Source organism: Microbulbifer zhoushanensis, from assembly GCF_021729055.1.
GTDB classification, from domain to species: Bacteria; Pseudomonadota; Gammaproteobacteria; order Pseudomonadales; family Cellvibrionaceae; genus Microbulbifer; species Microbulbifer zhoushanensis.
Window position 1 is genome coordinate 1 of the sequence record NZ_JAJSAO010000004.1, and the last position, 115,343, is coordinate 115,343.

General features: G+C 59.3%; 92 protein-coding genes (1 of these 92 running past the window's edge). 45 read left to right on the top strand and 47 right to left on the bottom strand.

Annotation, left to right across the window (positions count from 1 at the left end; genetic code table 11):
* Positions 1 to 555 precede the first annotated feature (555 nt).
* The 9 genes from LVD10_RS08740 to LVD10_RS08780 all read left to right on the top strand — a co-directional run bounded on the left by LVD10_RS08740 (position 556) and on the right by LVD10_RS08780 (position 7,827).
* Positions 556 to 945, top strand: coding sequence for a hypothetical protein (locus LVD10_RS08740; protein WP_232941423.1), 390 nt, complete (start codon positions 556 to 558; stop codon positions 943 to 945).
* A gap of 146 nt (positions 946 to 1,091) precedes the next feature.
* Positions 1,092 to 1,607 carry a YcxB family protein gene (locus LVD10_RS08745; RefSeq protein WP_232941422.1) on the top strand — a complete coding sequence of 172 codons (516 nt, stop codon included), beginning with the start codon at positions 1,092 to 1,094 and terminating at the stop codon, positions 1,605 to 1,607.
* A gap of 171 nt (positions 1,608 to 1,778) precedes the next feature.
* The gene (locus tag LVD10_RS08750) at positions 1,779 to 2,582 is read left to right on the top strand and encodes an NYN domain-containing protein (protein WP_237063150.1); all 804 of its coding nucleotides are present in this window, start codon (positions 1,779 to 1,781) and stop codon (positions 2,580 to 2,582) included.
* A 139-nt stretch (positions 2,583 to 2,721) separates the two neighbouring features.
* Positions 2,722 to 3,339 (top strand): RDD family protein, encoded by a 618-nt coding sequence (locus tag LVD10_RS08755; RefSeq protein ID WP_237063152.1) that lies wholly within the window; start codon positions 2,722 to 2,724, stop codon positions 3,337 to 3,339.
* 217 nt (positions 3,340 to 3,556) lie between these two features.
* Positions 3,557 to 4,009, top strand: a complete 453-nt coding sequence (locus LVD10_RS08760; RefSeq protein WP_237063154.1) for a hypothetical protein — start codon at positions 3,557 to 3,559, stop codon at positions 4,007 to 4,009.
* Between the two features lie 80 nt (positions 4,010 to 4,089).
* Positions 4,090 to 4,569 (top strand): hypothetical protein, encoded by a 480-nt coding sequence (locus LVD10_RS08765; protein WP_237063156.1) that lies wholly within the window; start codon positions 4,090 to 4,092, stop codon positions 4,567 to 4,569.
* A 395-nt stretch (positions 4,570 to 4,964) separates the two neighbouring features.
* Complete coding sequence (locus tag LVD10_RS08770) at positions 4,965 to 6,353, top strand: amidohydrolase family protein (RefSeq protein ID WP_237063158.1); 1,389 nt, start codon at positions 4,965 to 4,967, stop codon at positions 6,351 to 6,353.
* 323 nt (positions 6,354 to 6,676) lie between these two features.
* Positions 6,677 to 7,192 (top strand): ArsI/CadI family heavy metal resistance metalloenzyme, encoded by a 516-nt coding sequence (locus tag LVD10_RS08775; RefSeq protein ID WP_232941416.1) that lies wholly within the window; start codon positions 6,677 to 6,679, stop codon positions 7,190 to 7,192.
* Positions 7,193 to 7,206: 14 nt separating this feature from the next.
* Positions 7,207 to 7,827 carry a sigma-70 family RNA polymerase sigma factor gene (locus LVD10_RS08780; protein ID WP_237063172.1) on the top strand — a complete coding sequence of 207 codons (621 nt, stop codon included), beginning with the start codon at positions 7,207 to 7,209 and terminating at the stop codon, positions 7,825 to 7,827.
* Positions 7,828 to 7,914: 87 nt separating this feature from the next.
* Here LVD10_RS08780 and LVD10_RS08785 read toward each other — a convergent pair whose 3' ends face one another.
* The 3 genes from LVD10_RS08785 to LVD10_RS08795 all read right to left on the bottom strand — a co-directional run bounded on the left by LVD10_RS08785 (position 7,915) and on the right by LVD10_RS08795 (position 16,359).
* Positions 7,915 to 8,481: a spermidine synthase family protein gene (locus tag LVD10_RS08785; protein WP_237063174.1), complete on the bottom strand. Its 567-nt coding sequence runs from the start codon at positions 8,479 to 8,481 to the stop codon at positions 7,915 to 7,917.
* A gap of 534 nt (positions 8,482 to 9,015) precedes the next feature.
* Positions 9,016 to 12,915: a X2-like carbohydrate binding domain-containing protein gene (locus LVD10_RS08790; protein WP_237063176.1), complete on the bottom strand. Its 3,900-nt coding sequence runs from the start codon at positions 12,913 to 12,915 to the stop codon at positions 9,016 to 9,018.
* Between the two features lie 540 nt (positions 12,916 to 13,455).
* On the bottom strand, positions 13,456 to 16,359 hold the full coding sequence (locus tag LVD10_RS08795) for a TonB-dependent receptor (RefSeq protein WP_237063178.1): 2,904 nt from the start codon (positions 16,357 to 16,359) through the stop codon (positions 13,456 to 13,458).
* 336 nt (positions 16,360 to 16,695) lie between these two features.
* On the opposite strand from LVD10_RS08795, the gene pgi reads away from it, so the two are divergent.
* Positions 16,696 to 18,375 carry a glucose-6-phosphate isomerase gene (gene pgi, locus LVD10_RS08800; RefSeq protein WP_237063180.1) on the top strand — a complete coding sequence of 560 codons (1,680 nt, stop codon included), beginning with the start codon at positions 16,696 to 16,698 and terminating at the stop codon, positions 18,373 to 18,375.
* A gap of 16 nt (positions 18,376 to 18,391) precedes the next feature.
* Entirely contained in the window at positions 18,392 to 19,714 is a 1,323-nt protein-coding gene (locus LVD10_RS08805) for a glycoside hydrolase 5 family protein (RefSeq protein WP_237063182.1), read from the top strand.
* 181 nt (positions 19,715 to 19,895) lie between these two features.
* Here the strand turns inward: LVD10_RS08805 and LVD10_RS08810 are convergent, their stop codons facing one another.
* The 4 genes from LVD10_RS08810 to LVD10_RS08825 all read right to left on the bottom strand — a co-directional run bounded on the left by LVD10_RS08810 (position 19,896) and on the right by LVD10_RS08825 (position 26,021).
* Positions 19,896 to 21,539, bottom strand: a complete 1,644-nt coding sequence (locus LVD10_RS08810; RefSeq protein ID WP_237063184.1) for a beta-mannanase man5E — start codon at positions 21,537 to 21,539, stop codon at positions 19,896 to 19,898.
* Positions 21,523 to 22,863 (bottom strand): AGE family epimerase/isomerase, encoded by a 1,341-nt coding sequence (locus LVD10_RS08815; RefSeq protein WP_237063186.1) that lies wholly within the window; start codon positions 22,861 to 22,863, stop codon positions 21,523 to 21,525. Before LVD10_RS08815 ends, LVD10_RS08810 begins: the two co-directional genes overlap by 17 nt.
* Before the next feature lie 3 nt (positions 22,864 to 22,866).
* Positions 22,867 to 24,042, bottom strand: a complete 1,176-nt coding sequence (locus LVD10_RS08820; protein ID WP_237063188.1) for a glycoside hydrolase family 130 protein — start codon at positions 24,040 to 24,042, stop codon at positions 22,867 to 22,869.
* Between the two features lie 98 nt (positions 24,043 to 24,140).
* On the bottom strand, positions 24,141 to 26,021 hold the full coding sequence (locus tag LVD10_RS08825; RefSeq protein WP_237063190.1) for a sodium:solute symporter family protein: 1,881 nt from the start codon (positions 26,019 to 26,021) through the stop codon (positions 24,141 to 24,143).
* A 249-nt stretch (positions 26,022 to 26,270) separates the two neighbouring features.
* Here LVD10_RS08825 and LVD10_RS08830 point away from each other — a divergent pair, with 249 nt between their 5' ends.
* On the top strand, positions 26,271 to 27,266 hold the full coding sequence (locus tag LVD10_RS08830) for a LacI family DNA-binding transcriptional regulator (RefSeq protein ID WP_237063192.1): 996 nt from the start codon (positions 26,271 to 26,273) through the stop codon (positions 27,264 to 27,266).
* 197 nt (positions 27,267 to 27,463) lie between these two features.
* The gene (locus LVD10_RS08835; RefSeq protein WP_237063200.1) at positions 27,464 to 28,672 is read left to right on the top strand and encodes an AGE family epimerase/isomerase; all 1,209 of its coding nucleotides are present in this window, start codon (positions 27,464 to 27,466) and stop codon (positions 28,670 to 28,672) included.
* A gap of 502 nt (positions 28,673 to 29,174) precedes the next feature.
* Here LVD10_RS08835 and LVD10_RS08840 read toward each other — a convergent pair.
* Both LVD10_RS08840 and LVD10_RS08845 read right to left on the bottom strand, forming a co-directional pair.
* Entirely contained in the window at positions 29,175 to 29,759 is a 585-nt protein-coding gene (locus LVD10_RS08840; protein ID WP_237063202.1) for an NUDIX domain-containing protein, read from the bottom strand.
* 51 nt (positions 29,760 to 29,810) lie between these two features.
* Positions 29,811 to 30,494, bottom strand: coding sequence for a spermidine synthase family protein (locus LVD10_RS08845; protein WP_237063210.1), 684 nt, complete (start codon positions 30,492 to 30,494; stop codon positions 29,811 to 29,813).
* 262 nt (positions 30,495 to 30,756) lie between these two features.
* Here LVD10_RS08845 and LVD10_RS08850 point away from each other — a divergent pair, with 262 nt between their 5' ends.
* From LVD10_RS08850 to LVD10_RS08870, 5 genes are all read left to right on the top strand, one after another.
* Positions 30,757 to 31,800, top strand: coding sequence for an alpha/beta fold hydrolase (locus tag LVD10_RS08850; protein ID WP_237063212.1), 1,044 nt, complete (start codon positions 30,757 to 30,759; stop codon positions 31,798 to 31,800).
* On the top strand, positions 31,797 to 32,231 hold the full coding sequence (locus LVD10_RS08855) for a hypothetical protein (RefSeq protein WP_232941412.1): 435 nt from the start codon (positions 31,797 to 31,799) through the stop codon (positions 32,229 to 32,231). The genes LVD10_RS08850 and LVD10_RS08855 overlap by 4 nt, the downstream gene beginning before the upstream one ends.
* Before the next feature lie 535 nt (positions 32,232 to 32,766).
* A complete protein-coding gene (locus tag LVD10_RS08860) occupies positions 32,767 to 33,351 on the top strand; it encodes a class I SAM-dependent DNA methyltransferase (RefSeq protein ID WP_237063214.1) in 585 nt (194 codons plus the stop codon).
* A gap of 228 nt (positions 33,352 to 33,579) precedes the next feature.
* Entirely contained in the window at positions 33,580 to 34,536 is a 957-nt protein-coding gene (locus tag LVD10_RS08865; RefSeq protein ID WP_232941410.1) for a hypothetical protein, read from the top strand.
* Positions 34,537 to 34,644: 108 nt separating this feature from the next.
* A complete protein-coding gene (locus LVD10_RS08870) occupies positions 34,645 to 35,544 on the top strand; it encodes a DMT family transporter (protein ID WP_237063216.1) in 900 nt (299 codons plus the stop codon).
* A gap of 34 nt (positions 35,545 to 35,578) precedes the next feature.
* On the opposite strand, the gene LVD10_RS08875 is transcribed toward LVD10_RS08870, so the two are convergent.
* Entirely contained in the window at positions 35,579 to 37,447 is a 1,869-nt protein-coding gene (locus LVD10_RS08875) for a cation:proton antiporter (RefSeq protein WP_237063233.1), read from the bottom strand.
* Between the two features lie 410 nt (positions 37,448 to 37,857).
* Between LVD10_RS08875 and LVD10_RS08880 the strand changes: the two genes are divergently transcribed.
* From LVD10_RS08880 to LVD10_RS08900, 5 genes are all read left to right on the top strand, one after another.
* On the top strand, positions 37,858 to 39,246 hold the full coding sequence (locus tag LVD10_RS08880; RefSeq protein WP_237063235.1) for a glutamine synthetase family protein: 1,389 nt from the start codon (positions 37,858 to 37,860) through the stop codon (positions 39,244 to 39,246).
* Positions 39,247 to 39,453: 207 nt separating this feature from the next.
* Positions 39,454 to 40,179, top strand: a complete 726-nt coding sequence (locus LVD10_RS08885) for a hypothetical protein (RefSeq protein ID WP_232941406.1) — start codon at positions 39,454 to 39,456, stop codon at positions 40,177 to 40,179.
* 102 nt (positions 40,180 to 40,281) lie between these two features.
* A complete protein-coding gene (locus tag LVD10_RS08890; protein ID WP_237063237.1) occupies positions 40,282 to 40,692 on the top strand; it encodes an SRPBCC domain-containing protein in 411 nt (136 codons plus the stop codon).
* 126 nt (positions 40,693 to 40,818) lie between these two features.
* A complete protein-coding gene (locus LVD10_RS08895; RefSeq protein WP_237063240.1) occupies positions 40,819 to 41,553 on the top strand; it encodes a CPBP family intramembrane glutamic endopeptidase in 735 nt (244 codons plus the stop codon).
* A gap of 86 nt (positions 41,554 to 41,639) precedes the next feature.
* On the top strand, positions 41,640 to 42,836 hold the full coding sequence (locus LVD10_RS08900) for a hypothetical protein (protein ID WP_237063256.1): 1,197 nt from the start codon (positions 41,640 to 41,642) through the stop codon (positions 42,834 to 42,836).
* Between the two features lie 38 nt (positions 42,837 to 42,874).
* On the opposite strand, the gene LVD10_RS08905 is transcribed toward LVD10_RS08900, so the two are convergent.
* Positions 42,875 to 43,618: a type 1 glutamine amidotransferase domain-containing protein gene (locus LVD10_RS08905; RefSeq protein ID WP_237063259.1), complete on the bottom strand. Its 744-nt coding sequence runs from the start codon at positions 43,616 to 43,618 to the stop codon at positions 42,875 to 42,877.
* Between the two features lie 32 nt (positions 43,619 to 43,650).
* Positions 43,651 to 44,157 (bottom strand): lactoylglutathione lyase family protein, encoded by a 507-nt coding sequence (locus tag LVD10_RS08910; RefSeq protein ID WP_232941401.1) that lies wholly within the window; start codon positions 44,155 to 44,157, stop codon positions 43,651 to 43,653.
* A 118-nt stretch (positions 44,158 to 44,275) separates the two neighbouring features.
* On the opposite strand from LVD10_RS08910, the gene LVD10_RS08915 reads away from it, so the two are divergent.
* The 3 genes from LVD10_RS08915 to LVD10_RS08925 all read left to right on the top strand — a co-directional run bounded on the left by LVD10_RS08915 (position 44,276) and on the right by LVD10_RS08925 (position 46,849).
* Positions 44,276 to 45,184: a LysR family transcriptional regulator gene (locus LVD10_RS08915; RefSeq protein WP_232941400.1), complete on the top strand. Its 909-nt coding sequence runs from the start codon at positions 44,276 to 44,278 to the stop codon at positions 45,182 to 45,184.
* Positions 45,185 to 45,352: 168 nt separating this feature from the next.
* Positions 45,353 to 46,015, top strand: a complete 663-nt coding sequence (locus LVD10_RS08920) for a DUF2306 domain-containing protein (RefSeq protein ID WP_232941399.1) — start codon at positions 45,353 to 45,355, stop codon at positions 46,013 to 46,015.
* Positions 46,016 to 46,336: 321 nt separating this feature from the next.
* On the top strand, positions 46,337 to 46,849 hold the full coding sequence (locus LVD10_RS08925) for an NlpC/P60 family protein (RefSeq protein WP_237063261.1): 513 nt from the start codon (positions 46,337 to 46,339) through the stop codon (positions 46,847 to 46,849).
* A 56-nt stretch (positions 46,850 to 46,905) separates the two neighbouring features.
* Here LVD10_RS08925 and LVD10_RS08930 read toward each other — a convergent pair whose 3' ends face one another.
* Genes LVD10_RS08930 through LVD10_RS08940 form a run of 3 tightly spaced genes read right to left on the bottom strand, consistent with a single transcriptional unit; the run spans position 46,906 to position 50,620 of the window.
* Positions 46,906 to 49,113 carry a xanthine dehydrogenase family protein molybdopterin-binding subunit gene (locus LVD10_RS08930; protein ID WP_237063262.1) on the bottom strand — a complete coding sequence of 736 codons (2,208 nt, stop codon included), beginning with the start codon at positions 49,111 to 49,113 and terminating at the stop codon, positions 46,906 to 46,908.
* Positions 49,110 to 50,105 (bottom strand): FAD binding domain-containing protein, encoded by a 996-nt coding sequence (locus LVD10_RS08935; protein ID WP_237063264.1) that lies wholly within the window; start codon positions 50,103 to 50,105, stop codon positions 49,110 to 49,112. Before LVD10_RS08935 ends, LVD10_RS08930 begins: the two co-directional genes overlap by 4 nt.
* Positions 50,102 to 50,620 carry a 2Fe-2S iron-sulfur cluster-binding protein gene (locus tag LVD10_RS08940; protein WP_232941395.1) on the bottom strand — a complete coding sequence of 173 codons (519 nt, stop codon included), beginning with the start codon at positions 50,618 to 50,620 and terminating at the stop codon, positions 50,102 to 50,104. The genes LVD10_RS08935 and LVD10_RS08940 overlap by 4 nt, the downstream gene beginning before the upstream one ends.
* 343 nt (positions 50,621 to 50,963) lie before the next feature.
* Between LVD10_RS08940 and LVD10_RS08945 the strand changes: the two genes are divergently transcribed.
* The 3 genes from LVD10_RS08945 to LVD10_RS08955 all read left to right on the top strand — a co-directional run bounded on the left by LVD10_RS08945 (position 50,964) and on the right by LVD10_RS08955 (position 54,372).
* A complete protein-coding gene (locus LVD10_RS08945; protein WP_232941394.1) occupies positions 50,964 to 51,350 on the top strand; it encodes a DUF2750 domain-containing protein in 387 nt (128 codons plus the stop codon).
* Positions 51,351 to 52,308: 958 nt separating this feature from the next.
* A complete protein-coding gene (locus tag LVD10_RS08950) occupies positions 52,309 to 53,175 on the top strand; it encodes a hypothetical protein (protein ID WP_232941393.1) in 867 nt (288 codons plus the stop codon).
* 9 nt (positions 53,176 to 53,184) lie between these two features.
* On the top strand, positions 53,185 to 54,372 hold the full coding sequence (locus LVD10_RS08955) for a DUF4785 domain-containing protein (protein WP_237063266.1): 1,188 nt from the start codon (positions 53,185 to 53,187) through the stop codon (positions 54,370 to 54,372).
* A gap of 106 nt (positions 54,373 to 54,478) precedes the next feature.
* Here LVD10_RS08955 and LVD10_RS08960 read toward each other — a convergent pair whose 3' ends face one another.
* Positions 54,479 to 56,938 (bottom strand): DUF305 domain-containing protein, encoded by a 2,460-nt coding sequence (locus LVD10_RS08960; RefSeq protein ID WP_237063268.1) that lies wholly within the window; start codon positions 56,936 to 56,938, stop codon positions 54,479 to 54,481.
* Positions 56,939 to 57,214: 276 nt separating this feature from the next.
* Between LVD10_RS08960 and LVD10_RS08965 the strand changes: the two genes are divergently transcribed.
* Positions 57,215 to 58,132, top strand: a complete 918-nt coding sequence (locus LVD10_RS08965; RefSeq protein ID WP_237063270.1) for an alpha/beta hydrolase — start codon at positions 57,215 to 57,217, stop codon at positions 58,130 to 58,132.
* A gap of 52 nt (positions 58,133 to 58,184) precedes the next feature.
* Here the strand turns inward: LVD10_RS08965 and LVD10_RS08970 are convergent, their stop codons facing one another.
* From LVD10_RS08970 to LVD10_RS08985, 4 genes are all read right to left on the bottom strand, one after another.
* Entirely contained in the window at positions 58,185 to 60,740 is a 2,556-nt protein-coding gene (locus LVD10_RS08970) for a TonB-dependent receptor (protein WP_237063272.1), read from the bottom strand.
* A 226-nt stretch (positions 60,741 to 60,966) separates the two neighbouring features.
* Positions 60,967 to 62,388 carry a hypothetical protein gene (locus tag LVD10_RS08975; RefSeq protein ID WP_237063274.1) on the bottom strand — a complete coding sequence of 474 codons (1,422 nt, stop codon included), beginning with the start codon at positions 62,386 to 62,388 and terminating at the stop codon, positions 60,967 to 60,969.
* Between the two features lie 261 nt (positions 62,389 to 62,649).
* The gene (locus LVD10_RS08980) at positions 62,650 to 63,549 is read right to left on the bottom strand and encodes a dienelactone hydrolase family protein (protein ID WP_232941387.1); all 900 of its coding nucleotides are present in this window, start codon (positions 63,547 to 63,549) and stop codon (positions 62,650 to 62,652) included.
* Positions 63,550 to 63,660: 111 nt separating this feature from the next.
* Positions 63,661 to 64,329 (bottom strand): DNA-3-methyladenine glycosylase I, encoded by a 669-nt coding sequence (locus LVD10_RS08985; RefSeq protein ID WP_237063276.1) that lies wholly within the window; start codon positions 64,327 to 64,329, stop codon positions 63,661 to 63,663.
* Between the two features lie 171 nt (positions 64,330 to 64,500).
* On the opposite strand from LVD10_RS08985, the gene LVD10_RS08990 reads away from it, so the two are divergent.
* Complete coding sequence (locus tag LVD10_RS08990; protein WP_237063278.1) at positions 64,501 to 65,985, top strand: amidohydrolase; 1,485 nt, start codon at positions 64,501 to 64,503, stop codon at positions 65,983 to 65,985.
* A gap of 51 nt (positions 65,986 to 66,036) precedes the next feature.
* Here the strand turns inward: LVD10_RS08990 and LVD10_RS08995 are convergent, their stop codons facing one another.
* The 4 genes from LVD10_RS08995 to LVD10_RS09010 all read right to left on the bottom strand — a co-directional run bounded on the left by LVD10_RS08995 (position 66,037) and on the right by LVD10_RS09010 (position 70,188).
* Positions 66,037 to 67,611 carry an AMP-binding protein gene (locus LVD10_RS08995; protein ID WP_237063280.1) on the bottom strand — a complete coding sequence of 525 codons (1,575 nt, stop codon included), beginning with the start codon at positions 67,609 to 67,611 and terminating at the stop codon, positions 66,037 to 66,039.
* Positions 67,612 to 67,699: 88 nt separating this feature from the next.
* A complete protein-coding gene (locus LVD10_RS09000; protein WP_237063282.1) occupies positions 67,700 to 68,551 on the bottom strand; it encodes an SDR family NAD(P)-dependent oxidoreductase in 852 nt (283 codons plus the stop codon).
* 71 nt (positions 68,552 to 68,622) lie between these two features.
* On the bottom strand, positions 68,623 to 69,642 hold the full coding sequence (locus LVD10_RS09005) for an NAD-dependent epimerase/dehydratase family protein (RefSeq protein WP_237063284.1): 1,020 nt from the start codon (positions 69,640 to 69,642) through the stop codon (positions 68,623 to 68,625).
* A 12-nt stretch (positions 69,643 to 69,654) separates the two neighbouring features.
* Positions 69,655 to 70,188, bottom strand: coding sequence for a 2,4'-dihydroxyacetophenone dioxygenase family protein (locus LVD10_RS09010; protein WP_237063286.1), 534 nt, complete (start codon positions 70,186 to 70,188; stop codon positions 69,655 to 69,657).
* Positions 70,189 to 70,335: 147 nt separating this feature from the next.
* On the opposite strand from LVD10_RS09010, the gene LVD10_RS09015 reads away from it, so the two are divergent.
* On the top strand, positions 70,336 to 71,346 hold the full coding sequence (locus LVD10_RS09015; protein WP_237063288.1) for a helix-turn-helix transcriptional regulator: 1,011 nt from the start codon (positions 70,336 to 70,338) through the stop codon (positions 71,344 to 71,346).
* Between the two features lie 71 nt (positions 71,347 to 71,417).
* Here LVD10_RS09015 and LVD10_RS09020 read toward each other — a convergent pair whose 3' ends face one another.
* The 3 genes from LVD10_RS09020 to LVD10_RS09030 form a co-directional block, all read right to left on the bottom strand.
* Entirely contained in the window at positions 71,418 to 71,891 is a 474-nt protein-coding gene (locus tag LVD10_RS09020) for a Spy/CpxP family protein refolding chaperone (protein ID WP_237063290.1), read from the bottom strand.
* 196 nt (positions 71,892 to 72,087) lie between these two features.
* Positions 72,088 to 72,738 carry a thiopurine S-methyltransferase gene (tmpT, locus tag LVD10_RS09025; protein ID WP_237063292.1) on the bottom strand — a complete coding sequence of 217 codons (651 nt, stop codon included), beginning with the start codon at positions 72,736 to 72,738 and terminating at the stop codon, positions 72,088 to 72,090.
* 186 nt (positions 72,739 to 72,924) lie between these two features.
* On the bottom strand, positions 72,925 to 73,734 hold the full coding sequence (locus LVD10_RS09030; protein ID WP_237063294.1) for a zinc metalloprotease: 810 nt from the start codon (positions 73,732 to 73,734) through the stop codon (positions 72,925 to 72,927).
* Positions 73,735 to 74,419: 685 nt separating this feature from the next.
* Between LVD10_RS09030 and LVD10_RS09035 the strand changes: the two genes are divergently transcribed.
* Positions 74,420 to 75,703, top strand: a complete 1,284-nt coding sequence (locus tag LVD10_RS09035) for an acetyl-CoA C-acetyltransferase (RefSeq protein ID WP_237063296.1) — start codon at positions 74,420 to 74,422, stop codon at positions 75,701 to 75,703.
* A 19-nt stretch (positions 75,704 to 75,722) separates the two neighbouring features.
* Entirely contained in the window at positions 75,723 to 77,081 is a 1,359-nt protein-coding gene (locus tag LVD10_RS09040; protein WP_237063298.1) for a 3-oxoacyl-ACP reductase, read from the top strand.
* A gap of 11 nt (positions 77,082 to 77,092) precedes the next feature.
* Here LVD10_RS09040 and LVD10_RS09045 read toward each other — a convergent pair whose 3' ends face one another.
* From LVD10_RS09045 to LVD10_RS09055, 3 genes are all read right to left on the bottom strand, one after another.
* The gene (locus LVD10_RS09045; protein ID WP_237063300.1) at positions 77,093 to 77,935 is read right to left on the bottom strand and encodes a metallophosphoesterase; all 843 of its coding nucleotides are present in this window, start codon (positions 77,933 to 77,935) and stop codon (positions 77,093 to 77,095) included.
* A gap of 140 nt (positions 77,936 to 78,075) precedes the next feature.
* On the bottom strand, positions 78,076 to 80,277 hold the full coding sequence (locus LVD10_RS09050; RefSeq protein WP_237063302.1) for a S9 family peptidase: 2,202 nt from the start codon (positions 80,275 to 80,277) through the stop codon (positions 78,076 to 78,078).
* A 151-nt stretch (positions 80,278 to 80,428) separates the two neighbouring features.
* Complete coding sequence (locus LVD10_RS09055; protein WP_237063304.1) at positions 80,429 to 81,811, bottom strand: SLC13 family permease; 1,383 nt, start codon at positions 81,809 to 81,811, stop codon at positions 80,429 to 80,431.
* A gap of 217 nt (positions 81,812 to 82,028) precedes the next feature.
* Here LVD10_RS09055 and LVD10_RS09060 point away from each other — a divergent pair, with 217 nt between their 5' ends.
* The 5 genes from LVD10_RS09060 to rrtA all read left to right on the top strand — a co-directional run bounded on the left by LVD10_RS09060 (position 82,029) and on the right by rrtA (position 86,197).
* A complete protein-coding gene (locus tag LVD10_RS09060; protein WP_237063306.1) occupies positions 82,029 to 82,652 on the top strand; it encodes an MliC family protein in 624 nt (207 codons plus the stop codon).
* Positions 82,653 to 82,836: 184 nt separating this feature from the next.
* Complete coding sequence (locus LVD10_RS09065) at positions 82,837 to 84,183, top strand: Na+/H+ antiporter NhaC family protein (RefSeq protein ID WP_237063309.1); 1,347 nt, start codon at positions 82,837 to 82,839, stop codon at positions 84,181 to 84,183.
* 66 nt (positions 84,184 to 84,249) lie between these two features.
* Positions 84,250 to 84,900 (top strand): signal peptidase I, encoded by a 651-nt coding sequence (lepB, locus tag LVD10_RS09070; protein ID WP_237063311.1) that lies wholly within the window; start codon positions 84,250 to 84,252, stop codon positions 84,898 to 84,900.
* A 69-nt stretch (positions 84,901 to 84,969) separates the two neighbouring features.
* Entirely contained in the window at positions 84,970 to 85,548 is a 579-nt protein-coding gene (locus LVD10_RS09075; protein ID WP_237063313.1) for an SLATT domain-containing protein, read from the top strand.
* 22 nt (positions 85,549 to 85,570) lie between these two features.
* Positions 85,571 to 86,197, top strand: coding sequence for a rhombosortase (rrtA, locus tag LVD10_RS09080; protein ID WP_237063315.1), 627 nt, complete (start codon positions 85,571 to 85,573; stop codon positions 86,195 to 86,197).
* Positions 86,198 to 86,230: 33 nt separating this feature from the next.
* On the opposite strand, the gene LVD10_RS09085 is transcribed toward rrtA, so the two are convergent.
* From LVD10_RS09085 to LVD10_RS09105, 5 genes are all read right to left on the bottom strand, one after another.
* Positions 86,231 to 87,109: an aldo/keto reductase gene (locus tag LVD10_RS09085; RefSeq protein ID WP_237063317.1), complete on the bottom strand. Its 879-nt coding sequence runs from the start codon at positions 87,107 to 87,109 to the stop codon at positions 86,231 to 86,233.
* 161 nt (positions 87,110 to 87,270) lie between these two features.
* Complete coding sequence (locus tag LVD10_RS09090; RefSeq protein ID WP_237063319.1) at positions 87,271 to 88,581, bottom strand: glycosyltransferase family 4 protein; 1,311 nt, start codon at positions 88,579 to 88,581, stop codon at positions 87,271 to 87,273.
* Complete coding sequence (locus LVD10_RS09095) at positions 88,581 to 89,318, bottom strand: DUF8692 domain-containing protein (protein WP_237063321.1); 738 nt, start codon at positions 89,316 to 89,318, stop codon at positions 88,581 to 88,583. The genes LVD10_RS09090 and LVD10_RS09095 overlap by 1 nt, the downstream gene beginning before the upstream one ends.
* A 185-nt stretch (positions 89,319 to 89,503) precedes the next feature.
* Positions 89,504 to 90,115, bottom strand: coding sequence for a serine O-acetyltransferase (locus LVD10_RS09100; protein WP_237063323.1), 612 nt, complete (start codon positions 90,113 to 90,115; stop codon positions 89,504 to 89,506).
* Between the two features lie 2 nt (positions 90,116 to 90,117).
* Complete coding sequence (locus LVD10_RS09105) at positions 90,118 to 91,074, bottom strand: glycosyltransferase family 2 protein (protein WP_237063325.1); 957 nt, start codon at positions 91,072 to 91,074, stop codon at positions 90,118 to 90,120.
* A 412-nt stretch (positions 91,075 to 91,486) separates the two neighbouring features.
* On the opposite strand from LVD10_RS09105, the gene LVD10_RS09110 reads away from it, so the two are divergent.
* Genes LVD10_RS09110 through LVD10_RS09125 form a run of 4 tightly spaced genes read left to right on the top strand, consistent with a single transcriptional unit; the run spans position 91,487 to position 95,871 of the window.
* Entirely contained in the window at positions 91,487 to 92,548 is a 1,062-nt protein-coding gene (locus LVD10_RS09110; protein WP_237063327.1) for an XdhC family protein, read from the top strand.
* 14 nt (positions 92,549 to 92,562) lie between these two features.
* Entirely contained in the window at positions 92,563 to 93,135 is a 573-nt protein-coding gene (locus LVD10_RS09115) for a nucleotidyltransferase family protein (RefSeq protein ID WP_237063329.1), read from the top strand.
* The gene (locus tag LVD10_RS09120) at positions 93,132 to 93,611 is read left to right on the top strand and encodes a (2Fe-2S)-binding protein (protein WP_237063598.1); all 480 of its coding nucleotides are present in this window, start codon (positions 93,132 to 93,134) and stop codon (positions 93,609 to 93,611) included. Before LVD10_RS09115 ends, LVD10_RS09120 begins: the two co-directional genes overlap by 4 nt.
* A complete protein-coding gene (locus LVD10_RS09125; RefSeq protein ID WP_237063331.1) occupies positions 93,604 to 95,871 on the top strand; it encodes a xanthine dehydrogenase family protein molybdopterin-binding subunit in 2,268 nt (755 codons plus the stop codon). The genes LVD10_RS09120 and LVD10_RS09125 overlap by 8 nt, the downstream gene beginning before the upstream one ends.
* A 129-nt stretch (positions 95,872 to 96,000) precedes the next feature.
* Here LVD10_RS09125 and LVD10_RS09130 read toward each other — a convergent pair whose 3' ends face one another.
* Entirely contained in the window at positions 96,001 to 96,324 is a 324-nt protein-coding gene (locus LVD10_RS09130; RefSeq protein ID WP_237063333.1) for a TfoX/Sxy family protein, read from the bottom strand.
* Between the two features lie 431 nt (positions 96,325 to 96,755).
* Positions 96,756 to 100,619, bottom strand: coding sequence for a phosphoribosylformylglycinamidine synthase (gene purL / locus LVD10_RS09135; protein WP_237063335.1), 3,864 nt, complete (start codon positions 100,617 to 100,619; stop codon positions 96,756 to 96,758).
* A 454-nt stretch (positions 100,620 to 101,073) separates the two neighbouring features.
* Between purL and mltF the strand changes: the two genes are divergently transcribed.
* Complete coding sequence (gene mltF / locus LVD10_RS09140; RefSeq protein ID WP_237063337.1) at positions 101,074 to 102,552, top strand: membrane-bound lytic murein transglycosylase MltF; 1,479 nt, start codon at positions 101,074 to 101,076, stop codon at positions 102,550 to 102,552.
* Between the two features lie 66 nt (positions 102,553 to 102,618).
* Here the strand turns inward: mltF and LVD10_RS09145 are convergent, their stop codons facing one another.
* Entirely contained in the window at positions 102,619 to 104,091 is a 1,473-nt protein-coding gene (locus LVD10_RS09145) for a dihydrolipoyl dehydrogenase family protein (protein ID WP_237063339.1), read from the bottom strand.
* A gap of 27 nt (positions 104,092 to 104,118) precedes the next feature.
* Entirely contained in the window at positions 104,119 to 104,805 is a 687-nt protein-coding gene (locus LVD10_RS09150) for a TVP38/TMEM64 family protein (RefSeq protein ID WP_237063341.1), read from the bottom strand.
* A gap of 211 nt (positions 104,806 to 105,016) precedes the next feature.
* Here LVD10_RS09150 and gloA2 point away from each other — a divergent pair, with 211 nt between their 5' ends.
* Complete coding sequence (gene gloA2 / locus LVD10_RS09155) at positions 105,017 to 105,400, top strand: SMU1112c/YaeR family gloxylase I-like metalloprotein (protein WP_232941353.1); 384 nt, start codon at positions 105,017 to 105,019, stop codon at positions 105,398 to 105,400.
* 30 nt (positions 105,401 to 105,430) lie between these two features.
* On the opposite strand, the gene LVD10_RS09160 is transcribed toward gloA2, so the two are convergent.
* From LVD10_RS09160 to sdhA, 8 genes are all read right to left on the bottom strand, one after another.
* On the bottom strand, positions 105,431 to 105,874 hold the full coding sequence (locus LVD10_RS09160) for a calponin homology domain-containing protein (RefSeq protein ID WP_232941352.1): 444 nt from the start codon (positions 105,872 to 105,874) through the stop codon (positions 105,431 to 105,433).
* 119 nt (positions 105,875 to 105,993) lie between these two features.
* Positions 105,994 to 106,866 carry a succinate--CoA ligase subunit alpha gene (gene sucD / locus LVD10_RS09165; RefSeq protein ID WP_232941351.1) on the bottom strand — a complete coding sequence of 291 codons (873 nt, stop codon included), beginning with the start codon at positions 106,864 to 106,866 and terminating at the stop codon, positions 105,994 to 105,996.
* Between the two features lie 2 nt (positions 106,867 to 106,868).
* Complete coding sequence (gene sucC, locus LVD10_RS09170; RefSeq protein ID WP_232941350.1) at positions 106,869 to 108,035, bottom strand: ADP-forming succinate--CoA ligase subunit beta; 1,167 nt, start codon at positions 108,033 to 108,035, stop codon at positions 106,869 to 106,871.
* A 225-nt stretch (positions 108,036 to 108,260) separates the two neighbouring features.
* A complete protein-coding gene (gene lpdA, locus LVD10_RS09175; protein WP_232941349.1) occupies positions 108,261 to 109,703 on the bottom strand; it encodes a dihydrolipoyl dehydrogenase in 1,443 nt (480 codons plus the stop codon).
* 67 nt (positions 109,704 to 109,770) lie between these two features.
* Positions 109,771 to 110,979, bottom strand: coding sequence for a 2-oxoglutarate dehydrogenase complex dihydrolipoyllysine-residue succinyltransferase (gene odhB / locus LVD10_RS09180; protein WP_232941348.1), 1,209 nt, complete (start codon positions 110,977 to 110,979; stop codon positions 109,771 to 109,773).
* A 76-nt stretch (positions 110,980 to 111,055) separates the two neighbouring features.
* On the bottom strand, positions 111,056 to 113,884 hold the full coding sequence (locus LVD10_RS09185) for a 2-oxoglutarate dehydrogenase E1 component (RefSeq protein ID WP_232941347.1): 2,829 nt from the start codon (positions 113,882 to 113,884) through the stop codon (positions 111,056 to 111,058).
* 206 nt (positions 113,885 to 114,090) lie between these two features.
* On the bottom strand, positions 114,091 to 114,795 hold the full coding sequence (locus LVD10_RS09190) for a succinate dehydrogenase iron-sulfur subunit (protein WP_232941346.1): 705 nt from the start codon (positions 114,793 to 114,795) through the stop codon (positions 114,091 to 114,093).
* Positions 114,796 to 114,814: 19 nt separating this feature from the next.
* Positions 114,815 to 115,343, bottom strand: the 3' end of a protein-coding gene (gene sdhA, locus LVD10_RS09195) for a succinate dehydrogenase flavoprotein subunit (protein WP_232941345.1). Its footprint extends 1,244 nt past the window's final position; only the last 529 of its 1,773 coding nucleotides appear in the window; its start codon lies beyond the right edge, outside the window; the stop codon is at positions 114,815 to 114,817.

Sequence of the window (115,343 nt, forward strand, 5' to 3'; positions counted from 1 at the left end):
CGCAGGAACAATCGGCCACTTCGTGGCCTGGACCTCCAAACCGCTACGCGGTTTTCCGGCCTGTGCTGCGAGCGTTAGGCAAAAGTAGCCATGAATTTATCATCAATAAATCAGAAAAATGAAATACGCCTAGAACTTAAAATGTGTGGTTATGCGGACGACGAGGACTGGTTCAAAGAAGTCCGAGTGTCAGTAGACATGAAAGGCCAACACAATAGCGTGCAATCAGATTTTCTTGCATATTTGCGTGATGGAAAAGACGATGAAGTTACTGATTTTATCAAAGGGCTCCATGAGCTATTTGGGTCTAGGCAGGGAAAAGTTGAATTTCACTTAGAATAATTGGGGTCAGATCAACATTTTGGCACTGGATTACTCAGAATAAGAGCGTGCCTTAAGCCTGATCTGGCCACACTTATGTGACTAACCCTGGGGCTCTTAAATACATACAAAAGAATCACAGGCAACCAGAATCCGATCCTGAGCCCACCGGTACTGGGCACTGCTCCGTACCGCCGGCCCACCAAGACGTTAGGCAAGAAAAAAGGAACTTCCATGATAATTTTCATCTATACCCTACTGATAGTTGCACTGGGGATTGGCAATAAACTTATCTTAGGACTGTCGGGGGCCTATCAACCAGTTGATTTTATAAAAGATCTTCCTTTAATTGTTCTGACATACTTTGGTCTATATGCGATCTGGGGCCGAGCAAGAGGAAAAAGGTACATATCACAGAGGTTCTGGCAGATCTATTTTGTGTTGCTTGTCATTAGTGTGCTGGCTATGCCGCTTTTAGACAAAGATATTGCATCTGCAGCGCAAGAGGTAAGCGTAGTGCAAGCCCTGGTCGGATATTTGGTGGTATCTGCTCTGATGATTCCCTATTTCTGGGGCTTATATAAGTATGCTTATTCTGCCAGTAGCATCTGGAGATCTTCCTGACGAGGCCAAGCAAGGGCACACCAGCGAGCTGGTGTTGGCGGCGTACTGGGAATGTCGTCCCTCGCGGCTGTGTTCCTCGCCCACCAGGGTTGGAGAAGTCCCAAAACACCTTTCTACAATCCCTGGGGCAAGGTATAACTTCAGACATGACAGGCAACCAAATACAACCCGTGGCTCCCGTGCAACCGTTTAATACCCAATTTACGCTATCCCGCGAATACCTTGCCGAGTGTTTCGACCAGTCTTTGCCCCACGGTAAAGGTGCCAAACCCAACTACCTGTTCCCGCTATTACTGTTTGCTGCCGGTGCTGGCATACTGTCGTTCACAGAGCAGCCCAAGGTCGCCGGTTACATATTGATCGCTTTAGCGATTCTGGAGCTGCTGCATATTCGATTCCGGCGCGCCTGGTGGTTGACACGGCAGATGTGGGGCAAGGGTGCGGGCGCCGAAGTGCAATTAACTGTAGATGATCACGGTATCCAGACCCAGACAGCCCATACGCAAACAGCGCTATTGTGGCCTGATATAGAGCGCGTCATTGAAACCGATTTGGGACTGATTCTGGTGGCCAAATCCGGCGGCCGGCAGTACTTGTCCAAATCGCTGTTTCCTGCTGATTTGGTGCCCGAGATCATTGCCAGGGCCAATGGAGAAGCTTGAATCAACTCCAGGCACGGCCAGGAGAATTCGTGCACAGCTCCGCCAAACTCGATACACCCATGGATTCAAAGTAGAAAAATAATTGGGGTCAGAGTTGGATTTTGGCAGGTAAGGAATCATTAACCAACCCCTACTGATTGAGCGCCCGGAATAACAGGAGCAAGGAAGGCAATGAAAGACCTCGATGACCACAAGAAAATCGCTGTTTTGATCGATGCGGACAATGCCCAGTATTCCAAGGTCAAGGCGATCCTGGACGAGATTTCGGCACACGGCCATATCGTCATCAAGCGCGCTTATGGAGACTGGTCCAGCGACAACCTGAAGAACTGGAAGAAATCCCTCAACGAGCTGGCCATCCAGCCGGTGCAGCAATTCGCCTACACCACCGGCAAGAACTCCACGGATGCCTCGATGATCATCGATGCCATGGACCTGCTCTACTCCAAGCGCTTTGATGCCTTCGCCCTGGTCTCCAGTGACAGCGACTTCACCAAACTGGCCGCCCGCCTGCGCGAGGACGAGATGTTCGTGTTCGGCGTCGGCGAACGCAAGACGCCTATTTCCTTCCGCAACTCCTGTGATGACTTTATATTCACCGAAAACCTGGGTGGCGATGACGAGCCCGCAGAGTCGAAGGCAGCGGACAAGCCGAAAGCACCGGCAGCCAGGAAGGGCCAGAGTGATCCGGAAGAGCTGATCCCGCTACTCACCAAGGCCTGGGAGCAGTTCCAGGACGATAGCGGCTGGGCCAACGCCTCTGCGGCAGGGAGCTTCCTGAAGCGCTCGATGCCGGATTTCGACCCGCGCTCCTACGGGGCCGCCAAGTTCTCGCAGCTATTGGAGAATTTGAAAGGAAAGCTGGAAATCACGAAAAAGGAAGGCAATGGCAACCAGATCGCCTATCGAGTGAAGCGCACCAAACCCAAAGCCAAGCGCCGAACGAGCACATCCAAGGTAGAAGAACATGCGTGACTTTACAGTAGAGTTTGCCGATCCAGGCCAGCATTCTGGCTCTGGGCGATAAGACTATTTATCGGACATGTTTATATACAGCCGATATCAAAACTGTTGTACGATAATGAATAATTAAGAATAAAAAGCTAAACAGGCAATGGAAATGGATAGCTGTCCTGATTTCAAAAAATATAACTTCCAGCAGCTACAGGAAGCCTACTCCGGTGTGAACAAGGATATCTACCCGGAACGGGCCCGGGAGATACTGCACAGGATCGAACAGAGAAAGCGCTCCCACCCGGAAGAAGTGCCGGTCCCGAAAGTAGGCACTGCCGGCCGGACCGAGCGTTTGCTGGCTGCCTTTCTTGACGGACTTGTCATTATGGTCGCCTTCATACCGGTGGCCATCCTTGTTGGCACGAAATACGCGGAGAATAACCCGGTGATGTATCCGCTGTTCCTGCTCACATATGGCTACCTCGCCTTTCTATTGATCAATAGTTCACTGCTGCTAGAAAGGGGACAAACAGTAGGCAAGAAAATACTCGGCATCTCCATTCGAGATATGGAGGGCAAGATCCCCGATTTTGATACGCTCATTTTCTACCGGCCTTTGCTCAAGACGGCTTTTGCGGTCTTCTCCCCTTTAGACGTTATCAACAAATTGTTCATTTTTCGGGCGGACAAGCGCTGCATTCATGACCACATTGTGCAAACCAGAGTAGAGTACTTCCAGGACGGTATGAATGGGCATTACAAAGGTATCCGGAGGTGATAGTCCTCGGCAAAAGATGGTCCATGCACTATAAAATCGTATGCCCAAAATCCCGCATGGCCGAAACGGAAGACATGGCTTAAACATGACTGAAGCAATAATCAGCATGGGAAAAGACGACACAAAATCTTTAGCGTATCGCACCTCTTCTTAAATTTTACCTGACAGGATCTTTAGCGCAGCCGTTATAGACGGCCTGCTCGACCACTGCACCACAATGGACATCAAAGAGAAGTTAAGATCACTTAACCGTGGCGATTACGCGTTTTTAACAATAATCATTGTCCTGATGGTAGCACCTGCATCCTTTGCACTATATGTTTTTTATATAGAACTACTCCAGGCCTCATCACCTTTGGAAATCATTTTAATTAGCCTTGCAGTGAGTATTCCATTCATTTTCTTTAATGGCATCATCGCTCTTACCATCAGACTTACACACAACAAAGAAATTAATGAATTGGCGATTAATTCATCACTAATATACGGTATGACTGTCTCGCTCCTGGTTTTATGCCTTGGCGCAGTATTCGCAGAGATTCTAGAGGGAGAATTAACTTCTGGGATTCAAACCGCTGTGGTTATCAATGTAGTATTTTCACTGTTAACAATACCGTTTTACTATGGCTACTCAAGCGAGCCTGATAACGTAGCAACCAACCCCCCCTGATTAAAAGTGGGGCACCACGCTATCCAATAGTGTTCCCCGTATCATCAGAGTAGAAGCTCCGTCATTAAGGACGAAATGAAATGAATATAAAGGATTTGCTTCAACCGAAAAACGCACGGCTACTTATCCTCTGTGTAGCCCTGATAATACTGGGACGATCGGTCTATTATCTAGTGTTCGACACCCCGCTCGCCTTATTTGATGAAAGTCAAAGCCAGGTGCCAATTGATCGATTATTCGATATACAAGTACCCATGGCGCTGATGACGATATTTTGGCCCGTAGTTTTCGCAATCTGCAACTCCTTGCATAAAAACCTGAGGATAAATAGGGAAGCATTTTTCTTTGTCCTCATCGTCCATGCTACTTCCTGCACTCTAGCGGCATTCATCATACTAGCTCAGCCCCACACGTCGATTCCAGGCGGCCTTTATCCTCAGGGTGAGATACCCAAAATAGGGGTTGTAATTTCTGTCCTGGCATTAACGCTTGTATCGACACTGATTTCTAGCATCTTGTATTTGAGAGGAAGATCACTTTTCGAAGCCGAGGCTAACTAGAGGAAGGCGATATAAAGAACTGTTGAGGCCAGGTTAAGATATTGTCCACCAGTCCCGGTTAGTAGAGTGCTGGGAGCAATAATACCAGGGAGGTCAGTGAAGGATCTGGAGGATCCATAAGTAAATCGTCGAATCAATGTTACGCCCGGAACCGGATGCCCGGGCTGGGCTTCGCAGTTTTTATGGCCAAGCGCCCAGGTTATCCAGGATAACGGCCTACTTACTGAAGTTAGTAGCACCCACACGCAGCAGCCCAGCACAATCTGATCGTGCCAGATTTCTTCCTGCCACAGGCAGGATGTGAAACACCGAAACGGAGAACCAGTGTGAGAGCCAATTTCTACAGCTTGCTCAGCACTTTCCTGCTATTCGCGCCCCCGGGGTGTGCGGTTGCAATGCCCGCACCGGTAGTCATCCGCGATGTTACCGTGGTCAATGTTGAAAGAGGTATCGTGGAGCCGGGTAAGGATGTAGTTATTCAGGGTGACAAGATCGCGTCGGTGGAGAAATCCAGCCAAGCCACTCCCCGCGGGGCGCAGATAATAGATGGGAGCGGAAAGTACCTGATCCCCGGGCTGTGGGACATGCACACCCATACAGCCTCGGATACCATCAGCAGAGAGTCGATCCTGCCCGTATTTATCGCCCACGGTGTCACCGGGATTCGCATCATGCTCGGTGACTGCCCCGAACCCTGCGCCCGATACGATGCCCCTATCTCGACCATTCGGCAGTGGCAGGCGGATATTCTGGCCAACCGCCAGGTGGGCCCGCGGCTGTCGTCGGCAAGCTTTACCGTCGGTGCCTCGGCGCCTGACCAGGAAGAGCACGATCCATGGAGGCCCGCCACGGCCGAGGAAGCCCGGTCATTCGTGGCAATGGGGGGCGGGCGCGGTGTGGATATGATCAAGGTCCACAACCTTGTCCCGCGGCCGGTATACTTCGCCCTGGCGGAGGCCGCCCGCGAGCACCAACTGGACCTGGTCGGCCACGTGCCCCGCTCGATCACGGCGTCCGAGGCGGCCCGGGCCGGCCAGAAGTCGATCGAGCACCTCTTTGGCATACTGGAGGAGTGCGCCGGCCAATCGCCGGCAATCCGCGATCGCCTGCGGCAACAGCTGAATGGAGATACCGCTTACAGCGCATTGAAGGAGATGGCCCGGCGCTATGATTCCTCACAGTGCCGTAAGCTCTTCAAAACCTTTGTCGAGCAAGGGACCTGGCATGTGCCGACCCTGGTGCTGTACAGGCATGAGCGGGTCCACTCCTGGCCCGCCAACCCTGATAACCGCTATATCGCCGCTCCCCTCCTGGAGGAATGGAAAGACTGGCAGGCGTGGGAACTGGCTTTCTTCGGTGAATCGCCGGACTCCGCATGGCTCCAGGCGGCACTGGCAAGAGTTACTGACGAGATGCAGGCGGCAGGTGTGGGCATACTGGCCGGGACCGATGCCAACTGGTGGGGGATATACCCCGGGTCCAGCTTGCACGAAGAGCTGGCACTGTTGGCAGATGCGGGACTGTCGCCGGCGGAAGCACTGCGCGCGGCCACCCTCAACCCGGCCGCCTACTTCGGCCGTTCCAGTGAATTGGGTACTGTAGAGGCAGGCAAATACGCAGACCTGGTGCTGCTCGAGGCAAACCCGCTGGAGAGCATTACCAACACCCGCCACATCCATACCGTCCTGTTCAACGGCGAAATTTACGGGTCCTCGGCAATAGGGCAACTGCTCAGCGAGGCGGAGCGCTTCGCCTCCCGTACAAAACAACAACCGGAAATCTGAGCGCGGGGTAAATCACGCTTGCGTTACGCGACTCAATTTGTTCAGCGGCTTGCCGCGCCATCACATGATTGCAGCCAGGGTCGATAACGGTCTGGCTCACACCGCCATGGGGCCAAACGACCGGTGAAATTGCCCGACCCTGCTGGCTGGAGGGCGGGGGCCGGCGTCACCCACGCCATGCAGGAAATTCCGGGATAGGCAGTCCCGCCGGCGCAAATATAGACCCCTCAGCCTGGAATTTTGCGACCTTTTCCAGATCTCCCGTCTATAAGGCTGCATCGCAGAGGATGCATTGCTATCTTCAATTTTGACAGGATCAGGAAATGAAGCGTTTTCACGTGCACATCGCGGTCAATAATCTCGCCGGAAATATTACTTTCTACAGCAAGTTATTTGGACAGGCCCCGGACAAAGAGAAACCGGATTACGCCAAGTGGATGCTGGAGGACCCGCCACTTAGCTTCGCTTTGTCTTCCCGAGGCCATGCCATTGGTATCAACCACTTCGGTATACAGGCCGACTCCACCGAGGAACTGTCGGAACTCAGGGCCCTCGCCGATTCCGCTTCTGGCTTTTCGGCTGTCGATCAGGGCGACACGGCCTGCTGCTATGCACGGAGCGAGAAACATTGGACGTTTGACCCCCAGGGGATTGCCTGGGAGCACTTCTACACCATGGCTGATCTCGAGACTTTTACTGAAAGCACCGCCCCCCAGAAGGAAGCCTGCTGTATCCCGTTAAGCGCCACGGGAGATAGTGCAGACGGCCACGTTGACTGCTGCCTTCCCAATGAGGCGGGCACAGGCGAGGCAGAGTGCTGTAGGCGAGGTTTACCTTGATGCCGCAACAGCCCATGGAAACTGCAGACGTGGCCTCTTCAGGGCTGCGTCACAGCCTGAGTCGCTATCTTCGCCGGCGCCTGCCCGATCATGCGCCGGTGGAGGACCTGCTTCAAGACCTGCTTGTCAAGGCCCTGGCCGCAGACCGGGATGGCAGGGAGATAAACAACCTGGTGGGCTGGCTCTACGCCGCTGCCCGCTCTGCGGTGGCGGATTACTACCGCAGTCGGGGCGAGAACATGCAGGAGCTCAAGGAGGGTTATCCCGACCTGGAACAGGAGGATATCAGCCTGCACGCGGAGCTGTCAGAGTGCATGATGTCATTCGTTGCCCAGCTCCCCCCCTTATACCGGGAGACTATTCTGGCAAGCGATATAGAAGGTGAGACGATGCCTGCGATCGCCGCGAGAATGCAGGTCTCAGTCTCCGCAATCAAAAGCCGGGCCAGCCGTGCGCGTGGCATGCTCAAGAGAAGACTGTCGGCCTGCTGCCATATAGAAACGACTGGCGGCCTGGTCAGTGACTACCACGCCAAATCAGAAAGTTGCTGCGGGAGTGAGAAGCCTGTATCGAGGATCAATCCAGGGATGGCGACATTACGGAACCCGCATCAACCAACGAAGAATACTGGATGACCCTGCTATTGGTAGATAAAAGTCCTGACGCTGAAGCAACCAGGCAATCCCACACGAGTATTCTTCAGTTCCATCGCCTCTTGCATATTACGCGGTCGTTTTCTTTGCCAGAAAAATGGTATGCCGCGCCCCCTTCCCGGGGCGCTCGCGCACGGTCTTGACCTCGACCCTGAAGCCGGCCTTCTTCAACCGGTTGACATACATGCTGTCAGGCCCCGCCGACCATACTGCCAGCATGCCGCCCGCAGTCAGGCTCTCGTAGATACAGCTGGTGCCCTCAAGGGAGTACAGCCAGTTGTTGTCGCTCTGGGTCAGCCCCTCGGGGCCGTTGTCCACATCCAGCAACACCGCATCGTATTCACTGTCATCCCTCTCCAGCAGCTCTCGCACATCGCCGATATGCACCCTGGTGCGGCTGTCATCCAGGGGCCGGCCGGCACAGTCGCCCAGGGGGCCGCGGTTCCACTCCACCACCTCGGGGATCAGGTCGGCGACGATCACCTCGGCGCTGGGCGGCAGTACCTCCAGGGCGGCGGCCAGGGTGTAGCCCATGCCCATGCCGCCCACCACCACCCGGGCATTCTCGCTGGTCTTCAGGTGGGCGCAGCTCAGCAGCGAAAGCTCCCGCTCACTGTTGAAGCGACGACTGTTCATTAATTCGCCACGGGGACCGGACGGAGAACTCCTGGTCGTCAAAGAGCCAAACCGCAGAGTGCTGTAACAAGTACGACTAACGCCAACAGCACGCCGAAATGGACGAATAGGTATCCGCATGCCAGGATGCTCCGGTCGAGAGCGGCAATGGCTATGAATGGGATACAGTTGCCTCACTGCACGCAGCCTGAGGAGGGCTCCCGGACCAGTAGGGGCGTAACCTGCACCAGCGAAAGAAGTCAGCTACAGAACCATTGGCAACACCCGGCGCCAAAACGAGCTTCAGGTGGTTTCGTGCGGATTAAGTGACCGCGACTGTCTCCATCTGTTTATAGCCCCATTGTTGGTTGCCAACATGTCTATCTCCCAATTTCGACAACCGTATCCGAAGGATACGACCCGGCAGAGGCTATATAGCCTGAAAAGAGCTCCCCCCGTGAAGTACCTGCACCCGCACTGGAAGCCCATAAAAAAAGCCGCAGCGAATCCATCCGCTGCGGCCCCATTTTTGACCGGTTATTCGACCGGGTGTCGTTACTGATTCAGCGACTCGTAGTAAGCAGAGCGATCAATCAGCAAGTCACACACGGGCTTATGCAGGTCAATATGGATAATATTACCCTCCTTGTTCGCACCCGGGGCACCAGTTTCAGTGAGCAGCTGCTCTTCCGGTGTCATTGCACAGTACATCTGGAAGCCGTCGTTATTGGCCGTCCAGCCGCCGGTTGGCTCACCATAGGGACCAGCGCACCACTGACACGCATCCAGCGGCGTCTCGCCATTGCCCCACTCCAGGCCGGAGAGCTGCCAGGCGTGCATACCGCCAATGGAATCCTTGTTTTCCTCGGCCCTCGCATACCAGTCAACAAACTTCTGGTAACGGGTCTGCAAGTCTTCCGCAACGCTCGCCTCAGATGCGACAGGCCAGCTGAACTCGCCGATGTAGGTCGGCTTGTTAAGTACGCGCCCTACTTCCGCAAGCTGGTCGATATTGGCCAGGGTTTCTGCATCTGACATATTCCACCAGGTCGGGTACAGGTGCGCGCTGATCGCATCGATGGTGGGCAAGTCATTGACGTACTGGATAAATTTGAAGTCATCCCCGGTACCATTGTGGCCGAACGAAGACTCCGCGCCGATGGACACCAGGTGATTAGGTGCTAGCGTCTTCAGCAGGCTGGAAACATCACTCGCCCATGCCTTGAAGATCTCGGCATCACAGCCACTGGAACAGCGCGGCTCATTCGCCAGCTCCCACATCATGATCGCAGGATCTTCAGCGTATGTGTAACCAGTGAGCGGGTTGTGATGCTGCAACAGCTCAGTAATAAAGGCCTTGAACTTCTCCACCGATGACGGCGTGGAGTAATGCGGGGCACCATAGGAGTCCAGGTTGCCGAAGTAGTCCCAGTGATCCGCCAGAGAGAGCACCAGCTTGATGTCGTATTGATGCGCCAGAGCGACATAGTTGTCGAACAGCTCAAAACTGCGATCGACGATAGTCTGCTCTTCTGCGGTACGGTTCGCTTTGGTCAGCAGGAACTCACCACCGGATTCCATGTTGATACAAACACCATCATGGGTTTTGGTGTCGTTGCAGAACATCCAGGTCCGGACCGAGGTCATACCCAGGAAGTTGGCGCGCTTGAAAAAGTCCTCCGCCATGGGTTCCGGCTTGTACATCAGGTAGTACTGGTTGGAGCCATTGAAATAGAACGGCTTGTTGCCCAGCACAAACTGTGAACCCAGGGTATCGACATAGAATGGACCGGGCGCTTCACCCACCTGTACTCGCATAGTTTCCGTGAGACTGGTTCCGGCGACACCGAACTTCAGGTCATAAATGCCATCACCCGTGGTGGGAATTACCAGCGGGCTTGCGCCGCTATAGGCTTGGGTGCTGCCACCATTAACTGAATAGGTCAGGTCCCCACTGGCATCCTTGCTAAAGTCCACAACGATATCAGAACCACTGGTCAAGCTATCAAACGACTGCGGGCTTGTAATGTCGAGGCTGCCACGGAAGTTAACACACAGGTTGTGCAGGCTCGCCCAACCCCAGTCGCCGTCGCGGTTGATCATGCCGATACGATGCACGCCAGCGTCCAGGTTGTGGATGAACTCCATATCCTGAGGACTAGTTGGCGAGACATCCGGCCACACCATGTTCGACCTGCCACCATCATTCAACATATAGGAGACGATCTTGTCACCGCCTTCTGTGCTGTACGTGAGCAGAACCTGGTATTCCCCTGCTTTATCCAAGCTGACGGTCCAGTAACCTGCACTACCGACGTTACCGACAATTTTAGCTCGTCCTTGTTCGATCTTGGCGCCACCCTCAAGGGTAATGGTACTGAGATCGAAGCAATCACCGGTGAGCGCGTCCATCGCGGTTACCGAGAATTGGGCACTGGTATCGCCGTGTACACTGCTGGTGAACAGTGCCGAATAGCTAACGGTCTGGCCGCCAGTCAGAGTGGCAACGTAGGGTTCATTCAGGGTAAGTACATCCGCGCTATAGCTGTAGTCGCCGGTTTGCAGCGCGACACCATCTGCTTCAACACCCGCGAACTCAAAAGATCCCGCAGTCAGGTCAAAACTCAATGCGGTGGGCGCAGAAACATTCACAGTCTGGCTGTCAGGAGAAATAGACGGCATCACCATTGGTGGAGTGTCTACCCGCAGCTCGAAGGGTACAGACTCACTGCCCAGATCTGCGTCATTAAAGCCGGCTGTCAACGCATAAGTGCCTACCGCAAGGGTGCTGATGTATCCAGCCTCCAGCGTCAGGGTTGTACCACTCAGGGTGTAATCCGACCCCTGAACCAGAACCGTGCCGCCATTATTCACACTGGAGAAGCTGTAAGAGCCACTATCAATGCTATAGCTGGCGCTGGCACCAGAGCCCGCTTCCACACTGACGCTGGAAGGAGAAACCGATGGCATAACAACCGGAACACTGTCTATGCGCAACTGGACAGACAGAGACTCACTACCCAGCTCGGCATCGTCAAATGCGGCGGTTAGGGTATAGCTGCCCACTGCCAGGGTGCTGACATAGGCCGCGTCAAGAACCAGGCTTGTGGCGGTGACGGAATAATCCGTACCCTGCTGCAATACGGTTCCACCATTATTCAAGCTGGAGAAACTGTAAGAGCCGGCGTCCATGCTGTAGCTAACACTGTTACCAGAGTCGACCTGAACACTAATGCTCGAGGGAGAAAGCGAAGGCATGACCACCGGCTCGCTTTCTACCAGCAGCTCAGCGGATACCGCGCTAGTGCCAAGCTCGGCGTCTTCAAAGTTGGCTGTGACCGTATAGCTGCCAGCGGCAAGCGTACTGACATAGGCTGCTTCCAGAGTCACGTTCGCCGCGCCTACTGTGTAGTCGGTGCCCTGCTGCAGGGTGGCACCATCAACGCTCAGACTCGAGAAACTGTAGGACCCTGAATCCAGGCTATAGCTCACGCTGCTGCCGGAACCCGCCTGTACCGTCTGGCTGGCCGGGCTGATCGTGGGGTCAACCGGGGGGTCGGTTGGATCATCCGGTGTAATTTCTGACGAGTACACCCGGACATTATCGAGAAAGATATACCCCCAGTTACCTTCACTACCGTCTACACCAATCACCTGATCACCGGCGCTCATATTGGCCGTGATGGAAACGGTTTGAATGGTGTCGGTTTGCGGCGTCATCACCGACTGGGTATTGCCACCGACGTAGAAGGTATTGGTTTTTTCACCATAGGGAGCGGTGTAGTCAAACTCGACCACATATTCCCCAGAGACAGGCGCATAATAGAGCCACTGGGCCTCGCCCTTTTTGAGCTCGATCTGGCCATTGGTAAGCACGGAATCATACGTGAGCACCGCATCTTCCGGAGTCAACGTGGTCACTTGATGCGTTACATCCACCACGTCGATGTCGACCATCAACGGCGCAGCAGCGGCGAAATTGAGCTGGAAACTATAGTTGCCTACGCCCAGTGCACTCAGGTAAGTCGCCGCAAAGGTGAGATCGTAGCCATTGAGACTATACGCACTTTGATCAAGCGTGTTCGCCTGTGTGATGTTGTCTACTGACAGGAGTGTGTCGCCATCCGTGTTCAGTGTGAATACAACGTCACTACCACCATTGATATTGAAAGAACGCGATAGCGGCGAAGCTACTGGTATAGGATCAGAGGGCTCCCCGTTGTCACATTCCTCGAGGAACTCCCAAGGTCCCCATTGATCCGTCCGGTCCGGGGGCGTTCCCTTTACCCACCACTTAGACTTGAAGTGGGCACTCTCATAGGTCACAGATTCATGTCCCGTGTACTGGAGTTCCGGATCCCAATCCGGCTCTGTACACGCTGCGGCATGAGCACCAACAGGTGTGGCCAACATCGTCGCAATCAGCAACGAAAGGCCATTTCTTACTTTTATCATTTCACTCACCATCATTTTTATTGGCATTTCAAGAGAGTGAGTTGACTGTTAACTGCGACCACTGTCGATTGAACGCACAACGGCGGCACAAGCGAAAACTGACTGCCCAGCAACTCTGCGACTCGCACAATGCAAATCGCGGATCGCGACGGTGCTACCGTCGCGCAATGTGACGGGGGAACGGTTATTGCCCCACCCGACCATTGTTTTCAGGCATCGGCCACCCGCCCTCTGCACAGGAATGCGCACAAGAAAAGAAATCGGTGACACGAAAATTTATTTGATACGAAATTAAACGCTGCTGTATTACAGGCCCTATTTCTTATTCATAGAACAGAGCGTCAAAGAGGTCCGGCTTCCTAAACCTGAAAACCTATAGCCCTGAAATTATTATTAGAATAATTCTTCAAAAATGCCTCCGGATAACCGGAGGCCAATAACGAGAGTCCAACGACTTCGAAAGGGAGAGACAGGGCCACACCAGGTGTGGCCCTGAGGACTGCCCACGCCGCTCAAACGCAGCCAGCCCTAGCACATCGATCAGAACTTGGCGCGAACACCCAGTGTATACCGCGGCTCATAGGCATTGCTCCAAGCCTTCTGATCTTCCCACTGGAGGTAATATTCCTCCGTTTCTCCTGTGAGATTGGAGCCATTTAGATAAACAGTGACATCGTCATTGATATCGTAACTGACGGAGGCATCCACATAAGCAGTGGGGGCTTGCATCAGTGTCAGGCCTTCAGTACCCCACACCTGATTGAATGCCACCACTCGCTCGCTGCGATAGTTGTATGCCAAGCGAGCTTGCAGACGTTCCCCCTCGTACCAGCCCACGAAGTTAGCCAGTCGCTCGGAATTGTCGGCGAATGGAAGATCTTCACCGTCAATATCCTTATTGCCTGAATCACTCGGCGAGTAGGTGTAGTTCGCATCCACACCAAAGTTACTCCAGACACCGGGCAGGAAGTGGAATGCCTGCTTGAAGGAAAGCTCAAGACCCGAGAGTTCACCACCATCACCCTGCACATTGGTCTGAACATCGGTACTGCGGCGCACTACGCCATCCTGATCGGGAAGGTCCATGGACACAGAGCCACGCTCGATGAAACTCTCAATGTCGACAAGGAATAAACCGGCACTAACCATTCCAGAGCCGATGTAGTACTCGAGCGAAAGGTCGAAGTTATCCGCACGCCACGGATCCAGATCCGGGTTGCCGTTAGAGCTGGCAGAAATAACCTCAAATACACCAGTATCCGAATTGATGGCGTAGGTCGGGGAAAGACCACCGCCCCACTGCTCCAGATTCAACGGGGACATGGTTTTGGCGTAGGCGGCGCGCAGTTTGACATCTTCACGCAGATCGAACGCAAGATTTAGAGAGGGCAATACATCCGTGTAGGAACGACTGGTAACAAACTCACCATCATCCACTTCCGGGGCACCGTAGCCCCGCGAATTGCCCACAATACGCTGACCAACTTCCAAGTCGGTTTCTACTACACGCAGACCAAAGTTACCGGTTACCGGCACGCCTACTTCTGCGGCAAAATTTGCCTGAACATATGCGGAGGTTTCCTGCAGGTTCACAGCGTAGGACTGTCCCGGGATGATGCCACGCTCATTGTTCGGATATAGCGAGTTATGGAAAGCCACTACATTTTCCATGGCTTCCGGACTCAGCGCGTAGACCCCCGGGATACCGGTAGCACCGCCAAAATCGGTCACCCACTGAACATCTCCACCAAAGGAGGAGAGCGGAATCGGCACACCTGCCGTATAGAAAGTACCGTTGCCATCACCGAAGGAGCAGGAGCTGTCACTCATTACCACGTCGGTTGCCTTCCAGCGCACCAGGCAGCCATTATCGCCAATCGGCGCCAACAGGTGATATTGCTCGTTTTCGGCATCCCGATCGGAGTAGCGCACACCACCGTCCACTGACTGGAGGAAACCGGCATCATCAAAGTTGAAGGAACCATCAAACCGCGCAACGGTCATTTCCCCATCGCGCTCGTAGTTATTTTCTGAAGACAGGGCGCCTACCGCGTAGCTATCCAGGTTTCTCACCAGATCTGGCACACCGCTCCAGCGCGGTGCGTCGCCGCGGTAATCCACCACAATGCTCTGGAATGGGTCGGAGTAACCGCCTGGGTTACTGGCCTGAGCCCCACCCGGGTAATTCGGGAACTGCACACCCCACTGACTGCCATCCGCCATGTCAATGTCCATGTAGCTATTGAGGTTGCTCTGCTCTGCTCGCCCATGGACCAGTCGGGCGCCGCCGGTAAAGGCACCACCGTTGTCGTAATTGAGTTCAATGTTGATATTGCTAGACTCGGAAACCGTTCCTTTTACCTCGGAGTAGGACTTAAGGCGGCGCCCATCTGCCTGATAAACCTGTGTGGCCTGGATGCCATCGGCACCTTCTCTGGACTCAAGTGGTGCGGCCCAACCCCACTGCTGCCACTTGTCAGAAATGGCAATACCTGCGCGGCGGTCTTTTTCATCCATATCGGTGAAGAAGAAGTCGGCAGCCAGACCAAAACCATTCCCGAGGTCAGCCTGGAAGGAACCGTTAAGACCAAAACGCTCACGCTCGGCAAACTGGTTGTAGGCGGTGTGCCCCTGATAAGCGACAAAGCGATCATCGATGTCGCCGTCGCCATTCACATCAGTACCTTTATAATTCCAGTTGTCCGTTTCACTGCCCGCTTCGGGAGGCATACCGGACCAGCCCGCATCGGAACCGCCACCGGCCATACCGTTGTAGTAGTTCGCCAGGTTTACATTGGCGACGGATGCGGACAACAGCACCCCAACCTGATCGTTATTCCACGCAAACAGCCCTGACATCGAGCTGTCAGTTTCGCTGGAGTCACGGCCAGTCTGCCCTTCGGCAGAAAAAGATGTGGTGGTTCCACTGTCAAAATCCATCGGGCGATGGGTACGCAGATTCACCATACCGGTGATACCACCGGAGAGTTTTGAGGCGGTCGGCGATTTGTACACATCCGCACCGGCAAATAGCGGCGCTGGGACATCATTGAAATTCGGCTGTACCGTGGTTACCGAGCCGGCTCCGAGGTAGGACTCGCCATTCAGCGTGGTCATTACCTGAGGCATGCCACGCACGTTGATCGCCCCACCCTCACCGGCCGAGCGGCGAACCTGAACACCAGTGATACGCTGCAGCGAGTCGGAGATGGTGACATCCGGCAGCTTGCCGATGTCCTCCGCCACGATTGAATCCATGATGGAAGTGGCGTTGCGCTTGGTATTAATCGCAGTTTCCTGAGACAGTCGAATCCCCTCCACCACCACTTCTTCAATTAAACCGGACCCTTCCTGTGCGAACACAAACTGAGCACCCAACAGCCCATAGGCCGCAACGCTTGTAGCCAGAATCGCTTGAGCAAACGGCAGTTCTTTTGCCAGCATTTTGTTTTCCCTCAATTATTATCGTGTAGTGACTGCGCGCCACGGGGGCGCGGCCAGGGCGAACGACCACTTCGCCTCGCCGTCATTGCGACAGGGACAAGCTCGCAATGTAACCGGTTACACAAAAAACGTGACAATTTGATCATCCAGCTCAAGTTGATGTAACCGGTTCCACTTCAAGATATTACAAGCACCACCCGAGTGCAAACTTTTTCCTCCCTTGCGCCAATAAAAGGCAAAAATTGACGCCAAAAGATGTAACCGGTTACACAGTGTGGTTGAATAGCATGCTGCCCCCCTCTGAAGGCATCAGAAGTGCCGGGGAATAAGTTCCAGATGATACAGACCGAGGTAATCGTGAGCATTCCAGAAACAGCCACTCTAATGCAACAGCTGAGTGCAGAAAAAAAGCGACTCTCAGACACAGCGATGACAACCCTGTTCGAGCTCGACCCTGATCGCGGGCGGGCACTGCAAATACAGGCTGCGGGGCTGTATTTGGACTTCTCAAAAAATAGGATCGATCAGGGCGCAATGGCGGCTCTCTTTGCACTTGCCCGAGCCCACGAGCTGGAAGCGCGTAGAGACGCGCTGTTTCGTGGAGACCCGATCAACACCACCGAGCAGCGCCAGGTGCTGCACCCGCTCCTGCGCGGGGCGATACCGGGGCAGGAATCCCTGCGCGCTCAGGTCGACGAGACCCTCGCGCGCATGCAACAGTTTGTCGATGGCGTGCATAGAGGTAGCATTACCGGCGTCACGGAAAAGCCCTTCCGTACCGTGATAAATATCGGCATTGGTGGTTCACACCTGGGCCCTGCCATGGCCTGTCGCTCACTGAAACCCTATGCGAAGCGAGATCTGGAGGTTCAGTTTGTCTCCAATGTGGACGCCAGCGATATTTCGGAAAAACTGCGCAACGCTGACCCTGAAACTACCCTGTTTATCGTCGCCTCCAAAACCTTCACCACCCAAGAGACGCTTGCCAACGCGTACACAGCGCGCGACTGGCTGATGGAGAAGACCGGGCGTCTCGATGCCATCGGACAGCACTTTGCCGCCATTAGCACCGCCACCGACAGGATTGCGCAATTTGGCATCCTTTCCACACACACTTTCCCGATGTGGGACTGGGTTGGCGGCCGTTATTCTATCTGGTCAGCCATCGGCCTGCCCCTCGCGCTGGCGGTCGGTTACGAGCAGTTCACCGAGTTTCACCGGGGAGCAGCGGCAATGGACCAGCATTTTCAACAGGCTCCGCTGGAAGAGAACATGCCGGTTATTCTGGCGTTGTTAAGCTTCTGGTATCAGCGTTTCTGGGGCGCGGATACCCAGGCACTACTGCCCTACGATCACTATCTGGGGGACTTTCCCGGTTACGTGCAACAGCTGGATATGGAGAGCAATGGAAAATCTACTTCACTGCAGGGTGAGTTTCTACACCAGCCCACGTCTCCCATCATATGGGGAGCCGAAGGCACCAACGGTCAACATTCATTTCACCAACTTCTACACCAGGGCAATCTGCTGATTCCGGTGGATTTCATACTGCCGTTGTGCTCCCACAACCTCCTCGGCAACCACCAGGATCTGCTGGTGGCCAACTGCCTGGGGCAAAGCCGTGCGCTAATGGTGGGCAAATCACTTGAGCAGGCGATCGCCGAACTACTCGAGGCGGGGATGGAAGAGACCGCCGCGTCAGCACTGGCACCGCACAAAACCATGCCCGGTAACCGCCCCAGCAATACCCTCACCATGGATGCGCTGACACCGGCATCCCTGGGTGCACTGATCGCACTGTATGAGCACAAAGTATTTGTACAGAGCGTTCTCCAGAACATCAACGCATTCGACCAGTGGGGAGTAGAGCTGGGGAAGCAGATATGCGCCGCCCTGGTCCCCCACCTTTCCAACGAGAACGCCTGCGACGCTTTTGATAGCAGTACCAACCGCCTTTTGAACCGCTATCGTAGTACGAGAAACATGTCGGTTGACAACAACCCAAAAAACCGATGAGAGAGTTCCATCCGTAGTGAAAACAATAACGACCATTGCACTAGCCGTGGCGACAGCAGTTACCGGCTGCGACCAGCAACAAGCAAAGGCGACCACAGATACTGCTCATGTGCCAACCAATGCGTTTGTACACGTGCAAGACGGACAATTCCAACTGGACGACCGCCCCTACCGTTTTACCGGTGCGAACTACTGGCATGGCGCCTACTTGGCTGCGACGGATCCCGAACGCCTAACCCGCGAACTGGACCTGATGGCGACCCACGGCATTGACAACCTGCGAGTACTGGCACTTTCCGAGCAAAGCAGTCTGTCGCGCAGCGTTAAGCCCGCAGTTGTTACCGCGCCGGAGCAAATGAATGAAACACTGCTTCAGGGGCTAGACCGCCTGCTGGCGGAAATGGAAGCGCGAGATATGAGAGCGGTCCTGTACCTGACCAACTTCTGGCAGTGGTCCGGTGGTATGTCGCAGTATCTGGTATGGCACCAGGAAGCCACTCTGTACGACCCGGATGTAAGCGGCAAGTGGGATAAATATATCGAGAACACCACTGACTTTTATCGCTGCGCTCCATGCCAGAGACAGTATCTGGATAGCGCCGCCGCTCTGAGTCAAAGAATAAATAGCATAACCGGGACCTTGTACCGGGAAGACCCCACGATCATGGCCTGGCAACTGGCCAATGAGCCGCGCTCAGGGGGGGCATCGTTCGATGCATCCCGGGCCAGGGACTATGTACGTTGGGTCCAACAGAGCGCAGCAATCCTGGACCAGCTCGCGCCGTATCAGCTCGTGAGTAGCGGCAGCGAAGGACTCGCCGGCACCCAACAGCAGGCCCAGGTCTACCTGGAAGCCCACGATACCGATGCCATCGACTATCTCACCGTGCATCTGTGGATCAAGAACTGGGGCTGGTTTGACGCCAGTAATCCGGAAGACACCTACCCGGTTGCTGTCAACAAGGCGACAGACTATTTGAGCCGTCACATCGAGTTTGCACAGCAACAGGAAAAACCCCTGGTACTGGAAGAGTTTGGCGTTGAGCGGGACGGTGGCAGCTTTTCACCAAATGCCGACACCAATTACCGGGATCGCTTCCTGGAATTTATTTATCAGAGAATCGAGAAGAGCAGCAGTACCGGTGGCCCATTGGTAGGATCGAACTTCTGGACGTTCAGCGGCTATGGCCGCACCGACAACCCGGAATATCGGTGGCAGCCAGGCAGTGATTTTCTGGGGGACCCTCCCCAGGAACCCCAGGGCCTGAACTCGGTATTCGATACGGACACCAGCACGCTGGCTATCATCCGCCGCCACTCGGACAACCTAAAGCAGTAAGCTATAACTTAGTCTATAGTGCCGGGCCACACTTCATCATCGGTCACCACTTCCCCTAATCCCTATTCCGAAAATAAAAAAGCCGCTGCGAGTTTCCTCAACAGCGGCAACCAATGAGGTTGACGAGGCAATTTACTATAATGCAATGAGACTTTGCGTAATTTAGTGCAGATACAGTTCATTAGTCGGGCGTACAATAGGACTGTGAATTGGATGGCTCCGATTCGCCGGCCCCATTGACCGCTGTCAGCCGATAGAGTTTGCAGCGCACTTTCGCAGCGGAATCCGCCTTAAGCTCTGAGCTTTCCAGGCTCGCCGTTATGGTGTAAAGATCCATGGTTTCCGGATCCCAGCCATTTTCTGCATCGACCAGCTTGTCTGCGAGTAACGTCCAGTCTTCACCATCGTCTTCCGATACATAAAGCCGGTAATAGCGACCGGTGGGAGCACCCATCCAATTGACTTCACCAGTTTCGGAGATAGGGTGTAGCAGTGGTGCCTGGGGTACTGGCCAGGAAGTGGAAAATTTTTTCGCCCGTTCACTGAAAGAGAGCTTCGCCTGTGCCTCACGGATCATTTCGATAACGGCGAGCTCGTTATTGCCATCGTTCACTGTAAATCCTGGCAGGTGATAACTCATATGCCCATCGGACTCGTAGTGCCAGTAAAAACCTCCCGCCTCACGATGTCCGCGATACCCCCACACAAGGGCACCGGCCACAGCGGGCTCATTGACCCAGGCATCCGTAACCGCGCGGATGGTTTCAATAGGCTGTAATCCGTATTCGCCGATAAATAAAGGCTTGTTGAACTTTCGCGCCAGTGCGGCCTGTTTGCGCACTACCTCCGGCGACATATAACCGCCGTAAAAATGGTTGGACTGCAGATCCACGTTAGGGTCGAGTAAGCCGAGAAATTCTCCGCTTTCGATATCCGCAGATCCCGGTGGATGGGTGTAGTCCGCCTGCTGATCGCCATCAACCACCAACTGATTCGGTGCGAGACGCTTGAACAAGGCGGCGGTCTGCGCGAGAAATTCCTTATTGGTGCCGCGTAGTTCATTACCGGTTTCCCAGGCCATAATGGCCTTTTCTTCGCGGTATTCACGCCCGGTGCAGCTATTCTGACGGGTCAGTAGCTCTTCAATAATGGAGGCGTAGGCCGCAAAGGTTTTGCTGTTTACGTCATACAGCGGGCCGTCTTCCTTGGTATCACCATCACTCTCACCAACCATATTGGCCAGTTCATGCTTACCACCCCACCAGCTCCAGTGGTCGATGACGGGCACAATCAGACGCAAGCCGTACTTATCTGCCAAATACACCATGCGGTCATAAACCTGCATTGCGGATTCATCCAGTTCGATAGACCCGGTCTGTGGGTTTTTGACGATATGTGCCGGCATATTTGCACGCACATCCCGTGGCAGTTCGATATCGTCCACCGAGAGGGTGTAGATCCGCGTAATACTGTGGCCGCTGTACACCAGTGCCTTGATCCAGTTGACCTGCTCGCGCGCCGTAGGCCAGCGGAAGTGATCGGACTTGCCGATGGTACTGCCCTTTGAGGCTACATCGTCTTCAATGCGATGCAGTTCGGTGGCGTGCAGGCCGATAAAACGCACCGGCTTGTCGCCATCCAGCAACTGGATTCCATCGCGACGGATAAAATGTTCGAAGCCGGTAAACGCTTCGACCTGTTCGGAACCGCCAGGCAATTCAGGAACCTGACAGTGCTCGGGCAACGGATCGCTGACGGATTTTTCACAGCCACTCACCGTCAAAGCGGTCAGAAGCGTAGCTATGAGACTATGCAACGGTTTCACGAACAGCCTCCTCCTGTATTTTTTCATCGGATTCCTGCTGAACCAAACGTGCGAGGCGCTGACTCACTTCCATCATGGCGCGCCCGTTGTGATAGGGACCTTTCCAGAATCCAAGCTTGTAGCGTTGATCGCCCTTGCTCGCGCGGTACAGCGAGGCGTGGTACAGCCATTCACCATCGTCGTGATCAATCTGGAAGGACTTCACGTACTTCCACACAGCATTAAACGCTCGGGCGTAGTCATCGCTACCGGTAACTTCCCACATGTTCAGGAATCCCACCAGAGCTTCTGCCTGCACCCACCATTCGGAGTCCAACTGGCGTGCGTGGGTTTTGAAATCAAAGTGATCCAGCACCTGGCCTCGCTCGCCAATGCCCTCACGCAAACAGGATTCGCCCAGTGCGCGTACCAGCGGCATGTAACGGGCCTCTAACCCGTGATCACCGAGCACTTCCAGTGCTTCCTCCAGCAGCCAGCTGCCTTCGATATCGTGTCCGTAGGAATAACCACCGGAAACATCTCGCCATTCCATATCCAGAAACAGGCGCAGATGTCCATTTTCTTCGTTGACGATGTATTCACAGAACCACTCGATACTTGCGCGCAGCGCCGTAGCCACCTCTTCTGTGGGTAGCGCGCGATAGAGGCCGGTATAGGCCTCCAGCACGTGCAGGTGGTTGTTCATGGTTTTCGGTGCGTTGAGATCTTTTTCGCTCAGGCGGAAATCGGAAACCGGGCTCCAGTCGTGGGCTACTGCTTCCACATAACCACCGAGCGAGCGATCCACACAGTGGGCTTCGATCTTGCGGAAATACGCCTGCGCCTTGTCCAGTGCCTGCGTATTGCCGGTCAATCGATAAAAGCTGGCAAAACCGTAAATACAAAATGCCTGAGCATAGGTCTGTTTTTTCGCCTCGCGCACTTGGCCGCGATAATCCAGCGACCAGAAGGCACCGCCGTATTCGGCATCATCGAAATACTGAACAAAGTAATCAAAAGCGCGCTGGGCCAGCGCGATTGCTTCCACATCGGATTCACCCTGCGCGCGACGGTGCAAACCCAGTTCGCTGAAGAACCACAGGATGCGCGCATTCAGCACCACACCCTTGTCCGCCTGCGTATGGGGGATGTTGTACACGCTGACTTCGCCGAGAAATCCTCCATGCGCTTCGTCCAGCGAATGGTCCCGCCACCAGCGGGCGATGTCCTTAAGCTGATGGTTGAACTCGGGAATCAGCTTTGTCAGTGCGTCTTGTTGTGTGCGCTGCGCTTCCGGCGCTACTGCTTCCAGGCTTTCCATCCGGGTATCCATCTGGCGTTCCATGATTTACAGATCCCTGAGTACCGCGGCATTGCGTTCGATCAGATCGATACGAGTCTGCACGGAAGTCGCGGAGCGTAATCCGTCTTCCGGGGTATTCACACAGTAATCCACCAGTTGCTCGACAGAACTGGTCGCCACGTGCAGCCGGGTATCGGAGGAGGCGTAGTAGAGGTATACCTTGCCCTGCTCTTCGATCCACCCGTTGCTGAATACCACGTTGGAAACGTCACCAAGGCGCTCACTACCTTCTGGCGCAATCAGGTGGCCGGCGGGACGGTGAGTTACTTCCCACGGGCGGTCGAGGTCGGTCATGAACATGTACAGCACATAGCGCAGACCGGCGGCGGTATTGCGCACACCGTGAGCCAGGTGCAGCCACCCCTTGTCGGTTTTGATCGGCGCCGGGCCCTGACCGTTTTTCACTTCCTTGATGGTGTGATACACCTTGGTGTCCACCAGCGATTCGTTCAGGACCTCGGCATTTTCCATGGACTCGGTAAGACCCCAGCCGATGCCACCGCCGCTGCCGACACTGATGAAGCCATCCTGTGGGCGGGTGTAAAGCGCATACTTGCCACCAACGAATTCTGGATGCAAAACCACGTTGCGCTGCTGACCGCTGTGGGTAATCAGGTCCGGCAGGCGCTGCCAGATTTTCAGATCGCGGGTACGGGCGACACCACATTGGGCAACCGCCGCGCTGGCATCGTTGGGCAGGGAATGATCCTTGCGCTCCGTACAGAAGAGTCCGTAGATCCAGCCATCTTTATGCCGGGTAAGGCGCATATCGTATATATTGGTATCCGGATCTTCGGTTTCCGGCATCACAACCGGCTTTTCCCAAAAACGGAAGTTATCCACGCCATTATCACTTTCCGCCACCGCAAAGAAGGATTTGCGATCCACACCTTCCACACGCACGACGAGCAGGAATTTGTCATCCAGCTTTATGGCACCGGAATTGAGGGTCGCATTCACACCGAGGCGCTCCATCAGGAAAGGATTACTAGCCTCATTCAGGTCATATCGCCAGACAATAGGGGCATGATGTCGGGTGATAATCGGGTTCTGCCAACGCTGATAAATCCCGTTGCCACCTTCCGATGGTAAATTTTTTTTGGTGAGCAGGGCTTCCTGTTGTTCGATCAGCGCACGCACTTTCTCAAGGTGACTAGACATATTTCACTCGGCTAACTCTAATTTTCGGTGATGGTTTGTATTAATAGGTGGCACTTATATGTATGCCATATTTCTTCGAGCCAGCGCATGGAAGCGGATCAACCTGCCGCAGCTACCGGACTCCGCCCTGAGATATGTTCAGGCATCTTAATTTGCTCTCCGAGCTCCGCATCGGGATCATCACGCATCAGTCGGTACCAGTTTCTCCACAGCAGATAACTGGTCAGTGCAATCACGCCCATAGAGATGGAGAACTCGGTCCAGCGCTGTATCACCATGAAAATGGGGGCGGCAGTAAGTGCGGTATGCCAGACAAGACCGACCGCACAGTTGATGAGATCTCGCTTGCACTCGGTATTGCGCTTGAGGTCCGGGTGCTCCACCAGCAGGGCCTGATGCACCGGTTTCCAGAAGCCCCAGGGCCGGGTTCTGAAATAAAATGTCTTCAGGGTTTCGATGTCGTCTGCTTTGGTTAGCAGAGAACCGGCGGTACTCGCGGCCAGACACAAAGCAAACAGTCCGGGGAATGCGTAAAGCGGCGAAATATCGGTAAACATCATGGGGATCGCGGCCAGCAGGCCGGCGAGCATGCCGTAGAAGTAGCCGAAACCGTTCATACGCCACCAGTACCACTTGAGGATATTTGCCGCGGTGTATCCGCCGTACAGTGCGCTTACGATCCAGAGGATGATTGAGTTGAGTGACGGTGCGAACAGGCCGATACCGGTACCCAGGACTACAAATGTGACGGACACCAAGTAACTCATACGCACATAGGTTTTCTCATCGGCATTCTTGTTGAAATAGCGTCTGTAAATATCGTTGACCACATAGGCTGGCGCCGAGTTGGTGGTCGCGGCAAATGTCGACATAAAGGTGGCCAACAGTCCGGCCACCACCAACCCGAGTAAACCCGCTGGGACGTAATTGGCAAGTGCGAATGGCAGAATCTGCTCGAAATCGACACTATCTCCCATCGCCTGCAGGTCGCCGACAAAGAAAACCAGGGCGAGAATTGTCAGGCCTGTGATCATCATGTAGCGCGGGAACAACAGCACCAGATTTACCAGCCAGCTCATCTTCGCCGCCTCTACCGGGGTACGGGCGGACAGAATCCTTTGCATGTCGTAGTTGGGAGCCGGCCCGGCCATGCTCTGTAGAATGCCTTTTAGCAACACCAGCATGAAGAACACCGAGAACAGCGACCAGCCGTCATCGACGATGCGCTGGTTGGCGCTGTCGAGAATACCGTTCCAGTCGAGATCAAGTGTGTGCCCGAAGTTCATGCTGAACCAACCTTCAGGCACCGCGGCGCGCAGCATTTCTGGAGAAACCTGATACATGGCAATCAGCCCGATCGCCACACACGCAACGGTCATGATGACAAACTGCATCACCTCGGTAAGGACAACCCCGAACATGCCGCCTTTCACTACGTACACCGCCGTGATTGTCGTGAGGATCAGGCCATAGTAAATCTCGTTGTTATGTGGATCGGCCGAGAGCTGCCAGGGCATAAACGCAGCGGCGAACTTGCCAATGCCGACGAAGCCGTAGGCCAGGTAGCCGAGTACCACTAGCAGTGCAAACCCGACGACCACCAGGTGGGAGAGCTCAGCACCGCGTCCTTCGCCAAACCGGAAGCGAATCCAGGCAGCACCGGTCATTACACCCGAGCGGCGTAGCCAGATAGACAGAAAAATCATCAGAAAAACTTGGTTAAAGGCGGGCCACAGCCAGGGTATGTAGATACTTTTCAGGCCATAAATAAACAGCAGGTACACCATCCACATGGTGCCGGAAATATCGAACTGACCCGATGCGTTGGACAGCCCGAGGTAGTACCACGGCAACTTGTTGCCGCCTAGAAAGTAGCTCTGGATATTCTTCGATGCCTTGCGGGACACCCAGAACCCGATAAACAGCGACGCAAGTAGATACAGCCCGATTACCGTGAGGTCTATAGGTGCAAGGCTCATAAGGCAGCTCTTCTCTCTATTATCGCGTGGCGCGGTATTAGTCCGCACTCTTCAGTTTATTGGGGGCGACCAGGGGTAATCCCCTCATAACAGCCCGCCAGAAATATTAATGTAACCGGTTACAATCAAATTTGCTAGAGCTTTCTTGCGTTTTCCGGTAACTTTTCAGGCCTCACAAGCCACAAGTGGCGTTCCTGAGGCGGGCCGTACCTACCGGTATGGCGATCCAGCTACCGATGGTCAGAGAATATGTCGAGTATTAGGGAAGTGTCGCGAGTAGCGGGCGTCTCCATCGCTACCGTCTCCCGGGCGCTCAGCACACCGGAAAAAGTCTCCAAGGAAGCACTGCGCAAGGTCCGCGACGCCGTTGATAAGGTGGGTTACCGCCCCAACATGATGGCGCGCAACTTCCGAGCAGTACGCGCCTACTCAATCGTCGTTCTGGTACCGAACCTCTCTAACCTGTTCTTCGCCACGGTAATTCGCGGTATTGAAGATGCCGCCCAGCAAAAAGGCTACAGCGTTCTACTCGGCGACACCCGCGACTCCAGCACCCGCGAAGAGGAGTACACGCGGCTGGTAGAAACCCGCCAGGCCGATGGCATCCTGCAGCTGCGCCCGCATATTCCTGGCAAATCCCTGCAACCCAAGGCTGACATTCCCATCGTTTCTGCCGCCGGCTGCGAAGACACTCCCTACCCTTCCGTGCGTATCGACAATGCCGGCGCTGCCGAGGAGGTGGTCAATTACCTGATCGCCCAGGGGCACCGGCGCATTGGTGTGCTGGCGGGACTGGCGGAAAACCCCCACTCCCGAGACCGACTGCGGGGATACCGAGCGAGTCTGGAGCGCGCAGGCATCCCATTTGAAGAGGACCTGCTGGTAAACGGCGACTTCACTATGGGCTCCGGCCTGATGGCTGCGAACCACTTCGCACGCATGAAGAACCGCCCCTCCGCCATTTTCTCCATGAACGATGAAATGGCTATCGGTTGTATTCAGGGACTGAAAACAGCAGGAATTCGTGTGCCAGAAGAAATGTCCATCACCGGCTTCGACGACATCGAATTTGCCCGCTACAGTGATCCACCCCTCACAACGGTCGCCCAGCCCGCAGAAGAACTGGGACGAGCCAGCTTCAACACCCTGCTGGAATTGATCGAGGGCCAGGAACTCCAGCAGACGGAAACCGTACTGTCCTACGACTTCGTAGTGCGCAAGAGTACACCGCCTCGCTCCCGCTAGCCCGACACCTCCAGCGCAAGCGGGTTTTGATCCCGACCGCTCGTTGGCGCTGGATGCCCTCCCCGCCACAAACTCAGCTACATCGGGCTGAGCGGAACTATTATTGTAACCGGTTACATTACATCGCATAATACAGCTCTAAGGTAGTGAAGCCGGTCTATCTCATGTGATTGTAACCGGTTCCACTCTGAAATGTTTTGCCAGAAAAGGTCAATTCAATGTCTCTGAATATCAATCATTGGACACAAAAGCTGGAGAACTGGATGATCAGCGCCGCCCTCCCCCTTTGGATGGCCCAGGGCTTTGACCGCGCAAGTGGCAGCGCCCATGAGCGCCTCTCCCCCGAAGGGCGCCCCGACAGCGACTGCCCCAAGCGGGTCCGAGTCCAAGCGAGGCAGATGTTCGTGCTGGCGTGCGCAAGCCGGCGTGGCTGGGTGGAAGGTGCCGACGGTATTGTGGCGGACTTGGATCGTTTCGTTACCCGCTACGCACAGCACCCCAGCGCGCCGCAGGTGTATGTACACGTACTAAACAGTGAGAATGGCATTCACGACACGCGCCAGGATGTGTATGACCTGGCCTTCTTTCTCCTAGCCTGTGCCTGGCGATTTCGAGCGTTCAATGACAGCTCTGCATTGCGCAAGGCGGAAGCATTGATTCAGTACCTGGACGTTTACATCAAAGGCCCTCGCGGCGGCTGGCTGGAAGGGAACTACCACACAAAAACTCGCAGGCAGAACCCGCACATGCACCTTCTGGAGGCATTTATCGCCCTCTATGATGCCACCGGTGATGGCCGCTGGCTGGCCCGGGCAGGCGAAATTTTTGCCCTGTTTGAAAATTGTTTTTACGACAGCCAGAATTGCGTCTTACTGGAGTATTTCCATCACGACTGGCGCCCCCTCAGCGATGACGAAGGCCAGGAAGTGGAGCCCGGACATATGCTCGAGTGGGTCTGGCTGTTACATCAATACAGCCAGCGCAGTGGTGCACCTGTGAGGCGCTATACCGAAACCCTGTATCAGCGCGCACTGCAGTTGGGAACGGAACCGGAAACCGGACTGCTATACGACGCCGTCTCCGTCCGCGGCAGGATTCTGAAAGCCAGCAAGCGCTGCTGGCCACTGACGGAAATGATCAAAGCGAGCCTCTGCCAGGCAAGTGCGGGGGACCAGAAAGCGGAAAACCATGCCGCTCTGGGCATTCAGCTGCTCTTCAGGTATTACTTCGACGACAGGATTCCCGGCCTCTATATCGACCAGCTCGATGCAGAAAACCAGATCGCCAACAATCTGGCCCCGGCCAGCACTCTATACCACCTGCTGGTAGCCACCACCGAAGCCGTGGATTACAGCGCTGCGGCCAAACTGAAATTGAGGGCAGGCTATGAAGCAATTTCCAGTTGATGATTTAAGGCCTGAGGCATTCTCGGCCGGGTGCCGAATCAACTCAATAGAACCATGCCCAGGGCATTGGCCTTGATATCAGCCTGGAAAAATGGCGGTTGAATATCCTCCACTTCAATAATGAGCCACAGCTTCGGCTCATCTGGCGGCCGCTGCGTTCGCAACCGGTTTAACTGCCGAATCACGACGGTCAGGGCTAATTAAAGCCTCGGCAACAACAAGCAGAGTCAGCTGGTGGCCAGTGTGAGTCACTTTGCGACTCGGCCTGGGGCACCACCGCGCTTAGTGCTCGCGTGCTCAGCAGCCGCAATGTTAGAAATGTCGGGATTCCCCTCATTACCATGAATGCCTTGTTATAGTTATTTGACTTATTGAGCCCCATTTACCAACTTGGCGTACTCACTTGCTCTCAACATCTGAGTAAGCGACATAAGCATTGTTTTATCAATATAACCCTGAAGACTTGGCTATTTTCGCCCAAAAGAACCGTGTCTGGACATCTTCATGCTTCCAATAACCGCGAAATTTTCAGGTGCTGGAGCAACATGATCGTTTTGGCATCACGAATATCACCACTGCCGATCATGCTGAACGCCTGGTCAAATGGTAACTCCATAACCTCGATATACTCCTGCTCAGCATCCAGCCCCCCTCCCGGGGCAACTTGATCCCCTTCTGAGTACCGGGCGATATAGAAGTAAAGCTTCTCGGTTACCGATCCCGGCGACATATAGACTTCAAACACTTTCTCTACCGCAGAAACCCTGTAACCGGTTTCTTCCCAAGCCTCACGAATAGCACATGCTTCGGGGTCTTCTCCCTCCAGCACGCCCGCACAGGCCTCGACCATCAAGCCGGAGCGATTGCCGTTGACAAAAGTAGGAAGCCTGAATTGCCTGGTAAGCACCACTGACTGCCTCTTCGGGTTGTACAGCAACACCACAGCGCCATCTCCGCGGTCGTACACCTCCCTCTGCTGAGTTTCCCACCGCCCCTCCGGATTCCGGAATTCAAGCGTGTACCTTTCAATTCTTGACCAGTCACTGAACAGCACTTGTCTTTTCAAATTTCTAACAGCATCTGTCATGCTAATCTCCTTACGAACGCCTTTTTACTTCCTTCCCTGCCATCCTTCACCTTACACGGATGCTTTCTTCCCCAGAAAAATCGTATGCCGCGCTCCCTTTCCCGGACGCTCGCGCACGGTCTTGACCTCGACCCTGAAGCCGGCCTTCTTCAACCGGTTGACATACATGCTGTCAGGCCCCGCCGACCATACTGCCAGCATGCCGCCCGCAGTCAGGCTCTCGTAGATACAGCTGGTGCCCTCAAGGGAGTACAGCCAGTTGTTGTCGCTCTGGGTCAGCCCCTCGGGGCCGTTGTCCACATCCAGCAACACCGCATCGTATTCACTGTCATCCCTCTCCAGCAGCTCTCGCACATCGCCGATATGCACCCTGGTGCGGCTGTCATCCAGGGGCCGGCCGGCACAGTCGCCCAGGGGGCCGCGGTTCCACTCCACCACCTCGGGGATCAGGTCGGCGACGATCACCTCGGCGCTGGGCGGCAGTACCTCCAGGGCGGCGGCCAGGGTGTAGCCCATGCCCATGCCGCCCACCACCACCCGGGCATTCTCGCTGGTCTTCAGGTGGGCACAGCCCAGCAGCGACAGCTCCCGCTCACTGTTGAAGCGACGACTGTTCATTAATTCGCCACGGGGGCCGGACAGGGAGATGGAGAACTCCTGATCGCGCTGGCGCAGCTTGAGTGTGCCGCCGTTGTTGGGGATCTGGGCGGTGCCGAGTTCGATCCAGGGTTTCATGGAGGTGCTCGCTATGTGGAGGTGGAGGTGGAGGCGGGGCAAGCAATGTATCATAAAGCGCCGCCCCGTTGGGTAGTGAAGCAACTGGGGGGCGACGCCCAACCTCGTTACAGGAGACGATGCAACACCAGGACTGCCAGTGGCTCGGGCAGACCAGTATCTGGTCATTGGCTTGTGCCGGGTAGATATGTCAGGATTTTCTGGCTTGATAACATTTATTGGTTACCCGCTCAGTCTTGCTTGCTTAACTTCCGGATGCAATATGACACTTCGAATAACTTTGGCCATGATGCTCGCCTTGCTGGTGACGCCAGCGGCTTTCGGCGCCCCTGAATCCAAGTCCGAGACCATCCCCCCCTACAATGCCACCCTGGATGGGTTTGAGTATCCGTTTCCGGTTGATTACTTCACGGTCAAGTCGCAGGGCCAGACATTGAAGATGGCTTACATGGACGTCATGCCAGCCGGGGAACCCCAGGGCGTGGTACTGCTGCTCCATGGAAAGAACTTTTCCGGGTATTACTGGGAACGTGTCGCCAGGGCATTGGTAGGGCAAGGGTATCGTATCGTTATCCCGGACCAGGTCGGCTTTGGCAAATCCAGCCGCCCGGAATACTACCAGTACTCCCTTGCCGGCCTTGCAAACAATACGCGCGCCCTTCTGCAGAGCCTGAATATTGACAAGGCTATTGTGGTCGGTCACTCAATGGGCGGTATGCTGGCGACCAAGTTCAGCAAATATTATTCGCCTGCCACTCAAAAGCTGATACTGATCAACCCCATCGGCCTGGAAGACTACCTCAAGTATGTGGAGTACCAGGACACCAATGTTTTCCTGGCCGCTGAAATGAACAAGACCCCGGAATCCATCCGTCAATACCAGAAGAAGAACTACTATGACGGAAAGTGGAATGACACTTATGAAGCGCTGATTGCCACCCATATTGGCCAGCTAAAGCATGAAGACTACCCGCTGGTTGCGCTGAATAACGCCCTCACTTATAACCCCGTATTCAGTGAACCTATTGTGTATGACCTGCCACAACTGGAAATGCCGGTGGCACTGCTTATCGGCACCAGGGACCGTACCGGCCCGGGCAGGGCCTTTAAAAAGCCCGGGGTTACCTATGCACTGGGGCAATACCAGAAGCTGGGTAAAAAGGTGGCCAGCACCTTACAGGATGGCCAGCTGATAGAGCTGGAAGGCCTGGGCCATATGCCACAGTTCGAGGACTGGGAACGGTTTGCCGACGCCTTCATGCCGTTGTTTAAACAAGAAAATGGGAACTGGAAGAGGAAGCCATGAAAAAACTATTACTGACCCTTGCCGTTTTACTTCTCGCAAGCCCGGCCTTCTCCCGCGAGGATTACCTTCCGAGTGACAACCTGGGCCGCTATATCTATGAAAAACTGGATTTATCCACCTTCCGCAACTCCTTCGGCCCCAGGAGATCAGAGGATGACCGCCTGTTTTCCGACCTGGGATTGAAACCTACAGAGATCAAGGACGACGCCTTTACCATTGAGACTGACTCCTGGCGCTACCAGGTTTCCATTGTGAGGGTTAAGGACATAAACCGAGATGGGATCAAGGATGTGGAGATCTGCTTTAAGGAGCAGTCAAAGACCGGCACTTACAATGCGCAATCGCCCCTGCTCATCACCCAGTTCTCCGAGTCAGGCAACCTGGTTGCCCTCGGCTATAAGGTCTCCGGCTGCGAGAGCTTTGCGCACTGAAATCCACTGGTAGCCACAAGCATCCCCGCCCTCCTCTTATGGTGGAAATACAGTTTCGGCAAGGTGAAAAATCCCCCTAAAGCAACGCTTGTGATCCTGGGGAAGGAACCGGGAAAGTCAGGACCATATTACTAATGGGGCTAGCGACTCATACTTCAGGTAAGTTAACCAGTTCCCGATTACCCGGGTCAGCCCAGGTGGCAACGGCTGTCCTGCCTCTTTCAGGGGCCATGTCCCCGCAAGCCTGGGAATAGCCCTGGCGACGAATTCGGCACCTGCAGTGACTGACGCTCCCGACACCCCAACAGGATGCAAGGGCCTGTTGACATCCATAACCTGACGGAAGTCCCGTGCCCCCTGTACTCCCTTCGCTCTCGCTCGCGTGAGCTCCAGCAAAGAGGTTAAACGTGGTACCAGGCATACAATTGCATATTCGGCGCACTCCCCATATATTCCCCGCTAACACAAATGATGCTTGGCCCTCCTGTTGAGCGACTGTTCAGGGCGAGCACAGACACTGGGGAAACTGCCGGAAATGAGCGCAAACAGCTGGGATGACTATGCCGAGGGATGGGACAGCAACAGTGACGTTGTCACCTATTCAGAGCGTGCATTTCAATCGCTTGCGGACACCATCGACTTCAAGGGTGCCCGCATCCTGGATTTCGGCTGTGGAACCGGGTTACTGACAGAACGGCTGTCTGCACAGGCAGGCAGTATCGTTGCACTCGATCCGTCGGAGAAGATGATCTCCGTACTGAACGCCAAGCAGCTGGATAATGTCATTACCATCCAGTCCGAGTTAACTGAAGAACTGATCAAGCAGAATAAGCACCTCCAGGCAGGATTCGACCTTATTGTCGCATCTTCTGCCCTGGCCTTTGTTCCCGATTACCTGGAGACGCTGCGGCTGTTGACGCAGCTGCTAAACGAGAACGGCCAGCTGGTCCAGTGGGACTGGCTGAAGGAAGCCGGGGACGCCGGCAGCGGGTTTTCCAGGGATGAGATCGCCCATACCTTCAGGGAAGCCGGCCTGTCTGGGATCAGGGTAAGCGTGCCGTTCTCTATGGACGCGGGCGAAGGCAGTATGGACGTCGTTATGGGTGTCGGCAGCCGTTAAGTTCCCCCTCCACGCCGCCCTGCCCTGGCAGGCCTTGCCTGACCGTTCCTTCTCCATAAGGCACTCACCATCCCCCGGTCCCCGACCACTGATCCGGCCTGACACCTTGCCGCTGGTGGACAATGGGCTCGCACGCAACTATTGCTACTCATGTCCCCCTCGCAACCAACAGGCTGGTTCCCGATGAATCCTGCGCATATCCGCTGGCTGCCCGTCCTCGGTATCCTTATGGCTCCCCTCTGTAATGCCAATCCGGTCTTTTTTGTCGACACGCCTGCTCTACTGCGGCAGGCGGAAGAGGCCGTCTACGCCGAACATCCAGACATAGCCGAGTCCGGGCTGGTAGTGGCCCGGGACGCCATCAGTTTTTCCTGCATGCCGGGAAGGAAGCGCCTCCGCCAGAATGAGGCCGCCAGCCAGTGCCTCGAACACCCCTATGTTGCAGTGCCATGCAAAGCATCGGTTCGCCTGATGGTCCGCTCAAGCGTTACCCAACAGGTCTCCGCGCTCAGGAATGGTCGCTGCCGGTTCGACACCACCTATCGCCCGGTCATTGTGGATTTCTTCCAGGATGGTGCCACGGAGGTCCGCCGCCCTGGTTTCGACTTCGATGCCGGCCGGGTCGGCGACTGTGACATTGATGTCAGCCCCGATGAAATCGGCGCGTTGGCCCAACACCATGAAGCCATCCTGGCCCGGGAGTTCTCTGAACAGGAAATCGCCCGGGGCGATGGCACTATTACGCATCCACATGGCTACTTCGAGGTGGATGTGGAGAGACTATTCCGGGTGGCACAGGAGTCCACAGAGTGGGCTGCGGAGAAAGGCGATTTGCGACTGCGTGAATCCGATCTCAGCTTCTACTGTGACGCGGATATTGCCTGGGCGGCGACAAACCCTGTAACCCTGCTGATTCCGTCACAGCAGCAGAGCACGTCGCTGTGCCATACCGAGGTGATTTTCACCGGAGGTGAGCGTACTGTCGAAAAGCTGGCTGGGGATAAGGGATGCAGTGCCAGGAACTCCGGCGGCGGCTTCTTGGTACGCGTGTTCAGCGACGGCGGCACCGAGGTGAGCCCCGTGGCGGCCGGTGGCTACCGGCAGGGTTCCTGTAACTCTGTTGCCGATGCACCGTCAGTAGAGGAGGCTATTGCCCGGTATAGGGAGCAGGCCGCAATACAGTAGGCCTCCACAACTGGCCCGCCCTGCCCGGCTCATTTACGGGGGCTCGCTGTCAGTGTCACACTCCTGGCCCAGGGTGCCAGGCAACCGAGGAGGGAGCCGCACATCAGCTTGCTGCCAACAAAAAGCCACCCCGCCGGCACGGGTGCAGTGCTGGTGGCCCTGGCAGCCCTGTGCTGGGGCCTATCCGGCGGCGTTGCCGGCGTCCTTATCGACGGCGGCTGGGAACCTTCTGTCGTTTCCTTCAGCCGGGGCGCGATCGGCTTCCTGTTTGTGTTCGCCTGGCTGCTGATGCGGCCCCGCGGCAGTGGCCTGGGCAACGCGCGCCTGTGGTCCTGGTCGGTGCTCGCCGGCCTGGGTGTGGCGGGTAACTTTGCGTTTTATTTTGTCAGCATTGCGCAGGGCAGTGTCGCGGTGGCTGCCACCCTGATGTACAGCGCCCCGGTATTCGTCTACCTCGTCTCATTCGCCTGCAGGCTCGAACGGCCGACCCCACTCAAGCTGGCGGCGATTGTCCTGGCGATGGTCGGTATCATCCTGCTGACACAGGTCTACAAGGCCAGCGCGAGCGGCATCAGCCTGCTGGGTGCGGGGGCCGGCCTGTTGGCGGGGGTTTCCTATGCGGTATTCATCTTCGGCTTCAAGTATGCCGCGCCGCACGGCAGCCCACAGGCTGTCCTGTCCGTGGCATTCGCGGTGGTTGCCGTGCTGCTGATCTGGCCTGCCGGTATCGGTCGGGCCACTACCGTCCTGGATACAGCGGATTTACAGCTGTTCGTCACCCTCGGCGTCTTTGGTGCCGGCCTGTCGTTTGCCCTGTATGTGATTGGCCTGCGTCACGTGGCGCCCACCGTGGCCTCGATTGTGGCTATGGTCGAACCGGTCACCGCGGCGCTGTTCGGTGTCGCGGTCCTGGACGAGAGCCTGGCCGGCCCGCAGGTTTTCGGCATGGTACTGATACTGTCCACGGTGACCGCCCTGAGCCTCGGTTCCAGCTTTAAAAGGTCTTGAGCGGGCATCATCACGAGTCAGCTTTACTGCAACCCTACCCCACCGGAGCATCGCCCCCTGGAATACCAGCCGCGCCTGGTGACTTCTCCCCTGGCTTATCCTCCGACTCCTCCGGGGCGATCAGGCTGACAACCTGCCAGTCAGCCTTGAGGGCAAATTCATGGGAGACCGTATTGATATGCACACGCCCCTGCGGGTCTACCACATAGAGTCGCGTGGCGCGGTTGCCGTAGGTTTCCCCGTAGTCGTCAAGGGTAAAGGACTCCGTCAGCCTGGTGGTCCTGATGGTTGCACCCTTCGCCACCAGGCTGGCAAGGCGGCTGTAGGTTGCGTTCTCCGCAAACAGTTCCAGTTTTTTTGCGTATTCCTCCGATACCCGGTGGCTGGCCCGCCCCTCCTCGGTCCCCTGGCCCAGGCCGAGTACCGAGCCTTTGCCCAGGACATGCTCAAAATGATAGGTCACCAGTGGGTTGAGCTGCTTGTAGGGGGACAGCACCAGGACCTTGCCCACGGGGGAAAGATCCATGGTGGTGCTGGCGTGCTCCGAGATCGGGTTACCGTAGTAGGTGGGGATATTTTCCATACGTGCCTCGCGTATGGCGTCCCAGTTGGTATCCGCGATAATGACCGGAATTTCCTTTTCCAGCAGGTCTTTGGCCAGTAACCGCGCGAACTTGCCGCCGCCGAACAGCAGGTAACCATTCGGATAGGGGGCGCGAACATCGAGTAATTTCGCAATAGGCTTGGAAGTCAGGCTCTGCAGCACGACCGTGACGATAATCACCAGGAACACCATGGGTACCAGCAGCTCGGATTTTGGCAGCCCCAGCGTATCCAGTTTCAGGGCAAACAGGGCGGAAACCGCGGCGGCAACAATGCCCCGGGGCGCGATCCAGCTAAGCATCGCAAGTTCGCACCAGTTCAGGCCTGAGCCGGGGGAGGACAGGAACACCGATAGCGGCCGGGCGATAAACATGATCGCCACCAATACCAGCACCGCGCCCCAGCCCAACTGCACCACTGCGCTCAATTCCACCCGCGCGGCCAGGAGGATAAACAGCGCCGAGATCAGCAGGACGCTGAGGGTTTCCTTGAACTCGAGGATGTCATCAACATCCAGTCCCTTCATGTTGGCCATCCAGATACCCATCACGGTAACCGTAAGCAGGCCGGATTCGTGGGTCATCAGGTCGGAAACGGCGTAGGCACCGAGCATCAGGGTGAGTACAGCGGTATTGCGCAGGTAGTGTGGAATCCAGTTCTTCTTGAGCACGGTGCCAAGCAGGTATCCCATCAAAGAGCCAAGCCCGAAGCCGATCGCCACCACTTTCAGGAAGGTGACCAGGGTATGCTCGATCGCACCCTGCGCGGCGACAACGTACTCATACACCAGTACTGCCAGCAGTGCGCCGATGGGATCAATAACAATACCTTCCCAGCGCAGGATATTGGAGATCCGGGCATTGGGCCGCACGGTACGCAACATGGGTACGATGACGGTGGGCCCGGTAACCGTGACAATGGCGCCAAACAGTGCGGCCAGCTGCATGGGCATGCCGAGCACATAGTAGGCGGCGGGTGTGGCGATCAACCAGGTCACCAGGGCACCCAGCGTACACAGGTTGCGCACCATGACACCGTGCCCGGCGAGGTCGGAAAACTTGAGGGTCAGGGCGCCTTCAAACAGGATAATCGCCACTGCCAGTGCAACGAGCGGAAATAACAGGTCGCCAAAGAGGGCATCGGGATCGAGGACACCGGTGAGCGGCCCAAGTGCGATACCGGCCAGCAGCAGGGGCAGGATCGCGGGCAACTTGAGCATAAACGCAAGGTACTGGCACGCAATCGAGACAATTCCCACCATCACCAGCAGCGCCATTGGGTTCGAGGTGATTAGTTCCATAGTGATGACCAGCCGATCGCGAACGGTATTTGGGTGCGAGAATATAATGGCCCGAAATAGATACCCCGGGATATCGACTGGCCGCTCTCCTCCTGGTTACCGGGGTGCTCGATTACACCGATGAACACAGGGAAATTGGAACAGGCCAGTGGGTAACTATCAGTTCCTGGCGTTTATTTGACCATAGCGCCTTATCCGCCATAACCACACCCCGATTCAGGGAATTAACCTATTGAGAGGTAGCACAACAATCCCTGTGGCGCCTCCCCGGCAGGCCTTCCCATTCAGCCTACCATCCAGCCTCCCCACCTTGACACTCCAGCGCGTATTTCCAGCGTGCCTCCTGACCGCGCCCGTGAACAGCAATTCGGTTACACTGTGCGCACAATTCATTCCGCGCCGGAGTCACCATGAGTCAGTCTGATAGCCCTTCCTGGCTGGACGAATTACCCGCAGCCTTCCAGGCCTATCGCAATGGCCGCAGGCTGGATGAGGTGGAATGCATCATCCCCGACCTGAACGGTATGTCCCGGGGCAAGGCGATGCCCCAGAAGAACTTCTCACCGGACAAGCCGATCTTCCTGCCGATCTCCATTTTTTACCAGACCATTACCGGCCAGGATGTGGAGATGGATATCGCTAACCAGTGGGCCGAGAGCGATATGGTGCTGGTGCCCGACATGTCCACCGCAATGGCGGCCCCCTGGGCGAAGCAGCCCACGCTGCAGATCATCCACGACCTGCAGGACTTCGACGGCAAGCCGATCTTCTGTGCACCGCGCAATGTACTCAAGCACATCATCGGTTTGTATGAACAACACGGCTGGAAACCGGTCATCGCGCCGGAGCTGGAGTTTTACCTGACCAAGCCGAATGTCGATCCCAACGAGCCGATCCAGCCCCCCGTGGGGCGCAGCGGCCGCTCCGGAACAGCACTGCAGTCCTATTCGATGAGTGCCGTGGATGAGTACGGCCCGGTGATCGATAACATCTATGACTTTGCCGAGGCCGCCGGCCTGCATATCGACTCGGTGATCCAGGAGGACGGCGCCGGCCAGGTGGAGTTCAACCTCACCCATGGCGACCCGCTGCTGCTCGCGGACCAGGTATTCTACTTCAAGCGCATCATCAAGGAGGCGGCGCTGAAAAACGGCATGTTCGCCACCTTTATGGCCAAGCCCATGCGCGACCAACCCGGCAGTGCCATGCATGTGCACCAGAGCGTGGTGGACATCGCCAGCGGGCAGAATATCTTCTCCGACGAGGAGGGCAATGCGACGGACCTGTTCCGCTATTTCGTTGGCGGCACCCAGAAGCACCTGATCGAGGTAATGCCGTTTATTGCCCCGAATGTGAATTCCTACCGGCGATTCGAGTCGGAAGCCAATTCCAGCGCGCCCACCAATACCGCCTGGGGTTATGACAATCGTGCCACAGGACTGCGGGTACCCCATTCCGGCGCGCAGGACCGTCGGCTGGAGAACCGCGTGATCGGGGTGGATACCAATCCATACCTTGCCATTGCCGCGAGCCTGGCCTGCGGTTACCTGGGCATGGTGAACCGGGTCGAACCGAGCGCACCGGCCGAGGGTGAACTGGACGACGAGCAGCAGGCCCAGTCGTATATCCCCACCACCTTCGATGAGGCACTGCGCATCTTCGAAGATGCGGAGGATATTCACGAGACACTGGGCAGGAACTTCTGCCAGCTGTATGCGGAAGTCAAAATGGAGGAGCTGCGCCAGTTCCACCGGGAGATCTCGCCGTGGGAACGGGAGCACCTGTTGCTGAACGTCTAGCAGGCGTTTTCGTAAGTCTCACCGGGGCCGGGTTGGGTAAAGCACCCGGTGCCCGGGAGCCGAGTTTGCTTTGAGCATTATTTATATTTCATAGTATCCTGGGATATATCCATGCATATTTACTGGCCCTCCTGGAGGGTCAGCCCCGGCCCATGGGAAAAATAACAACAGAGAATAGAAACAACCAAGAAATGGGAAGAAAATACAATGGAAACCAACAATTACAATAACGAGGGTTTCACACTCTTTCTGGGCATGGCATTCGCCCTGCTATTGATCAATCTCGTTGGCTTCGGTCCCACATTCTTCTTTACCCCACTCACGGAACCCAACCCGAAGCTGGATACCACACGTATCATCCACGGCTTCACCTTCTCCGCCTGGTACCTGCTGTTCTGCGCACAGGCCATTGCGGCAAAAAGCCTCAGCTTTCGGGCACACCGCACCATGGGTTTTATCGGCCTGTTCCTGGCCATCGCCATTGTCATCAATGGCAGTATCATGACGGCGCATTTTGCCAATGAGTTCACTCCCACGGACGAGGTCGGCCCACTGATCCTCCAGGCTTCAGGCGTCTGGGCCAATTTTCACCTGGTCCTGAGTTTTGCGGCCTTCATTGTCCTGGGCATGGCCTTTCGCAAACAGTTGCAACTGCACAAGCGATTTGTCCTGCTCGCCACCATCGCCATGATGACCGCGGCCACCAGCCGTATCGCCGCTTTCGATGGCCAGCCAATCCATGAGGGCGCGTTTACTTTCCTGTGCCTGCTGGTACTCCTGTTGACGCCAATCTGTTATGAACTGGTGCAGTACCGCAAGGTGCATCCGGTTTACCTGTGGGGCTCGGCGGCCTATTTCGTATCCCTGATTCTCTTTGCCGCCGTAATCCCAATGACCGCTTTCGGGCAATCGGCAGTATTCTGGTTTCAATAGGAATTTGGCACCATTGGAATCAGGTGGTAGTCCATATGTTGCCTGACGCGAAAAACCTCGCGCAGGGCGGTCCAGGGTAAATACATTCAAGGTCGAATCAGCATGAAAATAACCGTAGAAACCCAGGTGAATTGCCCGGTTACCCGGGCCTGGAAGGCCTACACAACACCGGCGGACATCACCCAGTGGAATGCCGCCTCCGCCGACTGGCACACGACCCGCGCCACCGTGGACCTGCGCGAGGGCGGCAGCTTCTGCTGGCGCATGGAAGCCAAGGACGGCAGCATCGGGTTCGATTTTGCAGGCACCTATACCCGTCTTGTCGAGAACAGCCTGATCGAATACACATTTGGCGATCGCGAGGCGCAGGTGGAGTTTATCGAGAACGGGGACACCGTCACTGTGCGGGTAACCTTCGACAGCGAGGGCAGCCACTCCATCGAGCAGCAGCGGGAGGGCTGGCAGGCTATCCTGGACAACCTCAAGCGGCATGTGGAGGCGGTAACCGCCTGACACCAGCCATGTTGCGTCCACCTATCCCGACGCGGCCGGCAGCACCCTGCAGGACCGGCCCTGCATGCGGTAATCCCGATACCGGTGCCCGCGAACACCGCGCACCCCAGCCCGAGAGACCATGGAATGGCACAAGCCCGGCTGCTGCAACGACCCACCTCTCCCTGGCGATTTCCCGGTGGCCTGTTGGTCCTGGGCAGCTTCGCCCTGCTCTATACCGCCGCCAGTGCCGCCCATATGCTGCTGGTCAAACACACCATCGGCTTCAACGCCTACCTGGGCGACGGGCCCGGCCTGCCCCAGCACCTCCTGCTGACCATGCAGCTCACCAAGGCCGCCCTGCTGCTGGGGGTACTCTGGCTGGCGTTGCGCACCAGGGGCCTGGGCTGGGCCACCCTCGGCTTCCGCCCCACCACCCGGGGCTGGATACTCCTCGCGGTACTGGTCGCCATTGCCGGGCTACTGTTGCGGCTGGGCCTGGCCCGCTGGATGGCGGTGGCGGTGCCGGACTGGGCAGTGTTTATGGCCAACCCCTATGGCACCCCGGATGGCGGCCTGGTGGTTGGCATTGCGCTGGGCCTCTGCACGGTGGTGCTGACCCCGGTAGCCGAGGAGGCATTCTTCCGCGGCTTCCTGTTTACCTGGATGACAGGGCACCGGCCGGTATGGCTGGCGATGCTGGTCAGCTCACTGATCTTCGGGGCCATGCATATCATCCCACCCCAGGCCATCAGCGCCGCGCTGATGGCACTGGCCCTGTGCGCGCTCTACTGGTTCAGCGGCTCCCTGTGGCCGCCCATCGTGGCGCATATGGTGGGTAACGGGTTGGCCTACGCTGCCATGGTAGCAGGCAGCCAATGAGTCTGTGGCCGGGATCAGCGTGCCCGGGTAAGGTGATGGTCGTCATTCGGAAACCAGAAAAACACTCGAAGGGGGCCTCGACGGCCATGCCCGTTCCACTTCTGTTGCTACTCGCACTCCTGGCCTTCGCGCCCCTGGCTTATTCCGCAGGCTACATGGCGGGCTTTGCCGAATCAGAAATCACACCGCAGGTAGGCGATACCCTGGGGTTGGTCGGCGGCGGGACCGGGAAGGTCCAGTCCATTGGCGATCCCCTCTATATCCAGGCTGCCGTGCTGTCGGATGGCAGCCACAGGGTCGCACTGGTTTCGGCGGACCTGCTGGCGCTGGGAGAACCGGATTTCCGTGTGCTGAAACAGCAACTGCAGGAGCGGGGATTCGACCATGTGATGATCGCCGCCACCCACACCCACGGCGGCTACCTGGTGGATGAGTCGATGGCCCGGGTGCGCGACAGCATCCTCACCAGCGTTGCACAAGCGGAAGAACAAATGCAGCCGGTTACCATCGGTGCCACCCGGGTTCAGGTCGATGAAGCCTACAACCGCAGGATTATCCGGGAAGACGGGGTGGAAATGTTATGGACCAACCCAGGCAGGATTCCCAATCGCCCGGTCGATGACACGCTGGGGATTGTCCACCTGCGTGACGGGGACGGGCACCCCTTCCTGACAATTTTCAACTATAGCGCCCACCCGGTGGTGACCATGGACCTGCAGCGCGCACTGGTGTCCGCGGACTATCCGGGTTACCTGCGCAGCGCCTTCAAGCGGGAATTTGGTGGCCACTCCATGTTTTTCCTGGGTGCCGCGGGCGATGTAAACCCCTACCACGCGGATACCAAACCCTTTTCCGCAGCCGGGGCGCAGGCCCGGCGGCTGGGCGAGGTCCTGTCGGGCAACGCTGTGCGGGCACTGCGGAACCTGCAGCAGTTCAAGGGCCGGGGCCATTTCCGGTTTGACACCATCCGCATGCGGGACCCCGAGGCCGAACTGGGATTGCTAATGCTCACGCCGGATATTTCGCTGGTGAGTTTCCCCGGTGAATACTTCGACGCACTCGGCAGGCAGTTGAAGAGCGGCAGCCCGGTGGAAACCACACTCTTCGTTGGTATGAGTAACGGTGACTTGCGCTATGTGCCTACCGCTGCCGATGCGGCACTGGGTGGTTACGGTGCAGAGGAACCGTCGTCTGTGGTCGACGCCAGTACCGGTGAAACACATGTCCGCAAGGCGCTCGAGAGACTGGAGGAACTGTCGAAAGGGAGCCCGGACGGGGACTAGTATCGCCGGAAGGGGCCTCCGTGCCCCTATCAACCCGATTACTTCAGCAGCTTCACCACTGCCTTGCCAAGATCGGCGGCGGATTGCGGGTTCTGGCCAGTCACCAGCCGCTCGTCGACAACCACATGGCTGCTAAACGGCTGTTCCTCGCTGAAGGTCGCGCCCTGCTCTTTCAGCTTGTCTTCCAGCAGGAAGGGCACCACTTCTGTCAGTTCGACGGCCGCTTCTTCCTCGTTGGTAAAGCCGGTCACTTTCTTGCCGGCCACCAGGCTGCTGCCATCCGGCAGTTCCAGGTCCACCAGTGCCGCCGGGCCATGGCAGACTGCGGCCACCACGCCGTCATTGGCGTAAATGGAACCGGCTACCCGGCTTATGTCATCGTTGCCCGGGAAATCCCACACCGTGCCGTGGCCACCCACAAAGACGATAGCGTCGTAACCCGCGGGGTCCACCGAGGACAGCTTGCGGGTATTGGCCACCAGCTTCTGGGCCTCGTCGTCTTTATGGAAACGCTGGTTGACCGCATCGCTCTCCTCCAGGCTGCGCGCATCGATCGGTGCCTCGCCACCTTCAATACTCGCCACGTCCACCTGCAGCCCCGCGTCGCGGAATACGTAATAGGGGTGGGTAAACTCCCCCAGCCAGTAACCGGTTTTCTCGCCGGTGTCGCCCATGGCGCTGTGGCTTGTCAGTACCATCAGTACCCGCGACTGTTCTGCCTGGGCGGTGACGGACAGGAACAGGGCTGCGCATAACAGCGCAAATGTCTTGATCAGTTTCATATACAGCGTCCTCTCTTTATTGCTCAGGTGGATTACTGGTACGCGCCACTGCCGTAGGTCAGTTCATAGCTGTGGCTGTAGATTTCCAGGATATTGCCGAAGGGATCTTCCATATAGATCATGCGGTAGGGCTTTTCCCCCGGGTAGTAATAGCGCGGCTCCTTCATACGGCGCCTGCCACCGGCCGCCTCGATCTTCTCTGCCAGCTCTTCCAGGTTCGGGTCCTGTACGCAGAAGTGGAAGATGCCGGTCTTCCAGTACTCGAAATTGTCCTCCGGGTTCTCCTGGCCGCGGAACTGGAACAGCTCAACGCCGATACGGTCACCAGTGGACAGGTGGGCAATCCGGAATTCGCCCCAGCCCGGGCCGAATACATCGGTGCACATCACGCCAACTGCGCTGTCATCCTCAGTAATCGTGGTGGGCGGCATGATCAGGTACCAGCCCAGCACTTCCGTGTAGAAGCGCACTGCCGCCTCGAGATCGGGGACCGAAATACCAATATGGGAGAAATTCCTGGGATAGGGTGTCTTGCTCACTGCAACTCCTGGGACGGTTACTCAAAGTAGCGCCATGGTAACCGGGATGAGGATGCGCAAAAAATTATGATTTATAATCTCTCACATAACACCAGGTTATACTTTTGGGGACACCGAATTGCTCAACTACCACTGGCTCAGGACCTTCAGCACCCTGGTGGCCACCGGCCAGTTCACCCGCACTGCCGAACAACTACATATGACCCAGCCCGGGGTCAGCCAGCACATCCGCAAGCTGGAAAACCAGCTGGGCCAGAAGCTGCTGGAGCGCAGCGGCAGGAAGTTCGAGCTCACCGAGGCCGGCCGCACCCTGGCGGAATTTGCCGAGCGGGCCGCACGCCAGGAACGGGACCTGCTGGAACATATCGGGCGCGATGATCCCTACAGCGGCCAGTGCCGCATTGCCTGTTCCGGCAGCCTGGCACTATTGCTGTATCCCCGCTTCCTGGAGTACCAGCGCCAGCACCCGGGCCTGCAGGTGCTGCTGGAGGCGACACCCAACCGCCGTATCCGCGAATTGATACGCGCCGACCAGATGGATATCGGTATCACCACCATTGCCGACAAGCACTCGGAGCTGAGCCAGGACCCGATCGGCACCCAGCAGCTGTGCCTGACCCTGCCCGCCAGCGCCAGGCTCGACGCACCGGCCCGCCCCCGGCTGGGGGAACTGCAGGCGCTGGGATTTGTGGAGCATCCGGACGGCATCCAGTATGCGCAGAAAGTCCTGGCCGCCGCGTACGGGGAAGAATTCGAGGGGCTGCAAAGTATTCCGCGCAGTGGCTCGATCAACCAGATCAACCAGATCCTGGTGGCCGTTGCGGCGGGCACCGGCTTTACGGTGCTTCCGGAATCCGCCGTGCGCAGCTTTCCCGAGCGCGAGAAAATCGTCACCGCACGGCTGGCACACGATACCTATGAAGAACTGTTCCTGGTAAAACGCAGGCGCTATACCCTGCCCTCCCGCTACCGGTGGTTTATCGATTGTATCCAGCAGGAACTCGGGGCGCGCAACTTGAGAAAATAACCCGGGCGCATGACCAACCGCAGCCATACCGAGTGATTTTCACGCCATTTAATCGCCACAACTTACTTTACTGACTGTCTCGCAAAGTTTGTGCAAGGGTGCAATTGACCGTCCAGCCCCCGGATCGCTAATTTAAGTGCTCAAATAAAATCTAGTAGAGAGCACAAGATGATCTGGGAACCATTCGATCCCTTCAGCTATTTCATCCACGTGGTGCTTGGTTCTATCGCTTTTACCGCCGGGATAGTGGCGCTTTCCACCAAAAAGGGGACACCCGTTCATGTCACATCGGGAAAGGTTTTTTCTTACCTGATGATCCTGGTGGCAATATCAACCGCCATTTTCATGGCCTATAAATTCCTGCCCCTGGCACTGGTGATGACCGTTGCGGTGCTGTACTGCATCCCCAGTGCCATCAATTCAATCAATAACGATGGCAGGTTTGCCTTTCTCTGGGACCGGCTACTGGTCATCATTCCCCTGCTCCTGTTCCTGTTCACCTCGATTCAATTTGTCCGGTTCCTGTCGATCGATGGGGCACCCAAGGCTGGCCCCATCCTGCTGGCAACCACCTTTGGTTTTATCCTGTTCCAGGACCTGGCCCTGTGGAAAAACCGGGATCGGGAAAGGCCCTTCTGGATTCGCCGGCATATGGTGCGCATGATCCTGGCATTTACCTTTACCGCAATGGCTGTGGTGAGGCTGGGCATCAATATTGGCCTGAACCTCGAACAGACAGTTGTCTTCCCACTGCTGGCTGCCTGGACCTGCATCGGCTACTGCTACTGGAAATATGCACCGGGAAAACTGGAAGCCGTCCAGGCGGGGTAATCCGTCATGGGTACCGGGTTAAATAAGCAGCCCGGCGCTGGCCCCGGGTATTCGGGCCCGGCTGGGCATGGCCCGGTCTGGCGGGAAGCCGATTAGAGCGGCCTGAAAACGGTTAAAAAACAACCAGAAGGTAAGTGGGGAACATTCTGGCGCTCAGGCTTTCATAAGGTAAATCCAATAAGTAGTACTCTGATACCATGTACACGTACCCCGCCTGTCCGGGGCTGTCGCCGCGCACCACCGCCCTGATACTGCCCACCGGCACTATCCGGATGCTGGCGACCGGCGGGCACAATAATCCGGAATAACCGCGAGCGCCCCATGAGCAAGAAGCTGCTGCTGATATCCGTCCTGTTCCTGGCCATCGTCAATACAGGCTGTAGCCTCTCCCCTTACCGTCACTCCCCGGACCAGCCGGCAGTGTCCAGCGCGCGACAGCAGCCCGCGGGGCAGACCGGAAATGTGAAGGACAAGATTTATTCCCAGCACCGGGAGTGGAAAGGCACCCGCTATGCCCTGGGCGGTATGAGCAAGAGGGGCATCGACTGTTCCGGGCTGGTTTATACCACCTTCCGGGACCAACTCGGCCTGCAGCTGCCACGGACCACCAGTACCCAGGCCCGGATTGGGGTACCTATCCGGCGCAGTGACCTGCGCGCCGGGGACCTGGTGTTCTTCAAGACCGGCCGCAAGAGCCGGCATGTGGGCATCTATATCGAGGATGGCAAGTTCTTCCACGCCTCGACTTCCCACGGCGTGAAGATTTCCAGGCTGAGCGATTACTACTGGCGGGACCGCTACTGGCATGCGCGGCGGCTGGACCTGAACAGCTAGGGCCCCGCCTGCCCGGCACTGGCCCCCTCCCTCTTACCGCCCCGGCCCCGGCCAACTCAGGGCAGCTGCTCCAGCAGCTTGTCCAGGGTGATGGGGAAATCCCGCACGCGCACGCCGGTGGCATGGTAGACGGCATTGGCCACCGCCGCGCCGGCACCGCTGATACTGAGTTCACCGATACCCTTGGAGCCCAGTGGGTTGGAGCGCATGTCCGGCTGTTCGCGGAAGTGGATCTCCACTTCGGGGATGTCACGGTTGACCGCCAGGTGGTATTCCGCGAAATCCCGGTTCATAAAGGCACCGTAGCGCTCATCCAGCATCAATTCCTCCAGCAGGGCGTAAGAAACTCCCCACACCATGCCGCCCAGCAACTGCGACCGGGCCGTCTTGCGGTTCAGGATGCGCCCGGCGGAAAACACCCCCAGCAGACGCTGGACCCGCACCTCGCCGGTGTCCCGGTCGACATGCACCTCGGCAAACTGGGCACCGTAGGAATGCTGGGAGTACTTGCCGCGGTCCTCGCCGGGCGCCACCTTGCCGTCGGCCTCCAGGTAATCGGGCCCGCCCTGGCGGACCAGTTCGGTGAGAGATACTTGCTTGCTACCAAGTACCAGCTTGCCGCCCTCGAAGAGGGCGCCGTCGAAATCCGCATCCTTAAGGGATTCCTGCTTGCGCGCAATCTCCACCAGTTTTTCCCGCAAGCGCAGGCAGGCGTCGCGCAGGGCCGATCCCGAGCTGCCCGCGCCAAAGGAGCCCCCGGAGCCACAGCTGGCCGGATAGGCGCTGTCCCCCAGTTCGATCTCGATCCTCTCTGCCGGCAGGCCCAGCAGGTCGGCAGCGACCTGGGTGAGGATGGTGTAGGTGCCGGTGCCGATATCGGTCATGTTGGCCCAGGCGGTGAGGGTGCCGTCGGCGGACAGGCGGATCCTGGTTTTCGACTTCACCAGGATATTCATGCGGATGGTGCTGGCCACCCCATAGCCCACCAGCTGGCGACCGCGGACTTCACCCTGTGGCTGGCGTTTGCCCCAGCCAAATCTGGCCGCCCCCTCCCGCAGGCACTCCGCCAGGTCGTGGCTGGAGAAGGGCTTGCCGCTGCCGGGATCTTTCTCCGGCATATTGGCCAGGCGAAACTCCACCGGGTCCTGGCCACAGCGATAGGCCATCTCGTCGATCGCCGATTCGAAAGCCAGGGAACCGATGGCGTGCCCCGGCGCCCGGCAGGAATCGATCAGTGACATATCGACAGTCTTCACCCGGTGCCGGCTCACCAGCGCATCGGTGCGGTAGGTGGTGCGGGCCGGCGCGCCACTGGGCTCGGCAAAGGCGTAACCCCTGGCGGTAGGCATAAAGCTCTCATGGCTGATGGCCTGCAGTCTGCCGTCGCGGCTCGCCCCCAGGCGAATGCGCTGCACTGAGTTACCGCGGTGCGGCGCATTGTGGAAGACGTGACGCCGGTGCTGGACCACTTTCACCGGTCGCTCCAGGTACATTGCGCCCAGGCAGGCCAGGATGGCCTCATTGTGCAGGCCCAGCTTGGAACCGAAACCGCCGCCGATATAGGGGCTGAGCACGCGGATCCTGTCCGGGTTGAGTTTCAGGGTATTGGCCAGCACCTGCACTGCGGGGCCGATCAGCTGCACCGAGGTATACACCCAGAGCTCATTGCCGTCATACACCGCCATGGTGGCATGGGGCTCCATGGCGGCGGCGGCCTGGTTCGGGGTGCTGTAGGTGACATCCAGGGTGACCTCGGCGCTACTGTAGGCCTGTTCGAAATCACCGCGGGTGATATCCGCCTCCAGGCCTCCGTCGAGTTCGTCGGGTTTCTCGTCCGCCTCCTCCCCGGCGGCGGTCACCGCGTCTGCGGGCTCACAGGTGACTTCCACCAGCCCGGCGGCGTGACGGGCATTCGCCAGTGTGTCGGCGATGACGAGCGCCACGGGGAAACCGTGATAGCGGATATGATCGCTGCCCAGCATGGCGCGGGACTGGGTGAAACGCCCCTCATCATCCGGCTCACCGAAGGGAACCTGGGATGGGCTGTTCCTGTGAGTGAGGACTGCCACCACGCCCGCACTGGCTTCCGCCGCGCTGGTCTCCAGGGCCTTGATACGCCCCGCCGGGATGGTCGCCTCCACGATCCAGCCGACCAGAGGCTGGTGATCGAGCGGGTGCTCTGCCGCATAGGTGGCCGCGCCACTTACCTTGAGGGGACCGTCGACCCGGTCCAATGGCTGGCCGATGGCTGCGGGATTCATCATGCCCTGGCCTCCCCTGTCTTACCCGCGGCGTCCCGCAGGACAGCCACCAGTGTGCGCCGCGCCAGTGGAATCTTGAAGTCGTTGCCGCCGTAGCCTTTCGCATCCGCGAGTTCGGCATCGGCAGCCTTGAGGAACGCCTCCTCCGTGGCCGGCCGTCCCTGTAGCGCTGCCTCGGCCTTGCGCGCGCGCCAGGGCTTGTGGGCCACGCCGCCGAAAGCGATACGCACGCTGGATACCGTGCCGTCCTTCAGCGCCAGAATCACGCCTACCGACACGAGGGCGAAGGCATAGGAACTGCGATCGCGCACCTTGCGGTAGACCTGCCGGCCCGGGGGTGGCGCCGGCAGGTGTACCCCAGTGATCAGCTCACCGGGCGCCAGCACGGTGTCACGCTGCGGCTCGTCACCGGGCAACCGGTGCAGCTCTTCCACCGGCAGCTCCCGCTCGCTGCCGTCGGGCGCGCGCAGCCTGACCCCGGCATCCAGCGCGACCATCGCCACCGCCATATCCGACGGGTGGGTGGCGATACACTGCTCGCTGGCGCCGAGGATGGCGTGGATGCGGTTGTGGCCGGAAAAGGCACCGCAACCCTCACCGGGATTGCGTTTGTTGCAGGGGCGGGCGGTGTCGTAAAAGTAATAGCAGCGGGTACGCTGCAGCAGGTTGCCGCCGGTGGTGGCGCGATTGCGCAACTGGGCGGTGGCGCCGGCCAGCAACGCGGCGGAGAGCAGGGGCCAGCGTTGCCGCACGCGGGCATCGCTGGCGAGCGCCGTGTTGGTTACCAGTGTACCCACCTGCAGGCTGCCGTCCTCGCCGTCCTCAATCCGCGCCAGGTCGAGCCGCGAGATATCCAGCAACTGCTCCGGGGTCTCTATCTCATGCTTCATCAGGTCGACCAGGTTGGTGCCCCCGGCCAGGAAGCTGGCGCGATCACTGGCCTGCGCCCCGATCTCTTCCACCGCGCCGATACGCTGGTAATCGAAAGGTCTCATTGGCCCGCCTCCCCGCGCTGCCCCAGTTCCCCGGCACTGTCGAGGATGGCATCGACGATGTTGGCGTAGGCGCCGCAGCGACAGAGATTGCCACTCATGCGCTCGCGGACCTCCGCCGGGCAAAGGCGGACTTCCCCATCGCCGGTAACGTCGCTGGGTTCGCCATTGGCGACTTCCTCCAGCATGGCGTAGGCAGAACAGACCTGGCCCGGCGTGCAGTAACCACACTGGAAACCATCGTGGCGGATAAAGGCCTGCTGCAATGGATGCAGCTGCTCCCCCTGCCCCAACCCCTCGATCGTGGTCACCTCGCAGCCCTCACACTGCACTGCCAGGACCAGGCAGGCATTCACCCGTCGCCCGTCCAGTAACACCGTACAGGCGCCGCACTGGCCGTGGTCGCAGCCTTTCTTGGTACCGGTCAGCCCGGGCTGCTCCCGCAGGGTATCCAGCAGTGTGGTGCGGGGATCCGCATTGAGTGTCACGTCCTGTCCGTTTACCGAAACTGCTGCCATTGCGGTCCCCTCCCTGGGCTGTGGGCTTCAGCTTATGGTAGTGCAAGGGGAAGGGGCCGATAGTCCCGGCCGACACAAACAAGCATTGCTTTCAGCCGCTGCCGGGAAATACCGGAGGCCGGCAGTACTAGGTACCGGAATGAATTTGATGCATCATGAGCGGCATCTGGCGCAGCTGATCGCGATGTCTCAATGGCGGGCCTTGCTGTCCCGGCAATACAGCGGACCGGTTCTGTGCTATTGAACACTGACAGGCCCGCAAGCGGCCGCCTCTGCAGGAACAATTGGCCGGCGCAACCGAAAAGTCGGCGCAGAATTTTTTTAAACGGAATCGATGCAAAGTATGAACAAAGAAGAGCTGGAGGCCATCCTCGGCCTGGAGACCGAAGACCGCTACGACTACTTCCTGGATGTGGTCGGGGAGGAGCGGGAAGTCTGGATCCTGGTGAACAGTGACGAGCACTTCCTGAAGCTGCACGCCGAGGACCAGGGTGGCTTCGAATACCTGCCGGTGTGGCCCAGTGAGGATTTTGCCGCTGCCTACGCCGACGACGACAGCGACCTTACCCCCCGGGGCATCGCCCTGCCCCAGTTCCTCAAGAAATGGCTACCGGGACTGGACAGGGATGGCATCGAGGTGGGTGTATTCCCGGGTCCGGACAAGGATGTGTGGGTCATGGAAGCCACCGACCTGGAAAAGGACCTGCGCGAGGAACTGTCCCGCTTCTAGAAGAAAAGAATAGGCGCCGGGCCTGGCCGGCGTTTGGCCGTGTACCGGCACAAAGCAGTTCGGGCCCCCTGTGACTGCAGCCAGCGGGGTCAGTGGCTGCGTATCCCGCACACAACACCGGGAAACACTGTCATTCCCCGGAAGTAGCTACCCCCTCTTCCTCCATCTCCAGACTGCTCCCACCTTTATCTTGCGCCAACGTGGTAACGGAAGTCGCCACCATGCCGGCGAGGACAATGGGATAAGTATGTTTGTCTCTGGATCTGCAGCTTGCCCCCTTGGACAAGCGAGCTTCTTTACAGCCGGTACACTCCAACGCAGGTACACCGACTTCATTACAACCGGCGATTCTTCACGACACAACAGGAGCCGGAATCCGGCTCTTGCGCCGACAAGCATTATTAACGCGGCGGTCCAGCACAACCAGCATCACCCTCTTGAATATTTTTTCAAGCTACAGCACCACAGGCTTCTTTTTCCAGCGAGCGACAACAGCCGGTTGGAAAATTTGATGGGAGGATTCTGACCACGGGGCTAAAAAGCGGGGTCGCAACCCGGGCAGGGACGGTGCTCATCCACAATTATGTACCGACCTTTCAGTCACTTTATCAGCGTTTGATTCCGGACTATTCAGTCAAAATGAACAACACGCCACAGTCGTCAGTCCCGCTCTTCGACGGTTCCTCCATATGCAAATATTTTTTGCGCTAGCGCACAAATATCCAACATTTCCTGTGACTGTAACCGGAACAGCCTTTTCGGCAACAGGCGCAGCTGTAGTATGAAATCGGGCTCAGGCGAGATGCCGTGCCCGACTTACCGGGCGGACAGCGGATACCCGAATAATAAAAGCCCGCTGCCGCCGGAATGTGAAAGGAAGCGAACAAGGCAATTCCGTTTCTCCTGCAGCTTCATATTCCACCGCTAAAAATCAATGCAATAAAAAGGTGAATCATCGATGAAGACGAGAAATATTCCATTGCTGGCAGTATTGCTTGCAGTGCTCTGTGCGCCACTTTCTGCGTTCGCAGTGACCGGCGTGGCTCTGGTGCATGGCACCGGCAACCAGTCCGACGCCTATAACGATTACTGGAAATCCGGCATGGTGGAATCGATCCGCCAGGGCCTGCCCAGTAGCGGCAACCTGCTGGTGGTAAACTGTGATTTCGAGGAGTACATGTGGGATGACGCCGCCGCCGGCTGCCTGGCGACGCAACTCCACAATTTTATTACCTCGATGAACATTGACGACCTGGTTGTCATCACCCACTCCAATGGTGGCAACGTGATGCGCTGGATCCTGTCCAACCCCACCTGGGACAGCCGCTACCCGGCCATTATCAACAGTACCCGCTGGGTAAATGTACTGGCAGCCTCCAGTGCCGGCACACCACTGGCCGATGCCGTGATGGCCGGCAATGTATTCGAGGCCTCGGTGGGATGGCTCCTGGGTTACCAGAACGATGCGGTACGCATGCAGCAGACCAGCTGGATGGATTACTACAACGATACCTGGCTGCTGGGCACCGCCGGTCGACCCTCCCTCCCGGTTGGTTTCTGGAATGTGGTCGGCAGCGATGTGGAGAGCGCCGTGTGGGACCCCGACAGTTACTGTGGCGGCTACACGGAAAATGTCGGGCTGGAGATCACCCAGGAGTGGCTGGACAGCTGCTCCGATGGGTTCCTGAATTGCAGTTCGCAGAATGCCGCGGGCAGCCTGTGGTTTTACGACACCTCCGCCACCGCCGGGGGCGAGCCGCTGAGCCACAACCAGAGCCGTCGCAAGTGCTTCAACCTCGACGTAATCCTGAGAAACGATATTTAAGGTGCCGCCATGAAAAACCTACAGACCAAAGCAATTCCACTGTTCTTTGCCATGGCTGCCACCGCGATGGTAGCGACCATGGCAAGTGCCCAGCAGATTCTCAATGACAGCCGCGAGCGGGTCAGTTTCTCCCAGCTGGTGGAACAGGGTAAGGAACAACAACTGGCCGACAGCGGTGCCCGGGAGCAGAGCCGGGCCTTTTACCGCAAGGTCACCGGTGCCGAACTCAATCGCGGTGCGGAATTTTTTGTCGACGGGAAGCAGGCCGTGATCCAGGTCTCCCCCCTCGACCGCGCCAGCAATGGCAGGCGGGTGGTAGACACCGACATTCCGCGCGGCATGACCCTGTCCAATGGCACCGAGCGCCGCCCGGTGAGCGACGACAGCATCGCCCTGCACCGTAAAAGCGAGGGCCTGCGGCAGGAGTTTCCCGGCTTCTACGGCCGTGCCCATGTAATGAAGGTCCCCGAAGATATGGGACGCGGCCGGTTTACCCTGAAAGCCAACGGCGATGCCAGTGCGAACGCCGAGTACATCCTCTACGTACTGGACAAGCGCAGCGATATCGAGCTGGCAGTAGAGACCCCGAGCAAGCGCTTCAGCCGCTCCGGCACCCTGGCCCTGGAGGCAAAGGCGGCCGGCCAGGCAAGCGCGTCGCTGGAATCGGTCTCCGCCACCCTGATCGCCCCGCGCGGCGACCGCTACGAGCTGGGTGGCGGGCAGCGTACCGGCAACCACTATACCCTGGACTGGCCGGTAAACGTGGATGCCCCCTCGGTACCCGGTGAGCTGTGGCGGATCGAAGTGCGTTCAACCCTGCGCAATGCCCGCAATGAGCCCGTGGAACGCGTGGCCGTGATCGCAGCAGATATTTTTACCGAGACCGCGAGTGCCACGGTCGGCGGCAGCGATGCACAAAGCCTGACCCTGTCGGTGGACGTACAGGAGGCGGGGCGCTATGAGGCGCGAGCCCTGGTTTTCGGGGTGGATAGCGATGGCGAGTACCGGCCGGCGATGCTGGCTTACCAGGCCGAGTGGCTGGATGCCGGGGCCCGGGAGATGACCGTACCCATCGACACGGCCCGGCTTGCGGCCTCCGGCCTGCAGGCACCCTACCAGGTCCGCAGTGTCCAGTTCCTGGACCAGGGTCGTATGTCGGTGCTGGGTTATATGCAGGGCAGCTGGGAGCTGAAATAACCCGCTCACGCCTGCGATTTCAATGGGCCTGCTCCAGGCCCTTTTCGGTGCGCCGGCACTTGCGGGATATGCCCCGCCAGTGCCGGCGCATTCACAACCACACTGGTCAGCGCAACTCCCGGGCAATGCCCTCCAGGGACTCCGTCAGCGCGCGGGTTTTCTTCTCCGCGTCCTCATCATCATTATTGACCGATGCCAGCGAGGCCAGCATCACCAGCCGGCCCGCAACCTTGCTGTCCTTGGCCCGCTTCTGCAGCAGTGACTCCGAATTCTCCAGTACCTTCACCAGGTCGGCAGCCATGGTGTCAGGCACAGACTGGCTGCGCTGCAGCTGGTCCAGGTAGGCCCTTGCCACTACCGGCCGGGCCGGCCACTCCACCGGAAACTGCTGCTGGGGATTGAACAGGCCATCCTGGTCGGCCACTGTGGCCGCGCCCACCTCATTGGCGCTCAGGTACTGGCTGGGCAACAGGGAGAACACATCGATGCCGCGGGCGATCTCGGTGCCGTAGATCCTGCCGTTGTACCAGTAGGCGGACCAGTAGCCGCCCAGCACGATATCCTCATCGTCGATGGGGCCACGGTCAAAATAAGCGATCTCCACCGGGTTGGCAGAGTCGGTGAAGTCCATCAGGGAAATACCGCCCTGGTACCAGGCCTGCACGAAGATATCGCGCCCGGGCACCGGCACAATGGAACCGTTGTGGGCCACACAGTTTTCCTGCTCGCTCTGGGGGGCGGGCAGCTTGTAATGACTGCGGTATTCCAGCTTGCCATCCACGATGTCGTAAATGGCGTTTGCGCCCCAGTCCAGTGGGTCGTATGCGCGACAGCGCGGCCGGGAGCCGCCACCCCACTCATCAGTGAAAATTACCTTGGTGCCATCGTTGTTGAAGGTGGCGGAGTGCCAGTAGGCAAACCCCTTGTCGTTCACCGCATCGATCCGCTTCGGCTGCAGCGGGTCGGAGATATCAAACAGGATTCCATTGCCGGAGCAGGCGCCCGCCGCGATCTTGCGCTCAGGGAACACGGTAATATCGTGGCAGTGGTCGGTGCGGTTGGTTTCCTTGGTATCGTCGCCGTGATCGCCACCCCGCCACAGACCCGCCAGCGTATCGGAGCCGGGATCGGCAAAGACCGCCGGGCTGTCGACTATGCGTGACTTTGACGGGTCGGCCACAGGTATTTCGATGACATCGATGCGGAACAGCGCGGTGCGCTTGTCCCCGGGGGTATCATCAACACAGCCCGGCATCTCGTCCTCTTCTCGTACCGGGGCAATACCCGAGTTATAGACCACGATCCTGCCGTCCTCACCGGGACCGGATACCACGGAATGGGTGTGTGAACCGCGACAGGTCTGCACCGCGCCCACCTGCTTCGGACGCTCAAGGTCACTGATATCAAAGATACGCAGGCCGCGGAAGCGCTCGGGGCTGACATCCTCACTGATCCCCTGCAGGCCGCAATCGAGCCGGCCGCGGTTCTGCTCCACCGACATGATCAGCAGGTCGCCAACCACCGATACATCCCCCTGCCCGCCGGGACACACCACCGAGCTCACCTGTTGCGGCAGGCCGCTCTCCGGCAGCCGGTAGATATTGAAGCCGTGGTAGCTGCCGGCCACCATGATATCGCCGGAGAAAGCGATATCGGTGTTGGCAAAGCTCATAAAGGGCCAGCGCTCTTCCTTGTCCTTGCCGGACTTGGCTTTGTCTTCTTCGTCCCCGGCCTTTTTACCCCCTTCTTTCTCCGGCTTTTCCGGTGGCAGGCCAGCCACGTTGTCCGGGTCGTAGAAACCGGCCGGTTTCGGCAGCCGTCCCTCGTGCTTCAGGTTCAGGATGGCCTCACCGGCATCGGCGTATCCGGCCGCCAGCCCCGCCCGGGGGTCCTCCGACAGGCCGGCCAGCAGCTTGCCCATGCGCTCCACTTCCGCCGACTGGTCATTGACAATATCTGTAGTGAATTCGAACAGTACCGGGTCGTAGGCAGAGCCGGCTTTGTCCTGCAGCTCCTCCACCATGGTCACCGCCCCCTCGTGGTGGGCGATCATCAGTTCCAGGAACAGCCGGTCGAATGCCTTGCTTTTGGAAGCTGCCAGCTCGGCCATCTCTTCGGGCGTGGCCATACCGGCCATCTTGTGGTCGGTTGCCATGGCGTGGTGGTGTTCCGGGTCGGGCACAGTTTCACCCCGTTCCCGCAGCCATTCCTGCATAAAGCTGATTTCGTCCTCCTGCGACACATCGATGCGCCCGGCCAGGTCGACGATTTCCGGGTTATTGGTGCGTTCGGCAACCAGCTCGGCCATCTGCAGCGCCTGGTGATGGTGCGGGATCATGTCCTGCATAAACCGGACGTCGTCGGGGGAATAGGCGGTGACGGCAACCTGGATCGCCTCTTTCGCGCTCAGTTCCCGCACCGCATCACCCGGCGCACCGGGCTGGACAATAGTCACCTTGTCGGCGGCGCTGGCCATGACAGGACTGAACAGGCCGGCACAGGAGAAGCCGGCAACGGCGACGATAGGAAAAAGAAACTGGTGGGTACAACGATGCAGTCTTGTCATTGATGTCACTCCATTTGTAGATGCCCTGCGAATACTGCAGTCCGCCCCAACACAATGGATACAAAATGTGCGCGTCAATTCTGGCAACCGGCGTTGCCCGGGAGGGTTCAAGGCAATTTATGTTTTAATTGGTACCGATAATTTTTATACAGGTACGCCCGGGTACAATCAATCACATACCAATACAATAATGGACCGGCGATCCGCTGTAGCGCCTTTTTTGACACTTAAATATTTTCCGTAATGGGGACCATCAATGAACAGGGGAAACAGGCATTGACCAACCGACTACTGGCCACACTGCTCACGTTAATTCTCACCACAGGCCTGTCTGCCTGCGACAACCACCATTTATCCGGGCCAGCCGGCAAGCAAGACCAGCAGGTTCCCCTGGATTTCCTCCCGGCACTCAAGGGGGATTATTTCCGCCTTGACTCGAATACCGTGGGCCGCCCCTACCATATCTATGTGCGCTACCCCGGGGGATACCGGGACAACCCGGAGCAACAGTACCCGGTTATTTACCTGCTGGACGGTGACTCCATGTTCCCCATCCTCGCCGCCAACCACCTGTTCTTGCACTACGACGACAAAATTCCCGAAGCCATTGTGGTGGGCATTGCCTATGGCGCGTTTGATCCCGCCATCAACATGCGAGACATCGATTTTTCCACTCCGGCGAAAGATCGGGAGAGAAGCGGTGGTGTGGCACTGTTCCACCAGTTCCTGGAACGGGAGTTATTACCGGCAGTGGAGAGTCGCTACCGGGCGGATCCCCAGCGCCGTATTCTCTACGGCCAGAGTCGCGGCGGCTTTATGGTGCTTTACTCTGCCTTCAATCACCCCGACCTGTTCTGGGGCCGCATTGCCGGCAACCCGAGTTTCCTGCCAGACATGGAGCAATTCTTTGCCACTCCGGCGCCTTCAACCCGGGATGACCTGGTGTTGGCAATCTCCAGTGGCTCAGCCGACCGCTTCCAGGCCAGGGGGGAACGTGCACGCCAGTGGTACGACTACTGGAAGGAAAAAGGGGACGCGCCCTGGGAAATTCACTTCAATACCATCGAGGGTGGCACGCATGCTGCCGATAGCCCGGCGACCTATCGGTTCGGCCTGCGACAGCTATTCAGTGACGAGATCGAAACTGCCCGCCGCGCGGCAGAAAGAGCAAGTTCGGCATCCACCCAACACTGAATCACTCGGGGGGAATCGGGCACGGCGCCACCGGCGCCGTGCCCGGGATACATCAGAAGTTATAGCGCAGGTCCAGGCCGTAGGTACGCGGTGCTGAGATACCCAGGAAGCCAGTGCCGAAAACATCCAGCGTACGGCCACCCACACTGCCAGTCACCTCGTTTTCCAGCAGGTTGCGGCCCCAAAGGGCAACTTCATACTGCTCGCTATCACTCATCCACGACAGGCGGGTGTTGAGCAGCCGGGTATCCTCACCGAAACCCGGGATAGGTGTGTCCACGCCGGCGATCATTACCGATGAGATAGCAGCGGGATCACTTTCCGCACTGTTCTCGGCATAGATATAGTCCGCGTACAGGTCCACCGAGCCAAAGCTCACCTCAGGTGACCAGTTGAACGTGAGGGTATAGGCGGTATCGGCAGAATCGTTCTCGCGATCGGACTGCAACTCGCCGCGGGCATTGTAAAAGCTTTCCCACTCGGACTCGGTATCCCGCAGGGTGGTCACCAGGCCCAGGCGCACAGTGTCCACGGGCAACCAGTCAAACGTCACCTCGATACCGTCGATTCTCTGGTCACCGTTGATTACCCGCGGCAGGGCGTTGGTCTGGCCGGGAGGCAGGGTCTCGACGCTGCGCTGGCGATTATCCACAGTCATATCGAAGTAGCTGAGCTGCACCCTGGCGCGATTGTCGAACAGGTCCCCCTTCAGGCCCAGTTCGATATTCTCCACTTCCTCGGGCTTGATCGGGTTTGCCGCCGAGGACTGGTCGAGGCTGTCAAAGCCCCCGGATTTATAGCCGGTGGCATAGGACAGGAACACCATGGCCTGGTCGGTGATATCGTACTGGCCCACCAGGCGACCGGTAACCTTACTCCAGTTGTCCTCTGCTTCCAGCTGCCCGTCACCCACAACATAACCGTCGTCAGTGCGGAAGATCAGCGGTTCAATTGGCGCGGTACCGGGAACCGTCGGGCGGGAGAAATCCACCCCGGGCACCAGCCAGCTGAACTCCTTGTTGTCGTGGCTGTAGCGCAGGCCTGCCGACAGGCGGAAGCGATCGGTAAAGGCATATTCCGCATCGGCGTAGAAACCATAGTTAACAAACTCACCTTCATTGATTACCGACTCCTGCCAGGTCATGCCGGCGTACTCCGGCCCGAACAGCATACTGGTGCCGAGAGCCTGGGCGACGGCATCGTAATAGACACCGTCCTGTGGCAGCACTCCCTGCCCCAGCAAGGTGGTGAATGTGGCCCAGTCCCCCGGCGCCCACAGGTGATCGATCGATGCCAGCGCAGCCAGTGAATCTGCGGCTGCGGCACTGGCTATCGCGTCGGCTTCCGCCTGGCTGATCAGGCCCGCCTGCACTGCCGGTGCGGTTTGCGCATTGGCTGCGGCAATGGTGCCGGCCTCAATCATGCCCTGCAATGTGGGGTCGTTTACCAGGGCCGTGGTGGTGACGCGGATGGCGGAGTCTGCCAGCGCCGTGACGGTGGTGTCCTGGCGAATGGATTCGGAGGAATAGTTGGCACCGAACACGGCGTTGAGGGTGTCGGTGTTGTAGTTGAACTGTACCTCGGAATAGCTGATATCGTTGTCGAAGCGATTGTTCGTATCCAGGTATACGGTGGGCTCGGCGGTACCGTCTTCCTCTTCCCGGTTGGTGGTTTCGAAGGCGCGATAGCTGTGCACCGCCTTGACGCTCAGGGTGTCGGAGAAATCGTGGAACAGCTTGGCATTGATTGCGTACATATCGCGGGTTTCCTCGCCGCGAATCAGGTCGTTGGCAACCCTGCGGGAATACGGCTCGGTATTCAGGGCAAAATCGCTGAAGCCCACGGCCGCGCGGGGGGAGTTATCCACCTGGTCCCAGTCGTAGGAGAGCTGCAGGTCGGTCGCCTCGCTCACATCCCACAGTGCGGAAATACGGCCAGTCACCACATCCTGCTCACCGGAGTCGCGGCCGCTGGCATTCTCGATATATCCGTCGCGCTGGTTCGTCAGCAGGTTCGCCCGCACGTACAGGCTGTCGGTAACCGGGGCATTCACCATGCCCTCGTTGCGGACCAGGCCGTAGTTGCCGATCTTGGTGGAAACAAAGGCCTCGAAATCCTCCGAGGGCTGGCGCGGCACCAGGCTCAGGGTACCGGCCGCCGAGTTGCGCCCGAACAGCGTGCCCTGCGGGCCTTTCAGGACCTCCACCCGCGCCATATCGGAAAACGCAATGGTCGTCGCGGCGGAGGGCAGGTAGGCATCGTCATAAAAAGTCGATACCGAGGGATCACCACCGGCACTGATATTGGGGCTGGAAATACCCCGTATCGACAGCGAGGCCTGGGTCAGGCCATCACCGGCATCGAAACCGGGGATGTACGCATCCATTTCGTTGAGCGTCAGCGCGCCGGTATAGACGATATCATCCGAGGAGAAGGTATCGACGGTAATCGGCACGTCGAGGCTGTTCTGCTCGCGCTTCTGTGCGGTTACGGTGATTTCCTCCAGCGCGCTTTCGGCAGCAGAGATGGAGAGTGAAAAGCCGGCGAGTGGTGTCACCAGTGCAATGGCCAGCGGCAGCCGGGCCCGCTTGAAAGTTACAGGCTTCATGGTGGGGGTCCCCTATTTATTATTAGGATCGCAGGGTACAGGTTCGCAGCTGGTCGCAGGGTACATCGCAGCCAACGCGATCCCTTTCTCATCCCGGACCTCCCCGACACAGGAGGGCAACATCCCCTCACTGCCTGCCGAAAAGAAATACCCGGGAGTAAATCAGTTAAAAAATTAGCAACAAAGCCGGGGCGTGTAAATCGTCAATAGCGGTCACCCGGGAGCCTCACAGATTGATAATGATGAATTCCGCTGGCCTTATTGTGGCCAGGCCGATGGACACTTTCAGGGCCGGCTCTATCCGCCCACCATCCTCGGCGGTCTCCGAGATATAACACCGGCTAAAAAAAGCGTCTTCCGGCTTGGTGCCCTGCAGGGCACCGGCGCGCCACTGCGCCGTAAGGAACTCCCCTATTGCAGACTCAACCATATGTCGTGCATACCGACTGTCTGTAATCTCCCCCAGGCCCCGGAGAAACCTCCGCACAGCTACCCGCACCATATTGCAGTAGCGCCTTACATTGATATAGCGCCATTCATTACTATCTCCCGCCAGCGTGCGCGCACCCCAGACGCGGTTACCTTTATCCGTGAAATAACGCAATGGATTGATGGCCGTACCACTGCTGTGCACGGTCATCCCCTGGCCCATCCGTGAGTCAACCTCCACGGCCAGGGACCTGACTCCCGCCAGCGCAATATTGGCCGGGGTCTCCCAGACCCCGCGACTGCGATCCACGGCGCAATAGATTCCGGCCATGGCCGCTGATGGCGGCAGGGTTACCGAGTGCCGATCGAGGGCGGCACGAACTTTCCGGTAAAGCTCCGGCCTGGCGTTTCTGCCGCGACCTTTCAGGTCGGCAAGTGTGTGGGCTCTGCCGGCTCGCCGCCCCATATCCTGCATTACCAGGATCGACTGTTCATCCCAGCGCCATGGCAACGTGGTATGGATAGAGGGAAAGTAAGCGGCACCGTATTCGAGACTGGGTGAGCTGATGCCGTCACGGAAGGCGGAGAGGCAATCCTCCACCGGGCCGCCCCCTTCCCAGGGGTCGGCAATCAGGAAGCGATCACCGGTTTCTGCACACTGGTCGAGTGCGACGCGCAGCACATCGTAATAGCGGGCCTGTATCGAGCGAATCAATGACAAATCGCCCGGCACCGCCGGGCGGATGCCGCTGAGGTCCGGCATCACCATCAGCGTGGGCCCTTCTGTCCGGGCCAGTGCGGAGAGGGCCCCAAGGTGATCGGCGGCCACTTCCGACATGACACCAGCGCCGTCAAAGCTCCCCACGCTGACAACATAGCAACGGCCACCCCCGTTCAGGAAGTAATGCTTCAGGGCATAGGCCAGCCGGAACCGCGCCAGCGTGTCCTTATTGGGATCGGCAATGCCGTCGATCGGGTTGCCATCGGCGTCCAGGTGGATTTCGAAATTCCCGATGGCCGGTGGCTGTCCGAAAATCATTGCGAACTCGGCCAGCGAGCGGATTTCCACGACGCGGTTGAGCAGTGACTGGCCGAAGTGGAAAATTCTTTCTGTGTAGCCAATGAATACGGGCACTGCGGTCTCCACCGCGTGCACCTGCTGAAACGGCACCGGGATTTCGTCCACAAAAACACCCGGCTGGCCATAGAGCTCGCTCATGGTACCCCCTCATCACTGGTCTTGAGTCTCTGCTGACTGGCAGTTTTCCCTAGTGTGCCAATCGCCGGCCCGGCAATCTATTCCAATGCCGACCGGAACGGGCCTTTGGGAAAATATTGGCAGCGTTTCCTTTTTAGGGACTCAGTGACCGAATACAGCGGAGAGTTTCCAGCGCAGATTTCCCCCTGGGGAGTAGAGAAGCGGGCAGGCACCCCTGCCCCGGCAGTACTGGGTTCCGGTTTGCCCGCCGACAGGTGAACGTCAGGTAAGGTGATGCTCGAACAATGCCAGCATCTTTTCCCAGGCACGCTCTGCCTGTTTCGGGTTATGGGCCATGGAGTCCGGCGGGCACCAGCCGTGCATGGCGCCCTCATAAACTTCAACCTCGGCCTGGACACCGGCGTCGTCAAACGCCTCACGCAGCACGGCCTTGGCTTCCGGCTGCCGTTCATCGTCGTTCTCGGCAATGGCCACCAGGAAACCGGCCTGGATTTCCGGCACCAGTCGGTGGGGACTGTCCTCTTTATCGGTTACCAGCCGGCCGCCGTGGAAGGAGGCTCCGGCCCCGATTCGTTCCGGCATATCGGCAGCCAGGCGGAAGGTATAGGAGCCCGTCATGCAGTAACCCATGGTGCCCGCCTTTTTCCCGGTATCCACCGCGGCCTGACGGTCCAGGAACTGCATAAATGCACGGCCATCAGTCACGCAGGTTTCCGGGGACAGGGTGCCGGCCTGTTTCCGCGCCTCCGGCCAGACTGCCTTGCGCAGCTCCGCATCAATCAACCGGGTACCGTCCGGCACCAGCTGGCCCTGCATGGTCCGGTAGTAGGGATTGACCACCAGGACCGTATAGCCGGACTCTGCCAGTCGCTTGCCCATCTCGCGGAAGGCCGGGCGTATGCCAAAGATATCGGGCCACATGATCACCGCCGGGTATCGGCCACTGGCAGGGTGCACGAAATAACAATCGGCTTTGCCATCGGGCGTCGTGACCGTCACATTCGATTCCACCACCTGCATGGCCCGCGCGGACACCGGCAACATCGCTGCCAGCGCCGCGCCAAGTCCGATCCTGCCGAAATCCCGCCGGCTGATGCCGCGACTGTCTCCGTGGCTATCTATGTACTCGTCCACATCCCTGTTCGTCTGCTCGTCACACATGCCCTGCCCCCTTGGGTTAAATTCGCCTGCTGGCGTTTATTTGATCGGCCACTGCCGTGGACCGGGCCAGGCCCGGCTCTACCTCACCGGGAATACGATCCGCGACAGCGATCAGCCCACCGAATAGGCCAGGATCTGGCTGATTTCATTCAGGCTGCGCCCGGTCTGGCCCTGCCACCCGGCAACAGCCTTCTGCAGCGCAACCCAGTCCTTTTTCGACGAGGGCGTCTTCTGCACCACCCCTTCACGCACCAGCGCCTGCACCATGTCGGGGGAGAAGATCAGCGTATCCACCCCCATGCGGCGCAGGAAAATCTGCCCCGTACGACCACCCAGGCGGGAGCCTCCCTTCTGCAGGTAGCGCAGGTTGTCACCGTAATCTGCCGCCTGCCAGCCGGCAAAGTAATTGCCCAGGCCATTGTGGGCACGGGAGAGTTCGAGAAAGAAGGTAGCGTTGTCGCGGATGGCCCTGGTCTTGGCCCAGTGACGGATCATGCCATCCTGTTTCATGACACTCTCCAGCTCGTCGTCGGGCATAAAGCTGCAGTGGTGCAGGTCGAAGCCGTGGAAAATCTCCTCGATGCGCGGCCACTTGTTGCGCACCACGGTCCAGTTGAAGCCGGCCTGGAACACGGCCCGCGATGCCGCGGAGAGCCATTCGCTGTCCGGGATCTTTTTCAGCGCCCGCGCTGACCTTGGCCTGGTGAGCTCTTTATCCAGTTCCGCTTCACCACCAAAACGCTCGATCACGCCCGCCTCTATATCCCGGAAATCCCGCACTTCCACTCTCCTCGCTATGCCAGCCTTACCGATGCACGTTTATAACAGGGGGCGCCCGCCCCCGCTACACTCACCCGGCCAAGTGCAAGCCGGCTATAGTTTCGGCACAATGAATGACAGATCGGCGCGACCACCACCAACGCCGGGAAAATGATAAGAAGGGGAAACTCCATGATCCGACGCACCACATCCGCTATTGCCACATTGGCCACCGCCTCGGCGCTCACCCTGGCCTGCGCCATTTCAACGGCCCATGCCTATGACGAACAGTCCCTCAGTAGTGACGCAAACTGGGTCGAAGCCCAGTCAAAGCGTATTGCCCCCCAGGCCACCGGCCTGGCCGATGACCTGTGGAACTGGGCGGAAATGGGTTACCAGGAGACCCGCAGTAGCGGGGCAATCCAGGACCACCTGAAGGAGGCCGGTTTCTCGGTAGAGACCGGTATCGCCGATATCCCCACGGCTTTTGTCGCCAGTTACCGGCAGGGTCGCGGCGGGCCGGTGATCGGCCTGCTGGCAGAAATGGATGCCCTGCCCGGGGTGGCGCAGGAAGCGGTCCCGGAACACAGCCCGATCGAGGGCCAGGCCGCCGGCCACGCCTGTGGTCACCACCTGTTCGGTGCCGGCTCCACCGCCGCGGCCATCATGCTGAGCCGCTGGCTGAAGGAAACGGGCACCCCCGGTGAAATCCGCCTCTACGGCACCCCCGCCGAGGAAGGCGGTTCCGGCAAGGTCTATATGGTGCGCGCCGGGGCCTTCGAGGGCACCGATGTGGTCCTGCAATGGCACCCCGGTGACCAGAATGCCGCCCTGCCCACGTCCAGCCTCGCCAACCGCTCCGCGAAATTTCGCTTCAAGGGGATCGCCAGCCATGCCGCCGGCGCCCCGGAGCGGGGCCGCTCGGCCCTCGATGGTGTGGAGGCGATGAACTATATGGTGAACATGCTGCGCGAGCATGTACCGGACAGCACCCGCATCCACTATGTGATTACCGACGGTGGCCTGGCCCCCAATGTGGTACCGGCCAACGCGGAGGTCTTCTATTACGTGCGCGATAACACTGCGGCAGAACTGGAACCGGTCTGGAAACGGGTTGAGGAAATTGCCCGGGCCGCGGCGCAGGGCACCGGTACTAGCGTGGAATGGGAGATCATCCACGGCAACCACAGCCTGCTGCCCAACCAGACCATCAACCGCCTGCTGGATGCCAGCATGCGCCAGTTCGGTGGGATCGAATATACAAAAGCGGAAGAGAAGTTTGCCCGCAGCCTGGACGGCCTGGCCAGCAAGCCGGGGCGCATGCTCGGCGACCAGGAAAAGATTGCCGAATACAATCCTTCCGAGGCCCCCATGCCCGGCTCCACCGATGTGGGTGACGTCAGCTGGAATGTCCCCACCGGCGGCTTCGGCACAGCCACCTGGGTACCGGGCACTTCCGCCCACACCTGGCAGGCAGTAGCGGCCGGGGGCACCAGTATCGGCCACAAGGGCATGATGCTGGCCGCGGAAACCCTGGCCCTGGCCGGCATCCAGATGCTGCGGGAACCCGCGCTGGTGGAACAGGCCACCGAGGAGTTTGAACGCAAGCGCGGCAATGACTTCGAATATACGCCGCTGCTGGGCGACCGCGAGCCGCCGCTGGACTATCGCCGCTAATCCAGGCTATCTGTCACCCGGGGGCTCGCGCCCCCGGGCAGGCCGGAATCATCAGGCCGGGGTGCTTCGCAGCTCCCGGCGCAGGATCTTGCCCACGGTGGATTTGGGCAGCTCGCTGTGAAAATGGATGTGCTTCGGTACCTTGTAGGCGGTCAACTGCTCACGGCAGAAATCGACGATCGCCGCCTGGTCCAGCTCCCCTTCCACCACGAGATGGGCGTTGACGGCCTCGCCGGTCTGCTCACTGGGGGAGCCCACCACTGCCGCCTCGATGATTTGCGGGTGGCGGCAGAGCACGTCCTCCACCTCGTTCGGGTAAACATTAAAGCCGGACACGATGATCATATCCTTGAGGCGGTCGACGATACGAACGTTGCCATTGTCCTGTACCAGGCCAACGTCGCCGGTACGGAAGAAACCATCGCGCAGCACTTCTGCCGTCGCCTCCGGGCGTTGCCAGTAGCCGGCCATCACCTGGGGACCACGAACCACCAGCTCGCCACTCTCACCCGGGGCCACCTGGCGGCCCTGCTCATCCCACACCTGCACCTCGGTTTCGGCCAGCGGCGTACCCACGGTACCGATTTCCTCGCGATCGAATTCATTCAGGGTGATGACCGGCGAGGTCTCTGAAAGTCCCCAGCCCTCGGTTACCGTGCAGCCGGTGACCGACTGCCACAATTCCGCAGCGGATGTTGTGAGTGCGGTACCGCCGGAGAAGGTCATCTTCAGGCTGCTGAAATCCAGCGCCTTGAATTCCTGGTGACGGCACAGGCCGGTAAACAGGGTGTTGATGCCCGCCATGCCGGTAAACCGGAACGGCTTGATGGCCCGAACCAGTCCATCCAGGTCGCGGGGATTGGGAATCAGCACGTTCATGGTGCCCATACTGAACAGGGCCAGCACGTTCACGGTAAACGCATAGATATGGTAAAGCGGCAACGGGCACACAAAAATTTCCTCGCCCTCGTTACCGCGCTGCGAAATACGCTCCAGCATCTGTGCCGCGTTGGCGAGCAGGTTGGCGTGGGTCAGGCTGGCCCCCTTGGCGACACCGGTAGTGCCACCGGTGTACTGCAGCACGGCGATATCCTCGCGTACCGCCGTGGATTTTTCGATCGACGGTAATTCGCCACCGCGCCCAATGGCGTCGACCAGGCCATGGTAACCGCCCGGTGCATCGACGGGATTGCCCAGCAAGTCGGCCGCGCCGGTAACCAGAACCCGCTCGATATCGGTATCGGCCTTGATGGCCTCAAACTTTTCCAGGAAGTCGGCGAGGATAACCAGCGCGCGGGCACCGGAATCGGAGAACTGGTGCTGCATCTCCCGCGGTGTGTACAGCGGGTTGGTGTTGACGATCACCAGGCCGGCCCGTAGTGCGGCATAGGCGGCAATCGGGTACTGGCTGATATTGGGCAACTGGATGGCAATCCGGTCGCCGCGCTCCAGGCCAGCCTCGTGCTGCAACCACTGCGCCAGGTGGCGGGACTTCTCCTCCACCTCGGCGAATGTCAGCGTCTGCCCCAGGCAATTGAAGGCGGGCAGGTGGGCGAATTTATCCAGGCCATGCTCGATAAATTCGGCGAGGTTATTGAACTGCATATTGAGTCCGGACTTTTTCATTTTATCGCTCTCCGGCTTTGTGATCAGGCCTGCCAGGGATTGACCGGCAGGCATTGTCCAGGCGCCAGCGCGCAGGCGCCCATTGCTATTAACTCTTCGCTTTGCTGCCCGCAGCCTGGCGCTGCTCCCGCGCCAGTCCCTGCCGGACCTTGCCATCGATGATGCGGTGGAACAGGCCGGGCGCCTTGCGGGCGATGGCCCGGGTCAAGCGGGCACGGAATCCCGGGGTAATCATGTATTGCCGCTTGCGCAGGCCCGCGAGTATTCCGTCGACTGCCTTGTCCACCGGCATGACACCAGCAAACTCGTTGATGACCTCAGTCACCAGGCGTCCTGTGCGGCGTTCTTCTTCCAGCATGGGTGTGTGGATTTCCCCCGGGCAGACCACGGAGACATCAATGCCCTTCGGGGTGAGCTCGGTGCGCAGTACCTCGGCCAGGCCCACCACCCCAAACTTGGAGGCGGAGTAGGCAGCGTGGGTATAGCTGCCGCAGATTCCCGCCAGGGAAGCGACCAGTGCCAGGTGGCCACCGGGCTGCATATGCCGCAAGGCACCGGCCGCGAAGTTGCGACTGCCGATCAGGTTGACTCGGATGCTCTGCTCAAAGGTCTCGAAGGCCAGCTCGGAAAACTCCGCGGTGCGCAGGATCCCGGCACAATTGATGGCAAAGTCCGGTACACCGACTTCGGCCGTGGCCAGGTCCATACTGGTGGTAACTGCCACGGGATCGGTAATATCCACGGTGTAGCTTTCCACCCAGCCACCGGCATGCGCCTGCTTGCCGCGCAGGTCAGCCAGCACGGACTCATCAACGTGCAGGTCGAAGATCGCCACCCTGGCCCCTTCCTGCAGCAGGGCTCCGGCGAGGCGAAGGCCAATTCCACTGCCGCCGCCAGAGATAAATGCCACCCTGGGCGCGCCGTGTTTCCAGTTACTCATCGCTCTGTACCTCAGAAAATTATGACGTGCTGTACCGGGGGCATGGATTCCCGGCCGCACAAGCAGCCAGGTCAGCCCGGCACTGCAGTCCCCGGCACGCCGCTACCGAGGTGGTCCGCCAGTTCCGACATTGCCTGCTGGTAAGTCACCACCGGCTGGTAACCCAGCTGGCGCCTTGCCTTATCCACGGAAAACTCATTGGGGCCTCCCATCAGCCGGTAGGACTGGCGGGTGACCAGCGGGCGCTCTTTCTGCCCACGCAGGTGACCGAACCATTCCAGCACCGGTGCCAGTGCCCTTGCCAGCCTGTTGGGAACTGAGGCCGGCGCTGGCGCACCGGCGAGTCGGGCCAGGTCGCCGAGATACTGCTTCCAGGTAATTCCATATCCATCCGCGGCCACAAAAATGTCGCCCCGGGTAGATTCCGAACGGGCTGCCGCAACCAGTATTGCCACCAGGTTCCTTACATGCACCAGCCCCGCATCCCAGTCACCGCTGCCAAGCAGGCAGGCCTGGTGATTGCGCAGCATGTCCACCATCAGGTTTACCCAGGGCCCACTGCCGACACCAAAGACATTGGCGGGACGTATGATCGTTGCCCTGAGCCCCAGTCGTTGCACCGCCTCACGGGTAACGCGCTCCTGCTCCTGCTCCTGCTTGCAGTACTCATAATGGGACGTGGCCTCGCCGAGTGGACTGTCTTCGTCGAGAGGGCCTCTGGCCAGGGCGCTGGCGTAGGCACAGACGCTGGTGGTCACGATAAAGTGCGCATCCCACGCCAGCGCCAGGTCGATAGCCTGGCGGGTACCCCCGACCGTGATATCCACATGCGCATGGCGCGTGCCCCAGTCACTGACTACCGCCGCCAGGTGAAAGATGGCGTCAACCCTGCCGATCTGCCATTTCAACCCGGCCAGGGCTCGCACATCACCGGTGACAATACGTACCCGGTCACCCCAGTCCGCCGGGACCGGCTCGCCCGGCATCATCAGTGCAACCACAGAGACCTTTTCAGCCAGCAGGGCCTGCACCAGGTGGCGACCGATAAACCCACCGGCCCCGGTAACGAAGGCGGAATTCAACTCACTCACAACCGGCCCTGCTTATTCGCCCACGACGATCATCTGGTCGCAGCGCTTGCCCTCCGCTTCACACAGGGCGCGGTAAAGATTCATGACAGTCTTGGCATCGAGCACACTGGTGACATTGCCATCGTCATCGATATTGACGTTGCTGCCAAAGATGGCAAACCAGACGTCTGCGTCTTCAGTTGCATCGTCGGCCACCGTGAGGGTGTGCACAGAGTGGGCCGGCTCGAACAGGTAGGAGCCCGCATTGTTAATTTTTTGCGGATATTCCTTATAGAACCATTCGCCGGATTTGGTAAAGGCAAACACGGGCCCCGTATGGTAGTGGGTATCGACACAGAAACCGGGTTTGAAGCGGCTGCGGATTACCCACAGGTTCTGGTTCAGGTCGATATGCAGCACCTGCAGCAGTGAGCCATCGGGCAGGGTTACCCAGGGTAGGTCGGTCTCCTGCAACAGCACCGCCTCGCGGGCGTCATCACGGGATACCACACCGCCTGACTGCATGGCAGCCAGCATTTCCAGTACCGGGGTCTTTGCTTCACTCATCGCCTTGTCTCTCTCATCACTGGGAGCTGTAACGCCCCTTTAATAACAGGGTCAGTCTAGGGGCAGTGACATCCGCTCAACTTGACTATTTACGAACAAAGCTTGATATTTTGCGAACACCCGGAATTGACTGGATCGAGGTAGTGGATGTTCCTGATTCGTAGTGGCGCTATTGAAAGGTACGAGCAGCTGGTCAGTGAAATGGGGCAGAACCCGAATGAGTTACTTGGTCAGGAGGGCCTGACCATTGCCCAGGTCCGCCAGCCGAACAGCTATATCGCCTATCCCCGCCTTGCCGACTTGCTGGACCTGTCCGCTGACGCCTGTAATGAGCCCCTGTTCGGGCTGCGCCTGGCTGCCCGGCAAACCATGCTGGCGCTGGGAGAGATGGCCCTGTCCGCCTCGCAGCAGGAGACCCTGCAGGATTCCCTGTCCTACGCCGAACACCACATTGTGCTGCACGCCCATGGTGTCAGCGTCAGCCAGCATATCAATGGCGAACAGCTGGAATTACACCTGGCCTTTGACTTCAGTAATTCGAGTGGATTGCGACAGCTGATGCAGCTGAGTGCCGGGCAGGCGTTCAATACGGTATGGCAAATGGTGCAGGGTGCTGGCACATCACTGAAAATCCACCTCCTGCAATCCAGGCCGGAAGGAGACCTGTGGCAGTCAGAGAGATATGCAGATCGACTGGTTTTCAACAGCCATTTTTGTGGTATCAGTTTCCCCGCCAGCTGGCTGTCCCGTAAGCCGTGCCCGGATGAAGCATTGATTCGCGAGCATTTCCGCGAGCGTATCAGGCAGCTTGAATCCCTCTACCCCGATAACCTGCAGGCCCAGGTGCGCCATATCGTCAGTAACCTGCTGGCCAGCGGCGAGTGTGATGTCACCCGGGTTGCCGCCACCCTGGACCTGCATCCGCGGGTGTTGCAGAAAAAGCTGCAGGCCCAGGGAGTGACATTTCGCGAGCTATTGCAGGAGACACGTATGGAAATTGCCGAGCTGAACCTGCGCTTTGGCCGCCAGTCCATTACCGATCTCGCCCTCAACCTGGGCTATGCAGACGTGGCCGTATTCAGCCGTAACTTCAAGCAATGGACAGGGATGTCGCCCCGCCAGTGGCGAAAGGAAAACCGGGAAACCGGGCGGAACTGATATCCCGCCCGGCAGAGGGTCAACTGCCCTACTTTGCCTGGCACTATCCCCTTGCGCTTTCCTCCATCCCCTTACGCCCCTTTCCGCTCACGGCGCTCGGCGCGGCGTTCCTGTCGCTCTTCCCGGAGTTCACGCAGTTCGGCTTTCTGCTCGTCGGTCAGGACCGCCAGGAACTGCTGGCGGCTATTCTGGTGCAACTCCATCCGGCGAATCTTGAGCTGGCCTATTTTCATCGCCAGGGCATCCAGGGTAGCCCGGCCGACCTCATCTGCCAGTGCGTTGCGTAACTCCTTCCGCAGGCTATGGGCCTCGCGCATCAGCTCACGCCGTTCGTCACTGACGGCGTCATGATTTTCGACCAGCTGCGCTTTCTGGCCTTCAGTCAGCTCCAGCTTTTCGGCGAGACGTTCGATGCGCTGTTGCATCTTGTGTGACTTGTCCCCGTGCCTGTGGCCAAAGTCCCCGGCCATACCGAGGGTGGGCACGGCAATCACTGCAGCCAGGCCAATTCCGGTGATCGCGTTTTTCCACTGCCTGTAATTCATGGTTAGCACCTCACTTCTGCAAAGGGTTGCTCACTGTTGGTGAGCGCTGTTGTCGTCTGGCTTGCATCGACGTGAGCATGGTACCGGCGACCGGTGTAATGGAGGGCTAAGCGGGGTTAAACAGTGTTAAGAAAGGTCGGTACTTCCAGGTCCGCCCGGTTTTCCTGCGGACATGGAAGCACTCGATGGCAGGGGGCTATCGGGGTCTAAGAATCCAGGCCAGCTCGTCCACCGCCCGGGTACTTTTCAGACCGCCGGGCAATAGCCGACGCTCGGCCAGGTTGAGGTTATGGCTCGGGCTGTAAAGTCGCTCCACTTCACCGGGGCCGATGGAAAAAGGTGGTCCGGCCATCAGCTGCTGGTCGTACTCGAAGGTGATCAGTAACTGCGGAGCCCCGGGCGCAAGCGCCAGAATATGGGTGGCATATTCATTCCGCATAGACTCGGGCAGCGCCACCAGGGCCGCACGGTCGTAGACCGCATCCACCGGGCCGAGCTGCTCCGGAGACAGCTCGAAGATATCCCCCACAAAAATATCAATCCTGCCGCGCTCCCCGGCTTGCCCGGCACTGTAACAAAGCAGGTTGCCAGTGCCGGACACCATCGGTTCAACACCCAGCTCTTCAAACAATTCCCGTACGGCATTTTCATTCAGCTCGGCACCGGCAACGCTGTAACCCTGAGCCAGTAACCAGTGAATATCCAGCGTCTTGCCACAAAGCGGCAGGAAAACCCGACCCGCAGGTGCCACTTCAGCGAAATAGCGCACCAGCAGCTCATTGGGTTTTGGCGCATGGAAGCCGATTTCTCGCTCTTCCCATTTCCGGTGCCAGAATTCCTTATCCATCTATCCTCCGTTCACAACAGGTTTTCCGGGAATATAACCCGTGCGGGAGTTTTATTCATCGGGCTATGGCCGGGTTTGGGTCAAGGAAGCGTGCAGGCAATGAAAAAGACCCGCCAGGTGGCGGGTCTTTCGGTTTGCGGGCCGGCCAGCGGCCGAACCGGGTTCTCTATCAAGGGCTCAACCGGTTCAGTGGCCTTTTTCCCAGGTCACGTGGGTGATATGGCGCATACCCTGCGGGTCGATGCGGATAAAGGTTTCGTGCTGGCCGCGGCGACCGAGGGACATACCCCAGCCGGCGTTGCTGTTTTCCCAGCCGATATCCGACTTGTTGCAGCCTTTTCCGGGCGGGGAGTTGCAGTCACCACCACCACCGCCGCCGCCGGAGCCATCACTGGCGAAGGAATCATAGCTGTCGACATGCCCGTAGATGGTGTCCAGTTGCGCCATATCGTGGTTATCCGGGTACTCGTAGGGCGGGTCCTGGTAATCCATGCAGGAGAACAGCGATTCGTTATTAAAGTCCTCGTCCTGGTGGCCCAGTCCCACATCGTGCCCCAGCTCCTGGCAGGTGACACTCTGCTTCCAGCTGAAGTTATTGTAATAAGATTGGGTGAAGTAGGTATCATTCAACTTGGTATAGCCGGTCACGATATGCCCCTGGGCATCCAGGGAAATACCGGCGATCCCCAGCCAGCCGTTGTTGCCATAGTCCAGGTTACAGATGCGCACCATACCGTCCGGGGCGCTGCATTTGCGGCGGGTCCGGGATGAGGTGTCACCACTGGGGTCCTCGATCATGTTGAGCTTGGTCGACTTGGACCAGTCGGCAATGGCCTGGGTGACATAGGGGTCCCAGTCTGTGGTGGTGCTGTTGATTACCTGCAGGTCAAAGGAGCTGGTTGTCCTCGCCCAGTGGTAGTCAGCCCAGGAGTGATCTGCCGAGGCCGTAACAGGCAGGCCCGCGGCTAGCAGTACCGCAAGAAAATGCTTTTTCATTATTCTCTCCAGAATTCCAAACCGCTATAGAAAGTTGCGCCTGGGGGCTTCACGGGCGTACGGCTTGTCCGGAAAACCACAGGACGCGATTCACCGGTCCAAATACTGGCTGGAGCAGCCAACTGCTGGCGGTCCCTGAATCCTTGCAGTCACCTGGAGAGTCGTCAAGGCGACTTACGGCGCCAGACAGGACAGTCCAAGCTGTCTTTAATTCGACCTTATCTTCGAACAGGAAATAATTCGGTCAAATCACGCCCGATTGCGCATTTTGAGGAAAGCTTTAGTGCACAAAGTTGCTCTAAATATTTTGTCTTGCACTGACGTTTCAGTGCACCAATGGCAGGCACTTGTTCAAATATTGCGAACCAATACGCTAATAAAGGAGGCCGGACACGACATTCTTACGGTACTGGATTGCCGGCAGTGGGCAGTCATTGCTTCCAGGGCATCTTCCATTCCGGCTACGGAACCGGACTGCCCGAATGGCCCCGTGACAACCCGCGGGCACTGGCATTATGCCGGCGGGGACCTTTCTGCCCTGGACCACTCAGCGGACCGGTGCAGGGAATATAACTGCTGTCTCACATTAACCTCCCCAATACGGGAGTTGTAACGTAACCTTACCGCCAGCTAGCCTTCTTTTCGGTAACCAACCACTTTCTGACAACCTATCCGGGAGAATCCCATGCTTATCGGCAGTCCCCGCCGGGTCGCCATCGTCGGCGCCAATCGTATCCCGTTTGCCCGCTCCCATACGGCTTATGACGGGCTCAGCAACCAGGTCATGCTGACAGATACTCTCCGTGGACTGGTCGACAAATACTCCCTCGCTGGCGAGAAGCTCGATGAAGTGGCTGGGGGCGCCGTACAGAAACATGCCAAGGACTGGAACCTGGTGCGGGAATCGGTGCTCGGTTGCGGGCTGGATCCCCACACGCCTGCATACGATATCCAGCAGGCCTGCGGCACCAGCCTGGAGGCCACGATCCTGGTGGCCAACAAGATTGCCCTGGGCCAGATCGACTGCGCCATTGCCTGTGGCACCGATACCACCTCCGATATCCCCATGGGCGCCCATCCCGGCATGCGCCGTACCCTGCTGAAGATCAATAATGCCCGCACCACCGTTGATCGCCTGAAGGCCGCCGCCGGGTTGCTCGACCCGCGCCAGCTGTTGCCGGAAGTCCCCACCGGTGCCGAGCCGCGCACCGGCATGAGCATGGGGCAGCATGCCCAGGTTACCGCCACCCAGTGGGGGATTACCCGTGAGGCACAGGACGAGCTGGCCCTGGCCAGCCACAAGAACCTGGCCCGGGCCTATGACGAGGGTTTCTTCGACGACCTGGTGATGCCCTACCACGGCCTCGAGCGGGACAACAACCTGCGCCCCGATTCGACCATGGAGAAAATGGCCAAGCTCAAGCCGGCCTTCGACCGGGACAATGGCACCATTACCGCCGGCAATGCCACGCCATTCACCGACGGTGCATCGGCGGTGCTACTGGCCAATGAGGAATGGGCAGCGGCACGTGGCCTGCCGGTACTGGCCTATATCACCGCCGGCCAGGCCGCCGCAGTGGATTACGTCAAGGGCGGTGAGGGACTGCTGATGGGCGGCGCCTATGCCATTCCCCATATGCTGCAGCAGCGTGGCCTGTCGCTGCAGGATTTTGATTTCTATGAAATTCACGAGGCTTTTGCCGCGGTGGTGCTCTGCACCCTGGCAGCGCTGGAATCGAGCGAGTTCTGCCGCGATAAACTGGGCCTGCCGGAGGCGCTGGGCAGCATCGACCGCAGCCGCCTCAACGTCAACGGCAGCTCCATTGCTACCGGCCATCCGTTCGCGGCTACTGGAGGACGCATTGTCGCCTCCCTGGCCAAAATGCTCGACCAGAAAGGTTCCGGCCGCGGCCTGATCTCTGTCTGTGCCGCCGGCGGCCAGGCGGTGACCGCCATCCTGGAAAAATAACATTCAAGAAAGCTATACCATGCCCGACCTGCTGAAACAGCTGCACAGCAACCCCCTGTCCGGTTGGCTGGTGCGATCGCTCGGCCTGCCCAATCCCGTCACGCTGGCACGCACGGACGGTCCCTATGCCGCCCGCCCGTTTGCCGGCAAAACCGCCATCCTGGTGACACTGGGCTACGGCCCGCTGGAACAGCCGCTGGCCGGGATCCTGGAGCGCGGGGGAGCGAATCGCTGTGCACCGGATGACCTGGCCGGGGACCAACGGATTGATATTCTCGTGGTGGATGCCTCCGGTATCGACTCGCCCACGGATTACTCATCCCTGCACGGACAGCTGCACCCCCTGGTCCGCCGGGTCGCCCGCAATGGTCGCGTCTTCCTGCTGGCCCCCCTGCCGGAGGAAACAGAAAGCCCGGTGGCCACCGGGGTGGCCCGGGGGCTGGAAGGCTTTAGCCGCTCCCTGGGCAAGGAGCTTGGCGCCAGGGGCATCACCGTGAACCTGGCCTATACCGGCCGGGATGCCGGCGACCGGCTCGACATGCCCCTGCGCTTTTTCTGCGGTCCCCAGACCGCCTATGTGTCCGGGCAGGCCATCACCATCCGGGGCTCAGTACAGGCACCGGAAACCCTGCCCGCCGAACAGGTGCTGGAAAACAAAGTGGCGCTGGTAACCGGCGCCGCTCGCGGCATCGGGCTGGCAACAGCGCAGCGCCTGCGCCAGGAGGGCGCCACCGTGGTATGCGTGGATATCCCGGGCGCATCTGCGGAGCTGGAGCAAGCCTGTAAAGAGATCGGGGCGACGCCGCTGGTTCTTGATATCACAGCGGAAAACGCACCGGGAGAACTGGCAGCATTTATCCAGCAGGAGTTTGGCGGCCTGGATATCCTGGTGCATAACGCCGGTATCACCCGTGACAAGACCCTGGGCAAGATGCCCGAGAAATACTGGCAACAGGTCATGGCCGTGAACCTGGAGGCTATCATTGCCGTCGACCGGGCACTGCATGAGGCGCAGCTGGTCCGTGACGGCGGCCGGCAGGTGTACCTGTCCTCCATGAGCGGGGTGGCGGGAAATTTCGGGCAGACCAACTATGCCACCACCAAGGCTGCGTTAATCGGCTACGTCGGCGCACTGGGGCGGGAACTGGCAGGGCGCGGTATCTGTGCCAATGCCGTGGCGCCCGGCTTTATCGAGACCGCCATGACCGACAGGATGCCCTTTTTCACCCGCGAGGCGGGCCGTCGCCTCAACTCCCTCAAGCAGGGGGGACAACCGCGGGACGTGGCGGAGCTGGTGTGCTTCCTGTCGTCACCGGGTGCCTACGGGATCACCGGGAATACCATTCGCGTATGCGGCCAGGGATTGATCGGCGCCTGAGCCGGCCGGCTTCAGGGTGCACTGATACACACAATACCCAGCGCCTGGCCCGGTTCCCCCCGGTAGGTATCCAGGAAGTGGCAGTCGCCGACCTGGATCGGCACCGGCACGAAACTGTGGCCCATATAGACGGCGTCGATTCCGGACACCCGGAATGGCGCCAGGCGGTCGCTTGAGCCCCCGGCAACCCATTCCGCACACTGCCCGGCCCCTGCATCACCCGCACGTTGCATCTCACGATCCTTGAACGCGGCGATTTCCCGCGCGGTGGTCTCGCTGGCGAGGAAATCTCCGTAGAACTGCTCCACCAGGGTCCGCTCCCAGAGTATCCCCCGCGCCACTCCCGCCAGCGGTTCCCGGGCCGGGGATTTTCCGGCCTGCCAGGCAGCGTCAATGGCGGCGAGGGACCGCGCCATTCTTCTCCAGTCTCCGTCGGGCAGGTTGGCGTGAACCAGGCCGATGCGCCCGTCCCCGGTGTCTATCTCGATCGCCCAGGGCCACTGCTGCACTTTTTCCACGCAACGCTGCTGCCGATCGCCGGGGAGACTGTAGAACCAGTCGCCACCATTCAGTTGGTGCAGGGCAGACTCGGCCGGGTCGGCAAAGCCGGCCAGCATCATCGCCTCGTGGTTGCCGGCAATGCTGATATAGGTGCGCTGGTCCACCATAGCCAGCAGCTGCTCGCTGTCCGGGCCACGGTCGACCAGGTCGCCGACGAAGAAGAGCCGGTCACAGTTGCCATCGAACCCGATGTTCTCGAGCTGAAGCTTCAGTTGCTGCAGGTGGCCGTGGAGGTCGCCGACAACAAAATCTCTTCCCCGCTGATTGCGGCCAACACGACGCAAAAGGTCCATGGGAATGGTAATCCGGGCTGGGCACAGGTAACGATTACCCGCTAATCCTAGTCGTCGCCGCCTGGACCGGGGATGCTCCCGGCGCCGGAAAGTGAACTCCGGCGCCGGGACAACAGGCAGGAATTGTTTGCCGCCGCAGCTTATTCGCCGCTGCCGGCCATCGGTGTCTTGCCGAGCAGGTCGAGGTAGAAGGCGTATTGCAGCGCCCTCTCCTCGTAGCGCCGGTAGCGGCCGGATGCACCGCCATGGCCGGCGTCCATGTTTACATGGAATACCAGCCGGTTGTCATCGGTCTTCAGGTCCCGGAGCCTGGCAACCCACTTCATGGGTTCAAAGTACTGCACCTGGGAATCGTGCAGGCCGGTGGTCACCAGCATATTGGGGTAGTCCTGGGCCCTGACCTGGTCGTACGGGGAGTAGGAAAGCATATACTCGTAGCTGTCCTTGTTGTTGGGGTTGCCCCACTCGTCATACTCGTTAACCGTCAGCGGGATTGACTCATCGAGCATGGTGGTGACCACATCCACAAATGGCACCTGGGCAGTGATCCCGCGGTAGAGTTCCGGCGCCATATTGACGACGGCTCCCATCAGTAATCCGCCGGCACTGCCGCCCGCGGCAAAGACTTTGTCAGGCGCGGCGTATTTTTTCTTCGTCAGCCCCTTTGTAACATCGATAAAGTCGGTAAAGGTGTTGATCTTGTTGAACATCTTGCCGTCTTCATACCAGGCCCGGCCCAGCTTCTGGCTGCCGCGGACATGGGCAATGGCAAAGACAAAACCCCGGTCCAGCAGCGAAATAACGTCGGCGCGAAACGCCGGGTCAATCGTATATCCGTAGGAACCGTAGCCGTATTGCAGGAGCGGGTTGGTACCGTCCTGGTTGAAGCGGTCCCTGCGATAGACGAGGGAAACCGGGATCTCCTCGCCATCACGGGCGGCGATGGTAATACCCTCGCTCTGGTAGCGCGCCGAATCGAAGTCACCGGGCACCTGGTCCTGCTTCATCAACTGCAGGTCGCCGGAGACCAGGTCGGCATCGTATATCGTATCCGGCGTGGTCAGGCTGGAGTAGGCAACACGCACCGAGCCGGCTTGTGGATCGGGGTTATTGCCGAGAGACAGCTGGTAGACAGGATCATTGAAACCCACTTCGAGATCATCATCGCTCTCGAGGCCGAGGATGCGCAGGGCTTTCTGGCCGTCCTGGCGTTCAATCACCGCCAGCCTGTCCGTGAAGGTGGTGAAGTCCGCGAGGAAAACATCATCGCGGTGGGGAATGACCTCCTGCCAGCGGGACTTGTCGCCCGCATCTGCCACGGGGGCCTTCATCAGGCGGAAGTTCTCTGCTTCCCAGTTGGTCTTGATATAGAACTCGTCACCGAGCTTCTTCGCATAGTACTCGTGCTTGTCTTCCAAGGGGTGCAGTGGTTGAAACTCTCCCTCCGGCTGGTCTGCATCCAGCACGGACACCCCCTTCACCAGCGTGGAGTAGTGGTGGATATAAATCAGCTCACCGTCGCGGGAGTTTGAAATCGCGGTATAAAACGACTTGTCTTTTTCTTCGTACACCAGCTGGTCTGCGCTTTGTGGCGTACCCAGTTTGTGGCGCATCACCTGATAGCCGAGCAGGGTCTGGGGGTCTTTGTTGATATAGAAAACGGTCTGGTTATCGTTGGCCCATGCCACCATGGCCTCTGCATTCTCCAGGCGATCGTCCAGCAGCTTGCCGGTCTCCAGGTCCTTGAAGCGGAGGGTATAAATACGCCGGCCGACACTGTCCTCGGCATAGGCCAGCAGGCGATTGTCCGGGGAAACCGCGGTCTCCCCCACATTGAAATACGACTTGCCGTCCGCCATGGCATTGACGTCCAGCATGATTTCTTCCGGCGCATCCAGGTCACCCTTGCGGCGGGCATGGACGGGGTATTCCTGGCCCGGCTGGTAGCGACTGTAGTACCAGTATCCGCGAACCTTGACCGGTACCGTGGACTTGTCCTGCTCGAGCCGCCCGGTCATTTCATCGTAGAGCACCTTCTGCAGCGCCTCGGTATGCGCCATCACGCTCTCGGTGTATTTGTTTTCCGCCTCCAGGTGGGCGATGACCTCGGGATCCTGCCGCGCGTCATCGCGCATCCAGTAATAATCGTCGACACGTTCATGGCCGTGGATCGACATCCTGTGGGGTTCTTTCCTGGCCACGGGAGGAACGGCTTCAGGGGACAGCGCGCTGGCCGAGGCCGGGGACTCCCCGGACTGGGAATTCCCGGACGGCGGTTTACCACACCCGGTTACAGTGGCCAGGCTGGCGAGGGTGATCAGGAGGGCGACTCTGGTTTTCATGGTGGCTCCGGATGCGTGATTATCGTTATACCGCTCATCTGGATATCCTATACCAGAATCTTTTGCAACAAACTGCGAGCGGCTTACGGGCCATTACAGTGCGGGCACCGCACAGGTCCCTCTATACACCGTCACCCGATAACAGCAGACACTATCGACCCGGCAATAACAGCCAGCTCATACCCGCGATAATCAGGGACGCCAGCACACTGAGTACCGCCCCTTCACGGACCATGTCCTGCATCCGCAGTACACCCGTACCATAAGCAATGGCATTGGGCGCTGTGGCCACCGGCAGCATAAACGCACAACTGGCGCACATGGCGGCGGGAATCATCAGTACCATCGGATCGAAACCGGCGGTCTCAGCCGCCACCGCCAGTATCGGCATCAACAGGGTGGCTGTCGCGGTGTTGCTGGTAATCTCGGTAAGGAAAGTCACCGACAGGCACAGCAGCACCAGCATCAGCCAGAGTGGCAGTGTCGTCAGGAATGACAGGCCATTGCCCATCATCTCGCTGAGACCAGAGGCCGTAAAACCCTTGGCGATGGCGATGCCGCCGGCAAAGAGCAGCAACATCCCCCACGGGATAGTCTCCGCAGTGGGCCAGTCCAGCAGGCGCCCGCCCTTGCCGTTGGGCACCATGAACATCACGACCACCGCGGCCAGCGCCACCGTGCTGTCACCGGCACCCTCCACACCGAGGAGCCCGCTCCAGCCACCAAAGGGTTCGCTGCGGGTCACCCAGGCCAGGATGGCCAGGCCAAATACCGCCAGCGTCCGCACCTCTTCCGGGCGCCACTCGCCCACCTGTGGCGGCTCGATGGGTTTATCCAGTCGCACGCTGCGGGTCAGCCACAGGGCCATCAGTGGCAGGGTGACCAGTACCACCGGCAGGCCGATGGACATCCATTCCAGGAAACTGAAGCCACTGCCGGTGACTTCCTCGTAGATACCCATAAAAATCACATTGGGCGGTGTCCCGATGGGGCTGCCCACTCCGCCCAGGCTGGCCGCGTAGGCGACCCCCAGCACCAGTGCCACGGTGAGCTTGCGGTTATCCGCCCGCGACAGGACCGCCAGGGCGATGGGCAGCATCATCAACGTGGTGGCGGTATTGGATATCCACATACTGAGCAGCCCCGCCGCCAGCATAAATCCCAGTACCAGCCGGCGTCCGCTGGACACCCCCACCAGTTGCAGCATATACAGGGCCAGGCGCTCGTGCGCACCGCTTTTTTCCAGCGCCTTGGACAGGATAAAGGCACCCATCAACAGCAGGATCACATGGCTGCCGAGGGAGGACGCCACCAGTTTGTGATCGGCCACCCCGAACAGCGGCAGGAGCACAAACGGGGCCAGGGAGGTGGCGGGAATCGGCAGCGCCTCGGTCACCCACCAGATAACCGTGAGCAGGGTGATGGCAGCGGTGACCGCAGGCAGGTAGGACATGCCCAGCAACTTGAGCACACCGTAGAAAATTACCGCCAGCACTGGCCCGAAGATAATAAAGTGCTGCCGCGTCAATGCCATCGCGAGCTCCCTCCCCTACCGGTTGCACCGGCCCGTTATGATTTTTGTTGTTTTCCAGTTTTTACCTACAGGCGCTACTGCCCGGATAGAAATCTCCTGGAGAAAGACAAGGGTACCGCAAATTCCGGCAAAAGTTGCCCGGCCACTGCCCATAGGTGGATAACAACAGGAACGCAGGGTCTATGCTTACAGCAAGTCCCTGCAACACGGAGTTTCCATGCACCGGCTATCCCCCGGCCAACTTGCAGCCCCCCTGTTCACTGCCATCCTGTTGTTGCAGGCAGCCTTCACTGCCAGCGCGGAAAACGGTCCCTCATTCGACTGCGAGGGTGTGCGCGAGGGCAGCACCGAGGCGATGGTCTGCGCGGATGAGGTACTGGCGTCGCTGGATCGCAAACTCGCCGAGGTCTACGCAGCGGCGCTCGCAAAAGCCTCCAACGAGCATCCCCCGGTGCTAAAGGCCGGCCAGCGCGGCTGGATCAAGGGGCGCAACGAGTGCTGGAAAGCCGACGACCAGCGGCAGTGTGTCGAGGACAGTTACCGCCGGCGAATCGCCGAGCTGCAGGCGCGCTACCGCCTGGCGCCCGGCAGGGGCCCGGTGACCTTTGCCTGTGACGGCAACCCCGCCGACGAAGTGGTGATCACCTATTTTGCGACCGAGCCGCCCACGCTGATCGCCGAGCGCGGCGACAGCGTCTCGCTGATGTACCGGCAACCCAGCGCCAGCGGAACCAATTACCGGGGCCGCAATGAGAGTTTCCGGGAGCATGGGGGCGAGGCCACCATTATCTGGGGCTTCGACGCCAAGCCGATGCAGTGCCGGCAATCAACCACAAGGTGAGCCACCGAATATAGCTCCCACCTCTTATAACCAGACTGCCATTGCCTGTGCGGAACCGTTATTGGTCAACTCCTGACCGGCCGCTATAATCCGCGATCCCTTAAGTTCGCCCTGCAGCCCCCGGGCCTCCTGCCGCTGGCGCCGGGGATGCCTGGCATTCCCGCTGTTCGTCAAAGTTGTATCCATGACCAAAGCATCCCCGCTCGCCCTCCTTCCCCTGGCCCTGTTCCTCGCGCTGTTTGTCGGCAGCGGCCTCTGGTTCCAGTCACAGGGAGTCGAGATGGCCTTTTACCAGGTATCCGCACCGGTCGCGATCCTGCCCGCCATTGCGCTTGCCATACTGCTGGCCAGGGGTCCCCTGCAGCAGCGTATCGAAACCTTTGTGCGCGGCGTGGGCGACCAGACGATTATCACCATGGTGCTGATCTACCTGCTGGCCGGCGGCTTCGCCAGCGTGGCCGGGGCTGTGGGTGGTGTGGAGGCCACGGTCAATTTTGGCCTGAGCGTAATTCCACCTGCACTGGTGTTGCCGGGCCTGTTCGTGATCACGGCGTTTGTGGCCACCGCCATGGGCACCTCCATGGGCACGGTCGCCGCCATTGCGCCGATTGCCGTGGGCGTGGCCGGGGCCACCGACCTGCCGCTGCTGCTGACCGTGGGCACTGTGGTGGGCGGGGCCATGTTCGGTGACAATCTCTCGATTATTTCCGACACCACCATCGCCGCCACCCGCACCCAGGGCGTGGCTATGCGGGACAAGTTCCGTATGAACCTCCGCATCGCCCTGCCCGCGGCCCTGGCCACCATGGTATGGCTCTATTTCCAGGGAGGCACCGCCACAGTGGAAGTACCCGGGGATTATGACCTGCTGCGGATCCTGCCCTACGTGGCGGTGCTGGCCATGGCAGTACTGGGGGTCAATGTGCTGCTGGTACTGTTTATCGGCATCCTGCTGGCGGGAATTATTGGCCTGGCACTGCAGCCCGGCTACAGCCTGGCGGTGCTGTCGCAGGACATTTACCGGGGCTACGGCAATATGCAGGAAATCCTGGTGCTGTCCCTGCTGATCGGGGGACTGGGGGCAATGATGAAATCCCAGGGTGGCCTGGAGTGGCTGGGCCGCACCATCGACCGGCTGAGCCGCCTGGGACATAACCGGGAGCCGTCCCCACGCGCAGGTGAAATAGGGATTGGTGCGGCGGTGGCGGCAACCAACATGTGCGTCGCCAACAATACCGTGGCGATCCTGCTGAACGGTGAATTGGCCCGGGGGATCAGCGACCGCTATGGCGTCGACCCCGGGCGCAGTGCCAGCCTGCTGGATATATTCTCCTGCGTCGTACAGGGCCTGTTGCCCTGGGGTGCGCAGTTGCTGCTGGCTTCCTCCCTGGCCGCAGTGTCGCCGTTGGCCCTGGTGGGACAGGTGCAGTACTGCTGGCTGCTCGTGATTGCGGCGCTCGCCAGCGTGGTGCTGGCGAACCGACGGGCTGCAATGGCCACGTATACCCCGGCGGCCACCGAGTCCCCCTGACGCCAGCGGGGGAACTCCCTGGCCCCGGCCGACTCCAAGGCCGGACAGTGGAAAAGGGATTGTGCAATGAACCAGGGATCGGGATTCAGGCTGAAGGATCACCGCGGAATACTCCTCTTTGTGGCGCTGATGCTTATCTTTCGCAGCGCCCTCGCCGACTGGAACCACGTACCGACCGGGTCGATGCGGCCGACCATCCAGGTGGGCGATTACATCCTGGTGGACAAGCTGGCCTACGACCTGCGCGTACCCTTTACCCATCGCTCCCTGGTCCGCCTCGGCGAGCCAGCGCGGGGCGATATTGTTGTCTTCGATTCCGGTGTGACCGGCAACCGGCTGGTCAAGCGGGTAATCGGCACACCGGGGGATACCGTGGCGCTGCGGGGTAACCAACTGGTTCTCAACGGGGTGCCCGTCCAGTACCAGCTGCACACAGATAGCCCTGCCTCCCGTGAACTGCTGGAGATGCTGCCGGGCCAACCCCATCCGGTGCGCCTGGAGCGGGAAGCCAACAGGCTGTCCAGCTTTGCGCCGGTCAGCATACCCGCCGACTATTTCCTGGTCCTCGGCGACAATCGTGACAACAGTGCCGATTCCCGCGTGATAGGGCTTGTCCCCCGCCGGGAAATTGTCGGCAGGGCACACCGGGTCCTGCTCTCCCTCGACTACGACAATTACTTCCTGCCCAGGCAGGGGCGCCTGCTCAGGCCCATCTGACGGGGGATCACTCCAAATTCCACGCAAAAGCTGTACACTGCCGGCGAACAAGTAGAATAAGTCCCCGGCATGGCCACGATCCCCAATACCGTCGAAGTCCTGGAAAAACTCCGCTGGAACGCTCACCTGTGCAAGCACAGCCACTTCCGCGCCTCCATGCGTGGGCGCAACCTGCATGTGCTGTGCGGGGTGCCCATCGTGGTGATCAACCTGTTCCTGGGCTCCCTGTTTTTCTCCCTTATCAATGCCGAATTGCCCGACTGGACCAAGTGGGCGGGTGCCGGCCTGGCGCTGGTCACTGCACTACTGGGTGGCGTACAGACCTTTTTCAATTTCAAGAAGAACTACGAGGGGCACCGGGAGATAGGCAACGAGTACCTGGCCGTAGGGCGGGAGTGTGAGCGGCTGATCGCACTCTATTTTGACCGGATCCTGGACCTGGAACACCTGTCGGCCAAGATTGCGGAACTGAACGCGCTCTACTCCGATATCAACCAGCGCGCCGAGGAGTTTATCGTTTCCAATACCGACTACCGGGAGGCGTTACGCATCCAGAACAAGAAGGCGGAGCGCGAACCCTCCCTGGTGGAGCAGGCCCGCCGCGGTCACCTGGAGGCACAGCGGGAACCCGAGGCCAGCGTAGCCTGAAAACAGCAACCGGGGATAAACCATGCATCACCTGCTGGAAAAACTCAGCCTCTGGGCCGGGCCGGCGGTCCTCATTGGCCTCGCCTGCCTGGTGCAATCCTCTCCCCAGGACCTGGATGCATTGCTGCGCTACGACCGGGCCCTGGTCCTCTCGGGCGAGTACTGGCGAATTGCCAGCGGGCACTTCACCCATACCGACCTGAACCACCTGTTGCTCAATGTAGCGACACTGCTGCTGTACTGGGTCCTGTTCCCAAACCGCCATCCCCTGACCCGCCTGCTGATCGAGGTTTCCGTGCTGGCAACACTGTGTGGACTGGCGCTGGTGCTGTTTGAGCCACATGTCAGCTGGTATATGGGGCTTTCCGGGCTTGTTCATGCCCTGCTGGCACTCAGCGCTACCCAGGAAATCCTGCAGCGCGAGACACGTTGGCGGGGCACGCTGCTGCTCTCCATCCTGGCGCTGAAGGTTTACTCGGAGTACTACGGCACTGAGGGTTCCCTGGTATCCCGGTGGATCGACGCCCCGGTTGTGCACGAGGCGCATTTCTGGGGGCTGGCCTGCGGGATTGTGGCCGCCCTCTGTATCCGCGTCGGTGCCCTGCTGGGGGAACCCCTGGCGCGAGGGACCGGAGCGCTGCGTCGCTAGAGCTGGCAGCTGCCGGGCAAGTCACGCCGTACCCTACTCCGGCACCTGCACCTGCCGGTTGGATTCATGCGCGGTGTCCGGATCTCCGCCAAAGCGGAGGTCACGATTGAGGTTATCGATCGTCGCCAACTCCTCATCGCTCAATTCAAATCCCCACAGCTCCAGGTTGCCGGTCATGTGCTCGATGCTCTCGGCCTTGGGAATCACAATCCGGCCCTGCTGGACATCCCATTTGAGGATAATCTGCCCGGCATTGACCCCGTGCTTTTCCGCCAGTTCCTGGATCACCGGGTCACTGACCGGCTTCTCCCGGGTCTTCACATCACTCCAGCCCCCGGTTCCCAGGGGGGACCAGCAGGACACCGCCATCTGGTGGAACTGGCAGTATTCCACCAGTGCTTTCTGGGTGAAGTAGGGATGCAGTTCCAGCTGGTTGTAAGTGGGCTTGATGCGGGCGAAGGTGGCGAGCTGCTCTATGTCTGACTTGCGGAAATTAGACAGGCCCAGGGCACGGATTTTCTTTTCATCGTAAAGCGACTCCATCGCCTCCCAGGTCTCGCGCGTGTAGGCTGGCACGGGCCAGTGCACCAGGTAGAGGTCCAGATATTCCAGTTCCAGGCGCTCGAGACTCCGCTCGAATGCCGCCTGCGTATCGCTGCCCTGCTCTGTATCCCACACCTTGCTGACGATAAACAGCTCGTCGCGCGGAATTCCGGACTGCAGGATGGCGCGTCCCAGGGCGCGCTCGTTGCCGTACACAGAAGCCGTGTCAAAGTGACGGTAACCCACTGCCAGGGCCTTGAGGAGAGTATCTGTGACACGGCTGTCATCCTGTTGCCAGGCCCCGATAGCAGCGGTGCCAAAGCCGATCTGGGGAATTTCGACGCCATTATGGAGTGTGATTGTGCGCATGGGGGTACCTTTCAGGCCGGACGGGTAAGCCGTCACCACTGCGCTCCGGAGCACCGGGCGACAGGCGATTCTCATGATGATTTGGCCTGAGTCTAGCCCATCTGGTGCATGGCGCAGTGACGCCCTGGCGGCTAGGTCCAGCCGCCGCCGGCAGACCTGGACTAGCTCCGTTTCCCGCCATCGACTGTGGCTGCCCGGCACGGCCCATCAGGTTGTTGTACCGCAACCACCTCGCGCCCCAGTGCGCGATAGATCCGCTCCAGTTCGTCGATGCGCGCCTGCCAATCCATTCCAGCGGTTGCCGCGCTGCGCCCGGCCAGGCCCATTGCCTCTCGCATGCAGGGATCTTCAGCCAGCTTGCAAACCGCAGCTACCAGGCCCTCGATGAATCCCTCAACGCTGCTGACCGGTACCCGGATCCCGGCATCCTGCGGCAGGTAATCCGCCGGCCCACCCCAGTCCGCAGCAATTACCGGCAGCCCCGCCGCCATCGCCTCCATGACCACCGCCCCGCCAGCCTCGCGCAGGCTCGGCAAAACAAAAACATCGGCGCGCCGATAACAGTCGGCCAGCCCGGATGCGTCCACCCAGCCGGAAAAAACCACCTTTGACTGCAATCCCAGTGCTTCGCCCAGGCTCTCCAGGGCGGTGCGCTCTGCGCCATCGCCGACAACTTCCAGCACTACCGGCAATCCGGCCGGGAGCCGGGCCACTGCCCGCAACAGCAGGTCCACGCCCTTGAAGGAGACCAGCCTCCCGCAAAACAGCAGGTGCAACCTGCCGGGCTGACGACCTCCCACTCTCGGTGCGTACTCGCGCGTATCCACCGCATTGGCAACGAGCTCGCAGACCTCGCCCCGCAGGCCAGGCGGCAGCGCCGCCCGGGTACGCGCATTGGAAACCAGAACCATCCGGGCGTCGGGAAGACCGCGGCAAAATGCCGCCATGGGACGTGCCAGAGCGCGTACGCCGCTCACCAGCAGCCGGGACAGGAGGGGCTCCCGATAACGAAACGCCGGCGGATAATCCATCGCCCCGTTCAGGGGGCCGATAATCACCGGCACACCAAATCCGTGCACCAGTGATGGTGCCCGGGGCGAGATCGGGATTGGCTGGTGAATCAACGCCAGGCCATAACTACGGACAAGGCGATGAATCAGGGGGCGTGCCCGCCATTGCATAATCAGCCACAGCAACATGCCGGTGGTCATCGTATGGATACGCTCCGGCAACCGGCAGCCCAGTTTCGCCACCCAACGCTCCAGGCGGATTTCGGGCACATAGTGGATGTAGCCCGTGAGTGCTGGATACGCAATATCCAGCCAGCACCGGTTCCGGGCATGCACCAGCAGGTGGGCATGGATGTGACGGCGATGGAGTTCCAGGAAATAGCGCAATGGCCGCGCCGCCTCCCCCCCGAAAGACAGTGAGGCATTCGGCGCGAATAGCAGCACCGGGTCATTGGCGGGCATCACATGCCCTCTTTGACCGCTCTGCCGGGAACGGCATCAATCACTAACTGGAAGGAAGTTCGCACCAGGTATAACAGCCAGGACGCAATACCAAGGAACTTGCTGCCGTCTTCGAAAATATGGTGAAGCGGCAGGATATCCTCCGGCAACTTGTCGACGGCCAGCGACAACGTGAAAAAGCCACCGGCGCAGAAAAAAATAAGGAAGTCTGTGTTCAGCATCGTCCGCCAGAAGCGCACCAGGTAGACCACCATACAGAACCCGTACAGCAGGATCACATAGCGTTCCCGAAGACCAAAATAATACGGGAACACAACTTCATGCAGGAGAAACAGGTCATCAAGAAGAAGCAGTATGATGAAGGCACCGGACCAGAAAAGAAATGATTGTTGCTTCCTGTCACGGCCAAGTCGACCCACAAGCGCTGCGCAAAACAGGGAAATTGCGGCGGCGGCACACCATAGCAGAATGCCAAGATTCGACAGGATGCCGGTATAAAAAGGGGCCCGGATCACAGCAACAGGATCGCGGGTAAGGTTTTGCACAGGGACGCCCAGCCCCTGTGATATGACCACCAGGGCCAGCAATCCGAGGAAAACTACCAGGTAGAGCAGTACCAGGCCCTTGCCTAGCCTGCGAAACTGAATCAGCAGTCGGGTGACCAGCTGGCCTGCCAGCTGCAAAACAATCCGCACTGGCGATACGCCAGGGCACGGCGGTGCCTGCTCCATTTCCATATGGGATCGACCGTCATCCAATTGCCACAGAAGTTTCCTGCATTAGACACGCATCACACCGCGAATGGCAACTAGTTTTAATAAATCGCTTAGCGTCGAAAAGAATGGCAGCAAGCGTACCAATTTGAAGGTTCTAAAATGAAAAGTTATCCAGAGTGTACCACCCGGGGCAGCAGTTACCGGACTTAATTATCGACAACCTCCACCTCCCGGGTATCGGCTTTCCGGGTGACATTGATACTGGCTCTCGGTGCCCGCACGCGCGCGCCTGCGGGGACGTCAACACTGACCACTGCATTGGCCCCGATCGAGACATCATTCCCAATCGTAATATCACCCACAATCACCGCACCGGCACCCACATTGACCCGGGAGCCGATTGTTGGTTTGGCGTTGCGGTCGCTTGCACTGGCAATTCCAAGAGTCGTGTTCTGCCGGAAAACCACGTCGTCGCCGATAGAGCGCGCGCCAAGAACAATGCCACCAAAATGTTCAATCTTCACCCTGCGCCCCAGACCGACGGTGTAGTCCAGTTTGATCCCACACAACCACTGGCAGAGTATCCGCCAGATACGGTAAGCGACTGTCAGTGGCGCACGCAGCAAGCGGGAACGTACCCCCATACGCCAGTTACCAAAGCGGTGGCAAAATACTGCCCAGAACCCCTGGCTCAACCAGTCGCGGTCATGGGTGACAAAATCTTCCCTGACCAGCGCCCAGAAACCGATGCCGGGGGGATTGCAGTTTCGATCACCTTTCGGCAGCGGTGCGGCAGCGGTCGATCGTCCCTTCTCCATACTCAGTTCCCCAACATGGCTTTTTTAAGGAAGCGCCCCATGGAATGGCCATCAACCCGGCGGCGCCGCGGAATAAAGATGGCCAGCAGGTTATTGGTCATGCGCCCAAGCAGCCAGGCGAAACCGGCGGAAAAGGCATAGAGCCGTGAATGATTCTTGTAAAAGTAGCGATTCCAGGATTCATACCAGTAGTCCGGCATGGGCCGGGCCGCCGATTGGCTGCCGACAATATTTGTCGCCGCACCGGCAAGGTGCACAATCCTGGATGCCGGCAGCGAGTAAATCGCTACGCCCTGTCGGCGTGCACGACGCATATAATCCACCTCCTCAAAATAGAGAAAGTAACCACTATCCAGGTGACCAAGGCGGCTCAGCACCTGCTCACTGAGAAAAAAACCGGCCCCGGTAACCCAATCGGCCTCGATCGGTTCCTCCGGAACGCCCATACTGACCCGGCGATGGGGAAAAAATCGGTCGATTAGTGACAGGGAAACTGCGCGTTGCATCTCCGAGACCAGTGAGGGGAAACGGAATGCAGAAGGCCTGGGCACCAGGTTTTCATCCAGCAGCGTGGACCCGAGAATACAGAGATCCCCCCGGGCGCGGGAAAAAGCCACCAATGCATCAATGGCGCCCTCCACTGGGTAGGCGTCCGGGTTGAGGAAGTAGTAGTAATCGGGATTCAGGCCACTGCGTGAAACCGCTTCGAGGGCCAGGTTATTACCATAGGAGAAGCCGCCGTTATGGCTACTGTCGATCAGGTTGATGGAGGCGGCATGCGAGCTGCTTGCCCGGGCCCGTGACAACAGCCCCCGGGAATCATCCGTGGATGCGTTATCGACGATAAACAGGCTTAACTCTATGCCGGTGTCGTCCACCGAGGAGAAAACCCTCTCGATATTCTCTGACACCAGGTGTCCGGTATTGTAATTTACAATAATAACCGCAACGTCAGTCATGCTCTTCCCTAAGTGATTAACCTGTTGCCGGGCGGCGCTTGCAATCGCATACCCGTACGCAGTCGTTGCCCCATAGCATCCTGTCCCGGAGCACGGTAGACCAGGGCTCGATCATAGCGCTCATGCATGACGCCGTAAAACTACATCAAATTACATTGGCAGCAATTCGGGGTCTCCCCCCCCCCGACAACTCATGGTATCGGCCCGGGGCTTGCTGTTATTCGAGCCACAAGAAGATGCAATGCGCGCCAAATGCTCAACAGCTGCCGTCAGGGACCGGCGGGCTTTCACATCCCTTCCCGGTGATGGGGCCAGCGACGGTCCAGGTGCGACAGGAAGCGGTGCAGCAATAAAGTGAATCAGTTAGTATCGACAGCAGGTGTCGAACCCAGAACCATAAACAGGCGGTCCTATGGCAAACCAGCTGACAGCCCTGCTCGATCTCTGGTACGGGCAACGCAGAGAGCGCACCTGGGTGTTGGGCAGTATCTACCGCACTGCCGGCCCCTGCTATCGCAAGGCCGGGGCAATGATGCTGTTCGATGACCTGGGCCGGCATTATGGCCTGCTCAGTGGCGGCTGCCTGGAAGCGGACATCCAGCGCCATGCCCGACAGGTCGCCCACTCCGGTGCGGCCAAAACGCTGTGCTATGACGGCAGCGACGAGGACGACTTCGCGTTTCAGCTCGGTATCGGCTGCGGCGGCACTGTGCATATATTGCTGCAGCCGGTGCAGGCCGACAACGATTACCTGCAACTGGGCCGGCTGCGCGAGCAGCTGCAGCAGCGCCAACCGTGTTACTACCTACAGAAAATACCGGTCAACGGTGAAGTAGCAGCAGGTGTCGAGCCGGCCGGGAACAGTGGGCCGACGGGGCGCGCCACATTGGTGCAGCGCGAGGATGGCGACTGGCTGCGGACTCCCGTTACACCGCCTGCCCATATCCTTGTTGTTGGTGCGGGCGTGGATGCACGGCCCATGGCCCAACTGTTCCGTACCCAGGGCTGGCAGGTAAGCCTGTGCGACCCGCGCCCGGCCAACGCGCGGCCCGCCTATTTCCCCGGCTGTCACTGTTATTCCTGCCCTCCCGATGAACTCAGCCAGCACCTCGACCTGCCCCACATTGATGCCGCCGTGATCATGAGCCACAACCTGGAGCTGGACGCGGCGGCAGTGCGCCTGCTGCAGGGACAGCACCTGCGCTACCTGGGCCTGCTCGGGCCTACCAGCCGGCGGGACCGGGTGCTGGCACTGGCCGGCACGTCGCTCACAGAATTGAACCGAAACCTGGACACCCCCCTGCGGGCGCCCATTGGCCTGGATCTCGGTGGGGAATTGCCGGAGAGCATCGCGCTGTCCACCTGTGCAGAGCTGCATGCGGTGCTGCACGGCGGAAGCGGAAAATTTATTACCGACCTCGACGAGTCCGCCGCATGCGATGAGCCGGCGGGGCCGCGACGCGTCCCGGCCTGATGCGGGGAAGGACAATGGAGCAAGTCCAGCCAATCATCCTGGCTGCCGGTGCTGCCAATCGCTTCGGCGCCTGCAAACTGTTACTGCAATACCAGGGGAAAACACTGCTGCAACGCTGTGTCGACACAGTGACATCAATGCAGTTGCCGGACCCCATTATTGTCAGCGGTGCCTGGCACCGGCAGCTTGAAGAAACGCACCCGGAGCTGGACCTGCGTGAACACCATGGCTGGCGCGGCGGTATGGGCAGCTCGCTGGCATTCGGCATCCGCCAGTTGCCGGAGCAATATGATGCAGCCCTGGTGTTACTGGCGGACCAGGTGGCAATCTGCACAGCGGATATTGCATCCCTGCTGGCGGAATGGAAGAAGCATCGCGGAATAGTGTGTAGCTATTACACCGAACGGCGCGGTGTACCCGCCATTTTCCCAAGACAGCTCTTCCCCCGCCTGGAGGGGCTGGACAATGATCGCGGGGCCCGCGGGATACTGCGGGACCAACATGCCGATGTCATCAGTGTGCCGGTTGCCAACGCCGCTATCGATATCGACACCCCCGAAGACTGGCGAGCCTACGGAGAAAAATAATGCAGCTGACCATCAATGGCGAAAAACACGAAATAGACGTGGACGAGGATATGCCTCTCCTGTGGTTATTGCGGGACGAACTGCAGATGACCGGCACCAAGTTCGGCTGTGGCCAGGGACTCTGTGGCGCCTGCACCATTCACCTGGACGGACGCCCGGTGCGCGCCTGCCTCACCCCCGTAAACGCGGCCAGCGGCAAGGCTATCACCACCATCGAGGGTTTGTCGGCAAACGGCGACCACCCGCTGCAACAGGCATGGATCGAGCACAATGTGCCCCAGTGCGGTTACTGCCAGAGCGGCCAGCTGATGAGTGCCGCCGCACTGTTGCGGGACAACCCGAACCCGGCGGACAGTGATATCGACCGGGCCATGACCGGCAACCTGTGCCGCTGTGGCACCTATCCCAGGATCAAGGCGGCGATCAAGTCTGCCGGCAATTTCGTCAACGCAGTAGGGGAGAAGGAAAATGCCTGACAACAACAGCCCCGTGGAAAATGTCAGCCGCCGCCATTTCCTGAAACTGACCGGACTCGCCGCCGGCGGGCTGGTACTGGGCACTGCCCTGCCCGGTTGGCAGCCCAGCTGGGCAACACCGGCCGGGGACGCCAGCAAGCTCAACCTGTTTATCAGTATCGCGCCTGACGACACCGTTTCAATCATCTGCCACCGCTCGGAGATGGGCCAGGGCATCCGCACCGGCCTGCCCCAGGTAGCCGCTGACGAGCTGGAAGCCGACTGGCAGAAAGTGGAGGTGGTACAGGGCCTCGGCGACAAGCGCTACGGCAGCCAGAACACCGACGGCTCACGCAGTATCCGCCGCTTCTACGACACCATGCGCCGCATGGGTGCCAGTGCGCGCACCATGCTGGAGAGAGCTGCGGCCGAGCAATGGCAGGTGCCCGCCGGCGAATGCGCGGCAAAAAACCATCGTGTGGTGCATACACCGTCCGGGCGCAGCCTGCCATTCGGCGAGCTGGCTACGGCGGCAGCCGGGCAGCCGGTACCGGATGAGGAGGAACTGCGGCTGAAAGGCAGCGAGGATTTCCGCTATATCGGCAAGCCGGTCAATACTGTCGATACGCCGGCCATGGTGGTGGGCGCGGCCGATTTCGGCCAGGATGTCAGCATCGACGGCATGCTGATTGCCAGCATCGAACGGGCCCCCGTGCTGGGCAGCACCATCGAGAAACTCGATGACCGCGCGGCGCGCAAAATAAAGGGGGTGGTAGCCATAGAGCGACTCGACGGCGGCACGGAACCGCCATTGTTTCACGCCCTGAGCGGGGTGGCGGTGCTTGCCACCAACACCTGGACTGCCCTCAAGGCGCGCAAGGCACTGCAGGTTACCTGGAGCCGGACCGGCCATCACGAACACAACAGCGATGCCTACCTGGAAACACTGCAGCAACGTGTTCGCGAGCCAGGCAAGAAGATCACCGACCACGGCAACGTGGAGGGTGCGCTGGCGTCAGCCAGGAGAACCCATGAGGCGGTCTATACGGTACCCTACCTGGCCCACGCCACCATGGAACCGCCCAGTGCCACCGCCGTGACCACCGATAAAGGCTGCGAGATCTGGGCCTGCGTGCAGGACCCCCAGTCGGTACAGCAGCATGTCGGCAATGCGCTGGGACTGGAGCCGGAACAGGTCACGGTCAATGTCACCCTGCTGGGCGGCGGTTTTGGCCGCAAGTCAAAACCCGACTTCGTGATCGAGGCGGCCCTGTTGTCGCGCAAGATGCAGAAGCCGGTCAAGGTTGTATGGAGCCGTGAGGATGATATCCGCCATGACTATTACCATGCCGCCAGCGCCGAATATTATCGCGCCGGGCTGGACAGCGACGGCCGGGTAACCGGCTGGCTGCAACGGGCCGCATTCCCCTCCATCGGCGGCACTTTTTCACCAGGTGTGGACCACCCGGCCGGGTTCGAACTGGACCTGGGTTTTGCCGACCTGCCCTTTGCCGTAGACAACCGCCGCTCGGAAACCCAACAGGCGGAATACCATGCCCGTATCGGCTGGCTGCGCTCGGTTAGCAATATCCAGAACGCTTTTGGTCGCTGCAGTTTTGCCGATGAGCTCGCCCACGCCGCCGGTGTCCCCGCAGACCGTTTCCTGCTCGAGCTGATTGGGCCGGATCGCACCATTGACCCCAGCCAGGGGGATTACAAATTCGGCAATTATGGTGAGCCGCTGGAGAAATTCCCGTACGACACGGCGCGCCTGAAAAACATCCTGCGCCGCACTGCGGCACGGGCGGACCTGTCATTGCGCGGCGACCACAAGTCCGGCAATGGTGAGGGCTGGGGCATCGCGGTGCACCGCAGCTTCCTCTCCTACGTGGGCATTGCCACCAAAGTGCGCGTGCAGGACAACCGGCTGGAAATACTGGAGATGCACGCAGTGGCCGATGTGGGGCTCGCGGTCAACCCGGACCGGGTGAAGTCGCAGATGGAAGGCTCGATGATTTTCGGCATGAGCCTGGCCTTACTGGGGGAAATCCGCATGGAAGACGGTGCGGTAGCCAACAGTAATTTCCATGACTACCAGCTGCTGCGGATGCACCAGTGCCCACCGCTGGAAGTGGAACTGGTGGCTTCAGATGAAGCGCCGGCGGGCGTCGGCGAACCCGGCGTGCCGCCGGTGGCACCCAGTATTGCCAACGCGGTTTTTGCGGCCAGCGGACGAAGGTACCGCGAGCTACCACTAAACAAGCACCTGCAGCTGGGCTGATGCCGGTGATGGCCGGCGCTGCCCGGGGGCTTTATCAAAGCTTTCAAGCAGGACCGGCCGACACGACCGTAATACAGTTCGGCGGAGCCGCCGGGAAGCCTTGTTTCGCGGCGAAAATAATCGAGGGGGTTATTTCGGCGGCAGGGATCCGGCAAACTCGGCACCACGGCAAACCCAGTCGTCCAGGTCCGCAAGGATCGCGTCCTCCTCGACATACACCATGCCCTTGAGTGGCCGGCCGGTGTAATCCATCGGGCGGGTATAGCGCTCGCCCAGGGCCTCCTGGTAATTATCGGGGCCCACGCGCACCATCAGCTCCTCGCCAACCACACCGCAGGCCATATTGCCGTTCAGCATAAATGCCAGGCCACCAAACATCTGCTTCTCGGTAAGCCCGTCGTTTTCCTGTAAAAGCTCACGCACCTTTTCTGCAAGCTCTTCGTTGTAAGCCATAGCAACCTCCTCGGAGTTTCTTGCCGCAAGCGGAATCAACGATTTAGTAGGTGGTGGGACACCGGCGGTCCCGCGCCACACCACACGAATGCCCAGCTGGCGCCGGCAGCGGACAGTGGGTAGCGATAAAAAGTGGAAATCTCTGCCTGCAACGCTGCTCCCGGGGCGGTGAGCGCAGGCTGGTGAATTCAGCGACTGGTTGCAGAAATTGCACCATATATAAAAAATTATTTTGGAATGACAGTTTAAGTGTAGCAGGAAATATGGATTTTTCCGGTCAATGCTGGACTTTCTGGCCATGCGACACTACGAACCCCCATCACCAGTGCAAATCCCGTTGCGGGCCTTTTGGCACAAAAACCCTCTTAACCCGGCATAAAAAAGCCCGCTCACTGAGCGGGCTTTCGGATTACCGGTGCGGTAACACGGTTTTAATCGACAAACACGCGCGCATTGCGGAACAGGCGCATCCAGCCGGAATCCTCTTCCCAGTCATCCGGATGCCAGCTGTTGCTGACGGCACGGGCGACCCGCTCCGGGTGCGGCATCATGATGGTGACGCGCCCGTCCTCGGAGCACAGCGAGGTAATACCGTTGGCCGAGCCATTTGGGTTGGCCGGGTAGGTCTCGGTGATCTGGCGATGGTTGTTCAGGTAGCGCATGGCGATGGTGCCGGATTTCTCGCAGGCTTCCAGAGCCTCCTGGTCCGGGAACTCCACCCGGCCCTCGCCGTGGGCAACCGCCACCGGCATCCAGGAACCGGCCATGTCGTTGAACAGCACCGACGGGGAATCTTCGATACCCACCAGCGCAAAACGCGCCTCGTACTGTTCGGACAGGTTACGCACAAAGCGCGGCCAGTGCGCCGCCCCGGGGATCAGCTCCTTGATCACGGAAAACATCTGGCAACCGTTACAGACTCCCAGGCCGAAGGTGTCCTGGCGATTGAAGAAGCCCTCGAACTGGTCGCGGGCGCGGTCATTAAAGAGGATGGTCTTGGCCCAGCCCTCACCGGCACCCAGCACGTCACCATAGGAGAAGCCCCCGCAGCCCACCAGGCCCTTGAACTCGTCCAGGGTAACGCGGCCGGCCAGGATATCGCTCATATGGACATCCACGGCGTTGAAGCCGGCACGATGGAAAGAGTGCGCCATCTCCACCTGGCTGTTGACGCCCTGCTCCCGCAGGATCGCCACGCGGGGGCGCTCGCCCTTCTTGATATAGGGCGCGCTGATATCCTCGTTGATGTCGTAGGTCAGGTTGACCGACAGGCCCGGGTCGTCGCGGGTAATCGCGGCGAATTCCTGTTCGGCGCACTCGGCGTTGTCGCGCAGGGACTGGACCTGGTAGCTGGTTTCGGACCAGGCCCGCTGCAGCTCGGCACGGGAGCGGCTGAAGAATTCGCGGCCACCGCGGGTGATACGCACATTGTCGTCGCGGTTCAGGTAGCCGATCTGGTGCGCCGGCACGCCCACAGCGCCGAAGCGCTGCACCAGGATTTCTGCCTCATTGGCAGGCACCTGCAGCACGGCGCCCAGCTCTTCGCTGAAGAGCGCCGCAATCACGTCCTCACCCAGCTCGTAGATATCCACATCCACCCCGGTGCGCCCGGCGAAGCACATCTCGGCCAGGGTCACGAACAGCCCGCCGTCGGAGCGGTCGTGGTAGGCGAGGATGATGTCCTCTTCCAGCGCCTCCTGCATGACCTCGAAGAAACCCTTCAGCAGTCGGGCATCATCCAGGTCCGCGGGCTTGTCACCCAGCTGGTTGAAAACCTGCGCCAGGCAGGAACCGCCCAGGCGGTTCTTGCCCGCACCCAGGTCGACGAATACCAGCTCGCTGTCGCGCCCGACCTTGAGCTGCGGGGTCACGGTCTTGCGTACGTCCGTGACCGGCGAGAATGCGGAGATGACCAGGGACAGGGGGGCCGTGACCGCCTTGTCCAGGCCGGCATCATTCCAGGCGGTGCGCATGGACATGGAATCCTTGCCCACCGGGATGGTGATACCCAGCTCCGGACACAGCTCCATACCCACCGCTTCCACGGTGCGGAAGAGCTTCTCTTCCTCACCGGGGTGGCCAGCGGCGCACATCCAGTTGGCAGACAGCTTGATATCCGACAGCTTGCCGATACGGGCGGCAGCGATATTGGTGATCGCCTCGCCCACCGCCAGGCGACCGGACGCGGGGGCATCCAGCAGGGCCACCGGGGTGCGCTCCCCCATGGCCATGGCCTCGCCGGCGTAGCTGTCGTAAGCCACGGTGGTGACGGCACAATCCGCCACCGGCACCTGCCAGGGGCCAACCATCTGGTCGCGGGCCACCTGCCCGGTCACGGTGCGGTCGCCGATGGTGATCAGGAAGCTCTTGCTGGCCACGGTGGGCAGGCGCAGGACACGGTCCACCGCCTCGTCCAGCTCGATATCCTCGGTCACGAACGGGGTGGTGCTGACCTTGCGCTTGTCGGCCTTGCGATGCATCTTCGGCGGCTTGCCGAACAGTACCGACATGGGCAGGTCGACGGGCTTCGCCTCAAATTTCTTGTCGTTGAGCAGCAGGTGCTTGTCTTCGGTGGCCTCGCCCACCACCGCGTAGGGCGCGCGCTCCCGCGCACAGATCTGCTCGAACTTCTCCAGGTCGTCCGGCATCACGGCGAGAACATAGCGTTCCTGGGACTCGTTGCACCAGATTTCCAGCGGGCTCATGCCCGGCTCGTCACAGGGAACGTTGCGCAGCTCGAACTTGCCGCCGGTGCCGCCGTCCTTCACCAGCTCGGGGAAGGCATTGGACAGACCGCCGGCACCCACGTCGTGGATAAATGCAATCGGGTTTTTGTCGCCCAGCTGCCAGCACTGGTCGATCACTTCCTGGCAGCGGCGCTCGATTTCCGGGTTCTGGCGCTGCACCGAGGCAAAGTCCAGGTCCTCGGAACTGGTGCCACTGGCCATACTGGAAGCTGCACCGCCGCCCAGGCCGATCAGCATGGCCGGGCCCCCGAGCACCACCAGTTTGGCGCCGGGAGCGAATTCCGGCTTGTCGATGTGCTCTTCGCGGATATTGCCGTAGCCGCCGGCGATCATGATGGGCTTGTGGTAGCCGCGGCGCTCGCCGTCGAAATCATCCTCGAAGGTACGGAAGTAACCGCAGATATTCGGGCGGCCGAACTCATTGTTGAACGCAGCGCCACCAATGGGCCCCTCAATCATGATGTCCAGCGCGGTAACGATGCGCTCGGGCTTGCCATAGTCCACTTCCCACGGCTGCAGGTAACCGGGGATCTGCAGGTTGGAGACAGTAAAGCCGGTCAGCCCCACCTTGGGCTTGGAGCCGCGGCCCACGGCACCCTCATCGCGGATCTCGCCACCGGCACCGGTACCGGCGCCCGGGAAGGGTGCGATGGCAGTCGGGTGGTTGTGGGTCTCCACCTTCATCAGCATATGGATCGGCTCCTGGCTGAAGCCGTACTCGCGGGACTCCGGGTCCGGGTAGAAGCGGCCGGCTTCAGAGCCGGTGACCACCGCCGCGTTGTCCGCGTAGGCGGACAGCACGTTGTCACCCCCCTTCTGGTAGGTATTGCGGATCATGCCGAACAGGGACAGGTCCTGGTCCTCGCCGTCAATGGTCCAGCTGGCGTTGAAGATCTTGTGGCGGCAGTGCTCCGAGTTCGCCTGGGCGAACATCATCAGCTCCACGTCGGTGGGATTGCGCTCCAGCTCCTCGAAGCTCTTCAGCAGGTAATCGATCTCGTCGTCCGCCAGCGCCAGGCCCAGGCTCACGTTGGCCTCTTCGAGGGCATTGCGACCGCCGTCCAGCAGGTCCACGGTGCCCAACCGGCGCGGCTTCTCGACCTGGAACAGCTGCTCGGCCTGGTCGAAGTCGGACAGCACACTCTCGACCATACGGTCGTGCAACTGGGCAGCCAGCGCCTCCCGTTCAGCGCCGGTTAACTGGATACCGGTAAGGTAGTAGGCAACACCACGTTCCAGCCGGTGGATCTGCTCGAGGCCGGCGTTATGGGCGATATCGGTGGCCTTGGAGGACCAGGGAGAGATAGTGCCGGGGCGCGGCACCACCAGCAGCAGCTCGCCTTCGGGCTTGTGCTTTTCCTCGGTGGGGCCGTACTGCAACAGGCGCTCCAGCAGCGCCTCTTCCTTTTTGTCCAGCTTGTCGGTATCGGCAAAATGCACGAACTCGGCGTAGACATCTTCGATCGCGGGCTGCAGGGAACGCAGCTGGCTGAGTAACTTTTGGTGGCGGAATTTCGACAGTGCGGGAGCACCACGCAGAACTAGCATCGCGGGAGTTTGCCTCTTGTCTGAATGTGAGAATCGGCGCGCCAGGTGTCGCACCGCGCCCCCGGGAGAGCGCCCGGGGTTGGGAAGGGCGCAATTGTACCCGAACCGCGGCGACTCCAACACTGTCCAAGTATGGTTATCCGCCCGGCGAGAGCCAGCTCCCGGACGCCCAAAGCACCCGGCTGCAGCCGGGCAGGAAAAAGGCGGCGGGTTCAACGTGATGTGGTTCTCCGCGCCGCTGGGACCCAGTCGGCCATACTAGACTTGCTGGGTAAGTACAAGTAGCCAGATCACAAAGCAAAAACCCGCCAGCGAGCAATTTCTCGCCATATGGGTTAGAATCGCGGACCTTTTGCCGGACCGGCCATGCTCAGGATGAGCTCCACCGGCAACCGCTGGCGCGAAAGCGCACCGATGAAAGCGATAAGAACTAAGGGACTAGAGGGGACTGTTTATGATCATGAAAAGCCGCATGTTGCGATACAGCCGCCGCCTGGCCAAGGGCCTGGCGCTGGCCTGCTGTGCCTCGCTGATCGTGGCGAGCAAGGCCCCGGACACGCTCGAGCAGGTCAAAGCGGCCGGCAAGCTGGTGGTCCTGTCCCAGAATGGTCCCACTACTTATTACGAGGATGCCTCCGGCACCCATACCGGGTTCGAGTATGGCCTGCTGCGGGCCTTCGCCGAAGACCTGGGCGTGGACCTGGAGATTCGCGACGTTCACGACCTGGACGAGATCTTCACCCGCCTCGACTCCCCGGCAGAGGGCGCCCACCTGGCGGCGGCAGGCCTGACTGTCACCCCCATGCGCCGGGACCAGGTGCGCTTTACCCCCTCCTATTTTGAGATCCGCCAGCAGGTGATCTATCGCCTGGGCGAGAAACGCCCGCGCTCAGTGGGCGACCTGCAGGGCAAGCAGGTGGCGGTGATCGCCGGCAGCGCCCACGCCGAGCAACTGCGCCAGCTATCCGGCCGCTACCCCGACCTGCAGTGGGACGAGATCTCCGATGTCGACGCCATGGAACTGGTGGAAATGGTCGATGAGGGCAAATACCCCTACGCGGTGGTGGATTCCAATGCCTATGCCGTGCACCGTGGCCTCTACCCCAACACCCATATCGGCTTCAACCTGACGCAGTTCCAGCCTGTGGCCTGGGCATTCCCCCGCGGCGAGGATGACAGCCTCTACCGGGCAGCCCGCAATTTCATGCTACGCGCCAACACCAACGGTACGGTGGCGGAGCTGCGGGAGAAGTTCTTCGGCCATGTCAGCGAGATGAACGTGGGCGGCGCCCAGGCCTTTGCCAAGAGCACCCGCGAGCGCCTGCCCCAGTGGCGCGAGACCATGGAAAAAGTCGCTGACCAGTACGAGCTGGACTGGCACCTGCTGGCCGCCCTCAGTTACCAGGAATCCCACTGGAATCCCAAGGCTCGGTCCCGCACCGGCGTCCGCGGACTGATGATGCTGACCCGCGGCACCGCGCGGGAGCTGGGCGTCGACCGGATGGACCCGGTCGAGAGTATCGAGGGTGGCGCCCGCTATATCGTCGAGCTTCGCAACAAGATTCCCGAGCGTATCCGCGAACCGGACCGCACCTGGATGGCCCTGGCCGCCTACAATGTGGGCTACGGCCACCTGGAGGATGCGCGGGTGCTGACCGAGAAGATGGGCGGTAACCCGGACCTGTGGACCGATGTCCGCGAGCGCCTGCCGCTGCTGGCCAAGCGCCAGTATTACAAGGGCACCAGGCACGGCTACGCCCGCGGCTGGGAACCGGTGACCTACGTACAGAATATCCGCCACTACCAGGCACTGCTGACCTGGAACAGCCGTATCGAGGAACAGCGCCTGGCCGAGGCCGCCAATGATGCGGCCAATGAAGAGGCCCTGGCTGACAACGGGCCGCTCGAGAGCGGTGCCATACCGGCCTTCTGAATCCCCTCCCCTGTCCGAAGCAGTACCCGAGGCGGCGGGCTATGCCCGCCCAGCCTCACCCTCTTCCTAGCCACGCCGCCAGCGGTGGAATCGCTCTAGTAAACCAAGCACGCCCTGTGGCGCGTGGGCGCGTTTCCAGTTGCCGGCCACGAAGCGGTTGGCCTCCATCATGGTGGGATAGATATGGATAGTGCCCAGCAGCTTGTTGAGGCCCAGGCCGTGCTTCATCGCCAGCACGAACTCCGCAATCAGCTCACCGGCGTTTTCACCCACGATGGTTGCCCCGAGGATCCTGTCCTTGCCCGGTACCGTGAGGACTTTGACAAAGCCCCGGGCGGAACCGTCGACGATAGCCCGGTCCAGGTCGTTGAGGTCGTAGCGGGTCACGGTGTAGGGGACACCATCGGCGCTGGCCTGGTGTTCACTGAGGCCCACGCTGGCCACCTCCGGGTCGACAAAGACCGCCCGCGGTACCAGGGAGTAATCCACACGGAATTTCTTCAGGTCGCCAAACAGGCCGTTCACCGCCGCGTACCAGGCCTGGTGCGATGCCATATGGGTAAACTGGTAGGGGCCCACCAGGTCACCTGCGGCGAGAATATGGCCGATCTCCGTACGCAGGAAATCATCGGTAAGCATATGGCCGTCCTTCACCAGGCCCAGCTCCTCCAGCCCCAGGCCGGTGACCCTTGGCCGGCGCCCCAGCGCCAGTAACAGCTGATCGAACTCCAGCGTGGTTTCGCCGCCGTGGCCGGACACCGTCACCCGGCCACCACTGCCGTCGCGGGGCAGGAAACCGGTTGCCTTGCAGCCCGTGAGCACTTTCACTCCGCCAGCCACCAGGGATTCCTCCACGGCCTCGGATACCTCGGCATCTTCCGCCGGCAATAGTCGCGGGGCCATTTCCACTACCGTGACACTGGAGCCCAGCCGCGAAAAGGCCTGGGCCAGCTCACAGCCGATGGCACCGCCACCCAGCACGACAAACTTTTCCGGGGCCCGCTCCAGGCTGGCAAACCGCTGCCACAGCGTCTCGCTGGTAACGTAGTCCACCTGGTCCAGGCCGGGCAGTGGCGGCACCAGCGGTTCGGCACCAGTGGCGAGTACGATCGCACGTGCAGTAAGTACTCGCTCACCACCACTATTGAGACGGATTTTCACCGTCCAGGGGTCCACCAGCTGCGCCCTGCCCTGCACCACATCCACACCCAGCCCGGTGTAGCGCTCCACACTGTCGTGGGGCTCGATGCTTTCGATGGACGAACGTACATGGCGCATGACCGCTGGAAAATCGATCTCCGGCTCTGCCAGTTTTACCCCGAAGTCCGCTGCCTGCCGGGCACCATGGGCCACTCGCGCGCACTTGATCAGCGCCTTACTGGGCACACAGCCGGTATTCAGGCAGTCACCGCCCATGGGACCGGCCTCCACCAGGGTTACACTGGCCTTGATCGCTGCAGCGATGTAGGCACTCACCAGCCCGGCAGAACCGGCGCCAATCACGATCAGGTTGCGGTCGAACTTCTTGGGCTTGGCCACATCTGCCTCACTTGTCAGTGGGTTGCTTCAGGATTCACGGGCGCGGTAACGCTCGATTGCGTTCAGGACTTTCTTCGCCAGCAGCGGGAACACTCCCAGCAGGACAAAGGACAGTACCAGCCCCGGGGACAGGATATCGCCGGGACTGTCCACCTGCGCCAGCTGGGTACCGGCATTCACGTATACGAACGTCGCAGGCAGCATCCCCAGCTGGCTGACCCAGTAGAAAGTCCAGGTGGGGATCCGCGTGAGCCCCATGACGATATTGATGATGAAGAAAGGAAACACCGGCACCAGGCGCAGGGCAAACAGGTAAAAAGCCCCCTCCCGCGCCATCCCTCGATGGATAGCCTCCAGGCGATCGCCAAAACGTGCCTGCACCCAGTCGTGCAGCAGGTAACGGGAGACCAGGAATGCCAGGGTAGCGCCGAACGTGGACGCAAAGGAAGTAATGACAGAGCCCCACAGCAAGCCAAACAGTGCCCCCGCCGCCAGCGACATGATAGCCGCCCCGGGCAGGGAAAGTGCGGTAACCAGGATGTAGAGCGCTGCGAAGAGTAGCGCCACCAGCAGCGGCGACTGGCGCTGCCACTGGGCAAACTGGGCCTGCCCCTGTTTCAGGCTTTCCAGCGTCAGGTACTGGTTCAGGTCAAAGGCGAAAAAGCCAATGCCCAGGAGCAGCAGCAATGCAATCAGGACAATTTTCTTGGTCAAAATATGCTTCCCCAATCGGGATCAAAAGCCAGGAATACTTGTACGTCGTATCGAGTCAGGGGGATTACCTTTCCATTTCCGACACCAGGGCATCCTTCCATAACAGGACCGGATTTGCATCTGTCGCCGGGTTTCTGGAATTCTTACAGTTCAGGGTAAGTGCCGATAGAACCCGGCACCAATAAAAATCCCAAAAGCTTGGAACAGGAAGATGCTGGAAGGTATACACCACGCTGCCATTATCTGCTCGGATTACAGCGTGTCCCGCCATTTCTACACCGAGGTCCTGGGCCTCAAAATACGCGCAGAGAACTACCGGTCAGAGCGTGATTCCTGGAAACTCGACCTGGCTCTGCCTGACGGAAGCCAGGTTGAGCTCTTCTCATTCCCGGGCGCGCCCCCGCGCCCAAGCTATCCGGAAGCACAGGGCCTGAGGCACCTGGCATTCCGGGTGTCAGAGCTGGAACCGGCGATCGCGCAACTGGAAAGGGGCGGCATCGCGGTCGAGCCGGTGCGGACAGACGAATATACCGGCAGGCGCTTCACGTTTTTCAGTGATCCCGACGGCCTGCCGCTGGAGCTCTACGAACAGTAGAAATACGGTTTCATTTTCCAGGTCGGCGAGTCACTCGACAGCGAGGGCACTGGCAAGGCGTTCACCATCAAAATGCTTCTCCAGTCCACTGAGATAGCCCTGTACATCCGGATTAGCCATCAAGCCCTGCATCGCGACCTGGCCTAAAACAGCAAAGCTCGTTTCGAAGGCATTCTTTCCCTCGTACTTGATTGCCTGGGCGGTCTCGTCCTTACAGCGGTCAGCGAGCAGATCCATTACCAGACCGGCGGCATCCTTATTCATCTGCGACGCCTGTGCCGGGGAAATGTTTGCAAGGTTTTTTACATCCGGATGGGATGACATGGCCGCATACAGCCACTGGATAAACAGCGTCTTATCCGAGTCACTGGTTTCATGGACCAGACACTTGGACATTTCGTCAGTAAACGGGCCCGCGAAGGCCTGTGATGACAGGATACCCAGTAGCAGTAAGGCACGAGTGAAGGTTTTCATGGCGTCCTCTTGGCTGCTTTATGCAGCGGCTTAGTTTTTATCCAGAACTTTATAGCATGCTGCGCAGGCATAAAAAAAGCCGCCCGAGGGCGGCTTTTTTGCTCGAAAGCAGCGACTGGTTACCAGCCGGTTACTTCCTTCAGTGCGTCACCGATCTGCGCCAGGGAGCGCACGGTTTTGACACCGGCGTCTTCCAGGGCGGCGAACTTCTCGTCGGCAGTGCCTTTACCACCGGAGATGATCGCACCAGCGTGGCCCATGCGCTTGCCGGGAGGAGCAGTAACACCGGCAATGTAGGAAACCACCGGCTTGGTGACATTTTCCTTGATGTAAGCGGCAGCCTCTTCTTCCGCGGTACCGCCGATCTCACCGATCATCACGATAGCCTCGGTAGCCGGGTCCTTCTCGAACATCTCCAGGATGTCGATAAAGTTGGAGCCCGGGATGGGGTCGCCACCGATGCCCACGCAGGTGGACTGGCCGAAGCCGTGGTCGGTGGTCTGCTTGACCGCTTCGTAGGTCAGGGTACCGGAACGGGACACGATGCCCACTTTGCCCGGCTTGTGGATATGGCCCGGCATGATGCCGATCTTGCACTCACCCGGAGTGATCACACCCGGGCAGTTCGGGCCGATCAGGCGCACGCCCAGTTCGTCGCACTTAACCTTGGCATCCAGCATGTCCATGGTAGGAATGCCTTCGGTGATGCACACGATCAGCTTGATGCCGCCGTTGGCTGCTTCCAGGATGGAGTCCTTACAGAAAGGCGCCGGTACGTAGATTACGGACGCTTCTGCACCGGTGGCTTCAACCGCTTCTTTTACGGTGTTGAAGACCGGCAGGCCCAGGTGCTCCTGGCCGCCCTTGCCCGGGGTCACGCCGCCGACCATCTTCGTGCCGTACTCGATCGCCTGCTCGGAGTGGAAAGTGCCCTGGGAGCCGGTGAAGCCCTGGCAGATTACCTTGGTGTCTTTGTTAATCAGTACTGACATGATTATTTACCCTCCGCAGCTTTAACAACCTGCTCGGCAGCGTCAGTCAGGCTCTTGGCTGCAATAATGTTCAGTCCGCTGTCCGCCAGAACCTTGGCGCCCAGCTCGGCGTTATTACCTTCCAGGCGCACGACAACCGGCACCTTCACGCCAACTTCTTCCACTGCACCGATCACGCCTTCGGCGATCAGGTCGCAACGCACGATACCGCCGAAGATATTGATCAGGACGGCCTTGACGTTCTCGTCGGACAGGATGATCTTGAAAGCTTCAACCACACGCTCCTTGGTAGCGCCGCCACCAACGTCGAGGAAGTTGGCCGGGCTGCCGCCGTGCAGGTTAACGATATCCATGGTACCCATGGCCAGGCCGGCACCGTTCACCATGCAGCCGATGTTGCCGTCCAGGGCCACGTAGTTCAGGTCCCACTTGGCAGCGTGAGCTTCACGGGCGTCTTCCTGGGACGGATCGTGCATTTCGCGCAGGTCCGCATGGCGGTACAGCGCGTTGCTGTCGATCACAACCTTGGCGTCCAGGCAGTGCAGGTTCTTCTCGGGAGTGATTACCAGCGGGTTGATTTCCAGCAGCGCCAGGTCCTTTTCCTCGAACATCTTGGCGAGGCCCAGGAAAATCTTGGTGAACTGCTTGATCTGGTTACCTTCCAGGCCCAGCTTGAACGCCAGCTCGCGCGCCTGGTAGGGCTGCGCGCCGGTCAGCGGGTCGACGGTGGCCTTGAGGATTTTTTCCGGAGTCTCTTCCGCTACCTTCTCGATTTCAACGCCGCCCTCGGTGGAGGCCATGAAAACGATGCGACGGGTGGAGCGATCGACTACCGCGCCCAGGTACAGTTCCTGGTCGATATCTGTGCAGCTCTCGACCAGGATGCGGGAAACCGGCTGGCCGTTCTCGTCTGTCTGGTAGGTAACCAGGTTGTTACCCAGCCACTTGCGGGAAAACTCCTCGATCTCGGCAGTGGAGTCCACCAGCTTTACACCGCCGGCCTTGCCGCGGCCACCGGCGTGTACCTGGGCTTTTACCACCCACTTGTCGCCGCCAATTTCCTTCGCTGCCGCCACTGCTTCTGCCGGGGTTTCCGCTGCAATACCTTTGGAAACCGGCAATCCGTATTCCGCAAACAGTTGTTTGCCCTGATACTCATGCAAGTTCATAGTCAATACCAATTCACATTTGAAATGTGTTTACCAATTGCAGATCACTCTGCACCTAAGAACAAAATTCGAAATTCCCGTCGTTGCAAATTTCAAATTCTGGGTCCATTGCCGGGGCAATGTTGCGCGGCGGGAGTTGCCGCGCACCGCCGGGAAGATATATTCCCGGCAGAAAAACGGTGGGGCGGTAAAACCGCCCCACCCTTCGCGACCGGAGGGCCGCTCTTACTTGCGCTTCTTGCGGTTGGCGATATGAATGGCGTGGCCATTCGCCGCCAGTGCCGCTTCCTTCACCGCCTCGGACAGGGTCGGGTGACCGAATACGGTCATACCGATGTCCTCGGCGCTGGAGCCGAACTCCATAGCAATTGCCACCTGCTGCACCAGGTCCGCCGCAGACGGGCCAACGATGTGCGCGCCGAGGACACGGTCGGTCTCGGCGTGGGCGATGATCTTGACCATGCCGCTGGTGTCGTTGGCAGCCATGGCACGGCCGGAGGCGGCAAACGGGAAGACACCCACATTGTAGGGCTCGCCCTCGGATTTCACCTGTTCTTCGGTCATGCCCACTGCGGCCACTTCCGGATGGGTGTAAATCACGTTGGGGATGACGTCGTAGTTCATCATCGGCTTCTGGCCGGCGATGCGCTCGGCGACAACCACGCCCTCTTCAGAGGCCTTGTGTGCCAGCATCGGGCCGCGCACCACGTCACCTACCGCCCACACACCCGGTGCAGAAGTCATGCACAGGTCATTGACGTAGATGAAGCCGCGCTCGTCCAGCTTCACATCGGCATCTTCGGACAGCAGGCCCTCGGTGTAGGGGCGACGGCCCACGCACACGATCAGCTTGTCGAAGGTTTCCTGCTGTTCATTGCCGTCCTTGTCCTCGTAGGTAACGACAACCTCGTCGCCCTTAACCTCGGAGCCGGTCACACGGCAGGAAAGACGGATGTCCAGGCCCTGCTTCTTGAAGATCTTCTGGGATTCCTTGGCGATCTGCTGGTCCATCACCGACAGGAACTTGTCCAGCGCTTCCAGAACCACCACATCGGAACCCAGGCGGCTCCATACGGAACCGAGCTCCAGGCCGATAACACCGGCGCCAATCACGCCCAGGCGCTTCGGCACCTTGTCGAACTCCAGCGCACCGGTGGAGTCAACGATAATCTTGTTGTCGACCGGGGCCGGCGGAATATTGATGGGCACGGAACCGGAAGCCAGGATGATATTGTCGGCTTCGTAAGTGGTGGCCTTGCCATCGTTGTCGGTCACTTCCACTTTCTTGTTGGCCAGCAGCTTGCCGGTACCTTCAATAGAGGTCACCTTGTTGGCAGTAAACAGGCCTGCGACGCCGCCGGTCAGCTTCTTGACGATATCGTCCTTGCGGCCGAGCATTTTCGGCACGTCAATCTTGACCTTGCTGGTCTCGATACCGTGAACGTCGAGGGAGTCTTTTGCCTCGTGATACTTCCAGGAGCTGTCCAGCAGGGCCTTGGAGGGAATACAGCCAACGTTCAGGCAGGTGCCGCCATTGACGACCTTACCGTCCTTGTTGGTCCACTTTTCCACACAGGCGGTTTTCAGGCCCAGTTGTGCGGCGCGGATTGCAGCTACGTATCCCCCCGGACCGGAGCCAATTACGATTACGTCAAATTTGTCCGACATGATCAGTTCCAAATATTCGTGAATGAGTTGGAGCCTGCTTGCAGGCCCCTACAGTCAAAGGCGGTTCTTATACTTCCAGCAGGATGCGCGCCGGATCCTCAATCATTTCCTTGATTGCCACCAGGAAGCCCACTGCTTCCTTGCCATCGATCAGGCGGTGGTCGTAGGACAGCGCCAGGTACATCATCGGCAGGATTTCCACCTTGCCATCGACTGCCATCGGGCGCTCCTGGATCTTGTGCATGCCCAGGATCGCGGTCTGCGGCGGGTTCAGGATCGGCGTGGACAGCAGGGATCCGAATACGCCACCGTTGGTGATGGTAAAGGTACCGCCGGTCATTTCCTCGATGGACAGCTTGCCGTCGCGGGCACGCAGGCCCAGGTCGCGGATATTGTTTTCCATATCCGCCAGGCCCATGTTCTCGGCATTGCGCAGGATCGGCACCACCAGGCCCTTGGGCGAGGACACGGCCACGCCGATATCCTGGTAACCGTGGTAGACGATGTCGTCACCATCGATGGAGGCGTTTACCGCGGAGTAGCGCTTCAGGGCCTCGACTGCGGCCTTGACGAAGAAGCCCATAAAGCCCAGGCGGGTGCCGTTGTGGGTCTTCTCGAACAGGTCCTTGTAGTTCTTGCGCAGGTCCATGATCGGCTTCATGTTCACCTCGTTGAAGGTGGTGAGCATGGCCGTGGACTGGGAGGCATCCAGCAGGCGCTCGGCGATACGCTTGCGCATGCGGGTCATGGGAACGCGCTTCTCGACGCGCTCGCCCTCGGCAACCGGAGCCTCGGCAGCGGCTGCCGCCGGTGCCGCGGCCGGGGCCTTCTCTGCTTTCTGCACGTCTTCCTTGGTAATGCGCCCGCCCTTGCCGGTGCCCTTGACGGAGCCCAGGTCGACGCCCTTTTCGTCAGCCAGCTTGCGCGCGGCAGGGTTTACCAGCTGGTCGCCGCCCTTGGAGGAAGGCTCTTCTTCCTTCTCCTCAGCTTTTTCCTCGGCTTTCTCTTCCTTGGCCTCACCGCCGGCGCTGCCGCCAGCACCTTCCTCGAACTTGGCGATCACCTCGTTGGACTCGACGGTATCGCCCTCGTCCTTGATGATTTCGCTGAGGGCGCCGTCCGCGGGTGCAACCACTTCCAGCACCACCTTGTCGGTTTCGATGTCCACGATCAGTTCATCGCGGGATACAGCCTCGCCGGGCTTTTTATGCCAGGTGGCAACGGTGCCATCCTGAACGGATTCCGGGAACGTTGGCGCTTTAATCTCGATCGTCATTGGTCCTGTTTCCTGAGATTGACTCTTGGGCGCCCCTTTCGGGGAACGCCCATTATTTGCTAATTACTGCCGCCCTTTACTTGACGGTCAGCGCCTCATTGATGAACTGGTTCTGTTCTTCCAGGTGCGTGGACATATAGCCCGCAGCCGGCGCGGCGGAAGCCGCACGGCCCACGTATTCCAGTTCCAGCTTGGGATGCTCTTCCGCCAGCAGCCGGCGCAGGTGATGCTGGCTGTGATACCAGGCGCCCTGGTTCATCGGCTCTTCCTGGCACCAGGCCACGCTCTCGAGGTTTTTGTACGCGGACACCGCGTCGACAAACTCCTCGTCCGGGAACGGATACAGCTGCTCGATGCGCACCAGCGCCACGTCCTCCTGCTCGCGCTCCATGCGCGCTTCCAGCAGATGGTAGTAGACCTTGCCGGAGCACAGGACCAGGCGCTTGACCTTGGCCGGGTCGACATTGTCATCCTGGATGACATTGTGGAACTTGCCGTTGGCCAGCTCATCCAGGGTGGAGGTCGCAAGCTTGTGGCGCAGGATCCACTTCGGGCTCATGATCACCAGCGGGCGGCGCATGGGGCGGATTGCCTGGCGACGCAGCAGGTGGAAGATCTGTGCCGGGGTGGTGGCGTTACACACCTGGATATTGTGCTCGGCGCACAGCTGCATAAAGCGCTCGAGGCGCGCGGAGGAGTGCTCCGGTCCCTGGCCCTCATAGCCGTGGGGCAGCAGCATCACCAGGCCACACATCCGGCCCCACTTGTGCTCACCGGAAGTGATGAACTGGTCGATCACCACCTGCGCACCATTGGCAAAGTCACCGAACTGGGCTTCCCAGACAATCAGCGACTTGGGCGTGGTAGTGGCATAGCCGTATTCAAACGCCAGCACGCCCTCCTCGGACAGCAGCGAGTCATAGATGTAGAACTCCGGCTGGCCGTCGTACATATTCTGCAACGGCACATAGCAGGAGCCATCTTTCTGGCTGTGCACCACCGCGTGGCGATGGGAGAAGGTACCGCGACGCACATCCTCGCCGGTCAGCCGGACCATATAGCCCTGCTCCAGGAGGGTGCCGTAGGCCAGGGTCTCGGCCATGCCCCAGTTAAGCGGGGATGCGCCGCCAGCCATCTTGCGGCGGTCTTCGTAGATCTTGGATACCTGGCGCTGCAGCACAACACCGTCGGGGATATCCGTCATGCGACGGGCCACGTCCTTCAGCTTGGGCAGCTCGAAAGACGTGTCACCCGGGGTGGTCCAGTCGTGGTTCAGGTAAGGGCTCCAGTCCACGAACATGGTTTCATCCGGCTGCTTCACCAGGCCGGTGGCCACGTCCTCACCCTTGTCCAGCTTGTCGCGGTAATCACTGGCAAGCTTGTCGGCGGCAGATTTGTCCAGCACACCCTCATTGACCAGCTTCTCCGCATACAGGGTGCGGGTGGTCTTGTGCTTGCGGATAGTCTGGTACATCAGCGGCTGGGTGCCGGACGGGTCGTCAGTCTCGTTGTGGCCGCGGCGGCGGTAGCACACCAGGTCGATGACGATATCTTTCTTGAACTCGTAGCGGTAATCGACGGCCAGCAGTGCCGCCAGCACCACCGCCTCGGGATCGTCGCCGTTCACATGCAGTACCGGGGCGTCGATCATCTTGGCCACGTCGGTACAGTATTCAGTGGAGCGGGCATCCTCGCGCTTGCTGGTGGTGAAGCCCACCTGGTTGTTCAGCACGATATGGATGCTGCCGCCGGTGTAATAACCGCGGGTCTGGGACATCTGCAGGGTTTCCTGCACCACACCCTGGCCGGCAAAGGCGGCGTCACCATGGATATTGATCGGCATCACCTTCTCACCGGTACCGTCGCTGCGGCGGTCCTGGCGGGCGCGCACGGAGCCGACCACAACCGGTGCACAGATTTCCAGGTGCGACGGGTTAAATGCCAGCGCCAGGTGAACCTCTCCACCCGGGGTCATCACGTTGGAAGAGAAGCCCTGGTGGTACTTAACATCACCGGAGGTGTCCAGGGTCTTCTTGCCCTCGAACTCCTCGAACAGGTCGGCCGGGTTCTTACCCAGGATGTTGACCAGGGTGTTCAGGCGGCCGCGGTGGGCCATGCCCATCACCACTTCCTTCACACCGTAGGTACCGGAGCGGCGGATCAGGGCGTCCAGCATCGGGATCAGGCTCTCGCCCCCCTCGACACCGAAGCGCTTGGTGCCCGGGTACTTGGAATCCAGGTGGCGCTCCAGGCCCTCAGCGGCGGACAGGCGCTGCAGTATCTCAGTCTGGATTTCAGCACCGAAATTGGGCTTGCTCTGGCTACGCTCGAGGCGCTGCTGGAACCACTGCTGCTCATCCAGGTTGGAGAGATGCATGATCTCGGCGCCAAGGTTGCCACAGTAGGTGCGCTCGAGGCCCTCGACAATTTCACGCAGGGTCGCCTCGCCGCTGCCGAAGAACAGGCCGCCAGTCTGGAAGGTGGTATCGAAATCCCCTTCGGTCAGGCCGTGGTAGTTCAGCTGCAGGTCGGGCACCTGCTCGCGCGCCATCAGTCCCAGCGGGTCCAGGGTGGCCTTCTTGTGGCCGCGGTGGCGATAGGAACTGATCAATTGCAGGACTTTAACCTGCTTGCGCTCGTGTTCGATATTGACGGCGCCGGCACCGGGTGCGGCCAGCGGGCGGGTACGGTTTTTGGCCAGGAGCTCAAAGTGGGCGCGTACCGCTGCGTGGGACACGTCGCCACCGCTCTGGACCCGGGGCAGGCTGTCGAAGTAACTGCGCCACTCCTCCGGCACGGCACTGGGGTCGTGCAGATAGGTCTCGTACAGTTCCTCCACATAAGCGGCGTTCCCCCCCGATATATGGGAAGTGCGCCACAGCTGCTCCATGGTGCTTTCGTGCATGTTGATGCCTACCTCGATTGCAGCGGGGCCTCAGCATGGGCCTTTGCACTGCGCGTTCCTTTCACTCACAAAAGGGGAGGCGCCAAAAAGTCACCTCCCCTTTTCATCTTGGTACCGGCTCGCTGGCCGATTTTCTTGTAGTGGATGGGCGCCTGCTCTGGCGCCAGCCCCGTACGGGGGCAACCGGTCGGGCCGGCCACCCGCGCTTACACAGCGCGGGCCAGCAGCATATTGCGGATATGCCCGATCGCCCGCGTCGGGTTCAGCCCCTTGGGACAGACATTGACGCAGTTCTGGATACCGTGGCAGCGGAATACACTGAACGGGTCATCCAGGCCGGCCAGGCGCTCGTCGGTGGCGGTATCGCGGCTGTCCGCCAGGAAGCGGTAGGCCTGCAGCAGGCCCGCCGGGCCGATGAACTTGTCCGGGTTCCACCAGAAGGACGGACAGGCCGAGGAGCAGCAGGCGCACAGGATGCATTCGTAAAGGCCGTCGAGCTTTTCGCGGTCTTCCGGGCTCTGCAGGCGCTCGATCGCCGGTGCCGGGGTGTCGTTCTGCAGGTACGGCTCGATCTTCTTGTACTGCTCGTAGAACTGCTCCATGTCCACCACCAGGTCGCGGATCACCGGCAGGCCCGGCAGCGGGCGCAGTACCAGCTTGCCCTTGGGCGCCGCCTCTGACAGCGGGGTGGTACAGGCGAGGCCATTGCGACCGGAGATATTCATGCCGTCGGAACCGCACACGCCTTCGCGGCAGGAGCGACGGAATGCCAGGGTCGGGTCCTCCGCCTTCAGCAGTTCCAGTACGTCCAGCACCATCAGGTCCTTGCCCTGGGTGTCGAACTCGTAGTCCTGCATGTAGGGAGCTTTGTCGGTCTCCGGGTTGTAACGGTAAATGCTTACTTTCAACATACTCTATTCCGCTCCCGAATCAGTAAGTCCGAGCCTTCGGCTCGAAAGCTTCCATGGTGTTCGGCGCAAAGTTGACCGCGCGCTTGCCGACACGTTTTTCCGCCGGGAAGAACATGGAGTGGCACAGCCAGTTTTCGTCGTCGCGCTCCTGGTAGTCCTCGCGGGCGTGGGCGCCGCGGCTCTCGGTGCGCACTTCTGCCGGGATTGCGGTGGCCTCGGCCACTTCCAGCAGGTTTTGCAGTTCCAGCGCTTCGACACGGGCAGTGTTGAAGGCGTGGCTCTTGTCCTCGAGGCGCACATTCTCGATGCGCTCACGCAGGTCCTTGAGCTTTTCCACACCCTCCGCCATGTAGTCGCCACGGCGGAATACACCGAAGTGGTTCTGCATGACGCCCTGCAACTCATTGCGCAGGTCGGCTGCCTTTTCGCCATCGTTGGTATTTTCCAGGCGATTCAGGCGCGACATAGCTGCCTCGATATCGGAATCGGACGCTTCGCGTGCCTCGATACCCTCACGCAGGGCCTTCTCGATAAACAGGCCGGAAGCG

Bases quoted from the DNA above. Each gene is read 5' to 3' on its own strand.
- LVD10_RS08740 (WP_232941423.1), top strand. From the start codon at position 556: ATGATAATTTTCATCTATACCCTACTGATAGTTGCACTGGGGATTGGC.
- LVD10_RS08745 (WP_232941422.1), top strand. From the start codon at position 1,092: ATGACAGGCAACCAAATACAACCCGTGGCTCCCGTGCAACCGTTTAAT.
- LVD10_RS08750 (WP_237063150.1), top strand. From the start codon at position 1,779: ATGAAAGACCTCGATGACCACAAGAAAATCGCTGTTTTGATCGATGCG.
- LVD10_RS08755 (WP_237063152.1), top strand. From the start codon at position 2,722: ATGGAAATGGATAGCTGTCCTGATTTCAAAAAATATAACTTCCAGCAG.
- LVD10_RS08760 (WP_237063154.1), top strand. From the start codon at position 3,557: ATGGACATCAAAGAGAAGTTAAGATCACTTAACCGTGGCGATTACGCG.
- LVD10_RS08765 (WP_237063156.1), top strand. From the start codon at position 4,090: ATGAATATAAAGGATTTGCTTCAACCGAAAAACGCACGGCTACTTATC.
- LVD10_RS08770 (WP_237063158.1), top strand. From the start codon at position 4,965: ATGCCCGCACCGGTAGTCATCCGCGATGTTACCGTGGTCAATGTTGAA.
- LVD10_RS08775 (WP_232941416.1), top strand. From the start codon at position 6,677: ATGAAGCGTTTTCACGTGCACATCGCGGTCAATAATCTCGCCGGAAAT.
- LVD10_RS08780 (WP_237063172.1), top strand. From the start codon at position 7,207: ATGGAAACTGCAGACGTGGCCTCTTCAGGGCTGCGTCACAGCCTGAGT.
- LVD10_RS08785 (WP_237063174.1), bottom strand. From the start codon at position 8,481: ATGAACAGTCGTCGCTTCAACAGTGAGCGGGAGCTTTCGCTGCTGAGC.
- LVD10_RS08790 (WP_237063176.1), bottom strand. From the start codon at position 12,915: ATGATAAAAGTAAGAAATGGCCTTTCGTTGCTGATTGCGACGATGTTG.
- LVD10_RS08795 (WP_237063178.1), bottom strand. From the start codon at position 16,359: ATGCTGGCAAAAGAACTGCCGTTTGCTCAAGCGATTCTGGCTACAAGC.
- pgi (WP_237063180.1), top strand. From the start codon at position 16,696: ATGATACAGACCGAGGTAATCGTGAGCATTCCAGAAACAGCCACTCTA.
- LVD10_RS08815 (WP_237063186.1), bottom strand. From the start codon at position 22,863: ATGGAACGCCAGATGGATACCCGGATGGAAAGCCTGGAAGCAGTAGCG.
- LVD10_RS08820 (WP_237063188.1), bottom strand. From the start codon at position 24,042: ATGTCTAGTCACCTTGAGAAAGTGCGTGCGCTGATCGAACAACAGGAA.
- LVD10_RS08825 (WP_237063190.1), bottom strand. From the start codon at position 26,021: ATGAGCCTTGCACCTATAGACCTCACGGTAATCGGGCTGTATCTACTT.
- LVD10_RS08830 (WP_237063192.1), top strand. From the start codon at position 26,271: ATGTCGAGTATTAGGGAAGTGTCGCGAGTAGCGGGCGTCTCCATCGCT.
- LVD10_RS08840 (WP_237063202.1), bottom strand. From the start codon at position 29,759: ATGACAGATGCTGTTAGAAATTTGAAAAGACAAGTGCTGTTCAGTGAC.
- LVD10_RS08845 (WP_237063210.1), bottom strand. From the start codon at position 30,494: ATGAAACCCTGGATCGAACTCGGCACCGCCCAGATCCCCAACAACGGC.
- LVD10_RS08850 (WP_237063212.1), top strand. From the start codon at position 30,757: ATGACACTTCGAATAACTTTGGCCATGATGCTCGCCTTGCTGGTGACG.
- LVD10_RS08855 (WP_232941412.1), top strand. From the start codon at position 31,797: ATGAAAAAACTATTACTGACCCTTGCCGTTTTACTTCTCGCAAGCCCG.
- LVD10_RS08860 (WP_237063214.1), top strand. From the start codon at position 32,767: ATGAGCGCAAACAGCTGGGATGACTATGCCGAGGGATGGGACAGCAAC.
- LVD10_RS08865 (WP_232941410.1), top strand. From the start codon at position 33,580: ATGGCTCCCCTCTGTAATGCCAATCCGGTCTTTTTTGTCGACACGCCT.
- LVD10_RS08875 (WP_237063233.1), bottom strand. From the start codon at position 37,447: ATGGAACTAATCACCTCGAACCCAATGGCGCTGCTGGTGATGGTGGGA.
- LVD10_RS08880 (WP_237063235.1), top strand. From the start codon at position 37,858: ATGAGTCAGTCTGATAGCCCTTCCTGGCTGGACGAATTACCCGCAGCC.
- LVD10_RS08885 (WP_232941406.1), top strand. From the start codon at position 39,454: ATGGAAACCAACAATTACAATAACGAGGGTTTCACACTCTTTCTGGGC.
- LVD10_RS08890 (WP_237063237.1), top strand. From the start codon at position 40,282: ATGAAAATAACCGTAGAAACCCAGGTGAATTGCCCGGTTACCCGGGCC.
- LVD10_RS08895 (WP_237063240.1), top strand. From the start codon at position 40,819: ATGGCACAAGCCCGGCTGCTGCAACGACCCACCTCTCCCTGGCGATTT.
- LVD10_RS08900 (WP_237063256.1), top strand. From the start codon at position 41,640: ATGCCCGTTCCACTTCTGTTGCTACTCGCACTCCTGGCCTTCGCGCCC.
- LVD10_RS08905 (WP_237063259.1), bottom strand. From the start codon at position 43,618: ATGAAACTGATCAAGACATTTGCGCTGTTATGCGCAGCCCTGTTCCTG.
- LVD10_RS08920 (WP_232941399.1), top strand. From the start codon at position 45,353: ATGATCTGGGAACCATTCGATCCCTTCAGCTATTTCATCCACGTGGTG.
- LVD10_RS08925 (WP_237063261.1), top strand. From the start codon at position 46,337: ATGAGCAAGAAGCTGCTGCTGATATCCGTCCTGTTCCTGGCCATCGTC.
- LVD10_RS08930 (WP_237063262.1), bottom strand. From the start codon at position 49,113: ATGATGAATCCCGCAGCCATCGGCCAGCCATTGGACCGGGTCGACGGT.
- LVD10_RS08935 (WP_237063264.1), bottom strand. From the start codon at position 50,105: ATGAGACCTTTCGATTACCAGCGTATCGGCGCGGTGGAAGAGATCGGG.
- LVD10_RS08940 (WP_232941395.1), bottom strand. From the start codon at position 50,620: ATGGCAGCAGTTTCGGTAAACGGACAGGACGTGACACTCAATGCGGAT.
- LVD10_RS08945 (WP_232941394.1), top strand. From the start codon at position 50,964: ATGAACAAAGAAGAGCTGGAGGCCATCCTCGGCCTGGAGACCGAAGAC.
- LVD10_RS08950 (WP_232941393.1), top strand. From the start codon at position 52,309: ATGAAGACGAGAAATATTCCATTGCTGGCAGTATTGCTTGCAGTGCTC.
- LVD10_RS08955 (WP_237063266.1), top strand. From the start codon at position 53,185: ATGAAAAACCTACAGACCAAAGCAATTCCACTGTTCTTTGCCATGGCT.
- LVD10_RS08960 (WP_237063268.1), bottom strand. From the start codon at position 56,938: ATGACAAGACTGCATCGTTGTACCCACCAGTTTCTTTTTCCTATCGTC.
- LVD10_RS08970 (WP_237063272.1), bottom strand. From the start codon at position 60,740: ATGAAGCCTGTAACTTTCAAGCGGGCCCGGCTGCCGCTGGCCATTGCA.
- LVD10_RS08975 (WP_237063274.1), bottom strand. From the start codon at position 62,388: ATGAGCGAGCTCTATGGCCAGCCGGGTGTTTTTGTGGACGAAATCCCG.
- LVD10_RS08980 (WP_232941387.1), bottom strand. From the start codon at position 63,549: ATGTGTGACGAGCAGACGAACAGGGATGTGGACGAGTACATAGATAGC.
- LVD10_RS08990 (WP_237063278.1), top strand. From the start codon at position 64,501: ATGATCCGACGCACCACATCCGCTATTGCCACATTGGCCACCGCCTCG.
- LVD10_RS08995 (WP_237063280.1), bottom strand. From the start codon at position 67,611: ATGAAAAAGTCCGGACTCAATATGCAGTTCAATAACCTCGCCGAATTT.
- LVD10_RS09000 (WP_237063282.1), bottom strand. From the start codon at position 68,551: ATGAGTAACTGGAAACACGGCGCGCCCAGGGTGGCATTTATCTCTGGC.
- LVD10_RS09010 (WP_237063286.1), bottom strand. From the start codon at position 70,188: ATGAGTGAAGCAAAGACCCCGGTACTGGAAATGCTGGCTGCCATGCAG.
- LVD10_RS09015 (WP_237063288.1), top strand. From the start codon at position 70,336: ATGTTCCTGATTCGTAGTGGCGCTATTGAAAGGTACGAGCAGCTGGTC.
- LVD10_RS09020 (WP_237063290.1), bottom strand. From the start codon at position 71,891: ATGAATTACAGGCAGTGGAAAAACGCGATCACCGGAATTGGCCTGGCT.
- tmpT (WP_237063292.1), bottom strand. From the start codon at position 72,738: ATGGATAAGGAATTCTGGCACCGGAAATGGGAAGAGCGAGAAATCGGC.
- LVD10_RS09030 (WP_237063294.1), bottom strand. From the start codon at position 73,734: ATGAAAAAGCATTTTCTTGCGGTACTGCTAGCCGCGGGCCTGCCTGTT.
- LVD10_RS09035 (WP_237063296.1), top strand. From the start codon at position 74,420: ATGCTTATCGGCAGTCCCCGCCGGGTCGCCATCGTCGGCGCCAATCGT.
- LVD10_RS09040 (WP_237063298.1), top strand. From the start codon at position 75,723: ATGCCCGACCTGCTGAAACAGCTGCACAGCAACCCCCTGTCCGGTTGG.
- LVD10_RS09045 (WP_237063300.1), bottom strand. From the start codon at position 77,935: ATGGACCTTTTGCGTCGTGTTGGCCGCAATCAGCGGGGAAGAGATTTT.
- LVD10_RS09050 (WP_237063302.1), bottom strand. From the start codon at position 80,277: ATGAAAACCAGAGTCGCCCTCCTGATCACCCTCGCCAGCCTGGCCACT.
- LVD10_RS09055 (WP_237063304.1), bottom strand. From the start codon at position 81,811: ATGGCATTGACGCGGCAGCACTTTATTATCTTCGGGCCAGTGCTGGCG.
- LVD10_RS09060 (WP_237063306.1), top strand. From the start codon at position 82,029: ATGCACCGGCTATCCCCCGGCCAACTTGCAGCCCCCCTGTTCACTGCC.
- LVD10_RS09065 (WP_237063309.1), top strand. From the start codon at position 82,837: ATGACCAAAGCATCCCCGCTCGCCCTCCTTCCCCTGGCCCTGTTCCTC.
- lepB (WP_237063311.1), top strand. From the start codon at position 84,250: ATGAACCAGGGATCGGGATTCAGGCTGAAGGATCACCGCGGAATACTC.
- LVD10_RS09075 (WP_237063313.1), top strand. From the start codon at position 84,970: ATGGCCACGATCCCCAATACCGTCGAAGTCCTGGAAAAACTCCGCTGG.
- rrtA (WP_237063315.1), top strand. From the start codon at position 85,571: ATGCATCACCTGCTGGAAAAACTCAGCCTCTGGGCCGGGCCGGCGGTC.
- LVD10_RS09085 (WP_237063317.1), bottom strand. From the start codon at position 87,109: ATGCGCACAATCACACTCCATAATGGCGTCGAAATTCCCCAGATCGGC.
- LVD10_RS09090 (WP_237063319.1), bottom strand. From the start codon at position 88,581: ATGCCCGCCAATGACCCGGTGCTGCTATTCGCGCCGAATGCCTCACTG.
- LVD10_RS09095 (WP_237063321.1), bottom strand. From the start codon at position 89,318: ATGGAAATGGAGCAGGCACCGCCGTGCCCTGGCGTATCGCCAGTGCGG.
- LVD10_RS09100 (WP_237063323.1), bottom strand. From the start codon at position 90,115: ATGGAGAAGGGACGATCGACCGCTGCCGCACCGCTGCCGAAAGGTGAT.
- LVD10_RS09105 (WP_237063325.1), bottom strand. From the start codon at position 91,074: ATGACTGACGTTGCGGTTATTATTGTAAATTACAATACCGGACACCTG.
- LVD10_RS09110 (WP_237063327.1), top strand. From the start codon at position 91,487: ATGGCAAACCAGCTGACAGCCCTGCTCGATCTCTGGTACGGGCAACGC.
- LVD10_RS09115 (WP_237063329.1), top strand. From the start codon at position 92,563: ATGGAGCAAGTCCAGCCAATCATCCTGGCTGCCGGTGCTGCCAATCGC.
- LVD10_RS09125 (WP_237063331.1), top strand. From the start codon at position 93,604: ATGCCTGACAACAACAGCCCCGTGGAAAATGTCAGCCGCCGCCATTTC.
- LVD10_RS09130 (WP_237063333.1), bottom strand. From the start codon at position 96,324: ATGGCTTACAACGAAGAGCTTGCAGAAAAGGTGCGTGAGCTTTTACAG.
- purL (WP_237063335.1), bottom strand. From the start codon at position 100,619: ATGCTAGTTCTGCGTGGTGCTCCCGCACTGTCGAAATTCCGCCACCAA.
- mltF (WP_237063337.1), top strand. From the start codon at position 101,074: ATGATCATGAAAAGCCGCATGTTGCGATACAGCCGCCGCCTGGCCAAG.
- gloA2 (WP_232941353.1), top strand. From the start codon at position 105,017: ATGCTGGAAGGTATACACCACGCTGCCATTATCTGCTCGGATTACAGC.
- LVD10_RS09160 (WP_232941352.1), bottom strand. From the start codon at position 105,874: ATGAAAACCTTCACTCGTGCCTTACTGCTACTGGGTATCCTGTCATCA.
- sucD (WP_232941351.1), bottom strand. From the start codon at position 106,866: ATGTCAGTACTGATTAACAAAGACACCAAGGTAATCTGCCAGGGCTTC.
- sucC (WP_232941350.1), bottom strand. From the start codon at position 108,035: ATGAACTTGCATGAGTATCAGGGCAAACAACTGTTTGCGGAATACGGA.
- lpdA (WP_232941349.1), bottom strand. From the start codon at position 109,703: ATGTCGGACAAATTTGACGTAATCGTAATTGGCTCCGGTCCGGGGGGA.
- odhB (WP_232941348.1), bottom strand. From the start codon at position 110,979: ATGACGATCGAGATTAAAGCGCCAACGTTCCCGGAATCCGTTCAGGAT.
- LVD10_RS09185 (WP_232941347.1), bottom strand. From the start codon at position 113,884: ATGCACGAAAGCACCATGGAGCAGCTGTGGCGCACTTCCCATATATCG.
- LVD10_RS09190 (WP_232941346.1), bottom strand. From the start codon at position 114,795: ATGTTGAAAGTAAGCATTTACCGTTACAACCCGGAGACCGACAAAGCT.